At 63.9% G+C, this 115,343-nt stretch carries 95 protein-coding genes, 3 tRNA genes and 1 pseudogene (1 of these 99 only partly in view); 50 read left to right on the forward strand and 49 right to left on the reverse strand.

Annotated elements, in window-relative coordinates:
* Window positions 1-39 precede the first annotated feature (39 nt).
* The 6 genes from KVY23_RS06590 to KVY23_RS06615 form a co-directional block, all read right to left on the reverse strand.
* Window positions 40-726 carry a hypothetical protein gene (locus tag KVY23_RS06590; protein ID WP_230555788.1) on the reverse strand — a complete coding sequence of 229 codons (687 nt, stop codon included), beginning with the start codon at window positions 724-726 and terminating at the stop codon, window positions 40-42.
* Between the two features lie 402 nt (window positions 727-1,128).
* Window positions 1,129-1,323 carry a hypothetical protein gene (locus KVY23_RS06595; protein WP_230555789.1) on the reverse strand — a complete coding sequence of 65 codons (195 nt, stop codon included), beginning with the start codon at window positions 1,321-1,323 and terminating at the stop codon, window positions 1,129-1,131.
* Window positions 1,320-1,859 (reverse strand): hypothetical protein, encoded by a 540-nt coding sequence (locus KVY23_RS06600; protein ID WP_230555790.1) that lies wholly within the window; start codon window positions 1,857-1,859, stop codon window positions 1,320-1,322. The genes KVY23_RS06595 and KVY23_RS06600 overlap by 4 nt, the downstream gene beginning before the upstream one ends.
* Before the next feature lie 309 nt (window positions 1,860-2,168).
* Window positions 2,169-4,388, reverse strand: a complete 2,220-nt coding sequence (locus KVY23_RS06605) for a hypothetical protein (protein WP_230555791.1) — start codon at window positions 4,386-4,388, stop codon at window positions 2,169-2,171.
* Complete coding sequence (locus tag KVY23_RS06610) at window positions 4,385-4,669, reverse strand: hypothetical protein (RefSeq protein WP_230555792.1); 285 nt, start codon at window positions 4,667-4,669, stop codon at window positions 4,385-4,387. The genes KVY23_RS06605 and KVY23_RS06610 overlap by 4 nt, the downstream gene beginning before the upstream one ends.
* 137 nt (window positions 4,670-4,806) lie before the next feature.
* Window positions 4,807-5,490 (reverse strand): MspA family porin, encoded by a 684-nt coding sequence (locus KVY23_RS06615; protein ID WP_230555793.1) that lies wholly within the window; start codon window positions 5,488-5,490, stop codon window positions 4,807-4,809.
* 496 nt (window positions 5,491-5,986) lie between these two features.
* Here KVY23_RS06615 and KVY23_RS06620 point away from each other — a divergent pair, with 496 nt between their 5' ends.
* Complete coding sequence (locus tag KVY23_RS06620; RefSeq protein WP_230555794.1) at window positions 5,987-6,643, forward strand: hypothetical protein; 657 nt, start codon at window positions 5,987-5,989, stop codon at window positions 6,641-6,643.
* On the forward strand, window positions 6,640-7,128 hold the full coding sequence (locus tag KVY23_RS06625; RefSeq protein WP_230555795.1) for a hypothetical protein: 489 nt from the start codon (window positions 6,640-6,642) through the stop codon (window positions 7,126-7,128). Before KVY23_RS06620 ends, KVY23_RS06625 begins: the two co-directional genes overlap by 4 nt.
* A 125-nt stretch (window positions 7,129-7,253) precedes the next feature.
* Here KVY23_RS06625 and KVY23_RS06630 read toward each other — a convergent pair whose 3' ends face one another.
* Together KVY23_RS06630 and KVY23_RS06635 are read right to left on the reverse strand one after the other, a co-directional pair.
* The gene (locus KVY23_RS06630) at window positions 7,254-7,610 is read right to left on the reverse strand and encodes a metalloregulator ArsR/SmtB family transcription factor (RefSeq protein ID WP_230555796.1); all 357 of its coding nucleotides are present in this window, start codon (window positions 7,608-7,610) and stop codon (window positions 7,254-7,256) included.
* A 15-nt stretch (window positions 7,611-7,625) separates the two neighbouring features.
* The gene (locus tag KVY23_RS06635) at window positions 7,626-8,870 is read right to left on the reverse strand and encodes an MFS transporter (RefSeq protein ID WP_230555797.1); all 1,245 of its coding nucleotides are present in this window, start codon (window positions 8,868-8,870) and stop codon (window positions 7,626-7,628) included.
* A gap of 131 nt (window positions 8,871-9,001) precedes the next feature.
* On the opposite strand from KVY23_RS06635, the gene KVY23_RS06640 reads away from it, so the two are divergent.
* Genes KVY23_RS06640 through KVY23_RS06650 form a run of 3 tightly spaced genes read left to right on the forward strand, consistent with a single transcriptional unit; the run spans window position 9,002 to window position 10,921 of the window.
* Window positions 9,002-10,018 carry a DUF5914 domain-containing protein gene (locus tag KVY23_RS06640; protein WP_230555904.1) on the forward strand — a complete coding sequence of 339 codons (1,017 nt, stop codon included), beginning with the start codon at window positions 9,002-9,004 and terminating at the stop codon, window positions 10,016-10,018.
* Between the two features lie 28 nt (window positions 10,019-10,046).
* Entirely contained in the window at window positions 10,047-10,490 is a 444-nt protein-coding gene (locus KVY23_RS06645; RefSeq protein ID WP_230555798.1) for a helix-turn-helix transcriptional regulator, read from the forward strand.
* A gap of 20 nt (window positions 10,491-10,510) precedes the next feature.
* Window positions 10,511-10,921: a VOC family protein gene (locus tag KVY23_RS06650; protein WP_230555799.1), complete on the forward strand. Its 411-nt coding sequence runs from the start codon at window positions 10,511-10,513 to the stop codon at window positions 10,919-10,921.
* Window positions 10,922-11,054: 133 nt separating this feature from the next.
* On the opposite strand, the gene KVY23_RS06655 is transcribed toward KVY23_RS06650, so the two are convergent.
* From KVY23_RS06655 to KVY23_RS06675, 5 genes are read right to left on the reverse strand one after another with little or no spacing between them, the layout of a single operon-like run.
* Window positions 11,055-12,554, reverse strand: a complete 1,500-nt coding sequence (locus KVY23_RS06655; RefSeq protein ID WP_230555800.1) for an NAD(P)/FAD-dependent oxidoreductase — start codon at window positions 12,552-12,554, stop codon at window positions 11,055-11,057.
* Window positions 12,551-13,285: a class I SAM-dependent methyltransferase gene (locus tag KVY23_RS06660; protein WP_075837774.1), complete on the reverse strand. Its 735-nt coding sequence runs from the start codon at window positions 13,283-13,285 to the stop codon at window positions 12,551-12,553. Before KVY23_RS06660 ends, KVY23_RS06655 begins: the two co-directional genes overlap by 4 nt.
* A gap of 11 nt (window positions 13,286-13,296) precedes the next feature.
* On the reverse strand, window positions 13,297-13,530 hold the full coding sequence (locus KVY23_RS06665) for an RNA-binding S4 domain-containing protein (RefSeq protein ID WP_075837715.1): 234 nt from the start codon (window positions 13,528-13,530) through the stop codon (window positions 13,297-13,299).
* A gap of 36 nt (window positions 13,531-13,566) precedes the next feature.
* Window positions 13,567-15,762, reverse strand: a complete 2,196-nt coding sequence (locus KVY23_RS06670; protein WP_230555801.1) for a cation-translocating P-type ATPase — start codon at window positions 15,760-15,762, stop codon at window positions 13,567-13,569.
* The gene (locus tag KVY23_RS06675; RefSeq protein WP_230555802.1) at window positions 15,759-15,908 is read right to left on the reverse strand and encodes a hypothetical protein; all 150 of its coding nucleotides are present in this window, start codon (window positions 15,906-15,908) and stop codon (window positions 15,759-15,761) included. The genes KVY23_RS06670 and KVY23_RS06675 overlap by 4 nt, the downstream gene beginning before the upstream one ends.
* 168 nt (window positions 15,909-16,076) lie before the next feature.
* On the opposite strand from KVY23_RS06675, the gene KVY23_RS06680 reads away from it, so the two are divergent.
* The 5 genes from KVY23_RS06680 (at window position 16,077) to KVY23_RS06700 (ending at window position 23,813) form a co-directional block, all read left to right on the forward strand.
* The gene (locus KVY23_RS06680) at window positions 16,077-17,756 is read left to right on the forward strand and encodes a cutinase family protein (protein WP_230555803.1); all 1,680 of its coding nucleotides are present in this window, start codon (window positions 16,077-16,079) and stop codon (window positions 17,754-17,756) included.
* 229 nt (window positions 17,757-17,985) lie between these two features.
* A complete protein-coding gene (locus KVY23_RS06685; RefSeq protein ID WP_230555804.1) occupies window positions 17,986-20,349 on the forward strand; it encodes an excinuclease ABC subunit UvrA in 2,364 nt (787 codons plus the stop codon).
* Window positions 20,350-20,436: 87 nt separating this feature from the next.
* Window positions 20,437-20,931 (forward strand): alpha/beta fold hydrolase, encoded by a 495-nt coding sequence (locus KVY23_RS06690; protein ID WP_230555805.1) that lies wholly within the window; start codon window positions 20,437-20,439, stop codon window positions 20,929-20,931.
* Between the two features lie 48 nt (window positions 20,932-20,979).
* The gene (locus tag KVY23_RS06695; RefSeq protein ID WP_230555806.1) at window positions 20,980-22,572 is read left to right on the forward strand and encodes an HNH endonuclease signature motif containing protein; all 1,593 of its coding nucleotides are present in this window, start codon (window positions 20,980-20,982) and stop codon (window positions 22,570-22,572) included.
* A 56-nt stretch (window positions 22,573-22,628) separates the two neighbouring features.
* Window positions 22,629-23,813 carry a hypothetical protein gene (locus tag KVY23_RS06700; RefSeq protein ID WP_230555807.1) on the forward strand — a complete coding sequence of 395 codons (1,185 nt, stop codon included), beginning with the start codon at window positions 22,629-22,631 and terminating at the stop codon, window positions 23,811-23,813.
* A gap of 1 nt (window position 23,814) precedes the next feature.
* Here the strand turns inward: KVY23_RS06700 and KVY23_RS06705 are convergent, their stop codons facing one another.
* Window positions 23,815-24,384 carry a dihydrofolate reductase family protein gene (locus tag KVY23_RS06705; RefSeq protein WP_230555808.1) on the reverse strand — a complete coding sequence of 190 codons (570 nt, stop codon included), beginning with the start codon at window positions 24,382-24,384 and terminating at the stop codon, window positions 23,815-23,817.
* A 76-nt stretch (window positions 24,385-24,460) separates the two neighbouring features.
* On the opposite strand from KVY23_RS06705, the gene KVY23_RS06710 reads away from it, so the two are divergent.
* Window positions 24,461-25,027, forward strand: a complete 567-nt coding sequence (locus KVY23_RS06710; protein WP_230555809.1) for a TetR/AcrR family transcriptional regulator — start codon at window positions 24,461-24,463, stop codon at window positions 25,025-25,027.
* Between the two features lie 4 nt (window positions 25,028-25,031).
* On the opposite strand, the gene KVY23_RS06715 is transcribed toward KVY23_RS06710, so the two are convergent.
* The gene (locus KVY23_RS06715) at window positions 25,032-26,567 is read right to left on the reverse strand and encodes an aldehyde dehydrogenase family protein (RefSeq protein ID WP_230555810.1); all 1,536 of its coding nucleotides are present in this window, start codon (window positions 26,565-26,567) and stop codon (window positions 25,032-25,034) included.
* Window positions 26,568-26,688: 121 nt separating this feature from the next.
* Between KVY23_RS06715 and lat the strand changes: the two genes are divergently transcribed.
* The 3 genes and pseudogenes from lat (at window position 26,689) to KVY23_RS06730 (ending at window position 30,552) form a co-directional block, all read left to right on the forward strand.
* Window positions 26,689-28,020, forward strand: a complete 1,332-nt coding sequence (gene lat / locus KVY23_RS06720; RefSeq protein WP_206508852.1) for an L-lysine 6-transaminase — start codon at window positions 26,689-26,691, stop codon at window positions 28,018-28,020.
* A gap of 103 nt (window positions 28,021-28,123) precedes the next feature.
* Window positions 28,124-28,467, forward strand: a pseudogene (locus tag KVY23_RS06725) (PLD nuclease N-terminal domain-containing protein).
* Between the two features lie 237 nt (window positions 28,468-28,704).
* On the forward strand, window positions 28,705-30,552 hold the full coding sequence (locus KVY23_RS06730) for an anthranilate synthase family protein (protein ID WP_230555811.1): 1,848 nt from the start codon (window positions 28,705-28,707) through the stop codon (window positions 30,550-30,552).
* A gap of 41 nt (window positions 30,553-30,593) precedes the next feature.
* Here KVY23_RS06730 and KVY23_RS06735 read toward each other — a convergent pair whose 3' ends face one another.
* Complete coding sequence (locus KVY23_RS06735) at window positions 30,594-31,802, reverse strand: MFS transporter (RefSeq protein WP_206508850.1); 1,209 nt, start codon at window positions 31,800-31,802, stop codon at window positions 30,594-30,596.
* A 46-nt stretch (window positions 31,803-31,848) separates the two neighbouring features.
* Between KVY23_RS06735 and KVY23_RS06740 the strand changes: the two genes are divergently transcribed.
* From KVY23_RS06740 to KVY23_RS06755, 4 genes are all read left to right on the forward strand, one after another.
* On the forward strand, window positions 31,849-32,859 hold the full coding sequence (locus tag KVY23_RS06740; protein ID WP_230555812.1) for a LacI family DNA-binding transcriptional regulator: 1,011 nt from the start codon (window positions 31,849-31,851) through the stop codon (window positions 32,857-32,859).
* A 101-nt stretch (window positions 32,860-32,960) separates the two neighbouring features.
* Window positions 32,961-34,700, forward strand: coding sequence for a bifunctional diguanylate cyclase/phosphodiesterase (locus KVY23_RS06745; RefSeq protein ID WP_230555813.1), 1,740 nt, complete (start codon window positions 32,961-32,963; stop codon window positions 34,698-34,700).
* Between the two features lie 36 nt (window positions 34,701-34,736).
* Entirely contained in the window at window positions 34,737-35,150 is a 414-nt protein-coding gene (locus KVY23_RS06750; RefSeq protein WP_230555814.1) for a TIGR03668 family PPOX class F420-dependent oxidoreductase, read from the forward strand.
* Between the two features lie 210 nt (window positions 35,151-35,360).
* Entirely contained in the window at window positions 35,361-35,903 is a 543-nt protein-coding gene (locus KVY23_RS06755; RefSeq protein ID WP_230555815.1) for a GNAT family N-acetyltransferase, read from the forward strand.
* On the opposite strand, the gene KVY23_RS06760 is transcribed toward KVY23_RS06755, so the two are convergent.
* A complete protein-coding gene (locus KVY23_RS06760; RefSeq protein ID WP_230555816.1) occupies window positions 35,861-36,211 on the reverse strand; it encodes a hypothetical protein in 351 nt (116 codons plus the stop codon). The genes KVY23_RS06755 and KVY23_RS06760 overlap by 43 nt on opposite strands.
* Before the next feature lie 402 nt (window positions 36,212-36,613).
* Here KVY23_RS06760 and KVY23_RS06765 point away from each other — a divergent pair, with 402 nt between their 5' ends.
* From KVY23_RS06765 to KVY23_RS06780, 4 genes are all read left to right on the forward strand, one after another.
* Window positions 36,614-37,855: a fatty acid desaturase gene (locus KVY23_RS06765; RefSeq protein WP_230555817.1), complete on the forward strand. Its 1,242-nt coding sequence runs from the start codon at window positions 36,614-36,616 to the stop codon at window positions 37,853-37,855.
* Window positions 37,856-38,032: 177 nt separating this feature from the next.
* Complete coding sequence (lysX, locus tag KVY23_RS06770; protein ID WP_230555905.1) at window positions 38,033-41,344, forward strand: bifunctional lysylphosphatidylglycerol synthetase/lysine--tRNA ligase LysX; 3,312 nt, start codon at window positions 38,033-38,035, stop codon at window positions 41,342-41,344.
* Between the two features lie 5 nt (window positions 41,345-41,349).
* Window positions 41,350-42,276, forward strand: coding sequence for an alpha/beta fold hydrolase (locus tag KVY23_RS06775; RefSeq protein WP_374108693.1), 927 nt, complete (start codon window positions 41,350-41,352; stop codon window positions 42,274-42,276).
* A gap of 97 nt (window positions 42,277-42,373) precedes the next feature.
* Complete coding sequence (locus KVY23_RS06780) at window positions 42,374-43,381, forward strand: beta-ketoacyl-ACP synthase III (RefSeq protein WP_230555818.1); 1,008 nt, start codon at window positions 42,374-42,376, stop codon at window positions 43,379-43,381.
* A gap of 49 nt (window positions 43,382-43,430) precedes the next feature.
* On the opposite strand, the gene KVY23_RS06785 is transcribed toward KVY23_RS06780, so the two are convergent.
* Window positions 43,431-44,393, reverse strand: coding sequence for a DUF368 domain-containing protein (locus KVY23_RS06785; protein ID WP_230555819.1), 963 nt, complete (start codon window positions 44,391-44,393; stop codon window positions 43,431-43,433).
* A 54-nt stretch (window positions 44,394-44,447) separates the two neighbouring features.
* Here KVY23_RS06785 and KVY23_RS06790 point away from each other — a divergent pair, with 54 nt between their 5' ends.
* Window positions 44,448-44,846 carry a PPOX class F420-dependent oxidoreductase gene (locus KVY23_RS06790; RefSeq protein ID WP_230555820.1) on the forward strand — a complete coding sequence of 133 codons (399 nt, stop codon included), beginning with the start codon at window positions 44,448-44,450 and terminating at the stop codon, window positions 44,844-44,846.
* Here the strand turns inward: KVY23_RS06790 and KVY23_RS06795 are convergent.
* Complete coding sequence (locus KVY23_RS06795; RefSeq protein WP_230555821.1) at window positions 44,819-46,069, reverse strand: MFS transporter; 1,251 nt, start codon at window positions 46,067-46,069, stop codon at window positions 44,819-44,821. The genes KVY23_RS06790 and KVY23_RS06795 overlap by 28 nt on opposite strands.
* 71 nt (window positions 46,070-46,140) lie before the next feature.
* Here KVY23_RS06795 and KVY23_RS06800 point away from each other — a divergent pair, with 71 nt between their 5' ends.
* The 5 genes from KVY23_RS06800 (at window position 46,141) to KVY23_RS06820 (ending at window position 51,408) form a co-directional block, all read left to right on the forward strand.
* Complete coding sequence (locus KVY23_RS06800) at window positions 46,141-47,046, forward strand: LysR family transcriptional regulator (RefSeq protein ID WP_230555822.1); 906 nt, start codon at window positions 46,141-46,143, stop codon at window positions 47,044-47,046.
* Window positions 47,047-47,112: 66 nt separating this feature from the next.
* On the forward strand, window positions 47,113-47,481 hold the full coding sequence (locus tag KVY23_RS06805; protein ID WP_230555823.1) for a VOC family protein: 369 nt from the start codon (window positions 47,113-47,115) through the stop codon (window positions 47,479-47,481).
* Window positions 47,482-47,514: 33 nt separating this feature from the next.
* On the forward strand, window positions 47,515-48,114 hold the full coding sequence (locus tag KVY23_RS06810; protein WP_230555824.1) for a histidine phosphatase family protein: 600 nt from the start codon (window positions 47,515-47,517) through the stop codon (window positions 48,112-48,114).
* Window positions 48,115-48,260: 146 nt separating this feature from the next.
* Window positions 48,261-49,799 carry a phage infection protein gene (locus KVY23_RS06815; protein WP_230555825.1) on the forward strand — a complete coding sequence of 513 codons (1,539 nt, stop codon included), beginning with the start codon at window positions 48,261-48,263 and terminating at the stop codon, window positions 49,797-49,799.
* Window positions 49,800-49,872: 73 nt separating this feature from the next.
* Window positions 49,873-51,408 carry an MFS transporter gene (locus KVY23_RS06820; protein WP_230555826.1) on the forward strand — a complete coding sequence of 512 codons (1,536 nt, stop codon included), beginning with the start codon at window positions 49,873-49,875 and terminating at the stop codon, window positions 51,406-51,408.
* Between the two features lie 18 nt (window positions 51,409-51,426).
* Here the strand turns inward: KVY23_RS06820 and KVY23_RS06825 are convergent, their stop codons facing one another.
* From KVY23_RS06825 to KVY23_RS06840, 4 genes are all read right to left on the reverse strand, one after another.
* A complete protein-coding gene (locus KVY23_RS06825) occupies window positions 51,427-52,344 on the reverse strand; it encodes a cutinase family protein (protein WP_206508835.1) in 918 nt (305 codons plus the stop codon).
* A gap of 216 nt (window positions 52,345-52,560) precedes the next feature.
* Window positions 52,561-54,012: a glutamate synthase subunit beta gene (locus KVY23_RS06830; protein WP_230555827.1), complete on the reverse strand. Its 1,452-nt coding sequence runs from the start codon at window positions 54,010-54,012 to the stop codon at window positions 52,561-52,563.
* Window positions 54,005-58,594 (reverse strand): glutamate synthase large subunit, encoded by a 4,590-nt coding sequence (gene gltB, locus KVY23_RS06835; protein WP_230555828.1) that lies wholly within the window; start codon window positions 58,592-58,594, stop codon window positions 54,005-54,007. The genes KVY23_RS06830 and gltB overlap by 8 nt, the downstream gene beginning before the upstream one ends.
* 577 nt (window positions 58,595-59,171) lie before the next feature.
* Window positions 59,172-59,257: transfer RNA gene (locus KVY23_RS06840), tRNA-Leu, on the reverse strand.
* A gap of 162 nt (window positions 59,258-59,419) precedes the next feature.
* On the opposite strand from KVY23_RS06840, the gene KVY23_RS06845 reads away from it, so the two are divergent.
* The 7 genes from KVY23_RS06845 (at window position 59,420) to pknB (ending at window position 69,311) form a co-directional block, all read left to right on the forward strand.
* Window positions 59,420-60,883 carry a DUF3662 and FHA domain-containing protein gene (locus tag KVY23_RS06845; RefSeq protein WP_230555829.1) on the forward strand — a complete coding sequence of 488 codons (1,464 nt, stop codon included), beginning with the start codon at window positions 59,420-59,422 and terminating at the stop codon, window positions 60,881-60,883.
* Between the two features lie 181 nt (window positions 60,884-61,064).
* Window positions 61,065-61,529 (forward strand): FHA domain-containing protein, encoded by a 465-nt coding sequence (locus tag KVY23_RS06850; RefSeq protein WP_206508831.1) that lies wholly within the window; start codon window positions 61,065-61,067, stop codon window positions 61,527-61,529.
* A complete protein-coding gene (locus tag KVY23_RS06855; RefSeq protein ID WP_230555830.1) occupies window positions 61,526-62,956 on the forward strand; it encodes a PP2C family serine/threonine-protein phosphatase in 1,431 nt (476 codons plus the stop codon). Before KVY23_RS06850 ends, KVY23_RS06855 begins: the two co-directional genes overlap by 4 nt.
* Window positions 62,956-64,413, forward strand: a complete 1,458-nt coding sequence (locus KVY23_RS06860) for an FtsW/RodA/SpoVE family cell cycle protein (RefSeq protein WP_075837731.1) — start codon at window positions 62,956-62,958, stop codon at window positions 64,411-64,413. The genes KVY23_RS06855 and KVY23_RS06860 overlap by 1 nt, the downstream gene beginning before the upstream one ends.
* Entirely contained in the window at window positions 64,410-65,897 is a 1,488-nt protein-coding gene (locus KVY23_RS06865; protein WP_230555831.1) for a penicillin-binding protein 2, read from the forward strand. The genes KVY23_RS06860 and KVY23_RS06865 overlap by 4 nt, the downstream gene beginning before the upstream one ends.
* Before the next feature lie 7 nt (window positions 65,898-65,904).
* The gene (locus KVY23_RS06870; protein ID WP_230555832.1) at window positions 65,905-67,389 is read left to right on the forward strand and encodes a serine/threonine-protein kinase; all 1,485 of its coding nucleotides are present in this window, start codon (window positions 65,905-65,907) and stop codon (window positions 67,387-67,389) included.
* Window positions 67,386-69,311, forward strand: coding sequence for a Stk1 family PASTA domain-containing Ser/Thr kinase (gene pknB / locus KVY23_RS06875; protein ID WP_230555833.1), 1,926 nt, complete (start codon window positions 67,386-67,388; stop codon window positions 69,309-69,311). The genes KVY23_RS06870 and pknB overlap by 4 nt, the downstream gene beginning before the upstream one ends.
* On the opposite strand, the gene KVY23_RS06880 is transcribed toward pknB, so the two are convergent.
* A complete protein-coding gene (locus KVY23_RS06880; RefSeq protein ID WP_075837732.1) occupies window positions 69,253-69,936 on the reverse strand; it encodes an aminodeoxychorismate/anthranilate synthase component II in 684 nt (227 codons plus the stop codon). The genes pknB and KVY23_RS06880 overlap by 59 nt on opposite strands.
* Before the next feature lie 35 nt (window positions 69,937-69,971).
* Window positions 69,972-70,718 carry a DUF881 domain-containing protein gene (locus tag KVY23_RS06885; RefSeq protein ID WP_075837777.1) on the reverse strand — a complete coding sequence of 249 codons (747 nt, stop codon included), beginning with the start codon at window positions 70,716-70,718 and terminating at the stop codon, window positions 69,972-69,974.
* A gap of 151 nt (window positions 70,719-70,869) precedes the next feature.
* Here KVY23_RS06885 and crgA point away from each other — a divergent pair, with 151 nt between their 5' ends.
* On the forward strand, window positions 70,870-71,133 hold the full coding sequence (crgA, locus tag KVY23_RS06890; protein WP_075837733.1) for a cell division protein CrgA: 264 nt from the start codon (window positions 70,870-70,872) through the stop codon (window positions 71,131-71,133).
* Window positions 71,134-71,238: 105 nt separating this feature from the next.
* The gene (locus KVY23_RS06895) at window positions 71,239-71,670 is read left to right on the forward strand and encodes a PH domain-containing protein (protein WP_230555834.1); all 432 of its coding nucleotides are present in this window, start codon (window positions 71,239-71,241) and stop codon (window positions 71,668-71,670) included.
* A gap of 31 nt (window positions 71,671-71,701) precedes the next feature.
* Here KVY23_RS06895 and KVY23_RS06900 read toward each other — a convergent pair whose 3' ends face one another.
* Entirely contained in the window at window positions 71,702-72,601 is a 900-nt protein-coding gene (locus tag KVY23_RS06900; protein ID WP_230555835.1) for a rhomboid family intramembrane serine protease, read from the reverse strand.
* 36 nt (window positions 72,602-72,637) lie between these two features.
* Window positions 72,638-73,165 carry a peptidylprolyl isomerase gene (locus KVY23_RS06905; RefSeq protein ID WP_075837736.1) on the reverse strand — a complete coding sequence of 176 codons (528 nt, stop codon included), beginning with the start codon at window positions 73,163-73,165 and terminating at the stop codon, window positions 72,638-72,640.
* A gap of 102 nt (window positions 73,166-73,267) precedes the next feature.
* Here KVY23_RS06905 and KVY23_RS06910 point away from each other — a divergent pair, with 102 nt between their 5' ends.
* On the forward strand, window positions 73,268-73,657 hold the full coding sequence (locus KVY23_RS06910) for a hypothetical protein (protein ID WP_075837778.1): 390 nt from the start codon (window positions 73,268-73,270) through the stop codon (window positions 73,655-73,657).
* 14 nt (window positions 73,658-73,671) lie between these two features.
* On the opposite strand, the gene KVY23_RS06915 is transcribed toward KVY23_RS06910, so the two are convergent.
* The 15 genes from KVY23_RS06915 to dnaA all read right to left on the reverse strand — a co-directional run bounded on the left by KVY23_RS06915 (window position 73,672) and on the right by dnaA (window position 92,602).
* Window positions 73,672-75,297, reverse strand: a complete 1,626-nt coding sequence (locus KVY23_RS06915) for an alpha/beta hydrolase (protein ID WP_230555836.1) — start codon at window positions 75,295-75,297, stop codon at window positions 73,672-73,674.
* 125 nt (window positions 75,298-75,422) lie between these two features.
* Entirely contained in the window at window positions 75,423-76,439 is a 1,017-nt protein-coding gene (locus KVY23_RS06920; protein WP_230555837.1) for a GGDEF domain-containing protein, read from the reverse strand.
* Between the two features lie 106 nt (window positions 76,440-76,545).
* Window positions 76,546-77,493, reverse strand: a complete 948-nt coding sequence (locus tag KVY23_RS06925; RefSeq protein WP_230555838.1) for an acyl-ACP desaturase — start codon at window positions 77,491-77,493, stop codon at window positions 76,546-76,548.
* Between the two features lie 212 nt (window positions 77,494-77,705).
* A tRNA-Ala gene (locus KVY23_RS06930) sits at window positions 77,706-77,778 on the reverse strand.
* Window positions 77,779-77,988: 210 nt separating this feature from the next.
* Window positions 77,989-78,062 (reverse strand) — tRNA-Ile (locus tag KVY23_RS06935).
* Between the two features lie 107 nt (window positions 78,063-78,169).
* Window positions 78,170-79,075, reverse strand: a complete 906-nt coding sequence (locus tag KVY23_RS06940) for a DUF3566 domain-containing protein (RefSeq protein ID WP_230555839.1) — start codon at window positions 79,073-79,075, stop codon at window positions 78,170-78,172.
* Window positions 79,076-79,338: 263 nt separating this feature from the next.
* A complete protein-coding gene (gene gyrA, locus KVY23_RS06945; protein ID WP_075837738.1) occupies window positions 79,339-81,888 on the reverse strand; it encodes a DNA gyrase subunit A in 2,550 nt (849 codons plus the stop codon).
* Window positions 81,889-81,936: 48 nt separating this feature from the next.
* Window positions 81,937-83,982, reverse strand: a complete 2,046-nt coding sequence (gyrB, locus tag KVY23_RS06950; protein WP_230555840.1) for a DNA topoisomerase (ATP-hydrolyzing) subunit B — start codon at window positions 83,980-83,982, stop codon at window positions 81,937-81,939.
* A gap of 308 nt (window positions 83,983-84,290) precedes the next feature.
* Complete coding sequence (locus KVY23_RS06955) at window positions 84,291-85,412, reverse strand: 2Fe-2S iron-sulfur cluster-binding protein (protein WP_374108694.1); 1,122 nt, start codon at window positions 85,410-85,412, stop codon at window positions 84,291-84,293.
* Between the two features lie 62 nt (window positions 85,413-85,474).
* The gene (locus KVY23_RS06960; protein ID WP_230555841.1) at window positions 85,475-86,368 is read right to left on the reverse strand and encodes a metal-dependent hydrolase; all 894 of its coding nucleotides are present in this window, start codon (window positions 86,366-86,368) and stop codon (window positions 85,475-85,477) included.
* 163 nt (window positions 86,369-86,531) lie between these two features.
* Window positions 86,532-87,098: a DUF721 family protein gene (locus tag KVY23_RS06965; protein ID WP_230555842.1), complete on the reverse strand. Its 567-nt coding sequence runs from the start codon at window positions 87,096-87,098 to the stop codon at window positions 86,532-86,534.
* Complete coding sequence (gene recF / locus KVY23_RS06970) at window positions 87,095-88,345, reverse strand: DNA replication/repair protein RecF (RefSeq protein WP_230555843.1); 1,251 nt, start codon at window positions 88,343-88,345, stop codon at window positions 87,095-87,097. Before recF ends, KVY23_RS06965 begins: the two co-directional genes overlap by 4 nt.
* Before the next feature lie 3 nt (window positions 88,346-88,348).
* Window positions 88,349-89,269 (reverse strand): phosphogluconate dehydrogenase (NAD(+)-dependent, decarboxylating), encoded by a 921-nt coding sequence (gnd, locus tag KVY23_RS06975; RefSeq protein ID WP_075837741.1) that lies wholly within the window; start codon window positions 89,267-89,269, stop codon window positions 88,349-88,351.
* Window positions 89,270-89,348: 79 nt separating this feature from the next.
* The gene (dnaN, locus tag KVY23_RS06980) at window positions 89,349-90,533 is read right to left on the reverse strand and encodes a DNA polymerase III subunit beta (protein WP_075837742.1); all 1,185 of its coding nucleotides are present in this window, start codon (window positions 90,531-90,533) and stop codon (window positions 89,349-89,351) included.
* Window positions 90,534-91,069: 536 nt separating this feature from the next.
* Window positions 91,070-92,602, reverse strand: coding sequence for a chromosomal replication initiator protein DnaA (gene dnaA, locus KVY23_RS06985; RefSeq protein WP_230555844.1), 1,533 nt, complete (start codon window positions 92,600-92,602; stop codon window positions 91,070-91,072).
* Window positions 92,603-93,216: 614 nt separating this feature from the next.
* Between dnaA and rpmH the strand changes: the two genes are divergently transcribed.
* From rpmH to KVY23_RS07030, 9 genes are all read left to right on the forward strand, one after another.
* The gene (gene rpmH / locus KVY23_RS06990) at window positions 93,217-93,360 is read left to right on the forward strand and encodes a 50S ribosomal protein L34 (protein WP_206508812.1); all 144 of its coding nucleotides are present in this window, start codon (window positions 93,217-93,219) and stop codon (window positions 93,358-93,360) included.
* Between the two features lie 32 nt (window positions 93,361-93,392).
* Window positions 93,393-93,788 (forward strand): ribonuclease P protein component, encoded by a 396-nt coding sequence (gene rnpA, locus KVY23_RS06995; protein WP_075837743.1) that lies wholly within the window; start codon window positions 93,393-93,395, stop codon window positions 93,786-93,788.
* Window positions 93,785-94,123 (forward strand): membrane protein insertion efficiency factor YidD, encoded by a 339-nt coding sequence (gene yidD / locus KVY23_RS07000; protein WP_075837744.1) that lies wholly within the window; start codon window positions 93,785-93,787, stop codon window positions 94,121-94,123. The genes rnpA and yidD overlap by 4 nt, the downstream gene beginning before the upstream one ends.
* Window positions 94,124-94,127: 4 nt before the next feature.
* Window positions 94,128-95,246 carry a membrane protein insertase YidC gene (gene yidC / locus KVY23_RS07005; protein WP_075837745.1) on the forward strand — a complete coding sequence of 373 codons (1,119 nt, stop codon included), beginning with the start codon at window positions 94,128-94,130 and terminating at the stop codon, window positions 95,244-95,246.
* Window positions 95,247-95,269: 23 nt separating this feature from the next.
* The gene (locus tag KVY23_RS07010; RefSeq protein WP_230555845.1) at window positions 95,270-95,911 is read left to right on the forward strand and encodes a protein jag; all 642 of its coding nucleotides are present in this window, start codon (window positions 95,270-95,272) and stop codon (window positions 95,909-95,911) included.
* Between the two features lie 878 nt (window positions 95,912-96,789).
* Window positions 96,790-97,467, forward strand: a complete 678-nt coding sequence (gene rsmG, locus KVY23_RS07015; protein WP_230555846.1) for a 16S rRNA (guanine(527)-N(7))-methyltransferase RsmG — start codon at window positions 96,790-96,792, stop codon at window positions 97,465-97,467.
* 59 nt (window positions 97,468-97,526) lie between these two features.
* Window positions 97,527-98,552 carry a ParA family protein gene (locus KVY23_RS07020; protein WP_206508808.1) on the forward strand — a complete coding sequence of 342 codons (1,026 nt, stop codon included), beginning with the start codon at window positions 97,527-97,529 and terminating at the stop codon, window positions 98,550-98,552.
* Entirely contained in the window at window positions 98,549-99,601 is a 1,053-nt protein-coding gene (locus KVY23_RS07025) for a ParB/RepB/Spo0J family partition protein (protein ID WP_230555847.1), read from the forward strand. The genes KVY23_RS07020 and KVY23_RS07025 overlap by 4 nt, the downstream gene beginning before the upstream one ends.
* Before the next feature lie 235 nt (window positions 99,602-99,836).
* On the forward strand, window positions 99,837-100,562 hold the full coding sequence (locus KVY23_RS07030) for a GNAT family N-acetyltransferase (protein ID WP_230555848.1): 726 nt from the start codon (window positions 99,837-99,839) through the stop codon (window positions 100,560-100,562).
* 19 nt (window positions 100,563-100,581) lie between these two features.
* Here the strand turns inward: KVY23_RS07030 and KVY23_RS07035 are convergent, their stop codons facing one another.
* The 5 genes from KVY23_RS07035 to sigM form a co-directional block, all read right to left on the reverse strand.
* Window positions 100,582-101,778: an N-acetylmuramoyl-L-alanine amidase gene (locus KVY23_RS07035; protein ID WP_230555849.1), complete on the reverse strand. Its 1,197-nt coding sequence runs from the start codon at window positions 101,776-101,778 to the stop codon at window positions 100,582-100,584.
* A gap of 210 nt (window positions 101,779-101,988) precedes the next feature.
* A complete protein-coding gene (gene trxA, locus KVY23_RS07040) occupies window positions 101,989-102,321 on the reverse strand; it encodes a thioredoxin (RefSeq protein ID WP_075837747.1) in 333 nt (110 codons plus the stop codon).
* Window positions 102,322-102,371: 50 nt separating this feature from the next.
* Complete coding sequence (gene trxB / locus KVY23_RS07045; protein WP_230555850.1) at window positions 102,372-103,361, reverse strand: thioredoxin-disulfide reductase; 990 nt, start codon at window positions 103,359-103,361, stop codon at window positions 102,372-102,374.
* Window positions 103,362-103,506: 145 nt separating this feature from the next.
* Window positions 103,507-104,274, reverse strand: coding sequence for a hypothetical protein (locus KVY23_RS07050; protein ID WP_230555851.1), 768 nt, complete (start codon window positions 104,272-104,274; stop codon window positions 103,507-103,509).
* A 57-nt stretch (window positions 104,275-104,331) separates the two neighbouring features.
* Window positions 104,332-104,925 carry an RNA polymerase sigma factor SigM gene (gene sigM, locus KVY23_RS07055; protein WP_230555852.1) on the reverse strand — a complete coding sequence of 198 codons (594 nt, stop codon included), beginning with the start codon at window positions 104,923-104,925 and terminating at the stop codon, window positions 104,332-104,334.
* A 405-nt stretch (window positions 104,926-105,330) separates the two neighbouring features.
* On the opposite strand from sigM, the gene KVY23_RS07060 reads away from it, so the two are divergent.
* From KVY23_RS07060 to KVY23_RS07070, 3 genes are all read left to right on the forward strand, one after another.
* The gene (locus KVY23_RS07060) at window positions 105,331-106,755 is read left to right on the forward strand and encodes a wax ester/triacylglycerol synthase domain-containing protein (protein WP_230555853.1); all 1,425 of its coding nucleotides are present in this window, start codon (window positions 105,331-105,333) and stop codon (window positions 106,753-106,755) included.
* Between the two features lie 204 nt (window positions 106,756-106,959).
* Entirely contained in the window at window positions 106,960-108,063 is a 1,104-nt protein-coding gene (locus tag KVY23_RS07065; RefSeq protein ID WP_230555908.1) for a 3-oxoacyl-ACP synthase III family protein, read from the forward strand.
* A complete protein-coding gene (locus KVY23_RS07070; protein WP_206508802.1) occupies window positions 108,047-108,958 on the forward strand; it encodes a 3-oxoacyl-ACP synthase in 912 nt (303 codons plus the stop codon). Before KVY23_RS07065 ends, KVY23_RS07070 begins: the two co-directional genes overlap by 17 nt.
* 311 nt (window positions 108,959-109,269) lie before the next feature.
* Here KVY23_RS07070 and KVY23_RS07075 read toward each other — a convergent pair whose 3' ends face one another.
* Both KVY23_RS07075 and KVY23_RS07080 read right to left on the reverse strand, forming a co-directional pair.
* On the reverse strand, window positions 109,270-113,478 hold the full coding sequence (locus KVY23_RS07075; protein ID WP_230555854.1) for a murein biosynthesis integral membrane protein MurJ: 4,209 nt from the start codon (window positions 113,476-113,478) through the stop codon (window positions 109,270-109,272).
* Window positions 113,475-115,343 carry the 3' portion of a DUF6049 family protein gene (locus tag KVY23_RS07080; protein ID WP_230555855.1) on the reverse strand. Its footprint extends 495 nt past the window's final position, so only the last 1,869 of its 2,364 coding nucleotides appear in the window; its start codon lies off the right edge, out of view — the gene reads right to left on this strand; its stop codon occupies window positions 113,475-113,477. The genes KVY23_RS07075 and KVY23_RS07080 overlap by 4 nt, the downstream gene beginning before the upstream one ends.

Below are 115,343 nucleotides of genomic sequence, written 5' to 3' on the forward strand. Positions count from 1 at the left end.
CCTGGTTTCGCCTTCGACTCCCGCGAGGTGCGTATCGCCTCAGGCGTGCTCACCGGGGATTGCCTGCCGTTCCGGGACATGGTGCACGATTTCTTCCAGGAGAGCACTCCTGTCGCCCGTCCACCCGCCACCTTCGAGGCGCACATAGCCACCTTGAAAGGGCGATGCTTCGGTGACGACTCCCGCCCACAGACGGTAGAGCGGCGACCACTGCGAGGTGTTCTCGATCCGAACACCGGGTTTCAGTACAAGGTCGAGGGCGTATCGCCCACGCGCTGCAGGTTCGACCGATTCGATATCCGTCCACCGCACATATCCGCTGTAGGCACGGCCGAGTTCCATGCGAATACCATCGCTTTCGATGTCGATACGAAACCTACCGATATACCGCAGCGGCGAGAAGAAGCTTCCACCGAGTGACACAGCGCCCATCACCATCCACGCTTTGGCATTGAAGGAAATAACCTCGGATCTGCTTGCGTAGTTCAGCCCGATACCAATACACCCAAGACCAGCACTGACCAACGCGGACCACAGCCACAGTCCCGACGCCCATTGGGTGGGGGCGGTCATGGTGAAAGTGCTGCCGCTGCCCACGTCGTTCGCACTCGCTGCCGGCCGCGGGGCAAGGGCCGCGAAGGCAATCATCGACGCACCGAAGACGAGACTGCATAACGCCGCGAAGGGCACCACTCTGAGTACAATGTCCGATGTTGCCTCGTGCATTACCACTAGGCAAACCGCAAAGAGCCCGGGGCCAAGAATGACGCCGGTAGCTCCAAGCTGACGACGCCTCTTGGTCCAGTGTGCGTGTTGCGCGTTAACGATCTCCGCATTGGAGTTCACAAGTTTTTCCTTTACCCAGATCGACTCCAGCCCGGCATCACCGGAGCTTGGAAATTGCCCACGCTGCACCGAACCCCATGGCCATACCTTCAAGCACGACGCCGAATACAGTCGCGGCGGCTACAACCAGGACACCCCGCTGTATCCGCCCTCTTCTGCCAATTGGATAGGTTGCTCGTAGCCGACCGGGCAGTAGAGCTCGAAATCGGCCTGTCCGGCATCGGGTCGATGGCTCCTGTAAGAACCTGTGCCGCTGAGGTAGACGCTGATAATGTGCAGCTTCTACTCTGCTCGCGTTGCCCGATGTTGCCGACGTCGTCGCCGAACGAGGATAGACAGCGAACGGGCGGCAATGAACACCAGCGCGGCGACCGACGCACCGAACACGAACGCTGCCTCGGACAGGGCCATAGCGATCACTGCAAGAACTGCCATGATGCCCAGGGCGGCAATCGACATCAAGTCTGGACTATTCACGTATCCGCTGCTTCCGGGTCGAGGACGTCAGGTGTCGGGACGTGGTGCACGATTTCTTCCAGGAGAGCACTCTTGTCGCCCGTCCACCCGCCACATTCGAGGCGAACATAGCCATCGTGAAAGGGCGATGCTTCGGTGATGACTCCCGCCCACAGACGATAGAGCGGTGACCACTGCGAGGTGTTCTCGACCCGAACACCGGGTTTCAGTACAAGGTCGAGGGCGTATCGCCCACGCGCTGCAGGTTCGACCGATTCGATATCTGCCCACCGCACATATCCGCTGTATGCACGGCCGAGTTCCATACGAATACCATCGCGTTCGATGTCGATACGAAACCTACCGATATACCGCAGAGGGGAGAAAATACTCGCACCGACTCCCGCAGCGCCCAACATCAGCCACAAACCCGCATTGAACGAAATTACCTCGACTCTGATCGCGTAGCTCAAGCCCACACCGATGAATGACAGCCCACCAGAGACCAAGCCTGACCACAGCCATACTGCCGATGCCCACCGGGTGGGGGCGGTCATGGCGAAAGTGCTGCCGTGACCTATCTCGGTCGCGTCTGGAACGGGTCGCGGAGAAAGGGCTACGAACGCCGCCAATGAAATTCCACATACTGCGGCGCACACCGCAGCAAGCGCCCCCACCCTGAAAACTACGTCCGAGGACGACTCGTACACCACGATCGAACTGATGGCGATGAGTATCACACCAACAAGGAGGGCAAAACAACCCAGTTCGCCGCGTTTCCGAGTCCATTGATCATGGAGTGTGTATGTGAAATCCGTACGCGAACTCATCGATCTACCTAAGCTTCTGTCGCACATCATCGTCAACTACCAGAACTTTGAAATCGCCCACGCCGCAGTGTAACCAGCGGCTACGCCGAGGACCACCGCAACGGCCACTGGGGCGGTACCGACAGCAAGTACTGCACCACCCACTGCTGCGGCGGCGACAGTTCCTCCCACATTGGTGGCCACCGATTCGGCAACGCTCGGCGGGTTTTCGGATTTGAGATCGGACGCAATTGCCGCCCCTGTTACGAACCAACCCAAGGCAGGTATGGGTTTCGCAAGGCTCTTGACGCCAGTCCATGCTCCTTGAGCCATCGACATCTTCTGAGGCTTTGGTGACATGTACTGTTCCGCCAACTGTCCTTGGGCATCAACGATTCCGCCAACCACGTTGATCCCGCCAAATTGAGAGGTCCAGTTCGTGTCGTCTCCGCTGGACGGCTCAGCATGAGATGTCGTGCGTGGGATCATCGAGTTCGGAACAGGTTCCCACTGTTCGGTGTGCGGATTCCAGGCGGTGTTCATTTCGCTGTTCTCATCGAACAGGTCGACGGGTTTGCCTTCCGAGTCCAACTCGATGAGTTGTCCTTCGGGGGTCAGCACCGACTGAGTGTTGTCAGGGTTGCGAGTGGTGGTGTAGTTGTCATTGTTTTCATCGAGCGCGCCGGAGTGCACGTATGAGTTGGTTTGGTCTGGGTTGGTGATGGCCGAGTCGTAGGAACCGTCTTCGTTGGCGGCCCAATTGGCGGTCGAGGTGGTTCCGTCCTGGTTCCCCACCACGGTGCTGTCCGCGGTGTTCGCAGCGTTTGTCTCGGATACGGCATCCGGTGCGGCACCGGTGGTGGGACTGCCACTGATCCAGGTGTCGGTCGAGGACGCGTCCGCATCGACGTCGGTGTTGTTGTACGAGGCTGTGCCCCAACTGTCGTCGGACCAGGTGTTGACGTTCCCGCGGCCGTCGTCGTTCGTTCTGGTGTCGGTCCAGGTGTTGTCCTCGCGGGTGATGCGAGTGTCGACAGCTTCCGCGTTTATCAGTGTGTGCGTTGCTGTTTGACCTCCTGGGAGGATTTCGGTCCATGTTTCGCCATCGGTCCGTCCGGTGGTGTCGACCATCCCGATGCTCTTCTGCGGAGGGTCTGCCAGGATTGGGTACGCTGACGCTTCGTCGGCATAAACCTTCTGAATTAGTCGGCCGTCGCGCACCTCGTAGTGCGTCGGGATGGAGGCGCCGTCGGCGTCGTACGCCCACGGCGCGTCGACTATAGACACCGGGTTGCCGTCTGCATCGAATACCGTCACCGAGCCACTCGGATTGACAGCCATGCGTCCACCGGGCGGTACATCCACCGGGATTTCCGCTTCATGGGAGGACGTGTCGTCATGGATGAGGAAGAACGTACGGCGTCCACCGTCGGGTTCGGTAACGGTGATCTTCGACTGACCACCCAGTGCGTATTGCATCAACGGCGAAGCGATCGTGGCCACGGCCTGGGACAGGAGCGACTCCGGTGTGCGCCCGCTCCACGGTGTTCGCGAACCGAACGGTGAGCGGCGTCCACGGACCCCCATCCCCGCAGCGGTGAACCCTGCGGTGCCGATAAGAAGCAGTTCGAGGTAGCGATCGCGTCCGTTGTCGGCGAGCCCCGCCGGTGCGACGGAAGGAGTCGCGTCCGATTGCGCGGGCGCTTCATTGGCTGTCGCCGGCGATATCGGTCCGGGGTCTCGATCCTGTGTCGTTGCCACCGGTTCCGGCGCAGTCGGTTGCGGCGGTGCCGGTGTGAGGGCGGGGGGCGTCGACGGAACCAGCACACCCGCAGGATCGTCGACGTCGGACCGAGGAGGTGAGCCCGGAGGTTCCGGGTATGAGTCTCCGGGCACGGGGACGATGGGCGTGCCGTTGTAGGTGGGAAAGTTCGTCGGAGCATTCGCCCCGACACTGGGTCCACCACCCGGAGCTTGCGCACCAGGCATTCCGATGGTGGTCGTCGGCGCAACCGTCACCGTCGAGGATGGCGCTGTCAGGCACGGGTTGATGTACTCGAGTGGAATCGGCGAGCCCGGCGGCAATGAGGCAATCAAGTTCAAGTAGATCTGATGATCACGCGCCCGTACCGCCTCGCAATCTTCTTCTGGGGTTGCGTACGCCGGAGCAGCAGTCAACGCGGCCCCGGCACCGATCACCCCGGCAACTCCGGTCAACACTGCACCGGCGGCAAGAGCCCCGGCAACCGACCGCCGCAGTGTCAGAGCCGATGTCACCTGTGATCACCACTGGCGTCCGACTTCCGCCGCACGGTGGCGACGAGAGTGTCAGCCCCCCACCAGAACACCCGTCCCGCGATCGATACCCACAGGAAGAACGCCAGATAGACCACAATTGTGCCGTAGTCGGACGCCCAGGTGCCGAGCTTGTCGATCACAGCGAAAGCCGCGATCAGAAGTCCCAACCCGGCACTGGTGGCAATCACTGCCTTCGACGTCGCACTCGACTCACCGCTGCGGTTTCGGCCATCGAGTTGTTCGGTGTTGCGGACGGTCATGACGAGCTCCAAAGGGTCGATAGCGCAGGCGGACAACAGCATTCCTGGACAGCGCTCCGCCGTTCACCCATGTCGGGCTACGGAGCAACTGTCAGCGATGAAGGTGTGAACAGGCGAGATGCCTAGCAGTCGAGGAGTCAGAGCCAGGTCGGGTCGGAGTACACGAACAACGTGTTGTCCGTCGTTGCCGTCGATACCGACAGCTGGGCGTACGAACGAATGGTGACCGGGCCCATGCACGCATCGATCTTCACGTGCACGTTCTCCACCGTGATGGACGCCTTTGCCGCTTCGAGGTCTTTCTTGCCCAACGGAATTGTCGTGATCGTGCCCGGGGCGATCGTGGTTTGGATACTCGGGTTCACCGAAGCGTTCACTCCGAGATTCACCGACGGGACCCCGGAAATACTCACACCCACCGAGGGCCCCAATGAAAACCCGAGACCCACAGCAAGTCCCGAACTCACATCGACCTGGCAACCGACCTGAAGTCCCTGCTCGACATACCCGGTCTTGATAGCTGAATCGCCGCTACCGGTGATCGTGCCCGTGACCTTCGCCGAGACGAAACCCTCACGAGTGAACGCCGTCGTGGCAAGATTCGGCACCGGGTTCGCCGACAACTCCGTAGCGGCCAGATCCAAAGACCAACCATCATCGGTGACCGTGTTGACGATCTTGTCGGGCAGCGCCGTCGGCGTCGCCGAGGCAGTAGTTGCAGAAACCAAGGCGGACGACAACGCAGCAACCGCGCACACCGCAAGCCCCGCCGCGGCCTTCGAACGGCGGCGAGATGATCGGGCTTTCGCTTCGGTTGCCATGCGACGCTCCTACATTCAGATCAGCAACCCTGCTGGTAGCTGAAAACTAGTTCGATCAAGCTACCGGAAAGTACTGACCGCGCTGTTCCATCTCGCGACCACGAAGCACCGAAACGCGCGATTACGACGGACTTCAGGTAACAGATACATCTCAACAAGCCCGTGAGCAGGGAGAGCGCCCAAGTTTCGATATGGCGGATATCACAACCGATTTGCTCTGCTAACTACCGAAAAGTTTCGCAGTAGGCCACTCATGCACGACTTTATTTCTCGAGCGACCACACAGTGAGATGGGCACCATCTGCAGTCAGAGAAGCGTGAAATCGTAGAACTTTCAACATTTATCGGCTCTCTATCTCCGGGCTCTGCGGGTAGGGTACCTTCGCGCCCGCCTTGATCAAGCATGGGCGCATACGTCCCCAAGATCACCTGACACCAGTGAATCCTACACGCCTCCAAGGAGATTCCTCGAATGCACGCTTCCTGGCCACTGGCAATGCTGGGTGTCGCGGTGCTGAGCGGAAGCCTTCTCGTCGGCTGTGGAAGCGGTGACGACACCGATGGTTTGATCCTCTCGCCCAAAGACTTCCCGGAGGCAACCGAATACTTGCTGTTTTCCGACGCTCGAGGCCTCGGTCGGTCGCTAGTCGAGGCTCTCGAAACAACCACTTTCCAACCGCCGGAATGCAAAGCACCGCGGCAGGAGGAGGCTCAACTTCTGCTCGAGTCGGACGTTGCGATGGCTGAAGCGAAAACTCCTACTAGTACGCTCTACGCGACGATTCTGGTTGAAAGTAGTGCAATAACCCCGAGCTTGATCGAGGAAATGTATCTCGGAACGTGCTCGTCAGCGGTCGCTATTCGCACGATCAACGGCCAACCCGCCGAAAGCAGCGCCTATGAACTGACCCAGACCACCGGGCCAGACGGAATCTCAGCCGACCACGTCTTGGTCATCGAACAAACCGCCACCATTACTTCGATGTTTCCTCAGGACACGTCTCCGCCGCAGATGTTGTACAGCCGCACCGGTTATGCCTGGATCGGCCCGTACTTTGTCATTCTCGAACAGTCGGGAGCCGAACTGCCCCCGGAACTCCGGGCCGAGTTCGACCACTTGTTCCGTATCGCTATCGCAAAGGTTCCCCAATGACTAAATCTGCAAATCTTCACCATCGCAGCGCTTCTGCCATGTTCGCGCTGATCGGCGCTGCCGTGGTCGCGACCACCAGCTGTACTGCAGGGACCAAAAGCATCGAACTGGAACAGACCCTCGGGACGACGCTCGACATCGCGTTGGTGACCATCGGGTACCCCGACGAACTCCCCCTCGACCAATACGTACCCCGAATCGTGGCACTCCGTGGCCCTGGCCAAACACATCCCACAGACCCGACGGCCGATCCAGCATCACTGACTGTCCTGGCTACCTGTGTTCTCGACCCACTGTCAGCGTCACTGACGGTGCCTCCTGATCCCGACGGACCGGAAAGCGTGGCCTTCGGGGTCATCCCCAACTCGTACGCCGACTCCGAAACCGTGGAGCGCGCCCGTAACAATGGATACACGAAAGAGATGAAGACCCAGGTCGGTGATTGCGACTTCACAGACCCGAAACCGCCCACCATCGAATACTGACCCGCGCTGACTACCACCACTCGTGGAGATCATATGTTCGCGAACAGCCAAGAACTCCTGCCGCTGCGGTGATTATCGACAGACTAGCTCGATCCAGCTGAAAACTCGGCCCGTGGGCTGAACGCCTATTCGTGCGGTGGCTCGCCGGTGGCCTTGTGGGCAGCGAAGTTGAGTCCCTCTCGGACGAGGCGGGCGAGGTGTCCGTCGTCGAGGCTGTAGATGACGTTGCGGCCGTCCTTGCGCGTTTCGACCATGCCGGTGAATCGAAGTTTTGCAAGGTGCTGGCTGACGGCGGTGCGAGAGGTTCCGGTGGCGGCCGTCAGCGCGCTCACATCCGCGGGGCCACGCTCGAGCAGCCAGAGGATGTGCAGTCGGGTGGGGTCGGACAGCATCCGAAAGGTGTCACTGGCCAACGCGAGTCGAGCGGCGTCTGGTTCGCCGTGGTCCAGGCTGGCCTGCGGCTCGTGCTCCGGTGCTGGCATCGACTTGTGTTCTCCCTAGGCGGAGGCGACGACGGAGATCTGGGCGGGACTCCACAGTCGTGCTGCGGACAATGTGGCAAGTGTAGCCAAGGTCGCCAGCACCATCGCGGCAGCGACCTGGCCTCCCTGCGCCCCGATCCACCCGGCGGCCGGGTACGTGAACAGAAATGCGGCGTGCGACAACGCGAATTGCGCGGTGAAGATGGAGGTACGTGTGTGTTCGTCGGACTCGCGGCGCAGCACTCGGCCGGCAAGAGTACCGATCACCGAGGTTCCCACTCCCATCATCGACCACACCAGCCCGAGCGCCACCCACCCCGCGGCTCCCCCGGTTGCCGTCGCCGCCACGAGAGCCGCTGCCGCCGTGCCGCCGCAGGCCACACCGGCTCCGCCCAGCATCAGCCGCCGGTCTGAAACGAACACCACGATGCGCGGGATGCACAGCGCGGCGGCCATCGAACCTGCGCCGTAGAAACCCAATGCAATGGCGACTCCGGTGTTGGAACCACCGAGAAGGTCGCGAACATAAACCACCGAGTTGACCACGACCAGCGCCGTCGCGGACGCGACCACCACGTTCAACGCCAGCAACCCGCGCAAGGCCGGGTTGGCGAGGAACGCCCTGGTGCCATTGGTCGCACGCTGCAAGAAGGGCGCTACTTGTTCGGGCGCAGCATATTTGGGCAATACTGTCGACATCACCATGGCCGCGGACAGCACGAAGCCCAGTGAGGTTCCGAGGAAGAGCGTGTGGAAACTGATCACCGTGAGCAGGGCGGCGGCGAGGAGCGGGCTCAGCAGCGATTCGAGGTCATAGGCGAGCCGAGACAAGGTCAATGCCCGGGTGTACTGGTTCTCGTCCCGAACGACCGACGAGATGACGGCTTGGAAGGTGGGAGTGAATGTCGCCGACGCCGCCTGAAGAACGAAGATCAACACGTAGACCTGCCACACCTGATCGACGAACGGCAGTGCCAATGCCGTCGCCGCTCGAACTACATCCGCCGCGACGAGAACAGTCTTGCGTGGAAGCCGATCCGTCAGCGCCGACATTATCGGCGCGAGACAAACGTAGGCGGCCATTTTGATCGCGAGTGCCGTGCCCAACACAGCACCCGCGGCGCTCGCTGCGATCTCGTACGCCAACAATCCCAACGCGACCGTGAGCAGCCCAGTGCCCACCAGGGCCACCACTTGCGCGGTGAACAGACGGCGAAACACCGGGAGTGCCAGAACACTGCCCGACGCGGAGTACAGCATGTCACCAACACTACATATGAGTGCGCACGTGCGCACTCATGTTCCATATTGAACCAGCCACTTACACCGGCGGCACTGCCGCGTTCGGGCACAATGGAAACGTCGGTACCTCGAACGGAAGCGGGAACCTCATGGTCGCCTTGGAAGGGTTGCGTAAGCGCTGGCCGAAGAACCTGCCCCTGCAACCGCTTCCGTCAGAGGCATGGGCCAAGCAGGAACCCACCTGGAAGGGCGCCAACCCCCAGGTCATCGAATCCGCTCTCAAACGCGCGAAGACTCGTCCCAGCGGCAACTGGTTCGTGTTCGCCGCCAGCCGCGACATCGGTACCGACAAGCCGTTCGGCCGCCACATCGGCGACACCGAGTTGGTTGCCTGGCGCGACGAGAACCGCGGCATCCATATCGCCCCCGGCGCCTGCCCGCACCTCGGCGCGCCCCTGGACAAAGCGAAGATCGAGTGCGACACCCTCATCTGCCTGTGGCACGGCATGCCGCTCGGCCCGAAAGGCCGCCCCGGTTGGCGTCCCTTCCCCGCTTTCGACGACGGCATCCTCGTCTGGGTTCGGATGGACGACCTCGGCGGCGAGGAACCGACGCCGGTTCCCATCGTCCCGATCCGCCCACCCGCAGACACCAGCGTCGACGCAGTGGTCACGCTGACGGGCATCTGCGAGCCGGACGACGTGGTCGCCAACCGTCTCGACCCGTGGCACGGCGCCTGGTTCCATCCATACTCGTTCGCACGGTTGAAGGTCATCGAAGCCCCGACGGACATCGACGTACCCGACGAGGACGACCGCTTCATCGTCGACGTCACCTTCCGCGTCAGCCGCGGCATCGGTGTCCCGGTGCGAGCCGAGTTCGTCTGCCCCGGACCACGAACCATCGTCATGCGAATTCTCGAAGGCGAGGGCGCGGGAAGCGTCGTCGAGACCCATGCGACGCCGATGGCCCCCGGCCCCGACGGCAAGCCGCGCACCGCCGTCATCGAGGCAACGGTCGCCAGTTCCGACCGGCCTGGCTTCCAGATGGCCCGCAAGGTCGCGCCGCTACTCCGGCCTGCGATGGGCTGGACCGCAGCGCGCCTGTGGAAGGACGACCTCGACTACGCCGAGCGTCGGTACGAGCTGCGGTCGAAGGGGTTGTAGTTGCGGCTGCGCGGGTGCGAGGTGCACGATGCCAGGTATGGCCCTCGGTTCCGCAGAAGCGCAACGGCTACGGAACATCGCGATCCTCCGGCGGGTCCACGATCGAATCGACCGTGAGTACGCCACCCCGCTCAACCTCGAGACACTCGCCCGCGACGCCAATCTGTCGGTCGGACACCTGTGTCGGGAGTTTCGACGTGTGTACGGGGAGGCGCCGTACTCCTACCTGATGACGCGGCGTATCGAACGCGCGATGACACTGCTGCGTCGCGGAGATCTCTCGGTCACCGAGGTGTGCTTCACGGTGGGGTTCTCCTCGCTCGGAACTTTCAGCACCCGATTCTCCGAACTCGTGGGTGTGTCGCCGAGCCTGTATCGCCGCGATCATTCTCAGGCTGCAGTCGGCATCCCTCCGTGTCTGGCCAAGCAGGTCACCAAACCGGTCAAGAATCGAGAAGCGCGGCCCCGATAGTCGGGGCTAGCGTCTCGTGCATGGACATCAGCATTCACTACGCATTCCTCCCGCACACCGATCCCGAGGCCGCACTGCAGTTCTACCGTGACACCCTCGGTTTCGAGGTTCGCAAAGACGTCGGCTACCAAGACATGCGCTGGATCACCGTCGGCCCAGTCGGACGCCCCGAGACATCCATCGTGCTGCACCCACCGGCCGTCGACCCGGGCATCACCGACGACGAACGCCGCACCATCCTGGAATTGATCGCCAAGGGTTCCTACGGGGCGGTGACGCTGGCAACCGACGATCTCGACGGCCTCTACGAGCGACTCGAAGCCGCCGGAGCAGACGTGATCCAAGAACCCACCGACCAGGACTACGGAGTCCGCGACTGCGCCTTCCGCGACCCAGCCGGCAACCTCATTCGAATCAACCAACGCGACTGAGCTGATATCGAAGGGCATTGCGAGCTGAGTCTGCACCCTTTTTGCCGACCAAGCACCCCCGTTCGGACGCGAATGGGGGTGCTTGCTCTGCAAAAGGGGTGCTAGGTCGGGCAGCTGGCTGACCGGAGCCGCCCTACAACTTCGCGGTCAGCCTCGCGATCGCGTCGAACAGCTTGAACCGCCCCCGGACCGGCACGGTGTGAATATCGTGCCCCTGCACAGCCCACCCGGCCAGCAGTGTGTTGGCGGCCAGTAGTCCAGTCGTCGCTGCCCGTTCCATGAGTGCAACGGGCAGGTCGATGCGAATGCCGTCGCCGGCGAGAACCAGGCCCGGTTCGGGGGTGCGGACGGTCGGCCGCGTGGCGAAATGCCCGAGCCCGAACATCGGGCAGTCGTCACGCCATTCCGATCGTGAAGCCACCACCTTTGCAGCAGCGGTTTCCGGGTAGATCTCGTGCATCCGCGCCATCAACTGCTCGCGGGTCTCGTCCTCGGAATCGGTGGCGGCGTACGCGTGCAGTTCGACGACCGATCCTCCGGTGCGCGAGGCCCATTCGGCTGCTTCGTCCTCGAAGAGTTCGAGGACGCTGATGTTGTCGATGGGATCCATGCCGCCGGTGCCGATGAACGCCGGTCGGTCGGCGTTGACGGGCTTGTCCAACCACACTCGGTGGACGAGGAACGGCGGCGTGTTCTCCATCGACGCAACCCGGGTGCGCCACTCGTCGATACCGAGACCGGGCGATCCCGCAACGATGTTCCGCAGTCCGCCGACATCGGTGGCGAGCACGACGGAATCGAAGTTCTCGCCGTCGACGCGGAAGCCGCGTTCGATCTTCTCCACGGACGTGCCTGTACGGATCTCGACGCCGAGCCCGGTGAGATACTCGGCCAGCGGGTTCCACAGTGTCTGCGGGTACGGGCCGGTCGGGACGTCGAAGACCAATCCCTCCGAGGAGCCGAGGAAGTAGATGTGGAACATCATCGCCAACTCGGCGGCAGACATCTTCTCGGGGTCGGCGAAGAAGCTGCGCGAGAAAACCCCGAAGGCGAGGTGACGGGCGGCCTCGGGGAAATTGATGCGACGCAGGAACTCTGCTGCCGGAACGTCGTCGAGCTCGGTGAACGTCGCGGGCACGCTCACCGTCATCAGTGGCAGCGCAGCCAATCCGTTCAGCGCAGTGAGATCCTTGAACTCGAAGGTCGGGCTGCGCTTGACGAAGGCGAACGCATTGAGCGGCGGCGTCGATGGCAGCCCCTTGAATCCGTCGATCCTGCCGGTGTGGTCGATCAGCGGGTAGTCATCGACGGCATGCAGACGTTTCAGTCCAGGATCGGTGCGCTCCAACAGGTTCCGCAGGTTGTAATACTGCCGAAAGAACGCGTGGAAGCCGCGGCTCATGGTGACGGGGGAACCGTCGTCGAGCGTCGTCGACCATCCACCGACCCGCCCACCGAGATAGTCCTCGCGCTCGATGACGACGACCTGGATACCCCGTTCGGCCAGGGCGGTCGCCGCGGACAGCCCAGCGATTCCGCCGCCGACGACGGCCACACGCGGAACTTTCGCCAGCGAACCGGCGTCCGGGTAGCCGTCCCCCGCCGGATGTACGACGCGTCGGCGGTCGCTCATGCGTTTTCCTCCGGCCGTGCCCCCAGGAATGTGTGTACGACGCCGTTCTGCCAGCCCGTCATCGTCTCGGTGTCCAGGCTGGTGAAGCCGGCTCGTTGCATACGCCTCGAGAAGGCCTTCACCCCGTCGAAGCTCGCCACGCTGCGCCACAGATGCTTGTAGAGCACGAGGTCGCGGGTGGCCGCATAGCCGAGCGGGATGATGATGGCCCAACAGACCAGCGTCCACACCATCCTGGCGCGCAACGAATCCTTCACGGAGTACTCGTGGAACGCGATGGACGAGCCGGGCTTCAGCAGCGACAACAACGACTTCAGCTCGGTGTCCGGATCGTCTACGTTCCTGATCAAGTACGCGGCGAGGATGGCGTCGAACGGGCCGTGGACACCGTTCTCGCGCAGGTCCTCGACCCGGCTGTGCACGAATGTCACATTGGCGGGCCACTGCTTGGCGCGGGCCATCTCGAGCATCTCGGAGGACGCGTCGGCGGCGATGATCTCGGCATGCGGCGCCGCGGCGAGCAACGCGGCGGTGGATGCTCCGGTCCCGCAACCGATGTCGAGCAGCCGCAGCCCCTTACCTTGCCCGGGAATCCGCAGCCGCTCAGCCGATTTGGCCAGGTGCTCGTGGTAGCCCGGGTTGGCGCCGACGAGTCGGTCGTAGGACTTGGCATCGTGGTCGAACGCCCCGGGCACCTGATCCCTCGGCAAACCGCCCTTACCGACACTCACCGCACTGCCCTTCACAGTTCCCCCTCGTTGACGACCCGTGCGCTGGGACCGTCCTGGATCGACACGACGTCGCCCTGATGCAGTTGCCTGCCACGCCGGACATCGACCTCGCCGTTGACGCTGACCTGGCCGTCGGCGATGAAACCTTTGGCTTCGGCGCCGGACTCGATGAGGTTCGCGAGCTTGAGGAATTGTCCGAGTCGTATCGACTCGTCTCGGATCGGTACGTCCACTGCGTCAGCCATACCTCCATCTTGACCTATGTGGCAGACAAGTCGCCGCTATGCGGCTCGAAAACGTCGCAATCGGAGGCTGTTGGTCACCACGAATACCGAGGAGAACGCCATCGCCGCACCCGCCAGCATGGGGTTGAGCAGGCCCGCTGCGGCGAGCGGGATCGCCGCGACGTTGTATGCGAACGCCCAGAACAAATTGCCTTTGATCGTGGCGAGAGTCCTGCGCGAGAGCCGAATAGCGTCGCCGACGGCCCGGAGGTCACCGCGTACCAGCGTCAGGTCGCTGGCTTCGATCGCGACGTCGGTGCCAGTGCCCATCGAGAGCCCCAGATCGGCCGTCGCCAGTGCGGCTGCGTCGTTGACGCCGTCCCCGACCATCGCGACGACTCGGCCCTCGGACTGCAGCCGTTCGACGACATCGACTTTGCCCTGCGGCAGCACACCCGCATAGACCTCCTCGATGCCGACGTCGGCGGCGATCTTCCTGGCAGCGGCCTCGTTGTCGCCCGTCAGCAGCACCGGCGTCAGCCCCAGCGCGCGCAGTTCAGCAACGGCCTGCTTGGACGTCGGCTTCACTGCGTCGGCGACGACGAGGACACCTCGGGCCCGGCCGTCCCACCCGACGGCGACGGCGGTGCGGCCATCGTGTTCGGCCTCGGACATCGCCTGCTCGAGTTTCGGCGGAAGCGTCAGGGACCAGTCGGCCAGCAGCGATGCGCGGCCGAGTACCACGCCGCGGCCGTCGACGGTCCCGGTGACCCCCAGGCCCGCGGCATTCGCGAACTCCTCGACGTCCGGGAGCACGCCCTTTTCTCGCGCGCTCGCGGTGATGGCCTCGGCGATGGGGTGCTCGGAGCCTGCCTCGAGTGCGCCGGCGACTGTCAGGACGTCGTCGGCGTTCTCATCGTCGGCGACGACAACGTTGAGCAGCGTCATCTCGCCGGTGGTGACGGTGCCGGTCTTGTCGAGCACGACGGTGTCGATGCGCTTGGTCGATTCCAGGATCTCCGGGCCCTTGATGATGATGCCGAGCTGCGCAGCGCGGCCGGTACCGACCATCAGCGCCGTCGGCGTCGCGAGCCCGAGGGCGCACGGGCACGCGATGATGAGCACGGCGACGGCAGCGGTGAACGCTGCCGCGACCGAGCCACCGGTGCCGAGCCAGAATCCGAGCGTCGCTGCTGCGATAGCGATGACGACGGGGACGAAGATGCCCGAGATCCTGTCGGCTAGGCGCTGCACTTGCGCCTTTCCGGTCTGGGCGTCCTCGACGAGCTTGGCCATCTGCGCGAGCTGAGTGTCGGACCCGACGCGCGTGGCCTTCACCACCAGCCGTCCGCCGACATTGACGGTGGCACCGACGACCGCGTCACCTGCGGCGACCTCGACGGGTACCGATTCACCCGTCAGCATCGAGGCATCGACGGCCGAGGCGCCCGATTCGACGACACCGTCCGTCGCGATCTTCTCGCCCGGACGCACGAGAAACACATCACCGACGGCCAGGTCACCGACGGGAATCTGGGTTTCGACGCCGCCGCGTAGGACGGTCACGTCCTTTGCTCCGAGGTCGAGGAGGGCGCGCAGCGCGGCGCCTGCCTGACGCTTGGACCGCGACTCGAAGTATCGGCCGGCGAGAATGAACGTGGTGACGCCTGCCGCCGCTTCGAGATAGATGTTGGACGAACCGTCCATGCGCGCGATGGTCAGCTCGAACGGATGCTTCATGCCCGGCGTGCCCGCGGTGCCGAAGAACAGGGCATAGAGCGACCAGCCCAGCGCTGCGAGGGTGCCCATCGACACGAGTGTGTCCATGGTGGATGTGCCGTGCCGCAGGTTGGTCCACGCCGCTCGGTGGAACGGCCACGCGCCCCAGACGACGACCGGGGCCGCGAGCGTCAATGACAGCCACTGCCAGTTGGTGAACTGCAGGGCCGGCACCATCGCCATGGCAATGACCGGAACCGCCAGAACAGCCGAGACGATCAAGCGCTGCCGGAGCGGATCGGGGGCCTCGGTGTCGGGTTCGCGCTCAGCGGCAGGCAGCGTCGCGGTGTATCCCGCTGCCTCGACGGCCTTGATCAGATCCTCGGTGGGGACGCCCTCGGCCTGCACGCGCGCCTTCTCCGTCGCGTAGTTCACCGTCGCGGTCACGCCGTCGAGTTTGTTGAGCTTACGTTCGATGCGATTGGCGCAGGACGCGCACGTCATGCCGCCCAGAATCAGTTCTGTCTCGGTCATGCCCCGCTCATCTCATGGTATGTCGGCGCGTGGTCGGCCGGCGCGTGGTCGCCGATCGGCCCAACCGCACTGCCGATCAGATACGCGGCAAAGAACACCAGTGCTATTGCTGCGGCGAATCCGACGAGCTTGACCGTCGTGTTCATGTCCATCACCCTTTCCTGTCACGCATTTCTACCATACCCCCCTAGGGTATCTACGCAACGGTCTCCCGCTAGAGCTGTAACGCACAAGGCAGTCACCGCGACAACCGGTGTAGCTCACGCGACACGCGTGGGCAGGGTCGGTTCGGGGCCAACTGATTGGGTAACTGGATGTCTTCACACGCTTCGAATCGCGGCTTCTCAGGTCGCCGGCGCCTCGCCACGAGTGCAGTTGCCCTCGTGTCGCTGGGAGCGCTGGCTGTCGGTGCCGCGGTGCTCACCACGAATACCATCTCGACTTCCGACTCAGACGTGGAGCTCGCATCCACATCGACGTGCTACGACATGGTCACCGTCTCCGTCGGCGGGCGCAACGACACCCCCACCGACCAGACCAAAATGCTCACATTGCCCGACGGCACGCGCCTACCCGCGGCGCTCGCGGACGACTTCGACAGCCCCTGGGTCGATCGCATCATCGACGCTCCCGGTGGCGCCGTCGGGCAAGGCTCGTACGCGGCGGTCTACGTCGAGTACCCGGCCGACATGGCCTCGTACGAGAACGCCGTGACCACAGGCGTCACCAACACCAACACGGTCATCAACGCCATCTCCACAGCGTGCCCCGATACCCGCTTCGCCATCGTCGGCTACAGCGAAGGCGCCGACGTCACCCGTCGCGCCGCGATGGAGATCGGCAATCAGACCGCGGGGGCCGATGGCAAGTACGCAATCGTCGACCCCAACAGCGTCGTCGGCGTCGTCATCCTCGCCGACGCCGGTCGCGGCGCCGGAGACAACCCGTTCCCCGGCTCGGCCTCGGGAACCAACCCGGACGGGTTCGACCCCAAGTATCAGAACAGCACATCCGGCCCGGCCGGCGCCGGTGCCCTCCCCGGCACCGCAGGCGGCTTCGGACGCCTCGACGGGCGGGTCGCGTCGTTCTGCTCCGAGGGCGACCTGACCTGCGCGATGCCCGAGAACACCTCGTTGCTGCATCTCGCCGCCAACGTCGGCCGCCAGCTCAATGTCGACGCCCTCGAACGCGAGCAACTGACACCCGCCACCGGAGCCGATCTGGCGATGGTCATCGGCGGCATCGCGATGGCCGCCTTCAACGACATCGCCCGTCAGGACAACTGGCTCGCGGGCGACGAGACGTTCCTCGACGTACTCATCAAGGTCTCCGAGCCCGGCTACACCCCGGCCGACCCGACGACCAAGGTGTCCGCGGAAGCCAAGAACGACGAGGACGGCGAACCTCTTCCCGCCGAGAAGGCCGTCGGACTCGCGTACCTGCCTTCGAAGATCGCCAAGGAGATCATCGGCTTCATCGGATCCAACACCAACACCGTCCCGGTGCTGATGAACGACCCGTACGGTCTGACGCTCGGGCCGGACACAGGACACCACTTCGACTACTGGCGTGACTCCGACCCGGCCAACGGCAAGCCGATGACCTCGGCAGAGTACGCCGCAGCGTGGCTGACGCAGCTCGCGAAGGACGCCGAGGCCGGCAAGCCGATCGAGTCCACCGAGGTGCAGCACCAGGCTCGTCTGGCAGTGCTGTCCGAGACCACCACCATGGCCGCCCCGTCCTCGGCCTCAGCGTCTCCGACACCCACGACAGTCTTGCCGACCACGGTCGCGCCGTTCGTGGCGGGCGAGCCTGTCCCCGGCGTCCCCGCACCGGTCGTTCCAGTTGCACCACCTGTCGACGGCCAAGCGCCTGTCGTAGGAGTCGAGGGTGCTCCGATCGACGGAAGCGTCGTCGTGACCCCGGAAGTTACAGGCGCGCCGGCCCCGACCACCACGGCCGTCCCGACCACCACGGTGACGCCCGCTCCCTGATCCGACATAACCGATACTCGGCGCCCACCCCTCCACGGGTGGGCGCCGAGTTCGTTTCGTAGCCGAGTTCTCCGTTTCGGTCAAGAATCGAGAAGCACGGCTTCCTCGTCGCCACTAGCGTCTTGTGCATGGAATGTGCGGTTCTCGATCCGACAGGCAATCTTCTGCGTACTCAGCATGTGGCTGGTTGAATCTTCGCTGTCCCCGCTCGAAATGGAGATATAGACATATGAGCACGACACCGCACGTTGCAGACACCCACGAGAAGATCCGAGTGCAGGGTGCGCGCGTGAACAACCTGCAGGACATCAGCGTCGAAATCCCGAAGCGTCGCTTGACGGTATTCACCGGCGTGTCCGGGTCGGGGAAGAGCTCGCTCGTCTTCTCCACCATCGCGGCCGAATCGCAGCGCATGATCAACGAGACCTACAGCGCCTTCGTGCAGGGTTTCATGCCCACTCTGGCGCGGCCCGACGTCGATGTGCTCGACGGGCTGACCACGGCCATCATCGTCGACCAGCAGCGCATGGGGGCCAATCCCCACTCGACGGTGGGGACTGCCACCGACGCCAATGCCATGCTGCGAATCCTCTTCAGCCGCATCGGCAAACCGTACATCGGTTCGGCACAAGCCTTTTCGTTCAACGTCGCATCGATTTCGGGTGCGGGCGCGGTGACGGTGAACAAGGGCGGCCGAGAAACCAAGGAGAAGCGCGCCTTCTCCATCACCGGCGGAATGTGCCCGCGGTGCGAGGGCCGGGGTTCGGTCAGCGACATCGACCTGACCGCGCTGTACGACTCGTCGAAATCACTCAACGAGAGCGCCATCACCGTTCCCGGGTACAGCATGGAAGGCTGGTACGGCCGAATCTTCCGCGGCTGCGGCTACTTCGACCCCGACAAGCCCATCGCCAAGTTCACCAAACGGGAAATGAACGACCTCCTCTACCGCGAGGCGACGAAGATCAAAATCGACGGCATCAACCTGACCTACCTGGGGCTGGTCCCGCAATTCCAGAAGTCGTTCCTGTCCAAAGATGTCGACGCGATGCAGCCACACATGCGCGCCTTCGTCGAGAAAGCCGTCACCTTCACCACCTGCCCCGAGTGCGAGGGCACCCGCCTGAACGAAGGAGCCCGATCCTCGAAGATCAAGGGCATCAGCATCGCCGACGCCTGTGCCATGCAGATCAGTGACCTGGCCACGTGGGTCGGCGGGTTGAAGGAGCCGTCGGTTGCGCCGCTGCTCCAGTCGCTGTCGGAGACGCTCAACTCGTTCGTCGAGATCGGATTGGGATATCTGAGCCTCGACCGACCGGCCGGAACACTCTCCGGTGGTGAAGCGCAGCGGACCAAGATGATCCGGCATCTCGGGTCCTCGCTCACCGATGTCACCTACGTCTTCGACGAGCCGACTACCGGCCTGCATCCACACGACATCGAAAACATGAACGACCTGCTTCTTCGATTGCGGGACAAGGGAAACACCGTTCTGGTCGTCGAGCACAAGCCGGAAACCATCGTCATCGCCGACCACGTGATCGACCTCGGGCCCGGAGCCGGCACGGGCGGCGGCAACGTCTGCTTCGAGGGATCGGTGGAGGGACTGCGACAGAGCGAGACCATCACCGGTCGCCACTTCGACGACCGAGCAAAAGTGAAAGAGACCGTCCGTGAGTACTCCGAGGTGGTCGAGATCCGCGGCGCCGATTCGCACAACCTCCAGAACGTCGACGTCGACGTGCCCCTCGGCGTGCTGGTGGTGGTGACCGGTGTGGCCGGGTCGGGCAAGAGCTCGCTTATCCATGGGTCGCTGGCAGGGCTCGACGATGTCGTGGCCGTCGACCAATCCGCCATCCGTGGTTCGCGTCGTAGCAATCCCGCGACGTACACCGGCCTGCTCGAACCGATCCGCAAGGCGTTCGCCAAGGAAAACGGCGTCAAACCTGCCCTGTTCAGCTCCAATTCGGAAGGCGCCTGCCCGACGTGCAATGGCAACGGCGTCATCTACAGCGACCTGGCGATGATGGCCGGCGTCGCCACTCCGTGCGAGCTGTGCGAGGGCAAACGGTTCCAGGCGTCGGTGCTCGAATACCACCTGGGCGGCAAGGACATCAGCGAAGTGCTCGCGATGTCCGTGGCGCAGGCAAAGGAGTTCTTCGGTGGTGAAGGAGTCAAACTTCCCGCAGCGCACAAGATCCTCGAACGTCTCGCCGACGTCGGTCTCGGCTACATCAAGATCGGTCAGCCGCTCACAACTCTGTCCGGCGGCGAACGTCAGCGTCTGAAGCTGGCCACGCACATGGGCGACAAGGGCGGCATCTACGTGCTCGACGAGCCGACGACAGGGCTTCACCTCGCGGACGTCGAACAGCTTCTCGCCCTGCTCGACCGGCTGGTCGAGCAGGGCAAGTCCATCATCGTCATCGAGCACCATCAGGCCGTGATGGCGCACGCCGACTGGATCATCGACCTCGGCCCGGGCGCCGGCCACGACGGTGGCCGCATCGTATTCGAGGGCACGCCCGCCGATCTCATCGCCGATGGCTCCACACTGACCGGCGCACATTTGGCGGCATACGTCGGGGGCTGATCCTTCCGCCGAGATCGAGGTTATGCACCGATTCAGCTCGAATTCGCAACGTAACTTCGATCTCGGCAAAAGAGAAAGGATGCGGGAATGCTGTTGTTCTTCCACGGCGCCGGGGGCTATGAGGAGGATCGCTCCCTGGCAGCCGGGCTCGGTGCCGAGCTCGGCGCGAGGGTCGACATGCCGCACTTCTCCGACGAGGACATGTCTTTCGAGGCATGGGCCGCACCGATGCGCTCCCGTCTCGCCGAGTTGGGTCCGGACGACCATGTGATCGCGCACTCCTTTGGGGCATCGATTCTGCTGCGCGTGCTGTCGGAGGGCGGTACAACGCCGACGGCAGCAGTGTTGTTGGCAATGCCGGACTGGAGTCCCGACGGGTGGGACGTGGCGGAGTATGCATTCCACGGGCCCGAACCGGACGCCGCACTGACTCTGCATCACTGCCGGGACGACGCCGTGGTGCCGTTTGCGCACCTGGCGCTCGGATCATCGCGGCTCCCATCGGCTCTCGTGCGCGAATATCCGACCGGAGGCCACCAGTTCGACGGCGTGATCGGCGCGATTGCCGCATCTATCGGCTGATCGAACTGGTGTTCGAAACTTGTCGGTGGGTGGGTCTATCTTGGTTTCATGCTTATCGGGGAGCGCGCCGCGGGTCTCACCAGTGACACTGGTGAGACCAATGGCGCGGCGGGGTCTGGCACACGTGGTGTGCTGGCGATCTCGAACCCGAGCCTGCGCGAGGCAATTGAGGTACTCGAAAAGGCTTGGGCGGCCGTGGCCGCTGTCGAGACGAGCAGCCTCGACGACGCCGATCACCGAGCGCTGATGGTCCGAATGGAAACACTGACGCGCGCGATGCACGGCACCTCGCACACGTGGTTGACGGAATTGATCGAGAGCGACGGTTTGGCGGTGCTGCCCGAGCGGACCAATGCCTCACGCCTGGCAGGGCTGCTGCTCGTCGACCCCGGCGTGGCCGGCAAGCGCATCAAGATCGCTCAGCGCATGGCACCCCGCCGGGCCATGACCGGTGAGACGTTGGAGCCGGAGTATCCGACCACTGCGGCAGCCCACACTGCCGGCACCATCGACGCGGCGCACGTGAATGTGATCGATGAGTTCTTCCGCCATCTGCCCGCAGAGGTGGATCACGAATCCAAGGTCAAATCCGAGAACCTGCTCGGCAACCTCGCCAGAAAGGTCCTGCCCGAGCAACTCCGCGTCGCTGCGGCGCGCCTGCACGCGCTCCTCGACGAGGACGGCGAGCTGAAGAACGACAAGAACCCGGCGAGCAAGTGCTTCTTCAGGCTCGGCAAACAAGGTGTCGACGGGTTGAGCAAGGGCAACTTCCTCATCGACGCGGAGTTCCGGGCGTACCTCGAGCCCATCCTCGCCAAGCTCGCCAAACCCGGTAACTGCAACCCCGAGGAGACGAAGCCCGTCGTCGACGACAACCTCCCCGCGCCCCAGAATCAGTCCCCGGACGAGACAGAGCGCACCGGCAACGGCACGGGTGGCGGCTCGGGCGGCGGCACTGACACGGCAGAGGCAGGGCAGCAGCAGGCGCGCGCCGGTCGTGATCTGCGCTCGCAGGGTCAGCGCAATCACGATGCCGTCAAGGCGGTCCTACGTCAGATGCTTGCCTCCGGTTCGCTGGGCACTCATCGTGGCCTACCGGTGACTGCGGTGATCAGCATGACGGCCAGAGAGCTGCAGCAGGGGTGCGGACACGCGGTGACCGGCACCGGTTCGCTGGTCAGCATCCGCGACGCCATCCGCATGGCCTCACATGCTCATCAGTACCTCGCGATATTCGACGATGACGGGCGAGCGCTCTACCTGGGGCGCTCCAAACGAATTGCGTCCGCTGATCAGCGGATCGTCCTGATGTCCCGCGACCGGGGCTGCACATTCCCAGCGTGCACGCGTCCGGCCACGTGGAGCCAGGTCCATCACATCACCGAATGGGCGCTCGGCGGGCCGACCGATGTCGACTCGCTCACCTTCGGCTGCGATGTGCACCACCCACTCGTCGGGGACGGCCCCAACGACTGGGCCACCACCACGACCGGGCCCGAACATCGGCATCCGGGGCGGACGCAATGGCACCCACCGGCGGCCGTCGACCCGAACCGTCGCGGCCTGATCAACCACCATCACCACCCACACGAATACCTGTATCCGAGCCCGGACGACCCGGACCCGAACCAACCTGAGTAGCGCAGAGGCGCCGTAAGGGCTACGCACACCCCGCCTGATCCCTTACCATCCTCGGGGTGGGGGGAAACGAAGATTCGAAGGAGCGCCTCGCGCGCCTGGTCATCGAGCGCGTGCGCGCCGAGGGCGGTACCGAGCCGCGCCTCGATACCGAGGCATTCGCAGTTCGATACGACGGCAATTCGATTCTGCACCTCGATGCACTGTTCCAAGACACATTCGCAGACGAGGCGTCGGGCACCTCCGAGCTCGCCCGTGAAGCGCACGTCGCACACTTCGTGTCGACCACCATGTCGTCGATGGACTGGCCCGTCGACTGGAACCACGCCCTTCCGAGATTGAGACCCGTGCTGAAGCCGTCCACGTATACCCTCGGGTCTCCGTCGGCGCTGCTGCTTTCACGCAGAGTTTTTCCGCTCATCGACGAACTCGTGGTGGTCGACATGCCCGCCCATCGCACGGTCGTGTCCTTGGCCACCACCGAGAAGTGGGGCATCGACCCCGCCACCGTGTTCGCGGCGGCGCGCTCCAACCTCGCCGCCCTCACGCAGCACGCCGACCCGACGAAGGGTCGAGCCGTCCAACGTCTCGTCGACGACCGTCCGCACGACACGCGATACTTCACGTCGTGGCTTCTCGATCCGGGCTGGCTCGCATCTCACCGCGGGCGCTTCGGCTGCCCGCCCGTCGCGTTCGCGCCCGACGTGGACACCATCGTGGTCGTACCGAGCGATGACCCAGCCCTGCTCGGTGAACACTTCCGAAGGGCCGAGGAACGCTACGTGCACACCTCCCGCGCGTTGTCGCCACAGGCATACACCGTCGACGAAAACGACACCGTCGTCACGTTCGATCAGATCCACCCGGAGGACGTCGGCGGGGCACGAGCCCGCTGCATCCACATCACGGGAGAGTATGCGGCGCAGGGAAGTTGGCTGACCCGTCAGTACGAACTCGACGGAATCCGGTCGGAGGTGGGGAAGGTGACCGTCAAAGCAACACCCTTCGGACCGCGAACCGTCACGATCTGGGCCGACAACACCGACGCCACGATGCCGCTCACCGACCTGGTCGCGTTCTGCCAGGAGGGTGCACACCCGTTCTTCGTACAGTTCGCCGACGTCGAGGCGCTGACCGGCCTCACCCCCGTCGGCGATCTCGATCCTGCTCGATTCCGGGTACGCGCCTGGCCACCGTCGACCGTCATGGACCAGCTACGTGCCCGCGCCGTCCCGGTCGAGTGAGCTAGCGCAGGGTGTACTCGTTGACGACAACACCCGATGCGAACGACGTACTCGCAACGAGTGACGAGGCGAGTGGCGCGTAGTCACGCTCGGCGAAGATTCGTTTGCCCGAACCCATCAGTAGCGGGTTCACCTTCAGGATCAGCCTGTCGATCTCGTCGATCAGCGATGACGCGAGTACTCCGCCTCCGGCCAGCCATATGCTGGAACCGTTCTCTTGCTTCAGCTTCTTGACGACTTCGACTGGATCCGAATCCGTCAGCGTGACGGCGGGTTCGACCTCGATGTCACGATGGGAGAACACATACTGCTTCAGGTGTGCGTAGGGGCCGTTCGGGGGATGAGGGACGCCCACCGCGTAGGTGTTCCATCCCATCAGAACGGTGTCGAACCTGGTGAGGTCCGGTGTCAGCCCCAGTGCGTCGAGCGCGGCGCTCGGCAGCGTGTCCCGGTAGTCACGGATGATCATGTCGATGTGATCACCCTCCATCGGGAACGCGTCGAACGAGTCATCGGGAGCGGCGATGTAGCCGTCGAGGCTGACTGCGACGTAGTAGACCAGTTCACGCATGAGCGACTCCATTCACGACGCTTGTAGTGGTTACTGGAGACTACGACAGCTGTCGTGCTTGCGCTAGCCTTTTCTCATGGCACGCAATCGGCAACGCCGGTCCGAACTGGCGGACGCCGGTCTGCGGATCCTCGCGCGAGAGGGCGCACGAGGTCTGACTCATCGAGCGATCGACGATGAAGCCGGTGTCCCGAAGGGCACGGCCTCCAACTACTTTCGCTCGCGCAACGACGTCGTCTCCGGGCTTGTCGACCGCATCGGCGAGCGTCTCGCGCCCGACCCCAGCGTTCACAGACCCCTCGCCGCGCAGCCGCCCGGACCCGAGTTGTTTGCCGCCTACATCCGCGACATCGTCGCGCGCCTGTTGGGTAACCCCGACGTGACGTTGGCGCTGTTCGAGTTGCGACTCGAGGCGTCACGACGCCCTGAGGTCAGGGAGGTTCTCGGCAACTGGCAGCGGTCCAACTTCGACAGCGACGTCGAGTTCAACCTCGCGGCAGGACTTCCCGGCGGTGCGCGAGAGGTGGCGCTGTTCCACTACGCAATCGACGGGCTTCTCTTCGACCGACTCACCTACCCGATCGACCCGACGACTTCCACCGACGACATCATCGACGCCCTGGTCGACGGGCTGATGAGGTGACGGCTCAGGTGAAGCGAACCCCCTGCGCGAGTGGGAGGTCGTTGGAGTAGTTGACGGTATTCGTCGCCCGGCGCATGTAGGACTTCCAGGCGTCCGATCCGGACTCGCGTCCGCCACCGGTTTCCTTCTCACCGCCGAAGGCGCCGCCGATCTCGGCGCCGGACGGTCCGATGTTGACGTTGGCGATGCCGCAGTCCGAACCGGCTGCCGACAGGAATCGCTCCGCCTCGCGCAGATCGGTGGTGAAGATGGACGACGACAGTCCTTGCGGCACATCGTTGTGCAGGGCGATGGCCTCGTCGAGGGTCTCGTAGGTGAGCACGTACAGGATCGGTGCAAACGTCTCGTGCCGCACGATCTCGGTTTGCGCGGGCATCGTGACGACGGTCGGTTGCACGTAGTAGGCGTACTCACCGAACAGGTCGACACGTGATCCTCCGGCTCGCACAACGCCGCCGTCGGCTGCGGCAGCGTCGAGAGCCTTCTGGAAACCCGTGAACGCGGGCGCGTCGATCAGCGGCCCGACGAGGGTGTCTGCATCCAACGGGGACCCGATGGACAGCGATTCGTAGGCCCGCGCGACACGGTCCACCAGCTCCTCGGCCACCGACGAGTGCACGATGACCCGGCGCAGCGAGGTGCACCGCTGCCCAGCTGTGCCCGCCGCGGAGAACACGATGCCCCGGGTGGTCAGATCCAGATCCGCGGACGGAGTCACGATGGCCGCGTTGTTGCCGCCGAGCTCGAGCAGCACCCGCCCGAACCTCGCCGCGACCCGCGGGGCAACGGCACGCCCCATCCTGGTGGATCCCGTCGCGGACAGCAGCGCCACTCGCGGATCGTCGACGAGGGCTTCACCAGCGACGCGGTCACCGATGACCAGCTGGGCTACCTTCGGGTCGACTCCCGCTTTCTCGGCGGCGCGTTCGAAGAGCGCCTGGACGCCGAGTGCTGTCAACGGAGTCTTCTCCGACGGCTTCCAGATGACGGTGTCACCGGCGACGAGGGCGAGCACCGTGTTCCACGACCACACGGCAACCGGGAAGTTGAAGGCAGTGATGACGCCTACGACGCCCAGTGGATGCCACTGCTCCATCATCCGGTGGCCGACTCGCTCGGTGGCGATAGTGTTGCCGTAGAGCTGACGTGAGAGTCCGACGCCGAAGTCGCAGATGTCGATCATCTCCTGGACCTCACCGAGGCCCTCGGACACGATTTTTCCTGCTTCGATGGAGACGAGTGCGCCGAGATCGTCCTTGTACTCGCGCAGCAATTCGCCGAGTTCGCGGACCAATCCGCCGCGAACCGGGGCTGGAACGGCCGACCACTGAGTGAAGGCCGTAGCGGCGTCGGCGATGACCGAGTCCACGTCGGAGACACCGGCCGCCGTCAGCGACGCAAGATTTCCGCCGGTGATAGGTGAGCGCGCCACGATCGGCAACTGCGCCTGCGGCACATCCAGATCGGCCGTGACACCGAGGCGGCCCAGGATTGCTCGCGTTCTGACGCTCAGTTCATCGTGTGTGACGGGAGAAGACATGTCTTGATGCACCTTTCCGGTGAGGACGCGGGCAGCATCAATCTAGCTCACGCCTCGTCGTGCCGGATTTTTTACTGTTTGGAAGCCTTGTTGCAATCTTTTATCGCGTAGATTGGCCTTCATGACGCAAGTATTGCACCGGTCTTCATCTGCTGATGCTGCTGGACAGGTACACACCACCATCGGCCGTCACATGCTCGCCGACGGTTTCGAGATGGTGCTCGACCTCGAGGCGTCCCGCGGATCAACCCTCGTCGATGCCCGCGACGGCACCGAGTACCTCGATCTGTTCACGTTCTTCGCCTCGAACGCACTGGGCATGAACCACCCCGCACTGGCCGAGAATGCTCAGTTCCGGGCCGACCTGCTCGCAGCGGCGATGAACAAACCCAGCAACTCCGACATCTACACCGTCGCGATGGCGCGGTTCGTCGAAACGTTCGCGCGCGTTTTCGGCGACACCCGCCTCCCCCACCTGTTCTTCGTCGACGGTGGGGCGCTGGCCGTCGAGAACGCCCTCAAGGTAGCGTTCGACTGGAAGAGTCGCTGGAACGAAGCGCACGGGATCGACCAGTCGCTCGGCACCCAGGTGCTGCACTTCGAGCACGCCTTCCATGGCCGCTCCGGCTACACGATGTCGCTGACCAACACCGATCCCGTCAAGGTCGCTCGGTTCCCCAAGTTCGAATGGCCGCGTATCCCGTCGCCGTACATTCGTGACGGCGCCGACATGGACGCCCTCGAGGCCGGCGCGCTGGCAGCGGCCCGCCTTGCGTTCGAAGCCAACCCGCACGACATCGCCTGCGCCATTATCGAGCCCATCCAGGGCGAAGGTGGAGACAACCATTTCCGTCCACAGTTTCTGCAGCAGTTGCAGGCGCTGTGCCACGAGTTCGACGCCCTGTTCGTCGTCGACGAGGTGCAGACCGGTGCCGGTATGACCGGAACCGCCTGGGCCTACCAACAGCTGGGTATCGAACCGGATGTGGTCGCCTTCGGCAAGAAAGTCCAGGTCTGCGGCCTCATGGCCGGTGGGCGCGTCGACGAGGTCGCCGACAACGTGTTCACGGTGTCCTCGCGCCTGAACTCCACCTGGGGCGGGAACCTCACCGACATGGTGCGCTCGCGTCGGATTCTCGAGGTCATCGAGTCCGACGGGCTGGTCGAACGGGCTGCGACGCTCGGCCGCGGACTACTCGCGCGGCTGCACGAGCTCGCCTCCCGCCACGAGATCATCACGGAGGTGCGTGGGCGCGGGCTCATGTGCGCTTTCACCCTTCCCGACGCCACCACGCGCGACCGCGTCCTCGATGAACTCCGCGTCACCGAGCACGTGCTGGCGCTGGGTTGCGGAAATCGGTCCATCCGGTTCAGGCCTGCCCTGACGATCGGCGAGGCGGAGCTGGGGCACGGGATAGACGCGATCGAGCGCGTCCTGGTCCGTTTGGGCTAGCTCGCGCGCGGGCCCCCGCGGTACGGATCTTCACTGTATGGTTCTCCACGCAAAGGACCGACTGGTCTTCAATAGGGGCCAGTCCATACGGGAGGACCGCGGAGTGCCTTATCTCGGCTTGCTCATCATGTTGCTGTGGGTGTTCTGCTTGATCGACGTCATCACTGCGGACGAGGGCGGGATCCGTCACCTACCGAAGATGGTGTGGTTGTTGCTGGTGGTGTTCTTCCGCTCGCGGGGTCGATCGCGTGGCTGCTCGCGGGACGGCCCGTCGACGGTGGCATCTGGGGTGGCGCCGGGGGTGGTCGTCGGGAGAGGTCCGCGTTCCCCGAGTACGACGCGAAGCCGGGTCGAGCCGTCGCGACCGATCCCGCGGCCGACGAGGAGTTCCTCCGGCAGTGCCGAGCGCGCGCCGAGGAGCAGCGCCGCCGGGCAAAAGACGCGTAAACACGCATGTGCGCGGAAATACATAGTGGGACACGTATTTCCGCGCACATGCGGCGAAGCCGCCGGCAGTGTGTAGAGTGACTCGACATGTACGCGAACTCGTCCACAGCAGGATCATGGTGGTGGCGCTCCTAGGCGCCCACACTTTCGCGTAGCAGTACCCGTGGCCGCCCTTCGAGGTGGCCATTTTTCATGTCCGGACCACCTCGGGGCTTTTTCGATCCGAGAGGTTTTCCGATGCACGAATTGTTGAGCAGGGCCATCGCCGGGGCCGAGCCCTTCGCGATCGTCTCCCGCGAGCGCGGGGTCGACGTACTCGTTGGCGATGTCGTCACCGTCGACACGCTCGCCGACATCCCCCTGCGCCTGGACACCGAGGGCCCCGATGTTCTCGCGCTGGTGCCGTATCGGCAGATCCAGGAACGCGGGTTCGTGTGCCACGACGACGACGCGCGGCTCCACTGCCTACGGGTTCGGGAGCGCGCGCGAGTGAGCATCGACGACGTATTGGCGGTGTTGACGGCGGCCGACCTGGAGCTGTCGGGTGGCCGGTTCTTTCCCGAGGACGACGAGTACGCGACGGCTGTCTCGCGGGTGCTGCGCGAGGAGATCGGCACCGGAGCCGGTGCGAACTTTGTTCTCCGCCGAGATTTCCGCGCGAACCTCGAGGCTGGTCTCGGGGCCGGTCTCGAGATCTTCCGCAGGCTGCTCCTCGGTGAATCCGGCTCCTACTGGACGTTCTTCGTCCACACGCCATCGGTCACGCTCGTCGGTGCGACGCCGGAGCGTCACGTGAGTTTCGACGGCACGTCGGCTGTGATGAACCCCATCAGCGGCACCTATCGCCACCCCGTCGAGGGCCCGTCGGGCACCGGTGTTCTCGACTTCCTCGGCGACGCGAAGGAAAGCGCCGAACTGTTCATGGTGGTCGACGAGGAGCTCAAGATGATGAGCCGGATCTGCGCCGCAGGCGGACGAGTCATCGGGCCGAGGCTCAAGCAAATGGGGCACCTCACCCACACCGAGTACGAACTCGTCGGCGACTCCGCCCTCGACCCACGCGAGATTCTGCGCGAGACGATGTTCGCTCCCACCGTCACCGGATCACCCATCGAGAACGCTGCCCGCGTCATCGAGCGGTACGAGAAGTCCGGGCGCGGTTACTACTCGGGAGTTCTCGCGCTCTTCGAGACGTCCGACGGCGTCAGCACGGTGGATGCACCCATTCTGATCCGCACCTGCGAGATATCTCCGTCCGGCGAGCTGAAGATCTCGGCGGGGGCGACGTTGGTGCGCAACTCGGTACCGGAGCACGAGGTTGCGGAGACACGATCGAAACTCGGTGGTGTGCTCGCAGCGCTGGGTATCGAAGCACCCCGTCCGCGGGCCGTCGACGCCGTGCGGCTGGACAGCTATCCCGGTGTGGCCGAGGCGTTGCGACGCCGCAACGAGAAGCTGGCGTCGTTCTGGTTGGACGAGCAACCCCTGCTGGTGTTTCCCGGTCTCCTGGGGAGAACTGCGACGGTCGTCGACTTCGAGGATCAGTGGACGGCGATGCTGGCGCACCAACTTCGGCACCTCGGCATGGAGGTGTCGATAGTGCGCTGGGAAGACTTCACCGGAACCGAGGCGGATCTACTGGTTTGCGGTCCGGGTCCGGGCGATCCGCGGAGCAGTAGCGACCCGCGCATCCGTCGAGCAGAAACAGCAGTACGCGAACGGCTTTCGACGGGGTTGCCGCTGCTCGCGGTGTGTCTGAGTCATCAGGTGCTCGCCGGCATTCTGGGGTTCGACGTGATGGCACTGGACCGCCCGCAACAGGGAGTGCAGAAGGAGGCCGAGGTGTTCGGTCAGCGCTGCACGGTGGGCTTCTACAACACCTTCGTCGCGCGAGGCGGGCCCAGGCCGGGAGTGCTGGTTTCGGCCGACGGATCCGACATCAATGCGCTGCGCGGCAACGGATTCGAGTCGGTCCAGTTCCACCCGGAGTCCGTGTTGTCCACCGACGGTATCGGCATTCTCTCGTCGGCTGTGCACCGCTTGTTCGCCGCTGAGGTGAGCGAATGTCACCGTGGGTCACTCTGAGTGTGCGAGGGCGTCATTCGGTCACCCGGCGCCACCCGGCGTCACCCGGACACCCCGACCAGCTCGACTCGCCGACGGACCGGGAACGACGTGCGCGCGAGCACGACCGTCAGCAGTGCCGCCGCGACCAGTAGGGCGGAGGTCGCGGTGACGACTGCGATGCTGCTGCGATCGATGATCACCCCGCCGATCAAGGCGCCGGTGGCGATGGCCAACTGAAAGGCGACCACATAGAACGCCGACGCACGGTCGGGGTCGGCGCGAGGGGTGTTCAGGACCGAGGATTGCAGGCAGACTGGCACGGTGGTGAACGCCAGACCCCACAGGCCGATAGCCAGCACCGCCACCACTGCCAGCGATCCCGGCGCCGACTGCAGTGTCGTCCACAACACTGCGAGTGCGACTGTCACAGCGGTCAGTGCGCCGATGGTGGATCGGCGTGGCCAGCGGTCGAATGTCTTGCCCACTATCCAGATACCCGCCACGCCGCACAGCCCGTAGATCAGCAGCATGAGGGTCAGCGTCGTGCCGATCGAACCCACGCCGCGATCGACGAGCAGCGAGAAGTAGGTGTACGCGATGAAGTGGCCGAGCACAGCGAGAAACGTTGCGATACAGATCATCACGAGCGATCGGTCGAGCACCGGAGTCCCTCCGCGCACCGAGGCCCCGGTTCGAGCCCGAGCTGGCGCCGTCATGACGGGTAAGACGAGGTACAGCGTCAACGCGATGAGAGCCGAAACGACGCCGATGGACGCCGCGGCCGTTCGCCATCCGAGCCACTGCCCCAGCGCCGCGGACAGTGGGTTTCCGGCCACCAGCGCCAGTGACGTACCGGCGTACACCATGGCGATGGCTCTACCTTTCTTTCCCGGGGCGGCGAGGGATGCCGCCACCGGCGCGACCACTGCCCAGAAGACTCCGTGTGTTGCGGCACAGATCATTCGTGCGAGCACGAGCATCGGGTATCCGACGGCGACTGCGGACACCAGTTGCGAAAGGGCGAGCGCGGCCACCGTCACCACCACGACGCGCCGGCGTGGCCATCGACGTACGAAGGCGATCAGTGGCAGCGTCATCGCGGCGACACCGTACGCGTAGAAGGTCAGCAGCAGACCGACGCTCGACTCGCTGACGCCCATATCGGCCGAGATCTCCGGCAGCAGGCCGATCGGCAACGTCTCTGCGGTGACGTAGACGAACGCGGCGGCCGCGAGTACGAGAAGTCGGATCGTGTTGAGTCGAGGCACGTTGTGTATCGTTACACACCACACGCCAAGCCGCTAGGGTTGCCCCATGAGCACCCGCCCGACGATGGCCGATGTCGCCGCCGCAGCGGGCGTGTCTACCATGAGCGTGTCGTACACCTTCAACCAGCCCAGGCGAGTCTCGGACGCCACGAAGCAACGGGTGCGCGCCGCCGCCGCCCGCCTCGGCTACACCGGCCCGCACCGGGCCGCACAATCGCTACGCAGCGGCAGAACCAACAACCTCGGCGTCGTACTGACCGAAAAGCTCACCTACTCGTTCGAGAACGCGCAGGCCCGTGCATTCCTGTCCGGCATCGCCGAAGCCTGCCTCGACACCGATACCGGACTCGTTCTCCTGCCCAATTCACGCAAGGGCGTCGACCTCGATCGCGTACGAGACGCTCACGTCGACGGCTTCGTGCTGTGGACCACCGCCGTCGACGACCCGGTGCTCGAGATCGCCGTCGGCACCGGCAAGCCGATCTGCATCCAAGGTGGGCCGCGCTACCCAGGCACCCAGCTGGTCGGGATAGACGACCTCGAGGCCGCGCAGGCCATCGGCGCCGTCGGACTTCGCGGCGCGCATCGGCCCGCGGTGATCAGCTTCCCGCGTGATCGCGATCGCGTCGGCGAAATCGTTCTCGGCCCGGATCCGGCCGCGGCCACCTTCCCCGTCACATCTGCTCGGCTGGCCGGCTACCGCCGCGCCGTCGTCGACGCCGGTTTCGACTGGGCCGACATACCGGTGGCCTTCGTGCCGACGAACGCTCGTACAGAAGGTGCCCGTGCCGCAACCGCACTGCAGCGCGACTACGAAGTGGACACCGTCCTCGCCTCGAGCGACGATCTTGCTCTGGGTGTACTCGATATCGGCGGCGGTGTCGCCGTCACCGGTTGGGACGATTCCGACGTCGCCGAGGCGGCCGGGCTCACCACCGTCGCCCAGTCGCTGTACGACCAGGGACACGACGCCGCCCGATGGGTGCTGGGCTCCCTGCGCGAGATTCCACCTGCCGAATGGTCGTTGAAGGTTCGCACCAGCACTCGACTGTCCTGACGCCCCAACATCTGCAAAACAGGGCGCAAACCTTGTTTATAGCGCAAAACCATACTTTCGCGTTATTCTTCATCGCGGCCGAACGGCCACAGGGGGGGAGCATGAGCCGAGAGCCATCAGCGCCCAACCCTGCCGCCGCGAACTCCGCCGTCACCGAATGGACGGACGAACTCGCCCAGTCGATGCTTGATGCCGTACCCGCCGGAACGGTCGTCCTCGATCACTCCGGCACAATCATGTTGGTCAACCGCGCCTGGGCCGAGCACTGGGCGCACCACCCGGAAAGCAAACCCTGGTCGCCGGGCGAAAACTACTTCGATCGGTGCCGCAGAACCGCTGAGCACGGTGATCGCGTTGCCGCAGCTGTTCTCGCAGGTCTGCAGGCCGTCGCCGCAGGCGAGCAGCAGGTGTACGTGATCGACTACGACGTCGCCGCCACGCGCATCAGGTTGCGCGCGAGTCGCCTCGCCGAAGGCGGTGGCGTCTACCTGACCCACACGAACGTGACGCGAACGGTGCCCGAGGAGGTCGTTCGTCACGATCCGCTCACAGGCTTGCCGAACAAGGACGAGATCGAGGCACTCCTCGAGCGAGAACTCGCAACTCGAAACCTGGACGACGAGGTCAGCGTCCTGCTCGTCGACATCGACGGATTCAAGGAATTCAACGACGCCCTCGGCCCAACGCACGGCGACCAGTTGCTCCAGCTCATCGCCGAACGTATCGCCGCCTCCACGCGCCCCTCCGACACACTCGGCAGACTCACCGGCGACGAGTTCGTCGTCATTGCCCGCGGCTGTACGTCCATCGCGGCCCGTGCTCTGGCCGCAGGTTTCTCCAGCGTTCTCGAACCAGCCTTCGAAGTCGACGATCGGCGCCTCACCGTCACCGCGAGCGTCGGCGTCGCCACCTCCGACGACGAAACCACCGAAGCACTCCAACTGGTGCACGACGCCACCACCGCGATGCACGCCGCCAAATCGCTCGGCCGCAACAGTCACCAGGTGTTCTCCACCGACCTGCGAGACAGCAACCGCAAACGGCTCGAGATGGTCGAGCGCCTACGAGGCGTCGCGATGGCTGAGCACGAACTCGAGATGGTCTACCAACCGATCGTCGAACTCGCCTCGGGAGCGGTCGTCGGTGCAGAAGCACTCATCAGGTGGAATCACCCCGAACTGGGTCTACTCCTACCGGACAGTTTCATCCCGCTCGCCGAGGAAGCAGACCTGATCATTCCGCTGAGCAACTGGATCCTCGGTCAGGTGGGCAGCACCATCGCGGCGTGGCAGCGCAATTGTCTGAATGTTCAGGTCGGCGTCAACGTCAGCCCCCTGCACTTCAAAGCCGGAACACTCGCGACCGACGTCATCGACATCATCGACGGGATGGGCATCGAACCGGGGCGGCTCGTGCTCGAACTCGCCGAATCCAAATCTCTCCACGACACCGACGCCGTCCACTACCAACTGATGGACGTTCGCCGACGCGGATGCCTCGTGGCCATCGACGATTTCGGCTCCGGATTCTCCTCGCTCGAACGCCTCGCCACCCTCCCGGTCGACATCCTCAAGATCGACAAATCCCTCACCCAGCACCTCGATAGCCGCGACCTGCACCGACGCCGAGCGATGACCGCCCTGTGCAAAGCCGTCGTGGAAGTCACACACGACCTCGGCAAGGACACCGTCATCGAGGGCATCGAAACGGCCGAACAACTCGACTTCTGCGTCGACATCGGAGTCACCTTCGGGCAAGGTCACCTGCTGGGTCGTCCGATGACTACCACTCAGCTCGAGAACATCCTCCTCCAGAACGGCGCGCACAGTGCATCTGCGTAACCAATGCCATCTGCATCACCCGAGAAGGCCGACAACGTGAAGATCGACGACGAGATCGGCCGCTTCTCCAGCGCCCACCGCGCCATGCTCTCCACGATCAATCCCGACGGCACACCACACCTGGTGCCCATCGTCTTCGCACGCGTCGGCGACGAACTCGTCAGTGCCATCGACTGGAAGCCAAAGTCGACCCGGAAGCTGCAGCGTCTCGAAAACATTCGCGCCGACCCCGCCGTGAGCCTCATCGTCGACAACTACGACGACGACTGGACCAAACTCTGGTGGGTGCGCGCCGACGGATCCGCCCGCGTGATCGACGCCGACACCGACGAGGGCGAAGCTGCCATCGACGCTCTCGTTGCCAAGTACCAGCAGTATTCGGCCGAGCGCCCGGCGGGCCCAGTCATCATCGTCGGCACACTGACCTGGAGGTCGTGGCGAGCGTCGTAGGTTTCGCTGCTATGCGCCCCGTTCCTGGAGCGAATGTCACCTTCGGTCACCCGCTTCTGACCGAATGTCACCTTCAGTCACTCAGAGTGTGCGAGGGCCTCATTCGGTCACCATGTGTACTAGCCAATGTCACATTCGGTCACCTTGGAACACCGCTCGGACGTCGAAATCGGTTCGCTTACAGACACCGCCGCGTACACACTTTCATCTATGCCGAGCATGCCACCCGAACGGATCGAGTTGGACGGTGTCGTCATCCGTCGCGAGAGCGAATTTGATGCCGAGGCCGTGGCGAAAGCCATCGCGGAGAACCTCGAACGCTTGTCCGAATGGATGGAGTGGGCCGTCCCGGACGCCGGCACGGCAGGAACCCAGCGAGCCAGAATCGCCGACACCGTGGTCCAGTGGAACTCGGGATCGGTCTACGACTATGTGCTCACCGACACCAGCGACGGCGTACTGGGCAAAGCTGGCCTGCGCCGCACTGGCTCGGGAGCAGTCGAGATCGGCTACTGGCTGACCACCGACGCTGAAGGCCACGGTGTCATCACACGAACCGTGTCAGCGCTGACCGATATCGCGCTGACGCTGGACGGTATTGGACGCGTCGAAATCCATTGTGACTCGGCGAATCCACGTAGCTTTGCCGTACCCCGGCGCCTGGGATACCGTCTGGACCACGTGATCGACCATCCAATCACCTCGCCAGGTCAGACCGGCCGCCAGATGATCTGGATCGACGACGCCAAGTGACTCATCTGCCTCGGATCGACCGCTCGAACGTTCGGGCGAGGTCGCTGCAGCGCCAGCTGATATGCCCGCTGCAAGTCCGCAATGACGACCTCTGGTTGCGTGCGGATGGCCCGCGGAGTGTGCGACACGACGACCAGGCCATAGCCCTGTGCCGAGGCGCGACGTGTCATCGTCTTCTCGTATGCCGCCGGTGAACTGTGATGCTCGAACGAGTCGATTTCCCATACGTAGCCGACTGGATCCAGCCAGTTGTCGAAACATCCGATGAGTTTCCCGTCGTCGGCATAGACATTCCAGTTGTGAACCATCGGAGGGAGCCCGCTCCGCGCGTATAGCTTCTGGGCTTCGAGCTCTGCAACAGAGTGTGCGCCTGTGGACAACTTTTCGAGCGGAGTTTGCTTGGTCCTGGTGACCGGATGTCACATTCGCTCCAGTTCAGGTGAGCGAATGCGACATTCACACACTCTGAGTGACTGAATGCGGCATTCGGTGCACCAAAGGCAGCCAAAGGTGACCGAAGGTGACATTCGCTCCCGAACGCACCGGCCTCACCCCGAACGCCCCGGCCTCCACCCCGGCCTCACCCCGGCCGGCCGCACATGTCGACGCTGTCGGTCCCACCCCGTAACCTGGTGAGTGACGGGGGCCACATTGTGCGTAATCGGACCGTGTGAACAGGCCGTTCTTGACCGAAAGTATGAGGGGGAAGTGTGGCGATATCGGACATCAAGGAATACGCGCACCTGACCGAGGCCGATATCGAGGCCTTGGGTCAGGAACTGGACGCGATTCGGCGTGACGTGGAGGACTCTCGTGGGGAGCGGGATGCGAAGTACATCCAGCGCACCATCGCGTTCCAACGTTCGCTGATGGTGGCGGGCAGGTTGGTGCTGTTTGCCAGCAGGAAGAAGCCTGCGTGGCTGCTCGGTTCCGCGCTTCTCGGGGTGGGAAAGATCATCGAGAACATGGAGTTGGGACACAACGTCATTCACGGTCAGTGGGACTGGATGAACGATCCCGAGATTCACTCGACCAACTGGGAGTGGGACAACACGTGTCCGTCGTCGGGATGGAAGCACTCGCACAACTTCACCCATCACAAATTCACCAACATCGTCGGGCTGGACAACGATGTCGGCTACGGCATCCTGCGCATCACCCGTGACCAGAAGTGGGAGCCGAAATATCTCGCGCAGCCGCTGTTCAACGCGCTTCTCGCGACGTTCTTCGAGTGGGGTGTCGCGCTGCACCACCTCGAGACCGACAAGCTTCGCACCGGTGAGGTGAAGTGGTCGGACAAGAAAGAGATGGCCATCGACGTGGTCCGCAAGGTCGGCAGCCAGGTGGGCAAGGATTACATCCTGTTCCCGCTGCTCACCGGACCGGCGTGGAAGTCGACGCTGACGGCGAATGCCACGGCCAACATCATCCGCAACTACTGGACGTACGCCGTCATCTTCTGCGGGCACTTCCCGGACGGCGCCGAGAAGTTCACGGTCGAGGAGTACGAGGCCGAGACGCAGCCGGAGTGGTATCTACGACAGATGCTGGGCAGCGCGAACTTCGGGGCGGGCAAGACGCTGGCGTTCATGACTGGAAACCTCTGCTACCAGATCGAACATCACCTGTTCCCGGATCTGCCGAGCAACAGGTACGCGGAGATCGCCGTCAAGATCCAGCAACTGTGCGATAAGTACGACCTTCCGTACACCACGGGATCGCTGCCGCACCAATACGGGCAGACCCTGCGGACCATCATGAAACTGTCGCTGCCCAACCGTTTCCTCTCGGCCACCTCCGATGATGCACCCGAGACATCCTCGGAACTCAAGTTCCGCATCCGCGGCGGGATGAAGGAAGTTTTCGGTACCGACCCGGCAACGGGTAAGCGTCGCGGGCTTCGCACAGCTCTGGCGATGGCAGGAAAGCACACGGCCGTTCACGGTTCGTAGCGCCAGCAAATTGCCGAACGACCACTGATGTAGCTGCCGTCGGCGCTACCGTTGCCTCCGGGGGCTTGGTAGCGCTGACGGCAGGAGTGGGCAGTGACGAGCACATCGGTGTCATCCAGCACGACGACAGGTGTCGACGGAAGTGCCACAGCGGCCACCGAGGCACCTCCGTCCCGAGTGGCGAAGCCGCCCGAACGGGGTCGTCTGTCCCAGGTCCCGCACATCGCCGGCCTGATACTCGGAGTGTTCGCGGTCCTGGTGTTCCTGTGGAGCATCTCCCCGGCTCTGCGCGCAGTGATTCGGGTTCCTCGCGAGTACGTCGACGATTACTACTTCGATGCGCCGGACACCTCGCTCGCGTGGGCCCTGGTCGTCGGCCTGACAGCCGCCGCGCTGGCGAGCCGCAAACGCATCGCCTGGTGGTTCCTGACGATCTATCTCGTTCTCGTCGCGCTGACCAACCTCGGCGACGGGTTGAACGACAACGACGTCAACGCCTGGGTCGCTCTCGGTGTCCACATCGTCGTCATCGGCGTTCTCGTCGCCTCGCGAAAGCAGTTCTACACGCGCGTGCGTCGCGGCGCCGGACTGAAGGCTCTCGGCGTACTGATCCTCGGCGCCGCCATTGGCACGCTTCTCGGTTGGGGCCTCGTTGCCTTGTTCCCGGGCACACTTCCGGAGAGCCAGACGTTCCTGTGGGCGTTCAACCGCGTGACGGCGCTCGCCACCGTCGACAACGAGCAGTTCGACGGTCGCCCCCACGGGTTCGTCAACACTCTGCTCGGTCTGTTCGGCGCACTCGCACTCCTCGCCGCCGTCATCACACTGTTCCGTTCGCAGCGGTCGACCAATGCACTGACCGGCAGCGACGAATCCGCACTGCGCGGGCTGCTCGACAAATGGGGCGCCGACGACTCACTCGGCTACTTCGCCACCCGACGCGACAAGGCTGTCGTTTTTGCACCCAGCGGCAAAGCGGCAGTGACCTACCGCGTCGAAGTCGGTGTATGCCTCGCCAGCGGCGACCCCATCGGAAATCCCGAGGCCTGGCCGCACGCCATCGACGCCTGGTTGGTGCTCGCGCAGAAGTACGGCTGGTCTCCTGCAGTGATGGGTGCCAGCGAGACCGGGGCGACGGCGTTCAAGCGCGCCGGGCTCAACGTCCTCGAACTCGGCGACGAGGCCATCATCAGAACCAAACAATTCAATTTGACCGGACGCGAGATGCGCCCGGTCCGTCAAGCAGTCAACCGGGCGCGCAAGGCGGGCGTCACCGTCCTGATCAGACGCCACCGCGACATCCCAGGCCCGGAGATGGCCGAGATCATCAAGTGCGCCGACTCCTGGCGCGACACCGAGACCGAGCGCGGCTTTTCCATGGCACTGGGACGCCTCGGCGATCCGCTGGACGGTGACTGTCTGCTGGTCCAGGCACTGCAGGATGACAAGACTGTCGCGGTCCTGTCCTTGGCTCCCTGGGGCCGTACGGGTGTCTCGCTGGACCTGATGCGTCGCGATCCGCACTCCCCCAACGGTGTCATCGAGCTGTTGGTGACCGAGCTCGCCACCAACGGTGACCAGTTCGGCATCAGCAAGATCTCGCTGAATTTCGCTGTCTTTCGATCGGTGTTCGAGGAGGGCAGCCGAATCGGAGCGGGCCCGATACTGCGGATCTGGCGTTCGACGCTGGTGTTCTTCTCACGGTGGTGGCAGCTCGAGGCCCTGTACCGCTCCAACGTGAAGTACCAACCGGACTGGGAGCCGCGGTATCTCTGCTTCGCCGACAGTCGCGTACTGCCGAAAGCCGGAATTGCCTCCGCCATCGCCGAGGGCTTTCTGACCCTGCCGAGTCTCGGCTTTCTGACCCTGCCGAGTCTCGGCTTTCTGCCACTGCCGAGCTTCCGGCGCGCCCGAACACACACGGGCAGCCACGATTCGGTGCCTCGGGCGCTCGCCGAGTCCACCGAGATCCACCCAGACGGCAGCGGACCGGAAACCTCGCCGGAGGAACCGCCGAGCACGGGACCCCGGCGTCCAGACCAGGTCCGCGTCCGGATCTCGAAGCTGCAACGCCTAGGCGAGGACGGTATCGACAGCTACCCCGTCGCCCACCCCCCGACACACTCCGTCGCGGAGGCGTTGGCGGCCCCGCAGGGAACCACGGTCCGCATCGCCGGCCGCATCCTGCGGATCCGCGACTACGGCGGTGTCGCGTTCGCCGTCATTCGTGACTGGACCGACGACATCCAGGTGCTGTTCGACCGGATGCGGGTCGGCGACAAGCTCGACAGCTTCGAATACGACTACGACCTCGGGGATCTCATCGAGGTCAGTGGCACGATCGGTCGCAGCAAGAAGGGCGAACTCTCGCTGTTGGCCTCGGATTGGCGCATGAACGCCAAGTGCCTGCATCCGCTGCCGGACAAGTGGAAGGGTCTGACCGATCCCGAATCGCGCGTGCGTCAACGCTATGTGGACCTTGCCATCAACCGCAGTACGCGGGATTTGATGATCGCGCGTAGCAACGTCGTCAAATCGATGCGGGATTCGCTGTCCGAGCGCGGTTATATGGAGGTGGAAACGCCGATTCTGCAGCAGGTGCACGGCGGGGCGAACGCTGCGCCGTTCATCACCCACATCAACGCCTACAACCTGGACCTCTACCTTCGGATCGCGCCGGAGCTGTATCTGAAGCGGCTGTGCGTCGGCGGCATGGACAAGGTGTTCGAGATCGGTCGGGTGTTCCGCAACGAGGGGGCCGATTTCAAGCACAATCCCGAGTTCACCATCCTCGAGGCCTACGAGGCGCACAGTGACTACGAGCGCGCGATGGTGCTGTGCCGCGAACTCATCCAGAAGGCAGCCGTTGCCGCGCACGGCCGCGAGATCGTCCTGCGGCCCGACGGCCCGGACGGCGAGATGATCGAGATCGACATCTCGGGCGAGTGGCCCGTCAAGACCCTGCACGGCGCGGTCGCCGAAAAGCTCGGTGTCGACGTGGCCCCGGACACTCCCCTGCGTGAACTCCAGCGACTGTGCGATGAGAACGAGATTCCCTACGAGAAGGACTGGGACGCAGGCGCGATCGCGCAAGGTATGTACGAGCATCTCGTCGAGGACTACACCGAGTTTCCGACGTTCTACAAGGACTTCCCGACGTCGATGTCACCGCTGACGCGACCGCACCGGTCCATACCAGGCGTCGCCGAGAAGTGGGATCTGGTGGCGTGGGGCGTCGAACTCGGCACCGCGTACAGCGAGCTCACCGACCCGGTGGATCAGCGTCAGCGCCTGACCGAGCAGTCATTGCTGGCAGCCGGTGGCGACGAGGAAGCGATGTCGCTCGACGAGGACTTCCTGCAGGCTCTCGAGTACGGCATGCCGCCCACGGGTGGCCTGGGGATGGGTGTCGACCGAGTCGTCATGCTCATCACTGGTGGCAGTATTCGCGAGACGTTGGCGTTCCCGTTGGCCAAACCGCGCAGATAACAGAAATGTTTCACATGAAACAACGACCGCCGGGCGAGATGGTCACGGTCGGTGACCTGCGCATTCATGTGGTGCGCCGCGATCGAAGCAGTCAGAACGGCCCGGCGGTAGTGCTCTGCGGAGGTTTGGGGAGCAACTGGTTCGACTGGGACGATTGTGCCCACATCCTGTCCGCTTCCCATACCGTCGTTGTGTTCGATCGACCCGGTTTCGGTCTGAGTGAGCCGCTCGCGAAGGGACAGACGCCGACCGTGAGGGCGGAGGCCGACCGCATCCTCGGAGTTCTCGACGTCCTAAGCCTCACCGGACCTGCCGTCGTCGTCGGGCATTCGATTGCCGGGTTCTATGTCGAGGCGTTTGCGCGGCTGCATCCGGAACGCACGGCGGGGTTGCTGCTGCTCGACTCGAGTGTCGAACGAGAACCCTGGTGGTTGATTCCCCGTCCTTTGATTCCCCGTCCTTTGATTCCACGGCGATGGCGGCTCGGCCTCGCGCCTCGACTCGCCGACGGGCTCAGTCGTAGCGGAATGCAACGGCTGTTCGGGCCCACCGTCCGGCGAGTGCTCAATCACTCGATCCCGCCGGGCGGTGTCCCGATCGAGACGGTCAACTGGGTCGACCGCATCTACCGCAGGCCGTCGTATCTCGCGGCTGCACTGGTGGAGAACGTCGTCTATGCCGATATGGCAGCGGAACTGAACGCTCTCCGGTGCGACATGCCGATGGTCGGCCGAGACGGGGTCGCGCCGGTGACGGTCGCGGCGGCACACACCGGTCACCCGACGCCGTGGGGGCATGCCTGGCTCGCGAAACAGCTCCGGCTCGCCGAGTACCTGGGCGCACACTTCACCGTGATCTCGCCCGCCCACCACCACGCGATGATCGATCAACCCGCCCAGGTCGCAGCCCTGATCTCCGAACTGGTGTCATGACACCAATTCGCCAACACGTAACGTGTGTCCGAGTCCGTAGCCCAAGACCCGAGCCGACGCTCGGCGATGGCGCGGTAGCACGAGAGGAACACAGAAGATGGGCGCATCGATCAGCACTACTCAGGGTCGCCAGTCGAAAATGCTCGGCTTGGGTGTCCACCGCCCTGAGCGGGTGGTGACCAACGACGAGATCTGCGAGTTCATCGACTCGAGCGACGAGTGGATTCAAACGCGATCGGGCATCAAGAACCGGCGCTTCACCAAGCCCGAACAGAACGTCGTGTACATGTCCATCGAGGCCGGCAGGAAAGCCCTCGAAGCCAGTGGCGTCGCAGCCGAGCAGATCGACACGGTCATCGTCGCGACCTCGACGCACCTCGAGCAGACCCCGCAGGCCGCCGCGAAGGTTGCGCACGCACTCGGCACCAACGGCCCCGCCGCATTCGACATCGGGGCCGGCTGCGCTGGATTCTGTTACGCCCTGGCCGTCGCATCCGACCTGGTCAAAGCCGGAACATCCCGGCATGTCCTCGTCATCGGCGCGGAGCAGTTGAGCGAGACAACCGACCCGTACGACCGTACGACGCGGTTCATCTTCGCCGACGGCGCGGGCGCGGTGGTCGTCGGCCAGAGCGACGAAACCGAGATCGGGCCCGCGGTCTGGGGCTCCGACGGTTCGCAGGCGGACGCCATCTACCAGACCGTGGACTGGTACGACTACATTATGAAAGAGGGCATCGAACGCCCTTGGATCAAGATGAACGGGATCTCCGTGTTCCGCTGGGCTGCGTTCGAGATGGGCAAAGCAGCACAGAAGGTGCTCGACGTCGCGGGCATCAAGACCGACGAACTGCACGCTTTCGTTCCGCACCAGGCGAACAGCCGCATCACCGAGTTGCTGGCCAGGAGCCTGAACCTGAACGAGGAGACCACGGTGGCCAACGACATCGCCGAGACGGGCAACACCTCGGCCGCGTCGATTCCACTGGCCATGGAGGAGCTGCTGCGCACCGGCAAGGCGAAGCCAGGCGACACCGCTCTGCTGCTCGCTTTCGGCGCCGGACTCTCCTATGCAGGGCAGGTCGTCAAGCTCCCGACCCTGTAGTCGACTTCGATCCGGTCACTCCCCACGCGCGTACGGCCTACCGATCCGGTCAGGCAGTACGCGCGTGTTTGTTGGCCAGGCGACGCTGGATGATTGCGACAACGGAGACCACCAAAACGCCGACGATGAACAGTCCGAGTGCCCCGGGCCAGTCGTCGCCGATCGCGAGCAATGAGCCGTCCTCGGCCTGCCATGGCCAGAGTGCGCGCAGCGACCCCAGGAGCAACCCGGCCGAGGCGATCATCGCGAGGTTGTAGAAGTTCGCCAGCAACCACTCCAGCACGCGCACGAAGGTGACGAGTCCGACCACCGCTCCGAGCGCAAAGACAGCCAGATACGACACGTCTCGATTGTCGACGGCTGCCAGCGTCGGGGCATAGAGGCCGATGACGAGAAGAAAAAAGGATCCTGAGACCCCGGGCAGCACGAGAGCGCAGATGGCGACCGTCGCGGCGGCGAACACCAGGATCAGCGAGGGGTCGGTGCTTTCGCCCCTGGGCAGCGACGTGAGAATGATGACCCCGGCGGCGAGGACGACGAACACGCCCGCTGCGGTCATTCGTGATCGGACGGTCGGGAACGCCCCTGGCCGGATCTCCAAGAACGGGATCGCCACCGACATCGCAATCATGCCCATGAACAGGGCTTTCGAGTAAGTAGGCTGGTTGGAGACGAAATCTGCCATGATCCCCGCGACCGAGAACACCATCAGCACCATGCCCAGCGCAACCGGGCCGATCAGCCACCAATCCACTTGGCGCAGCGCGCCACGCCAGTCCGAACGCAGCGCCAATGCCTTGGGTACATCGGTGAGGTGCTTGGCCGAGGCGATGGCACGGGGGTAGATGCCCGTGATGAGGGCCACGGTGCCGCCCGAGACCCCGGGAATCGTCTCCGCCAGGCCGATGGCGCCGCCGCGGACCACGTTGGCAACCAGCTCGGGAGCAGGCGGTCTTGTTCGCGCGCGCTCATCGTCATTGGACGTAGAGGGCGTACGCGTATTCGTCGTCATTACCCATATCGTACAAATCGCAGTGGTGATCGGTTTCGCTCTAGGCTTACGCGTATGCCGAAACCACCATTGCCCGACAACGCCGTCGAGATGCTGAAGAAGCCCAACCCTGCCGTCATGGCCGTCGTCCGAGCGGACGGAACTCCCATCACAGCACCCACCTGGTACCTGTGGGAGGACGGCAAGATCGTGCTGAACTTCCAGGCGGACCGCAAACGCCTCGAGCACATCCGAGCCAATCCGAAGGTCTCGCTGTCGGTGTTGGACGAGGCCAGCTGGTACACCCACCTGACCGTGCACGGCACCGTCACGTTGCAGGACGACCCTGGCCTGGTCGACATCGACCGCATTTCCACCCACTACACGGGCCGTCCGTACCCGGTACGCGACCAGGCGCGTGTGACGGGCTACCTGGACATCGCCGCCTACGTCGGCTGGGGCGCCATGGGCTGATCAGCGCTTGGCTGACGAACTCTTGGCTGATGCGCGAAACGCATCACGGCGGCTGCGAGCAGTGCCAGACCCATGACCGTCACTGCCATCGCTGTCCAGCCGAACTGCTGGAAGATCACGCCGCCGCCCCAGCCGACGACGCTGGATCCGCCGTAGTAGAACAGGTTGTACAGCGACGTCGCCTGCGCGCGACCGACCACGGCGCGCTGCCCGGTCCAGCCCGACGCGATGGCGTGGGCGGCGAAGAAGCCGACGGTGAACACGACGAGACCGGTCAGGATGACGACAAGGTTGTCGCTGATGGTCAGGGCGACGCCGGCGATCATGACGGCCGTGGATCCGGCCAGCACGGGTCCACGATCGAACTTCACCGCCAGCTGACCTGCCACCCGTGACGACACCGTGCCGCTCAGATATGCGACGAAGATCAGGCTGATGGCCGACTGCGGCAGGCCGAACGGTTCACCGTTGAGGCGGAAACCCAAGAAGTTGTAGACCGCGACGAACCCGCCCATCAGCAGAAAGCCCTGCGCGTACAGCGCGAGCATTCCCGGATCCTTCAGGTTTGCCCACAGCCGCGTGGTCACGGGCGGGCCGTCCTCGACATGCCCGCGAAAGCGCCTGGGTTTCGGCGCCAACACGAGAAACAGCACCGCGGCCACCGCAGCGACGAGGGAGACGGTCATCGTTCCGATTCGCCAATCGGTGAACTCGGCGACGGGGCCGGCGACGACTCGTCCGAGAAGTCCACCGAGCGTCGTACCGGACACGTAGGTTGCTGCCGCCAGAGCGGTGAATCTGGGGTGCACTTCCTCGCTCAGATATGCGATTGCGATGGCCGGGAGACCACCCAGAGCCAACCCCTCGAGGAACCTGACCGAGAGCAGCATCGGCAGTGACGACGACAGCGGGACGATCAACCCCAGCACCGTTGCCGTGACGATCGAGATGGTCATCGCCTTCACTCGGCCGATGCGGTCGGCGACGACCGACCACGGCAGAACCGCCACCGCGACTCCGACGGTGGCCAGCCCAACCGTCAACGAGGATTGCGATGGCGTGATCTGCAGGTTCGACGCGATGAGCGGAAGGATGCCCTGGACCGAGTAGAGCTGCGCGAATGTCGCGATGCCGGCGAACAGGAGCGCCGCCACCAGACGCTTGTACTCACGGGAGCCGCGTGGGTGCCCTTCCCACGTCGTCGTATCCGTCGTCGAACTCACCCGGACGACGTTAGGACGCGCAACTACATGAGTCCAATGCATGAAGACCCGCGATCCCATACGTTTGTCATATGATTCGCGACGAGGCACGTGAACTTCTTCCGCTCATTCCGACGCTGCTCGCCGTCGCCGAGACCGAACACATCACCGAAGCAGCTCACCTCCTCGGTATCCCGCAGCCGACCGTCAGCCGTCAGATGACACGCGCATCGGCACTGCTCGGGGTAGACATCGTCGAGCGGCGTGGCCGCGGAATCGCCCTCACGGCAACCGGCCGAACCCTCGTGCCGTATTTGCAACGGGTCGTCGTCGACCTCGAGGCCGGCCTCGACGCGATGAGCGAGCACGACGCGCGTGCCCGCGGCCGGATCTCCATCAGCTTCCAGAACACCCTCGGCGAGGACATCGTGCCCGCCCTCATCAGGGCGTTCAAGAACGATCACCCCGCTGTGACGTTCGAGCTCGACCAAGGCGCTCGAGCGCGCTGCCTGAACAGGCTCGACGAAGGGCGAGCGGATCTCGCGTTCGTTGCACTCAGCAGCGAGCACACCCCCGAGACGTCCTTTCAGCTCTACGACGAGCGTCTGGTCCTGGTGGTCCCGGCCGATCATCGGCTCGCCGGCGCGCGCTCGGTCGACCTGACCGACACCGCGAGCGAAAGCTACATCGCGATGGGCCACGGATTCGGGATGCGATCGATCTGCGATGAACTCTGGTCGCAGGCGGGATTCACACCCGACATCGCATTCGAGGGCCAGGACATTCACACGCTCCGCGGACTAGTCGGCGCCGGTCTGGGTATCAGCATCCTGCCGCGGCTTCGAGACCACGGACCCGACACAGTCGAAGTCCGCATCGACAGCCCCGCGGCACGACGCCGCATCGGTATGGTCTGGTCGCACCGCCAGCCCCCGAGCCAGGTCCAGGCGTTCCGAACTATGGTCGTCCGCAGTGGCCGCGGGCTCGTGGTTCGCTAGGCCCAGGCAATCGCAGTACCCATTTGTCCAAGCCACCGGATTCGCCGACTACATAGAGTCCCAGCAATGAAGCCTCAGCCGATGATTGCAGTCACCGACGTCGAGCGCGCCAGCCGCTGGTATCAGCGAATACTCGGTGCGACGAGCGGGCACGGCGGCAGCGAGTACGAGCAGTTGCTGGTCGACGGCGAGATGGTGCTACAACTTCACCTTCTGGACGAGGGGCACCACCACGAAGCAATCGGCGAGGTCGGCGTACCGCTCGGCAACGGTGTGGCGCTCTGGTTCCTCGTCGACGAAATCGATCGTGCAACGCACTTTCTCCGCGATAGCGACACCATCGTGACCGCTGTGCACTTCAATCCGAACGCCGGGCACCGCGAGCTGTGGCTCCGCGATCCCGACGGCTATCTCGTGGTTCTGGCAGGCGAGTAACCCCGCTCGCTGACCCGTGGTTAAGTGTGTGCCGTGCAGCTGATTCTGGTACGCCACGCGCTCCCCCAGCGTTCCGAGGATTCCGCGGACCCACCACTCGCCGAACTCGGTCACGAGCAGGCCTCCCGCATGCACGAAGCCTTGGCCAGGTTCCCGATCGCCAGGACGGTCTCGAGCACTCAGCTACGGGCGCTGCAGACCGGCACCGCATTGGCATCTCGGCTCGGCCTCTCGCTCGAATCCGACGAACGCCTCACCGAGTACGACCGCGACTTCGACGGGTACATCCCCATCGAGGACGCGCGAACCGAATTCGCCGAGGCCTACGAGCGCATCAAGGCGGGGCACCTCCCCGAACAGGTCGACGAACGTGCCTTCCGCGCGCGGGTGCTCGACGGGATCGCTGCTGCAGTGGACGGCATCGAACACACCGACAGCGTGGTCGTCTTCGCACACGGCGGCGTCGTCAATGTCCTGCTGCAGGACATCTTGCAGACGCCCACTGTTCTCGGCTTCCCCATCGACTACTGCTCGATCACTCGGGTGTTGTTCTCTCGCAACGGGAAACGCTCCGTCGCGTCGATCAACGAAACCCAGCACGTGTGGGATCTACTGCCGCGCAACCGCCCGTGACCTCGACGGAGGGTCCAACCTTCGATGGAGTCGGCCCAGAATCCTCATAGAGTCCTTAAAGTCCCATTTCAGCGGCGGTTTTTGGACCGTTCAGCACGATTGTGTGGTCGGGGCAACCCTCACAGCACGTTAGCCTCGATTTCACTATGGCTAAACTCGGCATCCTTCGCCAACCCACCGCTGCGCTCGTCGCCATCGCCTTCCCGCTGGTAGCTGCCGGTGCATTCGCCTTGGGCGCAGGCTACGACCTGACCCCGGCCACCGAGCCTGCTCTCGCCTCGAGCGATGCCGGTGCGACGGGTGAGACGACCGGTGCGCCGCAGGGCGCAACAGGAGACCCGCTGTCGGATTCGCGGCGGAGTCTGCAGGAAGCCGGGTTGCCCATCAGCTTCCTCTCCGGCGGTGTCACTCAGCTGACCGACGGCGGCGTGCAGCTCAACGACGGTGTCGTTCAGCTCACCGACGGCATCACGCAGGCTCACGACGGCACAATCCAGTTGGCCGACGGTTTCGGTCAGTACCGCGCCGGAATCGACCAGCTGGGCGGCGGAGCGTCACTGGTCAGCGGCGGAGTCGATGAACTGGTCGACCGCCTCGCCGGATTCGGTGCTCAGCAGGCCGAGTTCACCGGCAAGCTCGAAGCGGCAGCCCAGCAGGTCGACCGCTACCCCCACCCCGGATCCGACGCCATTTCCGGTGAAATTCGGGCTGCCATCGACACGTTGAACAGCGAGGGTTTCGGACCGTCGACGCTCGACCAGCTCCAGATGCTCAAGGACGGTGCCCGTCAGCTGTCCGGCGAGCTCAACGACCCGTCCAGCCAGTTCCTGACCGCTACCGGCCAGCTCGGCGACGCCACGGTGCAGCTGCGTGACGGTCTCGGCCAGCTCGACGACGGTGGCGCTCAGTTGCGCGCCGGAACCGACCAGCTGGTGACGGCCGTCGGTCCCGTGTCGGGAATCGTCAGCAATATTCAGTCCAGCGTGCAGGACGCCACGACTGCCCTGCCGACTGCCAAGGAGATGGCGGCGCGGGGCTCGGTAACCGACTCCTCCTCGGGTGTCGCTGCAGCGGGCGTCAGTTCAGGAGTTGGCGGGTCCTCGACGCCGTTCGCGCCGTACCTCATTGCCGCTCTCGTCGCTGTCGGAGCCGTCGGCGCTGTCAGCCTGGTGCGGGTACTCAGCTTCGAATCCCGGTTCCGCTGGGTCGCCGCTGCTGTGGCCGTCCTCGCCCTCGGTATCTGCGCGGCGGTAGCCTTCGCGTTCACCGCACCTGAGGCCGGAATCGGTGCCATTCTCGCAGCTGGAGCCTTCCTCGTCGTCTCCGCTGCCGCCTATCTCGCTGCCGCCGGTTCGATCCAACGACTGCTCGGCGCCACCGTCGGACAGGCCGTCAACGTGGCGCTTCTGTTGATCCAGGTCGTCGTATGCGGCGCCGCATACGCTGGCAGCGCGGCGATCTGGGGTCAGCTGGCATCGTTCATGCCGATGGCCTACACGGCCGCGGGCGCACGCGAAATCGGGTACGGCTCGATGACATCGACAGGCTGGTTGGCGATAGCTCTGACCGCCGTGCTGCTGATCGTTTCCGGTCTCGTCTTCCGGAGCACGGTCGCCCGCGGGGAAACCTCCCACCACGACACAGCCTGGGATTCGACAAAACCTTCAACGCCGCCCTACGCCTGACTGCGGGACGCCCAACCGGTTCGACTTTTTCGGATGAAATACTTCAGCGGTACATCCGAGCAAAGGGGACGGCGTGGACGGCACAACGCTGAAGGCGACACGGCGAGACTGGTTCGGGCTGAGCGTGCTCGTCATCCCGATTCTTCTCGTGTCGATGGACATCTCGGTGCTGTACTTGGCGTTGCCCGCGGTGGCAGCCGATCTCGAGCCGAGTAGCAATCAGACACTGTGGATCCTCGATCTGTACGGGTTCTTTCTCGCCGGGCTCCTCATCACTATGGGTTCCGTCGGTGACCGGATCGGTCGCCGACGGCTGTTGATGATCGGCGCGTCGATCTTCGGTGCCGCGTCCCTGATCGCAGCGTTCTCGACGACACCGGAAATGCTGCTGGTCGCACGCGCGCTCCTCGGTGTCGGTGGTGCAACGATCGCTCCGAGCACACTTTCGCTGATCCGCAACATGTTTCACGATGCGAAGCAGCGGAAGGAGGCGATCGGACTGTGGACGGCCGGGTTCGCCGGCGGCGGGGCATTGGGCCCCGTGATCGGTGGGTTCCTGCTCGAGCACTTCTGGTGGGGATCGGTGTTCCTGGTCAACATTCCAGTGATGGTGGTGCTGCTCATTTCGGCTCCATTGCTGGTCCCTGAGTTCAAGGACCCGAGTCCGGGCAAGTTCGACCCGCTCGGCGTCGCTTTGTCCATCGCCTCGATGCTCGCTATCGTGTACGCGATCAAGCATGGCGCGCAGGAGGGATTCGACGCCGCGACGATCGCCGCTTCCACGGCAGGTCTGATCCTTGGATACCTCTTCGTGCTCCGGCAGCAGCGCGCGAAGCATCCGCTGATCGACATCACCCTGTTCGCTGAACGAGCCTTCGGCGCAGCGGTGTTCTCTCAGTTCCTGGTGATCTTCTCGCTCACTGGGTTCAGCCTGTTCGCCTCTCAGTACCTGCAGCTGATCGTCGGCCTCGGCCCGCTGGCCGCCGGGTTGTGGCTGCTCATCCCAGCCGTAGCCGCGGGCGTGGGCGCCACCCTCGCACCGCCACTGAGCAGGCTGATCTCGACGCGATCGATCATCGTCGGTGGTCTGCTTCTCATCGCGATCGGATCACTGACCCTCAGCTATGTCGGCACGGACTCCGGAACGGGGCTGCTGATCGTCGGAATGTCGCTGCTGACTTTGGGCATCGGTGCAGCATCGACGCTCAACTCCGATATCGTGCTCACCGCAGCAGCTCCTGAGAAGGCTGGTGCTGCGTCGGCACTGTCGGAGACCGGGGCAGAACTCGGTGGCGCAGTCGGCATCGCGATCCTCGGAACCATCGGGACCACCGTCTATCGCAACGGGGTCCAGGGGGCTCTCCCGCCGGGGACTCCCCCGGAGATCGCCGGACCGGCGTCGGAGACGATCGGTGGCGGCATCGCCGTCGCCGACCTTCTACCGCCACCTCTGAACGACGCACTCCGAGAGCTTGCGGCAACGAGCTTCATCGACGGACTCGAACTTGCGGCGCTCTGGTGTGCCGGGGGTATGACCCTGTCCGCGCTGGTGGTGTTCCTGCTGCTCAGGAATCATCGGCTGGCGCCGCATGTGCGTGAAAATACATAGCCAAGCCCGTATTTCCGCTCACATGCGCGAGGCGCCGACCAGATAGTTCGCCAGCCACGCGGTCGCGCTGGTGCCGTTGGCATCGACAGCGTACGAGCCGTATTCCTGATGCACACCCGAACGGTAGAAGGCCTCGATTTCGCGTCGCCGCTGTTCGTTCGCCTGGTCGCTGAGCTGGCCCTGCAGCACCGGCAGTCCGCCCGCCGATGCGATGTCTCCGAGCAGTACACCAACATCCTGCTGGGTCTCGGCAACCACATCGGGATCGGGATTCGACGACACCGCCAGGAAGCCTGCGAGCCGTGCGACATAGTCGTCCTTCGGTGTCGAGCAGTACAGATCACCGACGGCACAGAAGGTGCGGACCACCGGGCTGACGGCCCCGAAGCCCCCGACGCGCGGTCCTCCGACACCGGTTCCGACGACATCCGGGCCCACGAGCGCATCCGAGTCGGACCGCTTCGGATCGGAGATCAACCCGACGGCCGCCACCCGGTCGGCAGGAACGACGCCCAGCCCGCTGCCGATGGACGCCGCGAGGTCACCCGCTGCGTCGGCGCCCTGGCTGTATCCGATGATTCCGAATCGTGTTGCGCCGCAGCGGTCGGCCATAGCCTTGATCATCGAGCCCGCATTGGCCGTCGCGACTGCGCGGGACTCACCGTAGATTCCGCCCTCCCAGGGGAAGGCGGTGGCTGGATACGAGACATAGTCGGTGCGGATATCGGAGCTCGCGAGCCGATCGGTGACCTGAGTCAGCATGCCCGGTTTCGGAGCTGCGCCAGAACTGGTCTCCCAGGTGCCCGGTACTGCTACCACATACAAACTGGGGCAATCGCCCGGATCGGCCACTGCCGTCGGCGACGCCGAGACCGAAATTCCAGCTACGACCGCTCCGATGACACCGACGGTGGCGAATAGCTTGTTCACACGCATGTAGCGGCCTCACTGGTAACCAACACTTCAACTTCGTACCAACGCGACGATTCCAGCCGCCGATGTCGAAACGATGCCCACCCGGTAAACGGAAGTTACCTGGATTTGTGAGATATCACGCTCCCTGAACGCATGAATGGGCCATTGCAACCGTCTAACCGTTGCAATGGCCCATTCATGCCGAAAGAAGCTAGCCGAAAGAAGCTAGCCGAAGTACTACCGCTGCGGCGCCTGGGTGGGGACGATAGGTGCAGGCAGCGCAGTTTCGCCCTCGAGGAACGTGTCGACGGCGGCCGCGCAGGCGCGACCCTCCGCGATGGCCCACACGATGAGCGACTGTCCGCGTCCCATGTCGCCGGCGACGAACACGCCGGGCACGTTGGTGACCCACTCGTCGGTGCGCTTGACGTTGCCGCGCTCGTTGAGGTCGACACCGAGATCGGTCAGCAGACCCGGCTTCTCGGGGCCGACGAAGCCCATGGCCAGCAGCACGAGATCCGCTTCGAGGGTGAACTCGCTGCCCTCGATCTTCTCGAACTTGCCACCCTTGAACTCGACCTCGTGTGCTTGGAGTGCAGTGACCTTGCCGTCCTGGCCGACGAATCGCTCGGTGTTGACGGAGAAGACCCGCTCCCCGCCTTCCTCGTGCGCGGACGCGACGCGGTACATCAGTGGGTAGAGCGGCCACGGCGTCGAGGTCGCGCGCTCCTCCGGCGGCCGCGCCATGATTTCGAACTGGTGCACACTTGCCGCGCCCTGGCGGTGCGAGGTACCGAGGCAGTCCGCGCCGGTGTCGCCGCCGCCGATGATGACGACCTTTTTGCCCTTGGCACTGACGGGCGGCTCGGCGTAGTCACCTTGCTGCACGCGGTTGGCCGGGGGCAGGAACTCCATGGCCTGGTAGATGCCTTCGAGTTCGCGACCCTCGATGGGGAGATCGCGCCACATGGTGGCTCCGCCGGAGAGCACGACGGCATCGAACTGTGCCCGAAGATCCTCGGCAGAAATGTCGACACCGACGTTGACTCCGGTGCGGAAGACCGTGCCCTCAGCTTCCATCTGCGCCAGACGGCGATCGATGTGCCGCTTCTCCATCTTGAACTCGGGGATGCCGTAGCGGAGCAAGCCGCCGATGCGATCGGCGCGTTCGAAGACGGTGACGGTGTGCCCGGCACGCGTGAGCTGCTGCGCCGCAGCGAGTCCCGCGGGCCCGGAGCCGACGACCGCGACGGTCTTGCCGGTCAGGTGCGTCGGGTAGACGGGTGTGACCCAGCCTTCCTCGAACGCGTTGTCGATGATCTCGACTTCCACCTGCTTGATGGTCACCGGATCCTGGTTGATGCCAAGCACGCACGAGGACTCGCACGGCGCCGGGCACAGCCGCCCGGTGAACTCCGGGAAGTTGTTGGTCGCGTGCAGGCGGTCGATGCTTTCACGCCACCTGTCCTTGTAGACCAGGTCGTTCCACTCCGGGATGAGGTTTCCCAGCGGGCAGCCGTTGTGGCAGAACGGGATTCCACAATCCATGCATCGGCTGGCCTGCGTCTTGAGGGTGTCCTTCGAGAAGTCCTCGTAGACCTCTTTCCAGTCCATCAGGCGCAGGTCGACGGGTCGCCGCTTGGGCAACTCGCGCACGGTGTTCTTCAGAAATCCTTGTGGGTCACCCACGAGCTGCCTCCATGATCGCTTCGTCCACGTCCGCGCCGTTCTTCTCGGCTTCGGAGATGGCCAGCAGTACCTTCTTGTAGTCGCGCGGCATGACCTTCACGAAGTGGTTCACCTGCTGTGACCAGTCCGCGAGGATGCGCTCGGCGACTTCGGATCCCGTTTCGTCGTGGTGACGGGTGACAATCTCCTTGAGCCACGTGAACTCGTCGCCCTCGATACCTTCGATGTCTACCAGTTCGGTGTTGAGGTTGGCTTCGAACGTCTTGTTCGGATCGAAGATGAACGCGACGCCACCGGACATGCCGGCACCGAAGTTGCGTCCGGTCTCGCCGATGATGACGACCTTGCCGCCGGTCATGTATTCGCAACCGTGGTCGCCGACACCTTCGACGACGGCCACCGCACCCGAGTTGCGCACGGCGAACCGCTCACCGACTACGCCGCGGATGAGAGCCTCGCCCTGCGTCGCACCGAACAGGAAGACGTTTCCGCCGATGATGTTGTCCTCGGCGGTGAAACCCTTCGGCGCATTCAACGACGGGCGCATGACGATGCGGCCACCGGAGAGGCCCTTGCCGACGAAGTCGTTCGCGTCGCCGTGCAGACGCAGCGTCATGCCCGACGGTACGAAGGCGCCGAAGCTGTTGCCCGCCGAACCGGTGAACGTGATGTCGATGGTGTTGTCGGGCAACCCGACTCCGCCGTACGCCTTGGTCAGCTCGTGTCCGAGCATGGTGCCGACGGTGCGGTTGACGTTGGTGATCTTGGTTTCGAAGGCGACCTTCTCGCCCTTGTCCAGCGCGTTGCGACTCTGCACGATGAGCTGCTGATCGAGCGCCTTGTCCAGCCCGTGATCCTGAACGCCTGTGTTGTAGAGGTTCTGGTTCATGAAGGCCGATTCGACCTCGTCGAGGATCGGCGACAGATCCAGCTTCGATGCCTTCCACGCTTGCTTCGCGGCGGTGGTGTCGAGCAGGCCGACCTGGCCGACTGCCTCGTTCAGAGTGCGGAAGCCAAGCTCGGCGAGCAGTTCGCGAACCTCTTCGGCGATGTACATGAAGAAGTTCTCCACGAACTCCGGCTTGCCGGCGAACCGCTTGCGCAGTACCGGGTTCTGCGTCGCGACACCCACGGGGCAGGTGTCGAGGTGGCAGACGCGCATCATGATGCAGCCCGAGACGACGAGGGGGGCGGTCGCGAAACCGAACTCCTCACCGCCGAGCAGCGCGGCAACCATGACGTCACGGCCGGTCTTGAGCTGACCGTCGACCTGAACAACGATCCGGTCGCGAAGCCCGTTGAGCAGCAACGTCTGCTGCGTCTCGGCCAGGCCGAGCTCCCATGGCCCACCTGCGTGCTTGACGGAGGTGAGAGGCGTTGCGCCCGTCCCGCCGTCGTGGCCGGAGATGAGCACCACGTCGGCGTGTGCCTTCGAGACACCCGCGGCAACCGTTCCGACGCCGACCTCGGAGACCAGCTTCACGTGGATGCGGGCTTCGGGGTTGGCGTTCTTCAGATCGTGGATCAGCTGCGCGAGATCCTCGATGGAGTAGATGTCGTGGTGAGGCGGAGGGGAAATCAATCCGACACCAGGCGTCGAGTGCCGAACCTCGGCGACCCACGGGTAGACCTTGTGCGCCGGAAGCTGGCCGCCCTCACCGGGCTTGGCTCCCTGCGCCATCTTGATCTGGATGTCGGTGCAGTTGGTCAGGTAGTGCGAGGTGACACCGAAGCGGCCCGACGCAACCTGCTTGATGGCACTGCGACGCCAGTCACCGTTCTCGTCCGGCTCGAACCGGTCGACGTTCTCGCCGCCCTCACCGGAGTTGGACCGGCCACCGAGTCGGTTCATCGCGATCGCGAGTGTCTCGTGCGCTTCGGCGGAGATGGAACCGTAGCTCATCGCGCCCGTCGAGAACCGCTTGACGATTTCCGATGCCGGCTCGACCTCGTCGATCGAAATAGCTTCGCGCTCTTCGGTCTTGAACCGGAACAGGCCGCGCAGCGAGGCGAGGCGCTCGGACTGATCGTCGACCAGCTTCGTGTATTCCTTGAAGACGTCGTACTGGCCCGTGCGCGTCGCGTGCTGAAGCTTGAACACCGTGTCGGGGTTGAAGAGGTGGTATTCACCCTCGCGCCGCCACTGGTACTCGCCGCCGGTCTCGAGCTCGCGGTGCGCGCGCTCCTGGCGGTTGTCCAGGTACGCGACGGAGTGGCGCGTGGCAACATCCTGCGCGACCTGGTCGAGGTCGATGCCGCCGAGGTGGCTGTTGAGCCCGGTGAAGTACTCGTCGACCAGTTCCTGCGACAGACCGATGACCTGGAACAGCTGGGCGCCGGTGTAGGAGGCGAGCGTGGAGATGCCCATCTTGGACATCACCTTGAGCACACCCTTGCCGGCGGCCTTGATGTAGTTGCTGACAGCCTTGTCGAACGCGATGTCGGTGAGGGCGCCCCGCTCGATCATGTCTTCGATGGATTCGAATGCCATGTACGGGTTGACCGCTGCCGCACCGAATCCGACGAGCAGTGCCATGTGGTGGACCTCGCGGGCATCACCGGCTTCGACGATCAGACCGACCTGCGTTCGCGTCTTCTCGCGCACCAGGTGGTGGTGCACCGCCGAGGTCAGCAGCAGCGACGGAATCGGCGCGAGCTTCTCGCTGGACTCGCGGTCGGAGAGCACGATGACTCGCGCGCCGCCGGAGATTGCAGCCGAAACCTGAGCCCTGATGGCTTCCAATGACTTTCGGAGGCCTTCGCCACCCTCGGCCACCGGGTACAACCCGCGCACGACGACCGAGCGGAGGTCTTCCTGGGTGCCGTCGTCGTTGATGTGCACGAGCTTGGCTAGGTCATCGTTGTGCAGGATCGGCGTGGGCAGCACGATCTGCTTGCACGCGTCGGGCCCCGGTCCGAGCAGGTCGCCCTCGGGACCGAGGGTGCTACCGAGGCTGGTGACGATCTCCTCGCGGATGGCGTCGAGCGGCGGATTGGTGACCTGTGCAAACAGCTGCGAGAAGTAGTCGAACAGCATTCGCGGACGGGTCGACAGCACGGCGATCGGAGTATCGGTACCCATGGAGCCGATGGCTTCTGCGCCGGTCTTCGCCATCGGCGAGACCAGCATGTCCAGTTCCTCGGTGGTGTATCCGAAGATCTGCTGCCGAATCAACACCCTGTCGTGCGACATGTGTACGTGTGGACGCGCGGGCAGATCGTCGATCTCGGTGAGACCCTCGTCGAGCCACTGCTGGTAGGGGTGCTCGGCGGCGAGTTCGTCCTTGATCTCGTCGTCGGAGACGATGCGGCCCTGTGCGGTGTCGACCAGGAACATACGGCCCGGCTGCAGGCGTACCTTGCGGACCACCTTGGACGGGTCGATGTCGAGAACGCCGACCTCGGACGCCATGACGACGAGTCCGTCGTCGGTGACCCACAGACGGCTCGGTCGCAGGCCGTTGCGGTCGAGAACCGCACCGATGACAGTGCCGTCTGTGAAACACACCGATGCGGGTCCGTCCCACGGCTCCATCAGAGCGGAGTGGTAGCGGTAGAAGGCCCGACGAGCCGGATCCATGCTCTCGTGGCGTTCCCACGCCTCCGGGATCATCATCAGAACGGAGTGCGGGAGGCTGCGGCCACCGAGGTGCAGCAGCTCGAGTACCTCGTCGAATCGTGCGGTATCGCTGGCTCCGTGGGTGACCACGGGGAAGATCTTCCGCAACGCCTCGGGGCCACCGAAGACGTCGGACTCGATGAGCGCCTCGCGGGCACGCATCCAGTTCTCGTTGCCGGTAGCGGTGTTGATTTCACCGTTGTGGGCGACGCGCCGGAACGGGTGCGCCAGCGGCCACGACGGGAAGGTGTTGGTGGAGAACCGGGAGTGCACGAGACCCAGCGCACTCACGACACGCTCGTCCTGCAGGTCGAGGTAGAACCCCTTGAGCTGCGGAGTCGTCAGCATGCCCTTGTAGACGAAGGTCTGTGAGGACAGCGACGGGAAGTACACGGTTTCGCGGCCCGGGCCATCCTGGCCTGCGCCTTCTTCGCCGAGCTCGTGTTCGATCCGCTTGCGGATCACGAACGCGCGACGCTCGAGGTCCATGTCGGTAACGGAGTGATCGGGAGCGGCGAAAAACAGCTGACGGAACGTCGGCATGGCATCGCGGGCGAGTGCTCCGAGGGAGGCATCATCGGTGGGAACTTCACGCCAACCGAGGACGGTCATGCCCTCGTCTTCGACGATCTTGTTCACACCTTCGCAGGCACGTGCAACGTCAGCTTTGCCCTGGGGGAGAAATGCAATTCCGGTGGCGTATGCGCCCGCAGCGGGCAGATCGAAGTCGACCACGGCACGGAAGAACGCATCCGGTACCTGGATGAGAATGCCGGCGCCGTCACCGGTGTTCGGCTCGGAGCCGGCGGCGCCCCGGTGCTCGAGGTTGACCAGCGCGGTGATGGCCTTCTCGACAATGTCTCGACTACGACGACCATGCATGTCCACAACGAATGCGACACCACAGGAGTCGTGCTCGTTTCGAGGGTCGTAGAGGCCTTGCGGGCCCGGAGTGTGCTTCATACCTAGCCTTCGGATAAGTCCAGCCTTCAAATTCGTTCGGATGGCACGGCGAGTGGCCGGCCGTCGCGGACGGTTGATCGGTGCCGTTCGCCGTTGAAGCAGCACCACCGATCGACGGTCTTCAACCAGCCTCGAACGGGTAGGTTCTCGGTAGTGCGCGGACGTCGTGCGGGCGGATCCGACAATGGGTACGCCGGTCCAACCACAAACGATAGGTCAGCACCTAGCCCACACCGCAAATAAGGTAAGCCTATTAAGGCTCCCGACCTGGTGTTTCGGCCGGCTCTGCACGGGCGTCTCGCCCTCTTTCGAAACCGATCGCGACAGCGTCGGCGCCCCGGAAAGTAAGAAACTACCCCGTCGAGGCCTTCCTCATGCCCGAATAGTGATTCCGACTGAGGCAATTCAATGACATCGGTGTAGTTTCCATGACTCCGAGCGACTCATCCGCCTTGAGCGCGATGCCTGAAGAACGTTGCTCGCGTGTGCTTTTCGCCACTCGACGGCCTTGACGGCAACGCCGAAAGACCCTTCAAATGACTACTGACCGCAGCGAATGAATCAGCTGCGGTCAGTGTGGTGGGCGGAGGGGGACTTGAACCCCCACGTCCCGAAGGACACTGGCACCTGAAGCCAGCGCGTCTGCCATTCCGCCACCCGCCCGGGTGACCGATGAACATTAACATGCACATCCGGCCGCCAAGAAATCGTGTGGCCTGGGCCCGCGGAGGCGTCAGCGGCTCAATCGCAACGTATATCATGCTGGGGACGACTACCTCGAGACGACACGCGCTCGTGGCACGGACACCGGGAGGAGAGGCCACCATGGGCATTGTCCAGCGGTTCGAGCGAAAGCTCCAGGGCGCAGTCGGTGACGTCTTCGCCCGGGTCTTCGGCGGCGGAGTGGTTCCGCAGGAAGTAGAAGCAGCCCTCCAACAGGAGGCCGCCGACCGCATGCAGCCACTCGACGGTGGGCATCTGCTGGTGCCGAACAGTTATGTGATCACGATCAACAGTTCCGACCATGCCGAGCTTGCTGCGGAACGCGATCTGACCGACAAAGCGTTCTCACGCCACCTTCAGGACTACATCCGAGACCAAGGTTGGCAAACCTACGGCGACGTCGTGGTCCGATTCGAGGCCTCACCCACGTTGCACACGGGCCAATTCCGGGCCAGTGGTTCGGTCGATCCCGATGTGGGACGATCACCGCTTGCAGCGGGTAAAGCACCAGCACCGGTCGAGAAACCAAAACCGGTGCAATCACCGCCGGTGAAAAGCCCCGTACCCGTGACAAGCTCAGCGCCCGGTCAGCGACCTCCGCGCCCGTCAGCGAACCCCATGTCGACATCAGGAGCCGGCCACATGACGCAGAACCCAGGCTACGACCCCCAGCGTGACCCGGCCGACGGCTCTCGCCCCGATCCGCGCGCCCGAAACGGCAACGACCCGCGCGCGTACGGGCCGGACCAGGGCAATCGCAACGGTGCTCCCTACGGCGCCGCCGGTTACGGCGCACCCGCGGCGGGCGCTCCAGTACACGACGAGCAGTACGAGCAGCCCGCATACGGCCAGCCGGGCTACGAACAACAGGGTTACGACGAGCAGCGGGCGTACGGCCAGCAGGCATACGGACAGCCCGGTTACGAACAGCCCGGTTACGAACAGCGGGGTTACGAGCAGCGGGGCTACGACGAGCAGCAGGCCTACGGCCAGCAGGCGTACTCCGAGCCGGGCTACGACCAACAGGCATACGGCCAGCCGGGCTACGAACAGCCGGCATACGGCCAGCCAGGTTACGAGCAACAGGGCTACGAGCAACAGGGCTACGACCAACAGGCGTATGGCCAGCAGCCGTACGCCGAGCCCGCCGGCAATCAGGCGCCGGCCTACGACTACCCGCCGCAGAGTGGATACCAGCAGTCCGGCGGCTACCCCACGGCCGGCTACCCGCAACAGTCGTCCTACGGGTACGACGACGCGAGCTACGGCGCCGGTCAGGGCTTGTCCGCGACGCTGCAGCTCGAGGACGGCAGCGGACGCTACTTCCAGTTGCGCGAGGGCCAGAACATCATCGGACGTGGCCAGGACGCCCAGTTCCGGCTACCCGACACCGGTGTTTCACGGCGTCATGTGGAAATCAGGTGGGATGGTCGAGTGGCGATGCTCTCCGACCTCGGCTCGACCAACGGAACCACGGTCAACGGCGCACCTGTGCAGGACTGGCAGCTTGCCGACGGGGACGTCATCCGGGCCGGCCATTCGGAAATACTGGTCCGCATCGTGTAGTTCGACCCCACCAGTATGGTGATCGGCACACGCAGCTTCACTCTAGGATGCTGCGTGAGAAGTCGTGTCGGTTCGGTGGACGCTGTGCCGAACACCAGCCGTACCCGACCGAGCTGTGTCGAGAGAACAATATCGACAGAGCTGTATCGATTGAAGATGATGGCGAAGGAGGTGGACGGCCATGCAGGGTCTGATTCTGCAGTTGACACGAGCGGGTTTCCTGCTGTTGCTCTGGTTCTTCGTCTGGGCCGTTCTGCGAACTCTCCGCAGTGACATCTACGCGGCATCCGGGATGCGGATGCCCGCCCGGTACTCGAGCGGATCGAAAGTCCTTCCGTCTTTCAACAAACAAAAGGTTGCGAAGAACCTGGTGGTGACTCACGGCGGTCTCGCCGGTACCAGGATTTCTCTCGGCACCCAACCGGTTCTCATCGGCCGTGCCGACGACTCGACCTTGGTGTTGACCGACGACTATGCCTCCACCCGGCACGCGCGGATTTCTCCTCGTGGCAGTGACTGGTACGTCGAGGACCTCGGGTCGACCAACGGCACCTACCTCGATCGAGCAAAGGTCACCACCGCCGTGCGCGTCCCACTCGGCACCCCGGTGCGAGTCGGCAAGACCGTGATCGAGTTGCGCCCGTGACCCTGGTACTGCGCTATGCGGCCCGAAGTGACCGCGGTCTGGTCCGTTCGAACAACGAGGATTCGGTGTACGCCGGCGCGCGCCTGCTTGCGCTCGCCGATGGCATGGGTGGTCATGCCGCCGGCGAGGTCGCCTCGCAGCTGATGATCGCTGCGCTGGCGCATCTCGACGACGACGAGCCGGGTGACGATCTGCTCGGCAAGCTCGCAGCAGCGACGCGCGAAGGCAACGCCTCCATCGCCGACCAGGTGGAAGAGGAGCCCGACCTCGACGGCATGGGCACCACGCTGACGGCGATTCTGTTCGCGGGCAAGAAGATCGGGCTCGCACACATCGGCGATTCACGCGCCTATCTACTTCGTGACAGCGTGCTGACGCAGATCACCCGAGACGACACGTTCGTTCAATCTCTCGTCGACGAGGGACGCATCACCGCCGAACAAGCCCATACCCACCCGCAGCGATCGCTGATCATGCGGGCGTTGACCGGCAACGAGATCGAGCCGACACTGACTGTTCGCGAGGCGCGAGCGGACGATCGTTACCTGCTGTGTTCCGATGGCCTCTCCGACGTCGTCAGCGACGAAACCATCGAGAACACCCTGAACGAGGGCGACTGCGCTGCATCGGCCGATCGCCTGATCGAGTTGGCGCTGCGGAGCGGCGGGCCCGACAACGTCACCGTCGTCGTCGCCGATGTCATCGACCTCGACTACGGCCAGAGTTCGCCGATCCTCGGCGGTGCAGCGAGCACCGAAGACGAAGAGGATGCGCCACCGCCGAACACTGCCGCCGGCCGGGCAGCGGCGATGCGTCCACCGCGCGCGACGCCCAAGCGCGTCACCACACCGCCGCCCGTGGAAGAGAAGAACTCGCACAAGCTGCGTTGGTCCCTCGGAGCATTGGCGGCCATCGCACTCCTGGTCGGTGGCGCGTTCGTCGCCAACACCGCAATCCAGAACAACTACTACGTGGGTGCGGACGAGAGCCGCGTCGCGATCATGCGTGGCGTTCCAGCGTCGATACTCAGCTACTCGCTCCAATCGGTGCACACCATCGGCTGCCTCGACGAGGACGACGTGCTCACGTTGACCGCGCCCGAGGCAGCGCCGACCGGATGCGACGTGTTCGAGATCGAGGATCTCGTACCCTCCGCCCGTGAGCAGGTGCGTGCCGGTCTTCCGTCCGGAGCGCTCGACGATGCCCGTGGCCAGATGCAGCGCCTCGCGTCCGGTGACCTGTTGCCACTGTGCGAGCCGACGCCGGAGACGACTCCTTCTCCGGAACCCGCCGCACCGCCCGCAGCACCTGCACCGGCGCCGGCACCGGGGGAGGCTCCGCCGGCCGCTGTCGAACCGGTCCCCACCACGACACCCGCGCCGTCGGTACCGCAGATACCTGGCCAGAACTGCAGGGCCGGTTCTTGATGAGTTCCAATCCGTCTGGCGGGGGATCCTTTCCGAGCCCACCGGGAGGATTTGCTCCTGCTCCCGTCCTGTCGAACCGCCGCAACGTGGAGTTGCTGCTGCTCGCTATCGCGGTTGCCATCACCACACTCTCGCTGCTGCTGGTCGAGGCCAGCCAGGAGCACGCCATCACGTGGGATCTCGCGAAGTACGGCGCCGCCTACCTGGCCCTGGTGACCGTGGCGCATCTGGCCGTTCGCCGGTTCGCGCCCTATGCCGATCCACTGCTGCTACCCATCGTGGCGCTGCTCAACGGCCTCGGACTCGTCATGATCCATCGGCTCGATCTCGCAGACCAGCAGTCCGCTGCCTACCTCGGCCAGGAGATCCCGTCCCCGGACGCGACCCAGCAGGTGCTGTGGACGACCCTCGCGATCGCCGGCTTCATCGCCGTGCTGGTGCTGCTGCGCGACTACCGCACGCTGGCCCGCTACAGCTACACGGTGGGACTGTGCGGACTTGTCTTTCTGGCCATTCCGGCCTTGCTGCCTTCGGCGTACTCCGAGGTCAACGGTTCCAAGATCTGGATCCGACTTCCCGGATTCAGTATTCAACCGGGCGAGTTCGCCAAGATTCTCCTGCTGATCTTCTTCGCGTCGCTGCTCGTCGCCAAACGTGATCTGTTCACCTCCGCAGGCAAGCATGTGCTGGGCATGGATTTCCCGCGTGCCCGCGATCTGGGCCCGATTCTGCTCGTGTGGGTCGTGTCGGTGGGCGTCCTCGTGTTCGAGAAGGACCTGGGTTCGTCGCTGCTCATCTTCGGCACCGTCCTGGTGATGATCTACATCGCCACCGAGCGCGTCGGCTGGCTGATCATCGGCTTCGGACTCCTCCTCGTGGGATACCTGTTCGCATACCAGGTGTTCGGGCACGTGAAGATCCGCACCGACACCTGGCTGCGCCCGTTCGAGGACTACAACGACACCGGCTATCAGATCGTGCAGTCGATGTTCAGCTTCGCCACCGGTGGATTGGCCGGGACCGGTCTCGGTAGCGGCCGCCCATCGCAGGTCCCGTTCGCGAAGACCGACTTCATCATCGCCGCGATCGGCGAGGAACTCGGCCTCATCGGTCTCACTGCGGTGCTGATCCTGTACCTGGTGTTCATCATCCGCGGCCTGAGGACGGCGTTGGCGGTGCGTGACAGCTTCGGCAAACTCCTCGCCGCCGGGCTCTCCTTCACCGTCGCGATTCAGTTGTTCGTCGTCGTCGGCGGCGTCACCAAGCTCATCCCGCTCACCGGCCTCACCACGCCGTACCTGTCCTACGGAGGATCCTCGCTTCTCGCGAACTATCTGCTTCTGGCCCTGTTGATCAAGATCTCCGACGCCGCCCGCGAACCGGCGACGCCGAAGAAGCGGCCGACGCCGGCCGCACCGATCGCCGAGGCGAAGACCGAGATGGTGAAGCGCGCATGAACACTCCCCTGCGCCGCGTCTCCATCGCCGTCATGGTGATGGTCGTCGCCCTCCTCGCCAACGCCACCTACCTGCAGGTGATCAAGGCCGACGATCTGCGTGCGGATCCCCGCAACTCGCGCGTCCTGCTCGACGAGTACTCCCGCCAGCGGGGTCAGATCTCAGCGGGCGGGCAGGTACTCGCTGCCTCGATTCCGACCGAGGATCGGTACAAGTATCTGCGCACGTATCCGCCCAATCCCGGAGCGGCATCCAGCCCTCTTGCAAATGCGCCCGTCACCGGCTTCTACTCGATGCTCTACTCGAGCACCGGCCTGGAGCGCAGCGAGGACGACGTGCTCAACGGTTCGGACGACCGCCTCTTCGGACGGCGGCTGTTCGACCTGGTCTCCGGTCGCGATCCCCGTGGCGGCAATGTCGTCACCACCATCGATCCGCTCGTGCAGCAGGTCGCTTATGAGGAGCTCACCTCGCGCGGCTACACCGGGTCGGTGGTGGCTATCGAGCCGTCGACGGGCAACGTCCTCGCGATGGTCAGCACCCCGAGCTACGACCCCAACCTGCTGGCGAGCCACGAGGGTGCCGGCACCGCAGAAGCGTGGGAAAGCTTGAATGCGGACCCGTCCAAGCCACTGCTCAATCGCGCGATCGCAGCGACGTACCCGCCCGGGTCGACGTTCAAGGTGCTGGTCACCGCGGCCGCTCTCGAGAACGGTGCCACACCGGAGGATCAGCTGACCGCGGCCCCGACCATCACCCTGCCCGGCACGGAAACCTCGCTCGAGAACTACAACGGCAGCACCTGTGGCGGCGGGGCGACGGCAACATTGCGGGAAGCGTTCGCGCGATCCTGCAACACAGCCTTCGTCGAACTCGGCATCGACACCGGCGCCGACGCGCTGCGCGATACCGCGAGCGCCTTCGGTATCGGTGAGGAAGCGACGTCGCTGGTGCTACCGGTCGCCGACAGCACCATCGGGTCGATCCCGGACGATGCCGCGCTCGGCCAGAGCAGCATCGGACAGCGAGATGTCGCCCTGACGCCCCTGCAGGACGCAGTGATCGCCGCGACAGTGGCCAACAACGGTGTCCGGATGGCCCCGCATCTGGTCAGCCAGCTTCAGGCACCCGATCTGTCGAACCTTGCGACCACCACGCCGCAGTCGCAGGGTCAGGCGATCAGTCCCGAAACGGCCAAGACTCTTACCAGCCTGATGATCGGTTCGGAGAACAACACCGGTGGGCAGGGCCAGATCCCCGGCGTGCAGATCGCGTCGAAGACCGGAACGGCCGAGCACGGGACCGATCCGCGAAACACACCGCCGCATGCCTGGTACATCGCATTTGCACCCGCCGAGGACCCGCAGATCGCGATCGCCGTCATCGTGGAGGACGGCGGCGACCGCGCACTCGCGGCAACGGGTGGATCGGTGGCGGCGCCGATCGGGCGCGCCGTCATCGCTGCTGGATTGCAGGGGAGGTGACCAGAAGATGCCACTGAGTAATGGTGCAGTCGTTGCTGAGCGCTACCGACTGCTGCGGCTCATCGCGACAGGCGGAATGGGCCAGGTGTGGGAGGCGATGGACAACCGCCTCGACCGCAAGGTAGCCGTCAAGGTCCTCAAGGCCGAGTTCTCCGAGGATCCGGAATTTCTCCAACGCTTCCGATTCGAGGCCCGCACCACCGCGCAGCTCAACCACCCCGGCATCGCCGGGGTCTACGACTACGGCGAGACCCGCGACGCCGCGGGCGAGTCGTTGGCATACCTGGTGATGGAACTGGTCAACGGCGAGCCGCTCAACGCGGTGCTCGGCCGTGTCGGACGGCTCCCGCTGGGTCATGCCCTCGACATGCTCGAGCAGACCGGCAGGTCGCTGCAGGTTGCGCACAGCGCAGGCGTCGTCCACCGTGACGTCAAGCCCGGCAACATCCTCATCACCCCAGCCGGTCAGGTGAAGATCACCGATTTCGGTATCGCGAAGGCCGTCGACGCCTCTCCGGTGACCAAAACCGGAATGGTGATGGGTACCGCGCAGTACATCGCCCCCGAACAGGCATTGGGATCGGAAGCGACGTCCGCCAGCGATGTCTACTCGCTGGGAGTCGTCGGCTACGAGGCCCTGTCCGGCACCCGCCCCTTCCTCGGCGACGGCGCGTTGACCGTGGCAATGAAGCACGTACGTGAGACGCCTGCGCCGCTACCTGCCGATCTACCTGCGAATGTGCGCGAGCTGATCGAGATCACGATGGCCAAGGATCCGGTCGCCCGGTACGCGAACGGCGGCGAGTTCGCCGACGCTGTCGCAGCGGTGCGGGCCGGGCGCAGGCCACCCGCCCCCGGGAACGGGCGCGGTTCGGGTACCGGACGCGTCATGATGCCCGGTGTGGTGCCGGGCTCGGCTCCATCGAGCACCCAGATGATGCCGGCGGCGCACAACGAGTACACCGGCCCCCAGACTGGAGCGGCGCCCTCATCGGTGCAGCCCACCGGCATGTCCTCAGCGCAGAAGGCCCTCGCCTGGGGTGGTGCGGGCTTGCTCCTACTGGCACTGCTCATCGGTGGATTCATGCTGTTGAACGGCGAGGAACAGGAACCTGCGCCGTTCAATCCCGTCACCACGACACCGCCAGTGGTGACGACAACGACCGTGGATCCCACCACGGCCGAGCGCACCACCACCGAAGAAGCCACCACCACCACCGAAGAAACGACGACCACCACCGAGGAAACGACCACCACCGAAGAAACGACGACCACGAGCGCTCCTCCCACGGCCCCGTCATTCACGCTGCCTACCATTCCGGGATTCGGTGGAGGCGACGACGAGGATCCGCAAGCCGCTCGAAACCCATTCGCAGACCGTGATTCCACCGACAACGAATCCTCGAACCCCGACCGCCCCGCCAGCACCCTTCCGGACGACGATCTTTCGGACGACGATCTTTCGGACATTGATCGACAAGGACAGCAATGACGACTCCCCGTAAGCTCTCCTCCCGCTACGAGCTGGGCGAGATCCTCGGATTCGGCGGCATGTCCGAGGTCCACCTGGCCCGCGACAACCGGCTCGATCGCGACGTGGCGATCAAGGTTCTGAGGGCGGATCTGGCCCGTGACCCAACCTTCTACCTACGGTTTCGTCGGGAAGCTCAGAACGCGGCCGCGTTGAATCACCCCGCCATCGTCGCTGTGTACGACACCGGTGAGGCCGAGACCGAAGCCGGACCACTGCCGTTCATCGTCATGGAGTACGTCGAGGGCAGCACACTGCGCGACATCGTCCGAGCCGAAGGCCCGATGGCTCCTCGCCGTGCGATGGAAGTGATCGCGGATGTGTGCGCGGCCCTCGATTTCAGTCATCGCAACGGCATCGTCCACCGCGACGTGAAGCCTGCGAACGTGATGATCAACAACGCCGGGGCCGTCAAGGTGATGGACTTCGGTATCGCCCGTGCGCTGTCGGACAGCTCCAGTCCTATGACGCAGACGGCTGCCGTGATCGGAACTGCGCAGTATCTCTCGCCCGAGCAGGCCCGAGGCGAGCAGGTCGACGCCCGGTCCGATGTCTACTCCCTCGGTTGCGTCCTGTTCGAGATTCTGACGGGTGAGCCGCCGTTCAAGGGCGACAGCCCGGTCGCCGTCGCCTATCAACACGTGCGCGAGGACCCAGAACTACCCTCGCGAGTCAATGCGTCGGTTCCCCGCGAACTCGACTCGATCATCCTCAAGGCCATGGCCAAGAATCCGGCCAATCGCTATCAGTCGGCAGCGGAGATGCGCACTGACCTCGTTCGGGTGCTCGGCGGCCAGCGTCCTGGCGCCCCGACCGTCATGAACGACGAGGATCGCACCACCATCCTCGGATCCATGGATGCACGGGCGGCGCGGTCCCCGGACGGATCGGACCCACAGCCCGTAGCCCCCGGCGGTCGGCATGCCGATGATGACGAACCGCCCAGTCGTCGTGGTCTGAAGATCGCGGTGCTCACCTTCCTCGGGCTTGTCGTCCTCGGCATTGTCGGGGCGTTCCTGTGGTCTCTCGGACCCGGTTCCACCCCAGCTCGCGTCGCTGTTCCGGACGTGACCAACATGTCGGCCGCGGACGCAGAAGCACGGCTCGAGCAGGCCGATCTACGCGTCTCCGTTCAAGAACGGTCCGACGCGACCGTCCCGTCCGGAAACGTCATCTCGACGACTCCAGGCGCCGGCACCGAGGTCGAAACCGAGAGCACGGTGAGCCTCGAGGTCTCCACCGGTCCCGAACAGGCCCAGGTACCGCAGTTGCGCGGTCTGACGGAACAGGAAGCCGAACGCGCCCTGTCCGCCCTCGAGCTCGAGCTCGATACGAACATCGCTCGGGCGCCCTCGCTACCGGAGGAGCTCGACCGAGTCGTCGACCAGAACCCTTCCTCCGGGGTCGGGCTCTCCGTCGGATCGACGGTCAGGATCACTCTCGGAACCGGACCAGCGCAGGTCCGGGTCCCCGATGTCGTCGGCCAGCAGGTCGAGGTCGCTCAGCCCAACATCGAGGGGGCAGGCTTCCGAGTGGAGGTCGAGAACATCGATTCGAGCCAACCCCGCGGCGAGGTCGTGTCCACCGTCCCGGCCGGCGGATCGAGCGTCACCGAAGGCGACGTCGTCACCTTGCGAGTGTCCAACGGCGACAAAATTTCTATGCCGGATCTGACCGGGCAGACCGAGGCGCAGGCATTGGCCACGCTCCAGGCTGCCGGGTGGACGGGTTCGTCATCGTCACTGACCACCGGCACACAGAACACTCTCGATCCCACCTCTGTGGGCCGGGTGGTCAATCAGGCCGAGCCTGCCGGTTCGGAAATCACGAAGTCACAGAGCGTGAGTGTCGACCTCGGGGTGCTGGGGATCCCGCCGCGCTAGCTACCTGCGCCTCGAGTTCGTCGATGAGAGCATCCTCGGATTCCACCCCGCACACGGCCAACCAGTTGGCGAGCATCCGGTGCCCACCCTGGGTCAGGATCGACTCGGGGTGGAACTGGACGCCGTGAATGGGCAGTTCGCGGTGGCGCATCGCCATCACCAGGCCCGAATCGGTCCGTCCGATCACCTCGAGCTCGTCCGGAATGGTGCCGTCCACGACGGTCAACGAGTGGTAGCGCGTGGCTGTGAACGGATCGGCCAGTCCTGCCAACACACCCGTGCCGGTGTGGTGAACTTCGCTCGTCTTGCCGTGCAAGAGTTCGGGTGCGCGATCGACGGTCGCCCCGAAGGCCGCGCCGATTGCCTGATGCCCCAGGCAAACCCCCAGCAAAGGGGTGCGCGACTTCGCGGCTGCCGTGACCAGCTCCATCGTGGCACCTGCCCGCTGCGGAGTTCCGGGCCCGGGGCTGAGCAGAATGCCGTCGAACTCTTCGGCGACGGCATCGCGGTCGGCGAGGTTGGCGTCGTCGTTGCGCCACACCGTCGCCTCGACGCCCAGCTGGCCCAGGTACTGGACGAGGTTGAAGACGAAGCTGTCGTAGTTGTCGACGACCAGGATGCGCATGAGGCCCAGGATAGGGCAGCGCATCGGTCGAACCGTCATCCAGGCTGGGCGTACCGCATGCGGACGCTGCCCTCGTAGGCAGGCACGTCGAGGTTCTCGGAGATGCTGGTTCGGTAGCCGAGACCGTATCGCTGAGCGTATTGCTGGAACACGCGCACGCCCGGTTCGTCAGCGAGTGCCGCGGCCAGCCGATCCGGATCACCGAGGGCCGTCACGACGTAGGGCGGGCTGTAGGTGCGGCCACCGAGGAGAAGCGTATTGCCGATACACAGCGGCGCCACCCGCTCGACGATGCGCTGATCCTGCATGGCGACGGCAGTGGCCCCGCCCCTCCACACCGCGTTGAGCACGCTCTGCACGTCCTGTTGATGCACGACGAGGTCGTCCGGCGCGGCGTCCGAGGCGTAGCGACCATCCTCACCGCGCGGTGCATCGGTCATCGTCACCACGATTCCGGGGCCCGACGCCGCGGTCATCCCAGCGGGCCCCGCCAATTCGTCGACCCTGTCGAGGAGATCCTGGACTTCCGCGTCGATGGATCCGGCCGCCTGCTGGCGTTCGGTCACACGGCCTGCCATGTCGTCGCGGATGGCTTTCGCTTCGTCCGCGCTGTCCTGTGCTGATCTGACGAGACTCGACAACCTGGTGGTGTCCGTGCGGCGGATTTCGTCACCGTGCGAGAACTGGCGGGTAGTGGCCAACATGACTCCGACGACGAGGCACACCACCAGCACCAGGATCTGCCACACACGATCTGTTGTGGGCGCGTTATGCGAGTCCATCTTCTCGTCCGGTGCTCTTCCGTGCGGCAATGCTGAGCTAGCGTGTACTTCAACCGCGAACGCTACCCGCTCACGCGAAGTTCGTGGCGTGGCCTCCCAGGTGGCGCCCAAAAATTGCAGGTGGCGCGCCGATACAACGAATGGAGAACAGATGCCGAAGTCGAAAGTCCGGAAGAAGAAGGATTTCGTGGTCGCACCCGGGACCCGCACCCCTGGTTCCGCAGCGGCAGGACCGTCCAGTCAGCTATACGTCTCCGTCATGCTCGGGTTCATGCTGGTTGGGCTCTTGTGGTTGCTCGTCTACTACCTCGCTGCCGAGAACATCTCGTGGATGAACAACCTGGGTGCGTGGAACTTCCTCGTCGGTTTCGGTTTCATGGTCGTCGGTCTGATCATGACCATGCGGTGGAGATGACCGGAAGACTTACACGCGTGTCATTCATCCCCAATGTGGATAAAGCCTGTGGATAACTCTGAAGACTTTCCCCAGCCTGTGGATAAACTCACTTGGGCGACGCCGATGCCCGCCGTGATTGCGCTGGTCGGCGCCGGAATTGCCCTGCTCGTGGCCGCTGCGGTAACCAATACTGATACCGCGGGACGATTCATGGTTGGGCTCGGCGCGCTCGGTCTGTGGACAATTGCCGCGCTGGCCGGCTACCAACGACCGCGCCTGTGGATAGACAACGGCGCGGCCTCGCCCGGGGAGCCGCCTGCCCAGCGACTGGCGGTCAAGCGTCTATCGGGTGTTCGGACCTACCGGCTCGAAGAAATCTCGCGGCTCGAAGTAGTGAAGTACCCCCGCCTCGGGCGGCGTGTGCCGATGTTGGAGGTCGATGTGCGACGGGCCGGCGAGGACGAGGATCGGCTGATGATCTTCGGCCGCTGGGATCTCGGTACCAACCCACAGGACGTCCACGACGTTCTCAACCGGCACGGGTTGGTGCCCTGAGACCTCGGGCCGGTGAGGCCGTAGCGGCCTGCTACACGCCCATTTGCGCGCGCAGGTCCAGCACTCGCACGCCGATGATCGCCAACGCAAGTGCCGCCACCGCGGCGACCGCGGCCCACCCGATTCTCGGAGACCGCATGCTGCCGGGCAGAAACAGGATTCCTGCGGTGGCGAGCGCGCCCGCGACCAATCCGCCCGTGTGTCCCCAGAGCGAGATCCCGGGGATCGAGATGCTGATGACGATGTTCAGCGCGACGATGACGAGGACCGGCGTCGCGCTGCGTCTCAGTTTGACCAGGATTACCGCCTGGGCGCCCAACAGTCCGAAGATGGCACCGGACGCGCCTGCGGTGACGGTGATTGGCGATTCGAGCAGCATCACCGATGTACTGCCCCCGAGCAGTGATACCGCATAAACCGCGACATACCGCGCGCGGCCCAGGATCGCCTCGACGTCACGTCCGATGATGTAGAGCGCGAACATGTTGACCAGTAGGTGAAACAGCCCGATGTGCAGGAAGCCGCTCCCGAGCAAACGCTCGTAGTCACCAGTGGCCACCGAGGGCGGGAACAGTGCCCACGCACGGAACAGCGGCGAGTCGGCAGCATTGTCGAGAAAGCTCCGTGACTGCGCGGCCGTCACCATGAATGCCGCGACGTTCAGCCCCATCAGGATGTAGGTCACGAGGCCGTACGTGCCACCGGTAGGTGCGCCGGCGATCGTCCTGGCACGCCGAACGGTGGCGTTGCCGGCGCGCACGCACGAGGTGCAGTGTTGACCCACCGCGGCGGGCCGCAGGCATTCGGGGCACGCAGGCCGACCACACCGTGTGCAGGACAGGCTGGTGAGCCGATCGGGGTGCGATGCGCACCGCGACTGGGGTGGGGTGGGCTGATCGCCGTGCGCGCCACCCCAGCCGGGGTTCGTCATCGTGTCAATCCTCTTCTGGGGAAAGTTGTCGAAACGTCAGGAAAGCGTGACGCTGTTGATGACGACCTCGTCGACGGGTCGATCGCCGCGTCCGACGGGGGTGCCGGAGATCGCGTCGACGACCTTCTTCGAGGCCTCGTCCTTCACCTCACCGAAGATGGTGTGCTTGCGATTGAGGTGCGGGGTCTTGCCCGTGGTGATGAAGAACTGCGAACCGTTGGTGCCCGGGCCCGCATTCGCCATGGCGAGCAGGTACGGGCGGTCGAAGGACAGCTCGGGATGGAACTCGTCCCCGAACTTGTAGCCCGGGCCGCCTGCGCCGGTGCCCGTAGGGTCTCCGCCCTGGATCATGAAGCCGTCGATGACGCGGTGGAAGACCGCGCCGTCGTAGAACGGTCCCGAGGTGCCACCGGAGGCGTTCGCAGTGGTGTATTCCTTGGATCCGTCGGCGAGACCGGTGAAGTTCTCGACCGTCTTCGGCGCATGATTGCCGAACAGTTCGATGACGATGTCGCCGCGGTTGGTGTGCAGCGTGGCCGTGGATGTCTTGTTTGGTGAAGTCACACCCCTATCGTGCCATTGCCGGGTCGTCGACCGGCATGTCGGCCGCCTCGACAGAGACATTCCTTGCGTCGATACTTCCGCCGGATGTGGAACAGTGGAGTGATGACGACCGCATCGAAGTCCGGGCATCTCCGTGACGTCGCCGTGAGCACCGGGGGAAACGCGATCAAGGCAGCCAGGCTCTACTCTGCCGGCCCGGCTGTGGTCGGGTTCCGTGCCGCGCAGCACGGGGTCGGCCTGGCGCGCCGCGAGAAGCAACGCCGCAAAGCTCGTCGCACGACGCCACCCCCCTCGAGCCCCGTGGAGAAGACCAGCAGCCGAAAGCTGCTCCTATTGGGCGCTCTGCTCGGCGCGGCCGCCGCGGTGGCTGTCGTTCTCTCCAAGCGTCGGAGCACGATCGATCCCCCAGCGGATGTGCCGCCGAGCCTCGACGACTACGCGCACATCACCTCGCCCGTGAACGGATCCTCGGCACACTCCGCTCAGCAGTAGACCCTGGTTTCGGCTCACCCCGTCACCTCCTGGCTCTGGCCGGCAACGACGAGGGCCGTCTCTCGCTGTGCGGTGGTTCCGGGCGTCAGATAGTCGCTGTGTCCGACGTTCTCGCTGGTGCCCTGCGCTGCATCCGCCTCGGTCGATAGCGTTTCGATCCCGCCAAGGCCGCCGGGATCGGCCCCGAACGCGCCGAGGTCTGCCACGAGGTCGCCGCGCGCTTCAGCAACGAACAGGTGTCCCGGTGGGACAGACAATCCGGCGCTGTCGTCGAATCCCAGACCGGGCGACCCGGCGGCGACGAACTCGTCGACGCCTGCGGTGTCGGCACCTCGCAGCGACAGGGACGCGACGAGCGAGCCGTACGAGTGCCCCAGCAGCGTCAGGTGCGGATCCGGTCCCCGGGCGGCATCGAGTCCGTCGAGGAAGGCGGTCAGGCGGGGTGCTCCCCTGGAGGCCGCCAGCGGTGAGATGATCGTGCGACTCGGGTCCAACAGACTCCAGCCCAGGTGCGGGGCCTGGTAGTTCATCCACGTAACGCAGGCGACGCTGTCGCCATCGGGCAGTAGATCCGCGGCCGTACGCTGCAATGCTGCTATGTCACCGTCGTATCGGTGCAGGTCGTCGCGGACATCGGAGCCGAGCCCCGGCACGAACACCGCCACATGGGTCGCAGTGTGTACGTTTCCGACAGCGATTGCGGCGAGCGTGTCCTCGGAGCTGGAATTGTCCAACACCAGCAATTGCCGACCGCCCTGGTCGAGGGTGGATGCGATGGAGTCCAGCGCCGCCAATCGCTTCCGAGTCTGCGACAGACCCGCATCGGCGTTGTCGAAGAGGCCGCCGAAACGGTTTCTTTCGAGTTGCCGTCCCAGATCCTGCGCGACGGCCTCGAGCCGTGTCCGCTCGAGGGTGAGCATGCGGCGGTTCGCGGCATCGCGTACCTGCGCCGGAATGCCGTCGAGATTGCCGATCGATCCAGGATCGAGAACCATCAGCGATGTTCGCTCGGCCGGGGTCAGTGACTTCCAGAACGCCGAGTTCGCCGCCGCTGTCCCGCCGGACGGAACCACCGCTCGCGCGGGCCGGGCGCTGGTGCGCTCGGCGGCGACCCCGCTGTCGCCGCCGCCGCCATCGCCGCCGTCGATGCGGTTCAGTGCGGCTGTGGTGGCGTCATCGATCTCGAGCGCCCGGCGCATGGCTTCCGATACGCGCGCGCCCAGCTCGCGGCGCAACCGCAGGCGATCTCGTTCGGTTTCCCAGCCTTCGGCCACGGCCACTGCGTACACCGGAAACTGCGCGGCAACAGCACCATTGGGATGAATGGTCAGATCGTGCCGGGCAGCTGTGTCGTTGCAGTCACGAACCACCGACAGCAACGGGTACATCGAGTCCGCGAGTCCGGCGATGCACCTGCCGATCGCGCCGAGCTCTCGCGCCCGATCGAGTTGACCTCGATGAAGCACGCTGATCGCATGGCGCGCCGCGTCGGCCGCGGGGCCCTGCCAGTCCAAGTCGGCAACCGCTGCGGTCAGTACGCCCGCACCGGCATCGAAAGCGCGGGCAGCCTCGGTCACCCGTTGCGCGAGCCGTCCCACCTCGGACGGGCTCCACTGCGCAATATCATTCCACGACAACACCATTCGACCCCCGGGGCTCCGCCGAAATCAACCTGTTCGGTCGATACACCTCGAAGTCAACACCACAGGGCGTCAGCGGCGCAGAATCTATCCACAGCCTGTGGATGAATCGTGCAGCGAATCCGTCACCGCGCTATTCTCCACTCCGATTCGTCGGGAGCCGACGGCTGTGTTCGAGGGGGTTTCTGCTCGGCCGGTCGGCTTCGCTTGGCGCGGTACAGGTCCGCGTCGGCAGCACGGTAGATCTCCGTCCAGCGACGAGAGGACGGCATGCAGACGATGCCCACGCTCCACTCGGCTCGATGGGCCCGGCGAAGACGATCGATGATCTGCCACGCTTCGGCTTCGAGCACCCCCGGCATGAACAGCACGAACTCGTCACCGCCGAGCCGGCCGAGTACGTCACGACGACTCAGCTCCGCCTTCCACGCCTTCGACACCCGCGCAAGAAGGACGTCACCGGCGATGTGGCCGTATTCGTCGTTGATCTGCTTGAAGTTGTCGAGGTCGAGAACGGCGAGGCTGACCGACAGGCCCCGCGCGGCGCATGCTGGAAGCATCTTCTCGACCTTGGCTTCGAAACCGAACCTGTTCAGCAAGCCCGTCAGAGCATCGTGGGTAGCGGAGTACCGCAGCCGCCGCGCGAACGCACCGAACACCTCCGTTGATCCCACCACCCCGAGTGCGATCAACACGCACGAAATGAACGAGGACTGATAGGTGCCGATCGCCGCTCCGGTGATCGCAGACAAAGCCAGCAGACCCGCCCATATCCCCGCAATGCGTTCGGACCAGAACGCACCGATGTGCATCGCGAGAAACATCGATGCCTGGACGTAGATGAGGTAGGCCGGCAGCGTGGTGCTCGATGCGAACGACAAACCTGCGGCAACGATACTCATCAAGGTCACCGTGCCGATGGTGCGCTTGGGGCTGGGCGCCCGGGTACGCAGCATCATCACCGTCGCGGCGACACCGAGCGCGATGGCGCACAGGAACGCCACCTGGCCCCACACCCCTGCCGTGCCGTAGTAGGCACTTCCGGCGGCCGCGTACAGCAACGTCGTCGCCACCACGTAGACGAGCAGGGTCAAACCGGATTCGTCCAGCTTGGACGTCCCGGTGAGAACGCGGCCGATCACGAGGCCAGCCCCCGACCAAGTCGATTCGGCATTCTCACCTCCCCCAGGACGTCGCGCTCGCGCCGACTGTCGTGCGGGACTTTAACACTTTCGCGCGATAACGGCGTCAGGAAGCCATTTCTGCGCGTGCAGCTTCTCGTGCCAGCAAACGATCACGGGATTCCTCGAACTTCGTTGCTTTGCGCCCGAGATCCTCGACGTACTCCGCCAGCCGTTCGCGGTCTCTCTCCCCTTCGCCGGTGAAGTCGTTGCGCTCGAAGATCTGCCACTTGCGCAGCACGGGCATCAGAACCTCGTCCAGATGTTGCCTGAGATCGTAGATTCCGTGCTTGGCGAGCGCCATCGCGTTCTTCCGGAAATTGGGCATGTTCAGCCCCGGCATCGCGAATTCCGTCGCCACATCAGCGATTGCCTTCATCATCTGATCAGGCGTGAGATCCAGAGCCGCCGCACCGAGGTTTCGGTAGAAGATCATGTGAAGGTTCTCGTCGGCGGCGATCCGCGCAAGCATCCGGTCGGCAACCTCGTCACCGCAGGCAAGTCCGGTGTTGCGGTGTGAGACACGCGTCGCCAGTTCCTGCAGGGTCACATACGCGACAGAGTGCAACAGATTCGCGCCGTCCATCGGAGCATCCACGCCTGCCGTCATGTGCTGCATACGTGCACGCTCGAGCTCGACGGGGTCGACCGCCCGCGTCACGACGAGATAGTCCCGCATGACGATGCCGTGCCGGTTCTCCTCGGCCGTCCAACGGCCCACCCAGGTTCCCCAGGCGCCGTCCAGCGAGAAATTCTCGGCCAGACCCCGGTGATACGACGGCAGGTTGTCCTCGGTGAGCAGGTTGGTGATCATCGCGGTACGCGCCAGTTCGGACAGTGAGGACTGCGAGAGGTCCCAGTCGTCCCCGCCCATGGCGGCGAAGTTGCGCCCCTCGTCCCACGGGATGTAGTCGTGTGGATGCCATTCTTTCGCCATCGTCAGATGGCGGTTGAGGTTGCTCTCCAACGTCTCGTCGAGTTCGGTCAGAAGTTCGGTGTGATCGAGGTGGCGCATGTGTGACAGGTCCTTTGCGACTTCTCCGTCGGCGGAGAGACATGATGACCGTTCGACGGTAGGCCCGCCCGCCGCTCGTTCTCGTCAGGATCGGCGAAGTCTGGGCACGTCACACCGGCCTTCACACATGATTGGCCGAGTTCACAAGCGGCATCCACGCCGGTGGAAGACAAAAATGGGCGCCCAGCGTGTGCTGGGCGCCCATTTTCTTGTGGAGCCTAGGAGATTCGAACTCCTGACATCTGCCTTGCAAAGGCAGCGCTCTACCAACTGAGCTAAGGCCCCGGGTCGTTCTGTGCGAGCGAACGCTACTCTACACGCTCGCACAATTCGTTCTGCATACCGCTACCGGACGTTCACGACGGGGAAAGCTCGTGCCACACACCATCTTTGCCGCGAAGCGAACGCGCCTTGGATAGTGCTGCAATCACCGCTACCACCGCTGCAACGAGAAGAACTATCTTCACGTGAACGAACCTCTCGTTGCGTCTGGTGTGGGCCTAGGAGGACTTGAACCTCCGACCTCTTCCTTATCAGGGAAGCGCTCTAACCGCCTGAGCTATAGGCCCTCATACCTCGGTTCGTAGAAAATTTCTCTTCCCGAACCGAGGAGTGAGATTACCGCATCGAACCGCTGTACTCCAAAACGGCCCGATCCTCCCGTTCGATCTGTGGCTCAGTCACGATCGGCGAGCGTCACTTCGACGCCACCGACCAGGTCCGAGGACAGGTTGTAGATGAACGACCCGATGGTGGTCAAGGCCGTGAACAGCACGACGTTGATGATGCCGATGACCGCGGCGTAACCGAACACCTGGCCGGCACTGATGAGACCACCGCCACTGGACTCCGAGACGATCTCGGTGAATGCACTGTTCAGCCGATCCCAGACGCCCATTCCGTCGAGCACTGCGTAGAGCAGCCCGACGGCGACCATCCAGACGAAGAACAGGGACACGGCGATGACCAGCGAGATCTTCAGAGTCGACCAGGGGTCGATCTTTCGCAATTGGACCGTTGCGCGTAGCCCTTCGCCCTCTTCACGAGCCGCAATGGCAACTGGCTGAGCCACCCGTTGCGTTTCGGCAGTGGGTTCCGAATGGCGCACCTCGGACAGGTCCGGCATGTCCTTGGCCAGGTCCTTGCGCTCGATGTTGCGTGTCGGCCCGTCGATACCGGCCGCCCGCGACTTCGCAGCCTCCCGGCGTTGCGCCACGACCTCGGGGCTTTCCACTCCCGACTCTGCCGCACCTGTGCCGACCGGTGCGGTGTGTGGAAGCGAACCACCTCGGGTGGGCAAGTTGGTCTGTGGCTGTTGCTGGGTTTTCGGCGCCGGTGATCCTGCCTGCTGTGGAGCGCGTTGTTGGGTCCGCTGCCACGGCGGCGAATCCTGCGTGACCTCATCGGCCGGGGCGTTGCCGTTCCCCTGCGTCGGGCCACTGTGCACGTCCTGCAACGCCGCGGTGGGGGGCGAGCCGTCGCCGGCACGCAGTGGATCCATCGGACGCGGCGGCGCTGGATGCTGGGCACCGCTCTTGTTGGGCGGCACCTGCCCTGCGACCGGTGCTTGTGGGGGCTTCACCGGTGGCCGCCCCGCCGGTGGCCGCCCACCCTGCTGAACCGGACCCTGCGGGGGTGGCCCCTGTGAGGGCCGTGCAGGCGGCCGAGCGCCCGATGGCGGTTGCGGCGCAGCAGGAGGCCGGGCTGCCTGCGGTCCGCCAGGCTTGCCGGCAGGGTTGGGCTTGGCAGCCGGTTGCGGTCGGTTCGACTGGCGCGGCTGCTCAGTCCGATCGCCCTGGTCGTTCGGCGAACCGGGCCTGCTGCCAGGCCTGTTGGGAGTGCTCACTACAACTCCTTCGATGCTTCATCTTCGGCGGAGACAGCGCCCGGCTCCGGCTCGTGCTCGTCGGCGTTGCGCGCAATGGCGAGAAGCGTGTCGCCTTCACCGAGGTTCATCAACCGAACACCCTTCGTCTGTCGGCCGGCCTTCCGGACCTGCTTGGCTGCGGTACGGATCACGCCGCCACCGGAGGTGATTGCGTAGAGCTCATCATCGTCGTCGACGATGAGAGCCCCCACCAGGGTGCCACGTTTCGGGTCGTACTGAATGGTCAGCACGCCCTTTCCGCCACGACCCTGCTGTGGATAATCCTCCATCGCAGTGCGCTTGGAGTAACCACCGGATGTGGCGACCAGCAGATACTTGTCCTCACGGACAACGTTGAGCGCCAGCAGCTGATCCTCACCGTTGAATCGCATCCCCTGCACACCCGAAGTGGCTCGGCCCATCGGGCGTAGCACCTCGTCGGTGGCAGAGAAACGGATCGACTGGCCTTGGGCGGACACGAGCAGCAGATCGTCCTCCGAGGACGCCAGCACAGCTCCGACCAGTTCGTCCTCACCGCGGAGGTTGACAGCGACGATTCCGCCGCTGCGGTTGGAGTCGAAGTCGGTGAGCTTGGACTTCTTCACCAGACCACCCTTGGTGGCCAACACCAGGTAGGGCGCGTCCTCATAGGTCTTGATCTGGATTACCTGGGCAATCCGCTCGTCGGGCTGGAACGCCAACAGGTTCGCGACGTGTTGCCCGCGCGCAGTTCGATTGGCCTCGGGCAACTCGTAGGCCTTGGCCCGGTAGACGCGACCCTTGGTGGTGAAGAACAGGATCCAGTCGTGCGTGGAGCACACGAAGAACTTGCTGACGATGTCGTCCTGTTTCAGCCCCGCGCCCTGCACCCCCTTGCCGCCGCGCTTCTGGGAGCGGTAGAGGTCGGTCCTGGTGCGCTTGGCGTACCCGGTTTCGGTGATGGTGACCACGACGTTCTCGCGGGCGATCAGATCCTCGTCGTTGACGTCTCCGTCGCTGGCGATGATGCGGGTGCGGCGATCGTCGCCGAACTTCTCGATGATCTCACCCAGTTCATCCCGCACGATCTGACGCTGACGCTCCGGCTTGGCCAGGATGTCCTGCAGCTCGGCGATCTCGATTTCGATCTCGGCCAACTCGTCGATGATCTTCTGTCGCTCGAGGGCTGCCAGACGACGCAGCTGCATCGCGAGGATCGCATCGGCCTGAATGTCGTCGATATCGAGAAGCTCGATCAAACCGGCGCGAGCGATATCGACGGTTTGCGACGCGCGAATGAGGGCGATGACCTCGTCGAGCGCGTCCAGTGCCTTGACCAGACCGCGCAGGATGTGGGCGCGCTCCTCGGCCTTGCGGAGCCGGTAGCGCGTCCGCCGAATGATCACTTCGAGCTGGTGTGCCACGTAGTAGCGGATCATCTGATCCAGACGCAGCGTGCGCGGAACCCCGTCGACGATCGAGAGCATGTTCGCGCCGAAGCTGGTCTGCAACTGCGTGTGCTTGTACAGGTTGTTGAGCACGACCTTAGCGACGGCGTCACGCTTGATGGTGACGACGATCCGCATGCCGACGCGGTCCGAGGACTCGTCGTCGATCTTGGAGATGCCGCCGAGTTTGCCGTCACGGACCTGCTCGGCGATCGAGGTGATCATATTGTCCGGGTTCACCTGGTACGGCAACTCCGTGATGACGATGGTAGTGCGTCCGCTCGAGTCCTCTTCGATCTCGACGACACCGCGCATCCGGATCGAACCACGACCCGTCGAGTAGGCATCCTGGATACCCTGGCCGCCGACGATCAGACCGTGCGTGGGGAAGTCCGGGCCCTTCACGCGTTCCATGCATGCCGCGAGGGTGGCTTCCTCGTCCGCCTCGTGATTGTCGAGCGCCCAGAAGACCGCCTCGCCGAGTTCGCGCAGGTTGTGCGGAGGAATATTGGTGGCCATACCGACGGCGATGCCGTTGGAGCCGTTCATCAACAGGTTCGGCACTCGCGACGGAAGGACCGTCGGCTCTCGGGTCTTACCGTCGTAGTTGGGGATGAAGTCGACGGTTTCCTCGTCGATATCGCGCAGCATCTCCATCGCGAGCGGCGTCAACCGGGCCTCGGTGTATCGCATCGCGGCGGCACCGTCGTTGCCGCGGGAACCGAAGTTGCCCTGACCGTCGACGAGCGGGTAGCGCATCGACCACGGCTGGGCCAGGCGAACGAGCGCGTCGTAGATCGAGGAGTCGCCGTGCGGGTGGTAGTTACCCATCGTTTCGGCAACGGGCCGTGCGGATTTGACGTAACTACGGTCGGGACGGAAGCCCGAGTCGTACATCGCGTACAGCACGCGGCGGTGCACGGGCTTGAGTCCGTCGCGAACCTCGGGGAGCGCGCGACCGACGATGACGCTCATGGCGTAGTCGATGTAGCTGCGCTGCATCTCCTGCTGGATGTCGACCGGATCGATCCGGTCGCCACCCTCGGCGTTGGTGGTCGAACCGGGCGGCGGTCCTACCGGTGGTTCGGTGATATCGGACATGAAATCTCCTCAGCTAAAAGACTTTTCACAAGATGGCGAATTCCGGCACTACACGTCGAGGAATCGGACGTCCTTGGCGTTGCGCGCGATGAAACTGCGCCTGGCACTGACGTCTTCACCCATCAGGACGCTGAACAGCTCGTCGGCTGCGGCCGCATCATCGAGCGTGACCAGTCGAAGAACGCGCACGGACGGATCCATGGTGGTCTCCCACAGTTCCTTCGCGTTCATCTCACCGAGACCCTTGTAGCGCTGCACGCCGTCCTCGACGTTGATCTTGCGCTTTGCTTCGATACCGGCGGCAAGCAATCCGTCCCGCTCGCGGTCGGAGTACGCGAAGTCCGGTTCGCCGCGGCTCCACTTCAGCTTGTAGAGCGGTGGCATCGCCAGGTAGACGTGGCCTTGCTCGATGAGTGGACGCATGAAGCGGAACAGAAGCGTCATCAGCAGCGTGGAGATGTGTTGCCCGTCGACGTCGGCGTCGGCCATCAGCACGATCTTGTGGTACCGCAGTTTGGTGATATCGAACTCGTCGTGAATGCCGGTGCCGAAGGCGGTGATGATGGCCTGGACTTCGTTGTTCTTCAGGACGCGATCGATACGGGCCTTTTCGACATTGATGATCTTTCCGCGCAGCGGAAGAATCGCCTGGAACATCGAGTCACGCCCGGATTTGGCGGAACCGCCTGCGGAGTCGCCCTCCACGATGTAGATCTCCGACTTCGAAGGATCGTTGGAGCGGCAGTCGGCGAGCTTTCCGGGTAGGCCACCGATGTCGGTTGCGCTCTTGCGGCGCACCATCTCTCGCGCTTTGCGGGCCGCCATGCGCGCTTGGGCGGACGAGACCGCCTTGTTGATGATGGTCTTGGCGTCGGCAGGGTTGGACTCGAACCAGTGACCGAGGTGCTCGTTGCAGGCCTTCTGGACGAACGATCGGATCTCGGTGTTGCCGAGCTTGGTCTTGGTCTGACCTTCGAACTGCGGCTCGCCTACACGTACGGAGATGACTGCCGCGAGACCTTCACGGATGTCGTCGCCGGTCAGCTTGATGTCTTTTTCCTTGACGAGCTTCTTCTCGAGGGCGTACTTGTTCACCGTCGAGGTCAATGCCGTCCGGAAACCCTCCTCGTGCGTGCCGCCCTCGTGGGTGTTGATGGTGTTGGCGAAGGTGTGTACCGATTCGGAGTAACCGGCGTTCCACTGCATCGCGATCTCGACCTCGTGACCTTCGCCCTTGGCGGTGAAGCCCACGACCGAGCTGTGAATCGGGGTCTGCGACTTCTTGGCGTTGATGTGCTTGACGAAGTCGACCAGGCCGTCGGGGTAGTGGTAGGTGCGCTTCCTCGCCTTTGCGGGCTTGACGGAAGCGACCTCGGCTTGTTCCTCCTCCGCCGACTTCGGCGCCAGCGCGGTCTCGCCGAGCTCTTCCTCGCTGGCGTCCGTCGAGGCGACGCGTTCGTCGATGAAGTTGATGGTCAGTCCCTTGTTGAGGAACGCCATCTCCTGCAGGCGGCGGTGCACGGTCTCGAAACTGAAATCGAGGGTCTCGAAGATTTTGCCGTCAGGCCAGAAGCGGACCGTCGTGCCTGTCTCCTTGGTCTCGCCGACGGTTTCGAGCGGCCCGGGCTTGGCGTAGTCGTAAGTCTGTGTGTAGCGGTGTCCGTCGCGCGCGATCTGCAACTCGACCTTGGTCGAGAGGGCGTTGACGACGGAAATGCCGACACCGTGCAAACCACCGGACACGGCGTAGGAGTCCGAGTCGAACTTGCCGCCGGCGTGCAGCTGCGTCATGACGACCTCGACGGTGGGAACACCGGAGGAGTGCATGCCGACAGGAATACCGCGGCCGTCGTCCTTGACCTCGACACTGCCGTCCTCGTGAATCGCCACGTCGACGGTGGTGGCGTAACCGGCCATGGCCTCGTCGACCGAGTTGTCGACGACCTCCCAGATCAGGTGGTGCAGTCCTCGCTCACCGGTGGAGCCGATGTACATACCGGGCCGCTTGCGGACTGCTTCGAGCCCCTCGAGCACGGTGATCGACGAAGCGCCGTAGTCCTTGTTCTCGGTCTTACCTGACTTCTGAGCAGCCACGGTTCGGTTGTTCTCCTTCTGCGCGTCGGAAGCCCCCTTCGCACCACATGGGTGCTGCCGCGTCCACCGTTCGGTGACGCGCACGAGTCTTCTCCACCGCTTCCTCGGACCCCGCTGGGGCCGGACGATCGGTGGAGCTTCTTCGAAGGCTTCGCAGTTACCGGTCCATACTACTGGCATCCGTTGGCAGCTTGGGGACGATGGCACCCCGAAATGGCCCCTGAATGCCCCGCAGAGGCATTTTCTCCTGCCTTCGTGGCAAATATGGACGGTAGATCTCCAGCAGTGGCGTCTGCGGTCCGGTGATGCTAGAGATCGAGCACGATCCGGCCGCCGACCGAGCGAGAGACACAGATCAACATCTCAGACTCCTGCTCTTCCTCGGTCAGGCGAGTCTCACGATGCTCAGGGGTACCACTGAGAACACGGGTACGGCAGGTTCCGCAGAAACCCTGCTGGCACGAATACGCGACGGTCGGCTTCACCTCGCGGATCACCTGCAGTGCGGTCTTATCGGCCGGCACAGCGATGACGGTTCCGGAGTCGACCAACTGGACCTCGAACTCCGCCCCGTCACGCACCGGGGGCGCTGAGAACCGCTCGTAGTACAGATGTGTCGCCGGCACGTCGTCGATGCCTGCCTTGACAGCCTCGATCATCGGCGGCGGTCCGCAGCAGTAGACCGAGCCGCCCCTGACCTGCTCGAGAAGCTGCTCGGCGCTCGGAAGGCCATCGACGTCATCGGTCCGAATGATCACTCGATCGGAGTCCATGGCTTCGATCTCATCGAGGAAAGGCATGGACTGCCGCGAGCGTCCGCAGTACACGAGATGCCAGTCCATGTCCGTTGCAATCGCCATGCGCACCATCGGCAGTATTGCGGTGATCCCGATTCCGCCGGCCACGAACACTGCGGCGCCGCCTGGCACGAACGGAAATCCGTTGCGAGGCCCGCGCACGGTGACGCGAGTGCCGAGCTCGAGGGCATGCATCTCCTTCGAGCCACCGCCCCCATCCGGAATCAACCGCACCGCAACCCGATACGAAGCAGGTTCGGGCGGAGATACAGCATGCGACGACACGTTTCCACCACAGAGCGAATACTGGCGTTTGCGACCGGAGGGCAGATGAAAGTCCAAGTGCATTCCCGGCGACCACGGTGGCAGCTCACCGTCGTCATCGGCCGTGAATGTCAACTGCACGACATGTTCGTCGACGCACATGACTTCACGACCGGTGAGGGTGAGGGTTCGCGTTCGGACGATCGGCTGCGCGGCGTACTCCTCCTTGTACGCGGTGCCGTCCAACAGCGCGAACCACTTGTCGAGCGCATCGGTCACCAACGAGATGGCCTCGTCAGGCTCCGGTTTGCCGTACAGATCTCCTGGTATCGAGCGCCCTCGACGGAACAGTGCCACCATCTCGTTCATCCGCGCGATCCTGCTTTTCAGGGAAGGTCGCGATGCTCGCTTGCTACCGGTTTTCCGAGCGCTCATCGTGCTGCTGATCGCGCCGCCGGAGAAGTCGCAAGGTATCTGACCGCCTGCGCCGTCGAACCTTCCTTGGATGGGTGGTAGTCACGTTTGAAGTACCGCAGGGATGCCTTGAGCATCTGCATACTGCTCGGAAACAGCCCGCGCGAGGTGACGCGGCGAAAATCCCGGAAGCCGGCTTGACGCTTTTTCGGTGGAAGGTGGGTGAGGGTCGGATCTTGATCCATCAGGTAGCGAACTCCTCTGGTCCAGAAATAGACCAGAGTCGGAGCAATGGCGATGTAGGTGCGTATACGCCGGGCATGGCGGACATCGAAATAGCGCATCACCTCATAGGCCACCGCCCGGTGTTCTACTTCCTCCGCTCCGTGCCAGCGCAGCAGATCCAGCATCGTCGGATCGAAATCGGCCCGATCCAACTCCTCGGCGTTGAGTACCCAATCACCGAGGAAGGCAGTCAGATGTTCCACCGCAGCGATGAGCGACAGACGTTCGACGAGACTGTTGCGGCTGTGACCTGGCCTGTTGCCCAGTGCGCGACCGAATACGAACTTCATCTGATCGACGAACGGATCGACGTCGATTCCATGCGCCCTGAGCTGCTCGTGCACCTCTGTGTGGGCCTGCGCGTGCATCGCTTCCTGCCCGATGAACCCGATGACGTCCTCGCGCAGGGATTCGTCGTCGATGAGCGGGAGCGCCTCCTTGAAAGTTCGGACGAACCACTCCTCGCCCTCGGGCAGAAGGAGGTGCATGACGTTCATCAGGTGCGTAGCAAGTGGATCGCCGTCCACGTAGTGAAGTGGGAGCGATCTCCAATCGAACGAGACGTTTCTCGCATGCAGCAACACTCGATCGTCGGCGCTGTCGACCGTGTCTTCCGAGCTACTCACTGATTACACCTGTCCCCTCGTCAAAACTCGGTCGCGCGGCGCCCCTCCGCTATCGACCACATGGCTATCCGGGGAACGCTACGCATGGACATCGGGGACTGCAAGAACAGTCAACTTTCGCAAAACAGCGGCTCAGACTGCTTGTACAGGCAGTCGGCGATGCCTATCCATACGTGTCGCGCGGTCCGCGACCCTTCACGTGACGGTCACCTTTGCGCCAACTCTTGGTCGTGGGTCCGTGAATTTTGAGGGACTTCACGACGCCGTGCCCGACTGCCGCGGCTATCCTCGCCAGAATCTGTGCCTGCATCAGCCGTAGCTGTGTGGCCCAGGCCGTGGACTCTGCCGTGACACTGAGGACACCATCCTCGAGTTTGGTCGGTACAGCATGCGCGGCGATGTCCTCACCCACCACCGTCGGCCACCGGCCCAGGACGGTTCCCTCCGACACTTTGTCGGACCAGCCGCGTTTCTTCGCAATCGACCCCGCAAGGGAGCCCAGTGTCTGCGGGTCACGGTCGTCGGGACCGGCCCCGGACCAGCCCCGTTTGCGGCGCCCACGCAGAGCCCGGACACCACCCGTCGGCGACGAACGACCCTGCCCGACGGATTTCCCGCTCGCCTTGGCCGCGTTACGTGCGTCCTCGAGCGCACGGCGCGCGAGATCGACCCCTTTGAGTTCCGGATCCGGCGGTGGTTGCGGCGTTCCGTCTTGCTCCTCGTCGTTCATCGATCCAACTCCCCGCTGGTCGCTGCCTCGGAAACCGACGCCCTCGAGGTCGACGCGCTGGAGATTGTCGATACTCGGGATGTATCACGTTGTACCGCTTGTACTTCCATCTTCACCGCGTCCAGCTCGGGCGGCACGTCCTCTGCCACGGCCGCGGTGATGAGTACCTGTTCTGCATCGGCCGCGACGCGGGCCAGAGCACTGCGTCGCTTGCGGTCCAACTCCGCGAACACGTCGTCGAGCATCAGCACGGGATCGGTACCCTCGGTCCGAAGCAGGGAGAACGACGCCAACCTCAGCGACAGCGCAAACGACCACGACTCACCATGACTGGCAAAGCCTTTCGCCGGTTGATCACCGAGATTCAACTCCAGGTCGTCACGATGCGGACCGACCAAGCAGACACCTCGTTCGATCTCACGCTGCCGCATCTGCGAAAGTTGATGTAGGAAGGCCGCTTCCAGCACCTCCACGTCATCGAGTTCCGGATCACGCTCGGGATCGGCGAACTCGGGTGGCAATGCCTCGGCCAGGCTACTGCGGTATCGGATAGTGGCAGGACGTGACTCGGGGGCAATCGAGGAGTAGGACTGCGCAACGAAGGGCATCAGTTCGTGTACCAACCCGATGCGCGATGCCAGCAGAGCGGCACCGTGCGCAGCGAGGTGGCCGTCCCACACGTCCAAGGTCGCCAGGGCACTTGCTCCGTCACTCGACTGCATTCCGCGCCGCAGAGCCCCACCTGCCGTCTTCAGCAAGGCCGATCGTTGACGCAGAACCTTCTCGTAATCTGCTCGCACACCGGCAATTCGAGGTCTCCGAGTGGTGAGCAGCTCGTCGAGATAGCGACGACGATCTCCTGGATCCCCGCGCACCAAGGAGAGGTCCTCCGGCGCGAACAGCACGCTCTGTAGAACACCGAGAATCTCGCGAGGTCGACGTGCAGGAGATCTGTTGATTCGCGCCTTGTTGGTCTTACCGTCGAGGATCTCGACATCGATCGTCAGTTCACGGCCTTGGTTGACCACGGATGCACCGGTGAAGGCACGGTCCGCACCCGCCCGAATCAGCGGAGCATCGGAGGAAACGCGATGGGAGGAAAGCGTCGACAAGTATCCAAGCGACTCGAGGAGGTTGGTCTTGCCATGGCCGTTGGGACCGACGAACACCATCGAACCGGGGCCCGGTTCGATGGTGACCTCGTCCCACGAGCGAAAATCACGCAGGGTGAAAGCACGAACGAACAAGATCTATTTCTTGGGATCGGGTGCGCGAAGCGTTTCCGCCGAGGTGACACGCTTGACGGCATGGCCACCGAACTGGTTGCGGAGCGCCGAAACCGCCTTCATCGCCGGCGAATCATCCTGTCTCGACGCAAATCTCGCAAACAGTGCCGCCGAGATGACCGGCGCCGGCACCGCGTGGCGAATAGCTTCTTCGACGGTCCACCGACCTTCACCGGAATCCTCTGTGTAGCCGGAGATCTCGCTGAACTCGGGGTCCTGCGCGAGCGCCTGCACCAAGAGATCGAGCAGCCAGGATCGAACCACTGTGCCTTTGCTCCACGCACGCAGGACACCATGGGTATCTTGCACGAGATCCTCGGCTTCCAAGAGCTCGTAGCCCTCGGCATACGCCTGCATCAGCCCGTACTCGATACCGTTGTGAACCATCTTCGAGTAGTGGCCGGCCCCGACCGGCCCGGCGTGCACGAAACCGTCGGCACGCTCGCCCTCCGGCCGCAACGCATCGAAGATCGGCATCGCCTTCGCGACATCGGCTTCGGCACCGCCGACCATCAGACCGTAGCCGTTCTCGAGGCCCCAGACACCGCCGGATACTCCGGCGTCGATGTAACCGACACCCTTGGAAGCGAGCAGCTCGGCATTGTGCGCATCGTCGGTGAACCGGGAGTTACCCCCGTCTATGACCAGGTCGCCCTCGTCGAGGCACTCCGAGAGGCCGATGATCGTATCCCGGGTGATCTCACCGGATGGGACCATCACCCACACCACGCGCGGCGCAGTCAATGCCTGCGCCAGCCCCTCGAGTGACGGTGTATCCGTCACCTCTGGTCGAGGGTCGTATCCGATGACTTCGTGACCGTGCGCGCGCAAGCGCTCACGCATGTTGAAGCCCATTTTTCCGAGTCCGACCAGTCCCAGCTGCATGCGGAGTGTCCCTCTCTAGTGTGCGGGTGATGGTACGGGCACCAGCTAATCGACAGTGCCGCAACCGTCACATACCCGGTCAGCCCGGAAGTCGAACCGGCATCAACAGATACGTGTACGCACTCTGCGGTGCCGCGAACTTGCCCGACGAGTCAGGTACCAACTCATCATCGCTGGTCGGGCGCAGAACCGCAGGTCGACTGGGTGTGGTGAATCCGAACGTGACCTTTTCGCTGTGCAGCGAGGACAGGCCGTCGATGAGATATCCGGGGTTGAAGGCGATGGTGAGGGCTTCGCCCTGGAAATCGGCCATCAGCGCTTCTTCTGCGCGACCTGCATCGTCACCGCCCGCCGACAACAGCACGCCCTCGGACGAGAACTCGAGCCGAACCTGCGCTCCTCGCTCCGCTACGAGTGCAACACGCTTGATCGCCTCGACGAGCGGTGCGATCTCGACGACGGCCACGGCGGTGTGCTCGGGGGGAAGCAGCTGACGGAACTTGGGGAAGTCGGCGTCCAGAAGTCGCGTCGTCGTGCGGCGTCCCTCGCTGATGATGCCCAGAAGACCGTCGGCGCCCACCGAGGAGCCCGATCCCAGTGCCAGTTCCACCGGAGCAGTGGCGCTGCTGGACAACGTCTTGGCTGATTCGGACAAGGTTCGCGCCGGAATGAGAACCTCGGTTTTCGTCTCACCGCCGACAGGGGTCCACTCGAGCTCACGGACCGCGAGTCTGAACCTGTCGGTGGCTGCCAGCACCACCGTGGTGCCGTGAATCTCGACGCGAATACCCGTCAGCATCGGGAGCGTGTCGTCCTTGCCGGCTGCGACGGCTACCTGTGCGATCGCTTCGGAGAACACGTCGACGGCGATGGAACCGGTCTGCGTCGGCAGTTCGGGGAGCTGCGGGTAATCCTCGACCGGCATCGTCGGAAGCGAGAACTTCGCGCTACCGCAGGTGATGAGCACTCGAGTGCCTTCGACACCGACATCGACGGGCTTGTTCGGGAGCGACTTGGTGATGTCTGCGAGCAGTTTGCCGGATACGAGTACGCGTCCCGACGTCGCGACCTCGGCCGAGACGCGTACTTGTGCAGAGACTTCGTAGTCGAACCCGGAAACGGTCAGCCCTTGCTCGTCGGCAGCGAGAAGTACTCCACCGAGGACGGGAACGGGCGGCCTGGACGGCAGGCTTCGAGCAACCCAGGCAACGGAATCGGAAAAATCTTCGCGAGCAACGCGAAACTTCAGACTTCCAAGCTCCATCGCTCGGTTTTTCCTCTCGTTCGGCAGCGGTCTGGTCGAAGGTGGCTTCGGTGAGCGCAGTGTGCGTTCGATACCGGTGCATCGATGAGTCTGACACAACCGGCAGATGCACACCGTATGCCCTTCGAGACCAACTTGAAAGCCGAACATCGCGGTTCGGAGGGCACTGCCGGGGCCGCATCGGGAACCTGTGAACCGATCGGTCCCCAACACCTGTTTTCAAAGAGATTCTCTTCAAGAGAAATTCTTCGTATTAATAGGTCCTGTGGAATCTGTGCACGGGCACCATCCGGTGCTGGTGAGTCGGCGTGGTGTCGTGGGGATGAATTCGGGACCAATCGCAGGTTGCCGGTCGTCCGCCTGTGGACAGATCACAGCCGTACACAGCACTGCACAATTCATCCCCAGTTGTATCGGCTTATCCACATGGTTATCCACAGGTGTGAATCAACGATTCAAGTACCAAAAAACCGGTTCGTGAGGTGCCCGAAACCGGGTCCAATTGGAATCGGACCCGGTTCGATTCCGCTCGAGAGCTACCGCTTGGATCGTTGCTTGATGCGTGCAGTCAGTTCTTGCACTTGGTCGTAGACCTTGCGGCGCTCGGTCATCTCCTTGCGGATTTTCTTGTCCGCATACATGACGGTGGTGTGGTCGCGGCCGAATGTCTGGCCGATCTTGGGCAACGAGAGATCGGTGAGTTCGCGGCAGAGATACATGGCAATCTGCCTGGCCATGGCGAGAGCGCGCGCCTTACCCGGCCCACAGAGATCGTCGATGGAGGTGTTGAAGTACTCCGCAGTGACGGCCATGATCGTCGCTGCATTGATCTCGAGACTGCTGGAGTCCGGCATGAGGTCGCGCAGGACGACCTCGGCGAGAGTGAGATCGAGTGCCTGCCCGTTCAACGACGCGAATGCTGTCACGCGAATGAGTGCGCCCTCGAGTTCTCGAATGTTGCGTTCGATTCGACTGGCAATCAGTTCGAGCACGTCATGGGGTACGTCGAGCCGATCCATCCGGGCCTTCTTGCTGAGAATGGCGATCCGGGTTTCGAGCTCTGGCGGCTGAACATCGGTGATGAGGCCCCATTCGAAGCGCGTACGCAGGCGTTCCTCGAGGGTTGCCAGCTGCTTTGGGGGCCTATCGGACGACACGACGATCTGCTTGTTCGCATTGTGAAGGGTGTTGAAGGTGTGGAAGAACTCCTCCTGGATACCTTCCTTGCCTTCGATGAACTGGATGTCGTCGACGAGCAGCACGTCGGTTTCCCGGTAGCGACGCTTGAAGGCAACTTTTCGGTCGTCGCGCAGGCTGTTGATGAAGTCGTTGGTGAACTCCTCCGTGGAGACGTACTTCACTCGCATACCGGGAAAGAGGCGCTGAGCGTAATGACCGGCTGCGTGCAGTAGGTGTGTCTTGCCGAGGCCGGATGCTCCCCATATGAACAGGGGGTTGTAGGCACGGGCGGGGGCTTCGGCGATCGCTACTGCTGCTGCGTGGGCGAAACGGTTGGATGCTCCGATGACGAAGGTGTCGAAGGTGTACTTGGAGTTCAGGCTGCCGGCACCGGGCGTCGGCGTGGACGATTCGGGCGGCTTGGTGAAGTACGTCGGCCAGGAGTTCTGCACACTGGCGAGTGCTTCTCTTTCGTCGTCGACTTCCTCGTAGTCCGCGGTTTCCGAGTCAGAGGGTTCGAGGTCCGTGCTGTTCAAGAATCGTCGACGGTAGGTCGGCGAGCTCGGTGTTTCGGGGTAGGGCGTCCGCTCTTGGTCGGATTTGTCCTCCTCGGGCGCCGAGATGCGGACACCCAGACCTTCGACACCCTGGCCGAGGTGTCGACCCAGGGCGTGCAGAATCGGCTCACGGAGATCGCGTTCGATTGCCTCCTGAGCGAATGAGGACGGCACGGCGAGCAGGGCGAATCCCTGCGTCAGGGTCAATGGCTCGACCAACGCCAGCCAAGCCTTCTGTCCTTTTGTCAGTGGTTGTCCGCTGTGCCGGTCGGACGTCAACTCCGTGACAACCTCCGGCCAGACGCGCGCCAACGCACCCGGATCGTCGTTCACGGTGCCTCCCCTTCGGACGTTCGAATCAAAAATGTGCAGTCGGCGGCAAAAAGAGTCATAAAAGGCCCCGCGGTCCGCTGCGTTCGACTAACGTCCCCGACGACGAACGCTTCGGGGAGTCATGATCGATCAGGAATATGTGTGCCTGGTACGAATATGCCACCTGGCCCGTGTTTCCACACAATTATCCACAGGTGTGGATGAACGACATCGCTGTCACCCCATCTGGTCGGTTCACGCGTCGATCCTGAAACTTGTACGCTGTGACCTGCGGTTTTGCGGAACTGCATATTCTCGAGCTACGGCAACGACCTGTGGATACCGGCGTTGAATCGGCGCGAACGAGTTGTCCACACACCGTTGTCCCCAGGCTTGTGGATGAATTACACGGATGTAGTCTCAACCTTTGACGCCGACGAGTTTGACCACCGTCGATGAGGTCAGTACTGTCGAACAGTCACCCAACGGCGAGGTGGCCGATGCATGCTGGCTGCTTACAGTCTGTCTTCACTCGGATGACTCGCTTTCGGGGTGTAACTCGGGTCCGACCGGACTCGCTACTACCGCCAGTAGGCGCCCAGTGCGGCGCCGATGATTTTCGAGGAGTGTTGACCGTGGCCAAGGGCAAGCGGACGTTCCAGCCGAACAACCGACGCCGCGCGCGCGTTCACGGCTTCCGCCTTCGTATGCGTACGCGTGCAGGTCGTTCGATCGTTGCTGCGCGACGCGGCAAGGGCCGCAAGGCTCTTACCGCCTGATTCATCGTTCGTCTGAAGTTACGGAGCTCGGGGTGTTACCTGAGCCGCACAGACTGCACAGCAGCATTGATTTCTCGCGAGCTGTGCGTCGAGGCCGACGAATAGGAAGACAAGACTTGGTTGTCCACGCATACACGCGTGACGATGCAAGTTGTGTCTTCAGCGTCGGCAAGCCAAGATTCGGACTGATCGTCAGCAAAGCTGTCGGGCCGGCGGTAACTCGTCATCGAGTTGCGCGCCGGCTTCGGCATATCTGCGCGCAGATACTCTCGGATGTGCCACCGACTGTCGATGTGGTTGTTCGTGCTCTGCCAGGTGCAGCAGATTCGTCGTCTGCTGATCTGCATCGACAGTTGCGGTCCGGACTGAAGAAGCTCGGTTACCTTGTCCCGGCGGAGACGTCGGTTGCGAAAGATGCGCGTCCATGAGATTTCTGCGTTTCATCCGTTTGCTCCCGGCGCGGACACTGATCTTCTGTATCGAGTTGTATCGCACGTATGTGTCTCCACTCAGACTGCCAACCTGCCGTTTCTCTCCCACGTGCAGTGAGTACGCAGTCGAGTCGTTGAAGACTCATGGAGCCGTCAAAGGTTCCCTTCTGGCCGTCGTACGGCTTCTCAAATGTGCACCCTGGCACCCTGGTGGGTGGGATCCGGTACCCGAACGCGGTTCGTGGAGATACCGAGATCATGGTGTTGCCGAACAGACTTCGACCCAAGACATCCACTTGGTTGTGAAAGTGGACGAACAGAGGAGTACATAGAGCCGTGCTCGATTTCATTTACTATCCGGTCTCCTGGATTCTCTGGGTGTGGCACAGAGTCTTCGGCGCCGTGCTGGGTCCCGACAATGGATTCGCATGGGCGCTGTCCGTGGTGTTCCTCGTCTTCACGCTTCGAATCCTTCTGTACAAGCCGTTCGTCAAGCAGGTTCGCACGACGCGGCAGATGCAGGAACTGCAACCTCAGATCAAAGCGCTGCAGAAGAAGTACGGCAAGGACAAGCAGCGGATGGCTGTCGAGATGCAGAAGCTGCAGAAAGAGCACGGCTTCAATCCGATCATGGGCTGCCTTCCGGTGCTTGCACAAGCACCTGTGTTCATCGGCCTGTTCCACGTGCTGCGCTCGTTCAACCGCACCGGCACCGGATTCGGCCAGCTGGGTCTGACGCCCGCCGAGAACCGCGAATTGTCCAACTACGCGTTCAGCGTCGAGGACGTCAACTCCTTCCTCGACGCGCGACTGTTCGGCGCACCCATCTCCGCGATGATCACCAGCCCGCAGAGCCAGCTGGAGGCGTATGCCAACCCCGCTCTGGGCCTGGGTGTGCCGTCGACGTTGACCATCGCTCTGGTCTCGATCCCGCTGATGATCATTGCCGCCATCGCCACCCACATGAACTCTCGCGCCTCTGTTGCGCGCCAGAGCGAGGCCGCAGCGGCCAATCCGCAGTCGGCGATCATGAACAAGCTGGCTCTCTATGTCTTCCCGTTGGGTGTTCTTGCCTTCGGTGCATTCCTGCCTATCGCCATCCTCCTGTACTGGGTCAGCAACAACGCCTGGACATACGGGCAGCAACACTTGGTGTTCGGCAAGATCGACAAAGAAGAGGCTGCGAAGAAGCAGGTGGCTGTCGAGAAGCGCGCGGAGAATGGGCCGAAGCCAGGGGTCAAGCCCGTTACCAAGCCCAAGCCGGGAGCTCGACCGAAGCTGTCGAAGATGACCGCGGTCGAGAATGACGCTGATGATGTGGTCTCTGATGGTGAAGTCGATGGCGGGTCGACCAAGTCTTCGCCCCGCAAGACGTCGTCGACGAACAGTTCGGGATCGAAGCCCAAGCCGCGTCCCCAGACCAACCGCAGCAAGTCCAAGCGGAAGCGTCGCTGACGCCACAGGATCGAGGACCGAACATGTCTGCAGAAACTGAAGTATCCAATACGCACAACGCAGTGAGCGCTGGGGATGGAGCGAGTGAAGTCGTGGCAGTGGAGACAGAACAGTCCGACAGCAGTGTGGACGACCGCGACGAGTCGAAGGTGAGCGAACCCGAGGACGTGGCATCTGCCGAACTGGACGATGACGAGGACTCAGAAGACTATCTGGTGGAGGAAGGCGAGATCGCCGGAGACTACTTGGAGCAGCTTCTCGACGTTCTGGACTTCGACGGAGATATCGATCTCGACGTCGAGGGCGACCGTGCTGTAGTGAGTATCGATGGTGGCAGCGATCTCACGAAGCTCGTGGGGCGTAAAGGCGAAGTTCTGGATGCTCTCCAGGAACTCACTCGCCTGGCGGTCCAGCAGTCGACGGGTGAGCGCAGCAAGCTGATGCTCGATGTTGCCGGGTGGCGAGCGGGCCGCCGGAGCGAGTTGAGCGCACTCGGCATCGAGGCCGCGCGTCGCGTTCTGGAGACTGGGGATCGCGAGGAGCTCGTACCTATGACTCCGTTCGAGCGCAAGATCGTGCATGACGCGGTTGCGCGAATCGATGGCGTCGACAGTGAGAGCACTGGCGTCGAGCCTTCACGACGGGTTGTTGTTGTGAAGTCCTGATCGCACATGAAGTCCTGATCGCATATACAGAGCAGGAGCCCCCAGCCATCGGCTGGTGGCTCTTCTGTTTTCGGAGACGATTTGGGGTGAATTTCAACGATGTAGTTCGCTTTTGAGCTTTGGGCCCACGAAGACTGGGGACGGCCAGAAACGTCACTGTGACGGTCGGTAGCTGCACGAGGTTTCACGTGAAACCTGATCGACTTCCTTTTCGCTGCCGATGGTCTGCGATCCTGGGACCGATGCGGCGGGCCAGTCCCCCGCACTGTCAGGGTTAGTTGTTTCACGTGAAACCTTGTAGAGATGAATGCGTCGGTGATGTGGATTCTCGGGGGCGGCGTCACAATGAGATCGTTTGTCCGGCCGAATTCTGGTGTTCACTTCCATCGGAGTCGTTGGAGTCTTGCGAACATATCGTGCGGTAGATCGATACGGCGTATCGCCGAAGTTCGACTTCAGTTCGGACCCGCCAGTCGTCTCTTGTACAAGCGGGTAGGTCACTGTGGTCCGATGTATGGCGAACTTGTATGGCGATAGCAGGGCCGACCGTTTCACGTGAAACATGATCGAATGCTGGCTGCCACACGGGGCGACGGAGTTGGAACCCCGCACCCGTTGTAGGAACTCTGTACATGCTCGTGCGGTGGACGCCCCTTCACGCTCGCAAAGTCTGGCTGTTTCACGTGAAACGTCCCGTACTCGCTTCGTTTGAAGAACCACCGAAGTCGGCTAGGCACGCAATTCCTGTTTCACGTGAAACAGGAATTGAGCAGGATGCGTCGCAGAGCTCCAGAATCTTCCATCCAGATCGGACAACACGGGCAATGGGCGCCGAAGTTCACTCCGGAGTTTGGCGAAGTACCCCGGGACGCGGGAAGATGATAGGCGTGGAACCTGACGCGTTGGACGAAGAACAATTGATGGCGATTGCTGAGCGCGTGTTCGGTCCGCGCCTCGAACTTGCCGTGCAGTATCACGAGTCTCTCGCCACAGCAGGCGTGGAACGCGGACTCATCGGGCCTCGCGAGGTTCCTCGCTTGTGGGAACGTCACATTCTGAACTGCGCTGTCGTAGGCGAACTGATCGACGAAGGGGAACGCGTTGTCGACGTCGGAAGCGGCGCTGGACTCCCGGGGATACCGCTTGCTATAGCGCGTCCCGATCTACGTGTGACGCTCGTCGAACCCCTGCTTCGACGAACGGTGTATCTCGCGGAGTTCGTCGATTCCCACGATCTGGATGTACTCGTCGTACGTGGTCGTGCGGAGCAACCGGGAGTGATCAAGGAAGCGGGTGGTGGCGACGTGGTGACTTCCCGCGCGGTGGCGCCGCTCGAGAAGCTTGCCAAATGGTCCATGCCGCTCATCCACGAGCACGGCAGAATGCTCGCGCTGAAGGGAAGCAGCGCCGAGGAAGAGATCGAGAGGGATCGGGCTTCCCTTAGTCGCATCGGTGCTGGCAAGCTAGAGGTTGTGAAGTGTGGTGTCGACCTGTTGCCGACGCCGACTATCGTGGTTCGGGCGGAGCGGATTCCCCGACGCCATCCCCGTAGATAGACCCATCTGTTTCAATTCAGTTCTTGTTCAACAACCCAGTTCCGTATTGAGGAGCACGTATGTCGGGTGGATCCGATCCAACTGTTTCACGTGAAACAGAGCAATCGACCGAGGGTGCGCGCCGAGCTACCCGTGGTCCCGAAGCGAAGACGACGGGTGGCTCTGGTTTCGGCGAATACAGCAGCATCTCTTCCGATGACACTCCAATCGGTGCGGCCGCACAGCGCGCAAGTCAAATTCTGCACCCAGGGAGCGTGACACTCCCCAAGCCCGCGCAGCGTCGGATGTTGACCATCGCCAACCAGAAGGGCGGAGTCGGCAAGACGACCACAGCGGTCAACCTCGCTGCCGCACTCGCGATACAGGGACTCACCGTCCTCGTCGTGGACCTCGACCCTCAGGGCAACGCCAGCACTGCATTGGGCGTCGAGCATCACTCAGGGGTTCCGTCGAGCTATGAGGTCCTCATCGGCGAAGTCAGCGCGACCGAGGCGATACAACAGAGTCCCCACAGTGAACGTTTGCTCTGCATCCCAGCAACCATCGACCTCGCCGGAGCAGAGATCGAACTGGTGTCGATGGTGGCACGTGAAGGTCGGCTCAAGACTGCGCTGGCCGATCTTGCGGAGATCGACGTGGACTTCGTCCTGATCGACTGTCCTCCGTCCCTGGGGCTTCTCACCGTCAACGCGCTGGTTGCCGCGACCGAGGTATTGATCCCGATTCAGTGTGAGTACTACGCCCTCGAGGGCGTGGGTCAGCTTCTGCGGAATATCGAGCTCGTCCAGTCGCACCTGAATCCGTCGCTGCATGTCTCCACAGTGATACTCACGATGTACGACGGACGTACCAAGCTCGCCGACCAGGTTGCCGAGGAGGTTCGTAAACACTTCGGTGATGCCGTATTGCGTGCGGTGATTCCGCGCAGCGTCAAAGTATCCGAGGCGCCGGGCTACGGAATGACCGTGATCGATTACGACCCCGGTTCTCGTGGCGCAATGAGCTACCTGGATGCAGGTCGAGAGCTAGCAGCGCGGTCCGCAAACATGGCACCGCAGACAACGCAGGAGCGCAAGAACAGATGAGTCAGACACGCAAGGGTGGCCTCGGCCGAGGGCTCGCCGCACTCATTCCGACGGGACCGGAAGCAGGTCCCAGGCTCGGCAATGCGGCAGCAGATGTGGTCATCGGCCGGGATACTTCGGGGTCCGCGGGTAGAGCCCCCGACCTGACTCAGCCTGCCAGCTCCTCAGGTGACAAGACCGCCTCGGCCCCCACGCCCGCTCCCCCAGTACGAAGCTCCGACGAAGACCTCTCCCCTGCCGGCGCGGTGTATCGAGAGATCCCGCCCTCGCTGATTCACCCCAACCCCAAGCAACCACGAACTGTTTTCGACGAAGAGTCCTTGGCGGAACTCGTCCACTCGATCCGTGAGTTCGGCTTGATGCAACCGATCGTCGTCCGCTCCGTCGAGGGCGGAACGTACGAGTTGGTGATGGGCGAACGCCGCTGGCGCGCCAGTCAGGAAGCCGGCCTCGAGTCGATCCCGGCCATCATCCGGGAAACCGCTGACGACGCCATGTTGCGAGACGCGCTCCTCGAGAACATCCATCGGGTGCAACTCAACCCGTTGGAGGAGGCAGCGGCGTATCAACAGTTGCTCGAAGAGTTCGACGTGACCCATGAGGAACTTGCGCTGAAGATCGGACGGTCACGTCCAGTTGTGACCAATATGATTCGCTTGCTGAAGCTGCCGATTCCCGTGCAGCGTCGTGTGGCAGCCGGCGTTCTGTCGGCGGGGCACGCTCGTGCACTGCTGTCCCTCGACGCCGGGTCGGAGGCGCAGGAGCATTTGGCGGCTCGGATCGTGGCCGAGGGCTTGTCGGTGCGTGCCACCGAGGAAGCTGTGACGCTGGCCAACCGCAATGACGATACGACGCCACCGGTGGCCCCTCGCCGCAAGCCGATACAGATGCCGGGGCTTCAGGATGTCGCCGACAGGCTGTCCGATTCTTTCGACACCCGTGTGACGGTGAGCCTGGGCAAGAAGAAGGGCAAGATTGTTGTCGAGTTCGGGTCGGTGGACGATCTCCAGAGGATCGTCGAGATGATGGAAGACCAGAAGAAAAAGTAGCCGCGAAATTTCAGGTGCCGCCATACGCGGCAGTTACGTCACTGTGACATATGTTCAGGATCTGTTGGACCAAAGATCAGAATGGGGCCGAAATATGTTGAACACCAGCACTTTCGAGTCTCGTGGTGTTCGGCATGCCGCGGTACGTATCCGTGGCTTAGTCTGTGGCGGTGCGGTCGGGTTTCCGGCACTCACGGAGGCCGAAATTGTCGGGGTATGGAGGCTGAGGTAACCAGTGTCGACGCTTGTCACCGGAGTCACGTTGGACTCGTTCGATCGGCTACCCAGCCACACTCGCCGATGCCGGTTCTGGGTACTCGATCCGGCGACCGACAAAGCGGACGGGTCTCCGTTGGATCTCGAGTTCGAGAACGAGGCATGGTTGTCGATGATCATGCTCGAATGGGGATCATGCGGACAGTTGTTGACGGACGGCGGCGAGAGCATCGGGTGCGCTCTGTACGCCCCACCGAGTGCAGTACCGAGAGCAGCGACGTTCCCCACCTCTCCCGTCAGTCCGGATGCAGTGCTGTTGACGACACTGCGCATCGAGACCGACATCGACCGCGACGCGCATTCGGCATCACTGATCGCCGCGGTCGTCAGCGATCTTGTGAATCGAGGTGTGCGTGCCCTCGAGGCATTCGGAATCCGGCGTACGGCGGAAGACGAGACAGACGGTCCGCGTGCGAGTGCCTCGATGAGGTGTTCGGACGCCACATGCATGATCGACGCCGATTTCCTCGAGAAGGCCGGGTTCGAAGTAGTGGCACCCCATCACCGCTACCCACGGCTGCGGCTCGAGTTGGATCGCGATCACGGGTGGAAAGAGGACGTGGAATCAGCCCTCGAACAGCTGCTGATCGCGGCGAGCCTGTCGATGCTCGACATCGAGCAGAAGGACACCGTCAGCGTGTCCTTGTCGAGCACAACGGCGTACGGAGCTCGAGTCCCGCGATAGCCGGTGCTGCGAGTAGAACTCAGCCGCGGTCCGCGGCGGCCAACTCCTCTGCGAGGAGCTCCGCGAAGGTGAAGGTGCCGGTCGGTTGATCATCCTGGCCGAGGAGATACAGACGCTTGACCGAGACGAGAATGGCCTCGGCGATCACGTCGCGTGAACGTGGGTCGCTCAAGACCTCGACGTCGGAGGCGTTGGTGAGGTATCCGAGGTCTATCTGAACCGTCGGCATGTCGGTCAGGCGCAACAGATCCCACGTCCGACCGTGGCTTCGGCAGTCGAGTAGCGGTGTGCGGGCAACGATCTCCCGCTGCACATATCCCGTCAGAACCTGGCCGATCAGCGACGTCGACCCGTGTGAGTTACCGAAGTGGAAGCTGGCCACACCGTTTGCTGCAGGGCTGGTGCTCGAAGCGCAACGCAGGGAGATCATCAGATCAGCATTGAATGCGTTGGAGGTCTCGGCGCGTTCGGCGACGCTTGGGTTGGTGCCGCGCGCTCGAGAGAGAAAGGTTTCCATTCCGGTGGCTGCCATCCGACCCTCGAGTCGGCTGGCGACATCCCACAGGATCTCGGCCTCAGCGATCCGCCCGTAAACTCCGTCGACGATCCGTCCTGTGTCAGCGCCGCCCAGGTCGGGGTCGATCACGATACGCTTGCCGGTCAGCTGAGGACCCGACTGGCGGACCAGTTCTTCCTCGCTGATGGCGTGCGGTGATCCACCGGTCACTCGCGCGCCGAGTAAATCGAGTGAGCGCAAGGTTGCCGGGCCACAGATACCGTCCGGCGACAGGCCGATCTCGCGTTGGAAGGACGACAGTCCTTCGTGGGTCTTCGGCCCGAAATAGCCGTCGACGCGCTCGCTGTAGAAACCGAGATCCTGCAGACGGGTTTGCAGTGTCGCGACATCGTCGCCGTAGAGCGGCGCCGAAAGCTGGTAGATCAGGGTGCGGGCACCGAGTCGGTAGGACGCTTCCTTCAGTGACCGATAGGTCGCCGGCCCGACGATTCCGTCGACGAGCAACCCTCGGTGCTGTTGGAATGCTCGGACAGCGCCGTCGAGGGCGGAGTCGTAGTCAGATGCCGGAGCGCTCCAGTGCAGGGGATCGCCTGCGGTGTCGTGGTCCTGTGCATCGTCGGGAAGGAAGCCGAGTGAGAGGAGAGTGCTCCGAACCTCCGCGACGGCGGGACCGGAATCGCCGTGACTGAGTCGGTGCATACCTCGAAGCCTCTCGCAAGAATGAACGAAATCTGAATCGACTCTAGCCAACCGGGTGCGGCAGTCCTGCTCACCACCGGAAACCAAGCGTCGATCACAAATCCGATGTGCCGACCCTGTGTCGGCACATCGGATCATTGTCGCAGAAAATACCGTCAGGACCGCAATCCACGCGCTCGAGCGGTGGGCTACAGTCCTGGCGCGATCACGTCACAATACGGAGTCGAGGTCCTTGAGCAGCGCGGCCTTGCCTTTGGCTCCCACGATCTGCTTCACAGGCTTGCCACCCTGGAAGAGGATCATCGTGGGAATGGACATCACCTTGAAATCCCGAGCAGACTGAGGGTTCGCGTCGATATCGAGCTTGGCGACGGTCAGCTTGTCGGCGTGCTCGGCCGCGATCTCCTCGAGCACAGGGGCGACCATCTTGCACGGGCCGCACCAGGTGGCCCAGAAATCGACGAGGACTGGCTTCTCGCTGGTCAGGACATCGTCGGCGAAAGATGCATCGGTGATGGTGACGGTCTTCTTGTCATCGGACATGGGTTCTCCTATAGATCTGAAACGAAGTGTGAATTCGGTGGGGTATTCGATCAGGCCGTGACGGCGTCGACAGGTTGATCGGCGTGCTCGAGCGTGTTGCTGGTGATGTCGCCCTGCTCGGCCAGCCAGCGCTCAGCGTCGATGGACGCGGTACAGCCGGTACCAGCTGCGGTAATCGCTTGCTGGTAGACGTGGTCGACGAGATCGCCCGCGGCGAACACGCCGGGTATCGACGTCGCGGACGAAGGGGAAGCAACCTTGACGTAACCGTCCTCGTCGAGATCGACCTGTCCCTTCACCAACTCGCTGCGCGGATCGTGGCCGATGGCAACGAACATCCCGGTTACGTCGAGAGTTCTCGTCTCTCCGGTGATCGAGTCTTCGAGCGTCAACCCGGTGACGGAGGTGTCGCCGAGCACTTCGTTGACCTTGGTGTTGGTCAGGAAGGTGATCTTGTCGTTGTTCTTCGCGCGCTCGAGCATGATGCGTGACGCGCGGAACTCGTTGCGGCGGTGAATGACCGTGACGCTGCGGGCGAACCGTGTCAGGAAGGTCGCCTCTTCCATGGCCGAGTCGCCGCCGCCGATGACGGCGATGTCCTGATCGCGGAAGAAGAAGCCATCGCATGTCGCGCAGGCGCTGACGCCTCGTCCCAGCAACTTCTCCTCACCGGGAATGCCGAGGTATCGCGCAGCTGCACCCATAGCGAGGATGACTGCTTTGGCCTGGTACGTCTCACCGTTGGCGGAGACGGTCTTGATATCGCCGCGCAGGTCCAGCTCTTCCACATCCTCGGTGCGAATGTCGGCACCGAAACGCTTGGCCTGCTCACGCATCTGCTCCATGAGGTCCGGTCCCATGATGCCATCACGGAAGCCGGGAAAGTTCTCTACCTCGGTGGTGGTCATCAGGGCGCCGCCGAACTGTGTTCCCTCGAACAACAGGGGTTCGAGTTCTGCCCGAGCCGAGTAGACGCCTGCGGTGTAACCTGCGGGTCCCGAGCCGACGATGATGAGATCGTGAACCTTGGGCGTAGTCATGCGGACCTTCCGATTGATGTTCTTCCGTGGCGCCTGCGGCGGCAAGAAGAGTCTGCCGAGGACATCCATGACAACACAAGGGTAAGGGCTGTTGTTCCCGTTCGGCGAGGGCTGTGGCAGGTTCGACCGGTCGCGCCCGGAGGGCTCAGTCGAGGTCGCGCCGGAGCAGGGTCGCTGGATTGTCGATGCCGCAATCGGGGCCGACGGCAAGCAGCGTCAAGCCTGGGGTCGCGGAATTCTGCGGCACCACCAGCACCACTGCTTGGCGACCGTCCAATTCCACCGGGGCCGCACCGAGCACTGTGGACGAAGCGCCGAACCCGTTGGCTGCGAGACAATCCGCGAGAGCCTCTGACCCCAGCAGGGGAATCGTGTCGCGGTCGGCCATGATCCGGTAGGCGAAGGACGCGTCGATTTCGCTCGAGTCGACGACCAAGGTGGAATCGGGATCGACTACCAACCCGTCGGCGATTGTCTCGGAAGAGTTCTCACCGGAGGACGGCATCAGGATGGCGGTGGTGACCGCGATGGCAAGGACGACTGTTGCTGCGAGGCCGACCGCGATCGCGGCGCGTGGTCGGCGCCGCGAGGAGAGGGTGGTGACGGTGGTGACGGCGGTGGGGGCCTCGGCTGGAGCGGTCGTTGCGACAGTGGCATCCTCGAGTGCTCGATCGATCTTCTCGGCAACCTGGGGCGGTATGGGTTCACCGACCGTGTGGTCATCTCCGAGCTCGCGAAGGTGGGTAGAGACCTCGTCGAGTGCTGCGATGACGGTCATCGCCGCATCATCCAGGCGAACCAGTGGCCAGAGGCGTTCACTGACGGACTCGGAGAGGACGCCCGCGTGCAGATCTGCGAGAAGGTCCAGCGAGTACGGCGCTTCGGGTAGAGGCTCGGTGCGGTGGACAGCCATGCCGGTCTCCTCTCCGTGCGAAGTCCCTCCTACACATGGTAAGACGCGGTGGGTGTCCTATCGGTTCCCGTCCTCGCGCAGAAACTGCAATCGGATCGCCAGCTTCAACCGACCGCGCGCGCAACGACTCTTGACGGTGCCCGCCGGCACGCCGAGCAATCGGGCTGCATCGGCCACCGAATAGCCCTCCATGTCGACGGCCACCACGGCCGCTCGCTGATCTGGGGCCAGGGACATCAACGCGGTGTGGATCTCGATCGAGGTCTCGACATCGGCCATCGAATCGCGCGCATCGGCGAGATCGAAGGAGTCACCGTCCGGAAGGGGTGTGGTGGGCCTGGACCGGTTGCGCCGGATGCGGTCGAGGCACGCGTTCACCACGATCTTGTGCATCCAGCTTCGGACCGCAGCATCGGCGCGAAAGGATGCCGCTGTGCGATGTGCCGACAGCAGCGCTTCCTGCAGCGCATCGGCCGCGTCCTCGGCCGTGTAGCTGGTGCGACGCGCGGTCATCCACAGATGCTCGTGATGCCGATGAACGAGCGTAGTGAACGCGTGCGGCTCCCCGGCGACGTGCGCGGTCAACAACTCGACGTCGGACCGCTCACCGAGCAAGCCCCCAGCGCCGCCGTCCGTACCTACTGTCCCCATGCGACTGCCCCCATACGCAAACGGCTCCCCCCCGTATTACCGCATTGCGAGAGAGCCTAGAGCATAGAGACCGCTGAGTATGGAACCGTCAAATTTTCAAGTTCTGTGCGGGTTCAGCATGCGAACTGGTGAATACGTCACTGTTGCGAAAAGACCTTTCGTCTGGACACCGAACTCTGGCATCGGCACGTCCGGCATCGGCCGGTTACGCCGCCAGGTGTAGGGCCTTTGGCCACTTCGGCCCGCTGAGCGAACTTCACATGTTCATCCTGTGGCTACAGGAGATGGGAATTCTTCCACCGATGCACGTGATGCCGATGTAGAAATGCAGATGCTGCAGTTCGACTGCGGCGGCACCTGGCCGCGAGCGACGGCCGCCCTGCAGGCACCGGAAATGGATCGGATATGACGAAGGCGAAGCCGCGATACATGGCGCAGACGGATTTCATGTCCTGGAGGATGGAGGAGGATCCGGTACTGCGCTCGACGATCGTCGCAGTGGCAGTGCTCGACCGGAGCCCCGATTGGTCCCGGTTCGTCCGGATGATGCGGCGTGGCGTCGACGTGGCCCCGATCTTCCGGCGCAAGGTGGTCATCGATCGCCTCGGCGCGGTTCCGCCGCACTGGGTGGACGACCCCGACTTCGACCTCGGCTGGCATCTGCGGAGATTCACGTTGCCCGACCGCGGCGGGTGGGACGGCGTCCTGGATTTCGCCCGGACCACTGGTATGTCGGCCTTCGACACGGCCCGCCCATTGTGGGAGTTCACCGTGCTCGACGGGCTCGCGGAAGGGCGGGCTGCTCTCGTGATCAAGGTTCATCATTCCCTGACCGATGGCGTCGGTGGAATGCAGATCGCCAGGGAGATCATGGATTTCACGCGTGAGGGCACGCCACGTGGCGACACCCCGCGCCCGTCGACAGTCGAAGGGGCCGAGGCCGACTCCTCCGTGGCGGACAGTCTGTCCTGGTACCGCGCGACCGGCGGTGCACTGGCCCGGCGGACGGTGTCCTCGGCCGTGCGGGGAGCCGGGAAGCTGTGGTCGGACCCGGCAGCCGCGGTCCGCGAGGCGGCAGCGGTCGTGGGATCGACGGTCCGGTTCGCGCGGCCGGTGTTCTCGACCATGTCGCCGGTGATGACGGAGCGAAGCACGCGCAGGCACTACGCGGCACTCGACGTACCGATCAGCGGACTCACCGCGGCAGCGGCAGCAGGAGGTGGATCGATCAACGACGCATTCCTGGCGTCGATTCTTCTCGGGATGCGGCACTATCACCGCGCTCACGGTGCCGAGATACCGCCGGCGTTGAGGCTCACGTTGCCGATCAGTCTTCGCACCGAAGAGGATCCGATCGGCGGGAACCGGATTACGCTGGCGCGCTTCGCATTACCCACCGATATCGATGATCCGGCCCAATTGATGGGACGGGTCCGTACGACGGTGGAGGCGTGGCGCACCGAACCCGCGGTGCCCCTGTCGTCCACGATCGCCGGTGCCTTGAACCTGCTCCCGGCGACATCGCTGGGGAACATGCTCAAGCACGTGGATTTCGTCGCGTCGAATGTGGTGGGCTCGCCTGTGCCACTCTTCATTGCAGGTGCAGAAATCGAGCGGTACTACGCCTTCAGTCCCACATTGGGGTCCGCGTTCAATGTGACGTTGATGTCCTACACGTCCGTGTGCTGCATCGGCATCAACGCCGACGTTGCGGCGGTCCCCGATCCGGCGTTGCTGACGTCCTCGATCGCCGAGGGCTTCCGCACGGTCCTGGCGCTGTGCACCGATGAATCGGCCGACACAGCCGTCCTCGCCTCCTGGATCCGCTGACGACAACTCGGTCCGGTGATTCGGTCACGGTGGTGACCGGGCTGCTCATGATGTGTCGCGCGCGCACAACCATTCCTTCCGTTCCGATCAGCGGCTCGGCGGCCTGCCGATCGGTTATCGACAGTGGCTGCGAAAAGGGCCCAAATGCTCTGGTTTCGCCGCACGGTGGAAGGGAATATGTGAGTGATGGAGGTGGACGACACCATGGTCAAGCACTGGCTCGTCATGGAGACCGAGGAGGAGGATCCGCGGGCGCCGTACCGTACCCGAGTGGCCGGCGCGGGCCGGCATCTGCCGGCCACGCATCTCACCACCGAGGACTTGATGGCGTCGACCCGCCACTCGACGAACATCGATCTCGAACGGCTGACGGGCGTGCGGGAGCGGCGTGTGTCGGTCGGAGACGAGGATTCCTACTCGCTGGCCGTCACCGCGGGACTCGACGCCCTGACCAAGTCGGGGCGGGCAGCGGACTCGCTCGACGTCGTGATCAGTTGCAGCATCACGAAATTCCGAAACGGCCTCACCCAATGGCTCGAGCCGACGATGAGCGGTGCGGTCGCACACGCACTCGGTGCCGACAAGGCCATGACCTTCGACCTCTCGAATGCCTGCGCGGGCATGCTCACCGGGGTGACTGTGGTGAACAACTGGATTCGCCAGGGGATCATCGAGCGCGCCCTCGTCGTGAGTGGCGAGTACATCTCCCAGCTCGGTCAGAACGCCGCCCAGCACATCCGTAACATCATGAGCCGTGAGCTGGCGTCGTTGACGTTGGGCGATGCGGGTGCCGCGCTGGTCCTCGAACGTGCTTCCGCCGGCTCCGGCGGTATACGGGTCGCCGGCTTCACGACGGTGGCCGACCACAGCCGTCTGTGCCTGGCATATCCGATGGGTGAGGATCCCGGCGCCCGCATGTTCACCAAGTCGCGTGCGCTGCAGAAGGCAGCCATCGCCGCTACACCCCTGCTGCTGCACGAGGTCCTCGACTCGGTCGGGATCTCGTTGCACGACATCGATCACCTGATCGCGCACCAGACTTCGACGCGAGCGATCCGGAAAGGCATGGCCGAGCTCGTGACCTCGTTCGGTGAATCCCCGCGTCACGACGCGGTCATCACCGTCGATCGCTACGGGAACACGGCATCGACGACCCACACCGTGGCCCTCATCGAGGAACTCGAAGCCGGGCGCATACAACCCGTCGAGACCGTGGCGTTGATATCGCTGGCGTCCGGCCTCGAGATCGGTGTGGTTCTGCTGACCGTCGACGAAGAATTGGTGGGTTGCTATGGGCACGGTCATTGAGCGGATGGTGGTCACGCGTGCCGGTTGGCTCCACCGGCACAGCGCTCTCCAGGTCGCGGTGACTGCGGCGAAGAACTGTCTCGAGCGTGCCGGCCGGGAAGCCGGCGACCTCGACCTCCTCATCAATGCCGGTCTGTACCGCGACCGCAACCTCGGTGAGCCCGCCCTGGCCGCACTGATCCAAGAAGATGTCGGGGCCCACCCCGAGAATCCACACCCGGACGCCCACGGTACGTTCTCGTTCGACGTCGCCAACGGCACCTGCGGAGTCTTGACCGCATTGCAGATCGTCGACGGGTTCCTGCGCTCGGGCACGATCGAGCACGCGTTGGTGGTCGCCAGCGACGCCGATCCGGGCCGCAACCTGAGCGAGGGATTTCCGTTCACCGCGGCAGGGGGAGCGGTGCTCTGCAGGTGGATCGACGGCGAGCCTGGACTCGGGCACGTGTCGTGGGTCAACACTCCCGATGGCGGTGAGTCGTTCCGGGCCACAGTCGGGCAGGTCGACACCGGCAACGTCCTGCGGATCACCGAGTCAGACGTGCTGGACGAACGGTATGCGGATGCGGCGGTGGCCGCGCTCACCGAATGCCTGCGCCGAGAGTCGCTCCGGTTGTCCGACGTCGACTCGATCGTGGCAGCACCGGCGCGCCCCGCATTCCGTCTCGCCCTCGCCGAACGACTGGGGATCGCCGAAACCCGGATCACGGTGGGGGACGACGAATCGATGCATACTGCCGCGCTCGTCGCGGGTCTCGATCGCGGGCGACACCACCGCATGCCCGCGGGCACCCGCACCCTGGTCGTGGCCGCAGGAGCGAGTGTCACCGCCGGCGCCGCGCTGTACACCGAGCCGCCGGTGACGAGTTCGAACGGGTCTGCCTCCAACGGGTAAGGGGCCACGGCTGACCGAGATCCAGTCGGCGGATCCGTTCTCCTCGCGGGGTGACTTCGGACCCTGTACCGTCCGCATCACCACGGTGTTCACCGAATCATGCCGACGAGGACTCCCGCTGAGTGTCTGTGTCGGGTAACGAAATTCGCCGGATCTGCTTCCGGAGGCGGTTCGACCGGAGGGACGCTGAGCGGGATCGATGACATCGCGCTGAACGCGTGCGGCTCCCCGGCAACGTGCGCGGTCAACAACGATGGAACCGTCAAGTTTTCACGTTTTGTGCGGGTTCAGCATGCGAACTGGTGAATACGTCACTGTTGCGAGAAGACGCCGAAATCGGCGATGGTGGATTGGTTGCGCCCGCCATCGCTGCTCAGGTCGGTAATCCACAGGAGCACATGACTTGTGGGCTCCGACATCTCGAGCGGGATCTCGGTGACACCGCCCCGGAGCGTCGCTTGGCCGATGACAGTGGTGTCTTCGAGGTCGGGAGAAGCACTGGAAGCCGACCTGATTTCCACGACGGTTCCGGGAGTCGGTGTATTGACGTAGGCGTTGGTCAAGACCTCCGAGGCCGGAAGCGTCGCCAGGAGGCCCACGCCGTCCTTGAGCGCCGGGAACGGCTGGAAGTAGGAATCGGTGCTCCACACCGTCGCGGGATCGTTGTCGATCGCGTTGTCCGCGGTTCCGGAGTTGTCGGCGCTGCCGTCAGGAGAGAACACTTCCACCGCGCTCAGCGCCACCGGAGCGGCCTGCGGTGCGCTGGCATCGGGTGCCGACGGCTCGGCGGGGACGGTTTCCTCCGTCGTCAAGCCGAAGTCCTGTGAGGTCAGCGGTTCGTCGGAGCTACCGCCTGCAATGAGTGTGAGCAGCCAGTAGCCCGCAAAGCCGAGAACGACCACCGTCAGCACACCCAGTACGGCGAGCGCAATGTTGGTCCGTCGCGACCGCTCCTGTTGAGCGCTCAGCTCTTCTGGATCGGCGAGCGAATGCCCGCTTGCACCTGGGGCGCGTTGCCCGAGGCGCAGTGCAGGCATCAGATCCGTCTTGTCGTTGACGACAGCGGCCTGATCGAGGACATGCTGAACCGTCGCAGCGGTACGGATGCCGCTGTTCTGCTCGAGCGCGCGGACTGCCACTGCGGAGATCTCGAACGGAACATCGGGCCGGATCTTGCGAGGCTCCACGGGGGCGTCGGCGCTGTCACGATCGGCGGGCTTGAGGCCACCGACCGAGCGCGGAGGGCCGTCGGGTCGCCCGGCGGAGTCCGCGAGTGGCCATCGGGCCGTGATCAACGCGTAAAGCATGGCGCCGAGACCGCGAACATCTGTGCCGGGATCGGCGTCGGCGAGTGTCGCCGGGAAGGCGAGTACGGCGTTTCCGTCGCTGCTGATTCGAATTCGATCAGGATGATCGATCGACAGGGCACCGCCGCTGCGATGTGCTGCCTCGGCCGCAGCCGCGAGCACCTTGATCGCACGGGCCGCGCCGGTGGGTGAGGGCACGGTGTCCGCCATCTCACGCAGAGAACGGCCGGGCGTCCATTCGGCGACGACGATTCCGCCGGAACTGCCCCGGACCACGTCCAGTACGCGGGCGAGACCCGGTGAGTTGATACGTCCCAGCCGAAGTGTGCGTGACAGAACCGCCTGTGGGCCCTCGGCCCGGTCGGAGGCACGTGCCCCCGCCTGCTGGTCGGCATCGACGAAGGTCAGAGCGACCTCCCGGTCCAGCTTGACGTCGTGCGCCTGCCAGAACTTGAGGCCGCGGGCGCCGCCGTGCGGAGCCAGCAGTCGGTAACGGCCACCGGCAACCGAGGCGCCGGGAATGAGCTTCGGCCCGCGAGGTGCGCGCGGAGCATCGGCCGGTGGAGTCGGTACGGGCTGCGCAGGCGTACCGGAGGCACCGGTGGCTGCATCGGCATCGGCAGCGGGCTCGTCACCGCTGTCTTCACTGCTGTCTTCACTGCTGTCTTCACTGCTGCCCTGGTCACTGCTGTCCTGCGAGTCGGACTTCTCCTCGACTGTGTCTTCAGTCGAGTCTTCAGCCGAGGAGTCGTCTTCGGCCGAGGAATCGGCGTCAGGTGCCGTGCCGTCGGGTGCCGTGCCGTCGGGTGTGGTGTTGACAGGTGCTGCGTTGACAGGCGTTGTGGCGTCCGCGTCAGGTGCTGCCTCGGCAGACTCTGTTGACGCGTCTTCGGCCGGGGCGTCGTCGTTGACGGCGTCTTCGGTTTTCGAGCTCTTCGACGATGTAGTGGATGCGGCGGATGTGGAGGACGTGGACTGCGTCGGTGTCTTCTTCGTGCGTTCGTCCACCTCGACTCCACCGGTTGCTCGGTCGGTGCCGTTCGCTACGGACTCGGCCGGCCCCCCAGCCACTTCGTCGTCGGTCACTCTTGCTCCTTCTTGCGTCTGTGCCCCGGGTCGTCCCATACGTCTACCCGGCTCAGGAATACCTGCTGGTGACGGCGTCCCGGTTCGCCGTGATCCAGGGTACGGGAGTTGTCGACCTGCAGTCTCCCATGTAGCGGCACCTGTAACGACCGGTATCGTCTCGGTCTTGTCCTCGGCGAAGGGCGCAACCGGCTCGGGCGGTGTGGCCGCCACTCCCCGCGCTCGATTCACGAGTCGGCGCAGTGCGACGGTAACGGCGAGTACTTCGGGGATTCTGCCGAACCACAGAATCGAAAACGTGATACCGAGCATGATCACACCGCAGAAACCAACTCTGAGCATGGCTCCGATGGATCCGAGGGGTTCGGTCAGTCCATCGAGATCGGCGATGCGATCGATGGCGAGCATCGCGGTGCCGCCGGCTGCGGATGCGAACAACACCATCCAGATCGTCTTGCCGACGTTGATCATTCGCAGGTCGCCGAGACTCCGATGCAGTAAGAATCCACCGATGCACGCGCCGACGACGAAGCCGAGCCCGTTCGCGACACCGAGCCACAGCACCACCTGCTGGTCGCTGCTGGCCACGAAAGGGGCCAGGGCCGACAGTGCGATCTTGACGCCGGTGATGCCGAGAATGATCCAGGTGGGTGTCCAGGCCTGCTCGCGGGCATAGAACACGCGCAGGTGGATCAGCACCAGCGCATACGGGATCAGCGTGAATGCCGACCAGCTGACGGCCTCGCCGAGACGGCTCGCCTCGTTCGCGAAGTTGCCGAAACCGAACAGTGCTTCACCGACCCAGGGCCCGGCGAACGTCAGAAACACGACGATGGGCACGAGGGCGACGAGGGTCATCCTCGTGGCAACGGACAGATCGTCGACGACGGCCGGGTCGTTGCCCTCGGCGGCGTTGCGGCTCAGTCGCGGCATGATGGCCGTGAGCACGGTGACACCGAGGATGCCGTACGGCAGTTGCAGCAGAATCCACGCCTGCGAGTAGATCGCCGGGCCGGCTGCGTCGGCGTCGGCAGAAATTCTGGTCGCGAAGACGAGGCCGGCCTGACTGATGACGACGTACAGAACGATCGCGACGGCCATGCCGCCGAACGCTTTGAGTCGAGCATCGAATCCCCACATCGGACGGAGATCGATCTTTTCTCGCTTCAGCGCCGGGATCAGGGCCAGCACCTGGGTGATGACACCGGCGGTCACACCTAGTCCGAGGATGAGCACGTGCGGATCGCTCATCCGCACCGGGTCGAGCGTGATCTCCCCGGGCACGAAGAAGTAGAGCGAGAAGATTCCGAGGACGACGAGGTTGTTCAACACCGGAGCCCAGGCACCGGGCTTGAAGTTCTGTCTGGTGTTCAGCATTGCGGTGAGCAGCCCGGACAATCCGTAGAACAGGATTGCCGGCAGTAGCAGGTACGACAGCGCCGTCGTCAGTTCGTTGCTTACTTTCGCGTCCTCCGCGATGAGCACGCTGGCCAGTAGCGGTGCGCAGATCGTCGCGAGGACCGCGATGACTGCGAGCATCGTGAACGCGATGGTGAAGAGCCGTCGGATGAATGCAGCACCGCCGTCGGCATCCTCCATCTCTGCTCGAACCAGAACCGGAACGACGATGGCCGTAAGAACTGCGCCGAGCACCAGCTCGGAGATCATGTTGGGCAGGATCGTCGCGGATGTGAACGAACTGGCGATCGCGCCACCCAGAATCGCGAGCATCACGATCTGCTTGAAGAAGCCGGTGATACGGCTGACCAGGGTGGCGATCGCGATCGATCCCGTCGATGCCAGCAAACTCTTCTGCGGTCTCGCGGGCGGCTTGCCCGGCGGCTCCTCCGGCGCGGATGCTGGCTGCGGTGGCGTCGCGACGGGCGGATAGTCCTCGTCGCGGAAACGCGGGATCAGCTGGGTGACCGAGTTGTCGGGCGCGGGGCCGCCGTCGGGAGAGGGCGGAACCGGATAGCTGCGCATCTCGCGCGACGGCTCGTTCGCCCGTCGTTCCCACGGTGCTTGCCGCGGCGGCGCGGATCTGCGGAAAACCTGTGCGGCAGGCAGGCGCGCGGCGTCACCCTCGTAGGGCACTCCACCCCGGTAGGGCACGTCACTACCCGTCATGGCCGTTCGTACCCTTCGTCGGCTGGGTCGGGTTGACCCTTGAACCGGTGCCACAGTCGACGCCCCGCCAGCAGCAGCAGCAGAACGCCTGCGGAGGCGGTGATGATCGCCAAAGCCTGTCCGTACGCGTTCGACCGTACGTTCACGGTGGACGGTTCGCCCAATTGTTGGCCGTCGAGGGTGGTGAGCGAGAAGTCGACGGCGAGATTGCGGCTGTCGTCGACCTGAGCGGGAACGGTGATCGTGCGGCTTCCGCGAGCGGGCAGCGCCGTCACCCCGACGTCGGTGACGGTCATCTCCGGCGGTGCGTCGACCTCGAGGCGCACGTTCACACCCACGGGCAGGTCGTTGCGGGCGACGAGTAACAGCGGGCTCTGCTCGGAAGCAAGCGTGTAGACGCCGCCGGGAGCGAGCACCGTCACCGAACGATAGATGGAGTCCAGCCCTGCCTCGGCACCGTCCATGCGGACGTTCGCCGCCGCTCTGTCCGCGGTGCCGATCGTGCGGAGCAGGTCCTCGCGCAGCGGCGCGGTGTAGCGCTGCGGGGTCAGTTCCGATTGTGGAGCCTCGACGAGCGAGCCCCGCAACGCTTCGATGCGCTTGCTCTGCGCGCGGACGCGATCTTCGAGCGCGACGTCCCGACCGGCCTGGCCGACGGTTCGTGTTTCGACGGGCAGGCCACTCGGTTCCTCGGCGGCGAGTTCTGCGAACGGGCGGGGGGTGGCAAGCCCGGAACGTAGCAACGACGAAACAGTGGACAGCACCGCGGCGGGTTCGTCACCGTCGGCTGTCCAGTATTGAGGTGGCGCAATGGTCAGCGTTCGCGGCGGGCCCCCGCCGAAATCCTGCGGCTTCGACAGCGCTTGATAGGTGACGGCGCCCAACGCATCCTGCAGTCGAGCGGTCCGCGAGTCCCCGGTCAGGTTGTATCGCTGCTCGTCGGGGGTGAACTCGGGAGTGGCGGGTTGATCACCCACCGCAGCCAGCGCCGTCGCCGTCGGTGCATCGAAAACGGTGACGGCGAGGTCGGCGAGGACATCGTTGCCACCGACGACGCTGGCGACGGCTCCGCCCGCCGCTGGGGCGATGCTGTTGTCCGCGAGCAGCGCGGTGCGAGGGCCGATCGATCGGACTGTCGCCGCACCGGCCTCACCGAGTTGCCCGGAGGAACTCCAGATGATGCCGCGCGTCGACGTCACTCCCAGGAGGGTGTCGACGATGTCAGCCGGCGATTCCAGCGCGGCCGAGGCGAGTGAGGCGTCGCCCACGTTGCCCAGGGTGTCGAGATCGACTTGAGCGAACGGGAGAGCCGTCACACACATCGAATCGGTGACAGTCTCGAGTCGCGTCAACCAGTCGGACGCGGCCTGAGCGCCCGTACCCTCGCGGGCCGGGCCCGTCGGATCGGCAGGGTCGTCGACGATCAAGTAACCGCGGGTCATGTTGGAGACTGTGATGAGAAGGTCCGGGTCGACGGCGAGACACATGCTCTCGGCGAGCCGGCCGTCGGGATCGAGCTGCTCGGTAGTGGCGAACTCGACGGCGCCGAGCAACCGGTCGAGCCGGCCGCCGGGGGCCAGCTCGTCGGCGAGTTCGTCGTCGACCAGTCGTACCCTGTCCTCGATCGATCCTGGGACCCCCGCTGCCAGCCGCGGTTTGTCGGTGAGGGGCCACAGCACCGTCGTAGCCACCGGGTCAGCGGTGCTCGGTGCCCGTGGGCCTGCCTCGGGACCCAATGGGTCCAGAGCCGTCGGGTCGCGCGGGACACCGGTGACGGGTAGCAGGAAGCGCGCATCGTCGAGACGTGCGGCGCCGCCGAACTCGGGCGTGCCGTTGACATTGAGCAGAAGGGGATAGACCCCGGG

The organism is Rhodococcus sp. I2R (genome assembly GCF_020889545.1).
GTDB lineage: Bacteria > Actinomycetota > Actinomycetes > Mycobacteriales > Mycobacteriaceae > Rhodococcoides.

Coding starts and splice junctions, on each gene's coding strand:
- KVY23_RS06815 (WP_230555825.1), top strand. CDS start 48,261: ATGGCTAAACTCGGCATCCTTCGCCAACCCACCGCTGCGCTCGTCGCC.
- pknB (WP_230555833.1), top strand. CDS start 67,386: ATGACGACTCCCCGTAAGCTCTCCTCCCGCTACGAGCTGGGCGAGATC.
- KVY23_RS07050 (WP_230555851.1), bottom strand. CDS start 104,274: ATGGCTGTCCACCGCACCGAGCCTCTACCCGAAGCGCCGTACTCGCTG.
- KVY23_RS06715 (WP_230555810.1), bottom strand. CDS start 26,567: ATGTCTTCTCCCGTCACACACGATGAACTGAGCGTCAGAACGCGAGCA.
- KVY23_RS06800 (WP_230555822.1), top strand. CDS start 46,141: ATGATTCGCGACGAGGCACGTGAACTTCTTCCGCTCATTCCGACGCTG.
- KVY23_RS06695 (WP_230555806.1), top strand. CDS start 20,980: ATGCTTATCGGGGAGCGCGCCGCGGGTCTCACCAGTGACACTGGTGAG.
- crgA (WP_075837733.1), top strand. CDS start 70,870: ATGCCGAAGTCGAAAGTCCGGAAGAAGAAGGATTTCGTGGTCGCACCC.
- KVY23_RS06615 (WP_230555793.1), bottom strand. CDS start 5,490: ATGGCAACCGAAGCGAAAGCCCGATCATCTCGCCGCCGTTCGAAGGCC.
- KVY23_RS06730 (WP_230555811.1), top strand. CDS start 28,705: ATGCACGAATTGTTGAGCAGGGCCATCGCCGGGGCCGAGCCCTTCGCG.
- KVY23_RS06910 (WP_075837778.1), top strand. CDS start 73,268: ATGACGACCGCATCGAAGTCCGGGCATCTCCGTGACGTCGCCGTGAGC.
- yidD (WP_075837744.1), top strand. CDS start 93,785: ATGAGATTTCTGCGTTTCATCCGTTTGCTCCCGGCGCGGACACTGATC.
- KVY23_RS07035 (WP_230555849.1), bottom strand. CDS start 101,778: ATGCACCGACTCAGTCACGGCGATTCCGGTCCCGCCGTCGCGGAGGTT.
- KVY23_RS06900 (WP_230555835.1), bottom strand. CDS start 72,601: ATGACGAACCCCGGCTGGGGTGGCGCGCACGGCGATCAGCCCACCCCA.
- gltB (WP_230555828.1), bottom strand. CDS start 58,594: ATGAAGCACACTCCGGGCCCGCAAGGCCTCTACGACCCTCGAAACGAG.
- KVY23_RS06780 (WP_230555818.1), top strand. CDS start 42,374: ATGGGCGCATCGATCAGCACTACTCAGGGTCGCCAGTCGAAAATGCTC.
- KVY23_RS07010 (WP_230555845.1), top strand. CDS start 95,270: ATGTCTGCAGAAACTGAAGTATCCAATACGCACAACGCAGTGAGCGCT.
- KVY23_RS06740 (WP_230555812.1), top strand. CDS start 31,849: ATGAGCACCCGCCCGACGATGGCCGATGTCGCCGCCGCAGCGGGCGTG.
- KVY23_RS06645 (WP_230555798.1), top strand. CDS start 10,047: ATGCCAGGTATGGCCCTCGGTTCCGCAGAAGCGCAACGGCTACGGAAC.
- KVY23_RS06880 (WP_075837732.1), bottom strand. CDS start 69,936: ATGCGCATCCTGGTCGTCGACAACTACGACAGCTTCGTCTTCAACCTC.
- KVY23_RS06925 (WP_230555838.1), bottom strand. CDS start 77,493: ATGCGCCACCTCGATCACACCGAACTTCTGACCGAACTCGACGAGACG.
- gyrA (WP_075837738.1), bottom strand. CDS start 81,888: ATGTCCGATATCACCGAACCACCGGTAGGACCGCCGCCCGGTTCGACC.
- dnaN (WP_075837742.1), bottom strand. CDS start 90,533: ATGGAGCTTGGAAGTCTGAAGTTTCGCGTTGCTCGCGAAGATTTTTCC.
- KVY23_RS06620 (WP_230555794.1), top strand. CDS start 5,987: ATGCTGGGTGTCGCGGTGCTGAGCGGAAGCCTTCTCGTCGGCTGTGGA.
- lat (WP_206508852.1), top strand. CDS start 26,689: ATGACGCAAGTATTGCACCGGTCTTCATCTGCTGATGCTGCTGGACAG.
- KVY23_RS06625 (WP_230555795.1), top strand. CDS start 6,640: ATGACTAAATCTGCAAATCTTCACCATCGCAGCGCTTCTGCCATGTTC.
- KVY23_RS06610 (WP_230555792.1), bottom strand. CDS start 4,669: ATGACCGTCCGCAACACCGAACAACTCGATGGCCGAAACCGCAGCGGT.
- KVY23_RS06675 (WP_230555802.1), bottom strand. CDS start 15,908: ATGAACACGACGGTCAAGCTCGTCGGATTCGCCGCAGCAATAGCACTG.
- KVY23_RS06755 (WP_230555815.1), top strand. CDS start 35,361: ATGCCGAGCATGCCACCCGAACGGATCGAGTTGGACGGTGTCGTCATC.
- KVY23_RS07060 (WP_230555853.1), top strand. CDS start 105,331: ATGACGAAGGCGAAGCCGCGATACATGGCGCAGACGGATTTCATGTCC.
- KVY23_RS06870 (WP_230555832.1), top strand. CDS start 65,905: ATGCCACTGAGTAATGGTGCAGTCGTTGCTGAGCGCTACCGACTGCTG.
- trxB (WP_230555850.1), bottom strand. CDS start 103,361: ATGACTACGCCCAAGGTTCACGATCTCATCATCGTCGGCTCGGGACCC.
- KVY23_RS07075 (WP_230555854.1), bottom strand. CDS start 113,478: ATGACGGGTAGTGACGTGCCCTACCGGGGTGGAGTGCCCTACGAGGGT.
- KVY23_RS06650 (WP_230555799.1), top strand. CDS start 10,511: ATGGACATCAGCATTCACTACGCATTCCTCCCGCACACCGATCCCGAG.
- KVY23_RS07065 (WP_230555908.1), top strand. CDS start 106,960: ATGGTCAAGCACTGGCTCGTCATGGAGACCGAGGAGGAGGATCCGCGG.
- KVY23_RS07020 (WP_206508808.1), top strand. CDS start 97,527: ATGTCGGGTGGATCCGATCCAACTGTTTCACGTGAAACAGAGCAATCG.
- KVY23_RS06710 (WP_230555809.1), top strand. CDS start 24,461: ATGGCACGCAATCGGCAACGCCGGTCCGAACTGGCGGACGCCGGTCTG.
- KVY23_RS07070 (WP_206508802.1), top strand. CDS start 108,047: ATGGGCACGGTCATTGAGCGGATGGTGGTCACGCGTGCCGGTTGGCTC.
- KVY23_RS06785 (WP_230555819.1), bottom strand. CDS start 44,393: ATGACGACGAATACGCGTACGCCCTCTACGTCCAATGACGATGAGCGC.
- KVY23_RS06655 (WP_230555800.1), bottom strand. CDS start 12,554: ATGAGCGACCGCCGACGCGTCGTACATCCGGCGGGGGACGGCTACCCG.
- KVY23_RS06665 (WP_075837715.1), bottom strand. CDS start 13,530: ATGGCTGACGCAGTGGACGTACCGATCCGAGACGAGTCGATACGACTC.
- KVY23_RS06865 (WP_230555831.1), top strand. CDS start 64,410: ATGAACACTCCCCTGCGCCGCGTCTCCATCGCCGTCATGGTGATGGTC.
- KVY23_RS06860 (WP_075837731.1), top strand. CDS start 62,956: ATGAGTTCCAATCCGTCTGGCGGGGGATCCTTTCCGAGCCCACCGGGA.
- gnd (WP_075837741.1), bottom strand. CDS start 89,269: ATGCAGCTGGGACTGGTCGGACTCGGAAAAATGGGCTTCAACATGCGT.
- KVY23_RS06745 (WP_230555813.1), top strand. CDS start 32,961: ATGAGCCGAGAGCCATCAGCGCCCAACCCTGCCGCCGCGAACTCCGCC.
- KVY23_RS06955 (WP_374108694.1), bottom strand. CDS start 85,412: ATGAACGAGATGGTGGCACTGTTCCGTCGAGGGCGCTCGATACCAGGA.
- KVY23_RS06850 (WP_206508831.1), top strand. CDS start 61,065: ATGCAGGGTCTGATTCTGCAGTTGACACGAGCGGGTTTCCTGCTGTTG.
- KVY23_RS06775 (WP_374108693.1), top strand. CDS start 41,350: ATGTTTCACATGAAACAACGACCGCCGGGCGAGATGGTCACGGTCGGT.
- KVY23_RS06690 (WP_230555805.1), top strand. CDS start 20,437: ATGCTGTTGTTCTTCCACGGCGCCGGGGGCTATGAGGAGGATCGCTCC.
- sigM (WP_230555852.1), bottom strand. CDS start 104,925: ATGGGGACAGTAGGTACGGACGGCGGCGCTGGGGGCTTGCTCGGTGAG.
- KVY23_RS06680 (WP_230555803.1), top strand. CDS start 16,077: ATGTCTTCACACGCTTCGAATCGCGGCTTCTCAGGTCGCCGGCGCCTC.
- KVY23_RS06805 (WP_230555823.1), top strand. CDS start 47,113: ATGAAGCCTCAGCCGATGATTGCAGTCACCGACGTCGAGCGCGCCAGC.
- KVY23_RS06845 (WP_230555829.1), top strand. CDS start 59,420: ATGGGCATTGTCCAGCGGTTCGAGCGAAAGCTCCAGGGCGCAGTCGGT.
- KVY23_RS06685 (WP_230555804.1), top strand. CDS start 17,986: ATGAGCACGACACCGCACGTTGCAGACACCCACGAGAAGATCCGAGTG.
- KVY23_RS06630 (WP_230555796.1), bottom strand. CDS start 7,610: ATGCCAGCACCGGAGCACGAGCCGCAGGCCAGCCTGGACCACGGCGAA.
- KVY23_RS06590 (WP_230555788.1), bottom strand. CDS start 726: ATGCACGAGGCAACATCGGACATTGTACTCAGAGTGGTGCCCTTCGCG.
- KVY23_RS06705 (WP_230555808.1), bottom strand. CDS start 24,384: ATGCGTGAACTGGTCTACTACGTCGCAGTCAGCCTCGACGGCTACATC.
- KVY23_RS06895 (WP_230555834.1), top strand. CDS start 71,239: ATGCCCGCCGTGATTGCGCTGGTCGGCGCCGGAATTGCCCTGCTCGTG.
- KVY23_RS06635 (WP_230555797.1), bottom strand. CDS start 8,870: ATGCTGTACTCCGCGTCGGGCAGTGTTCTGGCACTCCCGGTGTTTCGC.
- KVY23_RS06965 (WP_230555842.1), bottom strand. CDS start 87,098: ATGAACGACGAGGAGCAAGACGGAACGCCGCAACCACCGCCGGATCCG.
- KVY23_RS06670 (WP_230555801.1), bottom strand. CDS start 15,762: ATGACCGAGACAGAACTGATTCTGGGCGGCATGACGTGCGCGTCCTGC.
- KVY23_RS06885 (WP_075837777.1), bottom strand. CDS start 70,718: ATGGACTCGCATAACGCGCCCACAACAGATCGTGTGTGGCAGATCCTG.
- rsmG (WP_230555846.1), top strand. CDS start 96,790: ATGATAGGCGTGGAACCTGACGCGTTGGACGAAGAACAATTGATGGCG.
- KVY23_RS06640 (WP_230555904.1), top strand. CDS start 9,002: ATGGTCGCCTTGGAAGGGTTGCGTAAGCGCTGGCCGAAGAACCTGCCC.
- trxA (WP_075837747.1), bottom strand. CDS start 102,321: ATGTCCGATGACAAGAAGACCGTCACCATCACCGATGCATCTTTCGCC.
- KVY23_RS06600 (WP_230555790.1), bottom strand. CDS start 1,859: ATGACCGCCCCCACCCGGTGGGCATCGGCAGTATGGCTGTGGTCAGGC.
- KVY23_RS07025 (WP_230555847.1), top strand. CDS start 98,549: ATGAGTCAGACACGCAAGGGTGGCCTCGGCCGAGGGCTCGCCGCACTC.
- KVY23_RS06790 (WP_230555820.1), top strand. CDS start 44,448: ATGCCGAAACCACCATTGCCCGACAACGCCGTCGAGATGCTGAAGAAG.
- KVY23_RS06825 (WP_206508835.1), bottom strand. CDS start 52,344: ATGCGTGTGAACAAGCTATTCGCCACCGTCGGTGTCATCGGAGCGGTC.
- KVY23_RS06760 (WP_230555816.1), bottom strand. CDS start 36,211: ATGGTTCACAACTGGAATGTCTATGCCGACGACGGGAAACTCATCGGA.